Here is a 115,343-nt window from a genome sequence, read left to right as displayed (position 1 = left end):
CCTCGACGGTGGCGGGGAGGTTGATGCGCAGGGTGTGGTCGGCGCGCGGTGCCCAGAAGTCCAGTACGGCGTTGCAGATCTCCAGCGCGTAGTCGGGCTCGGTCTGGGTGTAGGACTCGGGGGCGTACTGGAGGTAGAGCTCGGTGCCGGGGAGGGAGTCCTGCAGGCGCAGGGCCTGGCGGGCGCCGTCGAGGGCGAGCGCGAGGGTGGCCTGCCGGTCGGCGCGCAGCACCAGCCGCCGCTGCGCCTCGGAGGTGGGGTTGAAGACCTGCAGGCAGGCGCGCCGGGTGCCGCGCAGGCTGCGGACCGTCCGCTCGATGAAGTCCTGGCGGATGGGGGACATCACCTGGATGACGACGTCCTCGGGGATGGCGTCGTCCTCGATGAGGTGGCGGACGAAGGCGTGGTCGTCCCTGGAGGCCGTCGGGTAGCCGACCTCGATCTCCTTGAAGCCCATGGACACCAGGAGGTCGAACATCCGGCGTTTGCGCTCGACGTCCATCGGTTCGATCAGCGCCTGGTTGCCGTCGCGCAGGTCGACGCTGCACCACAGGGGAGCTTGCCGGGCCACCCGGTCCGGCCATGTGCGGTCGGGGAGTCCGAGGGGCCGGTAGGGCTGGTACTTGCCGGTCGGCATGCGGCTGGGGTGCTGCACGCCGGTGTGCGGCAGGAGGGGTGCGGTGTGCGGTGCGTGGACGGTGCTGTCCTCCATGAGGGTCCTCCCGTAGGACAGTGCGGAAGGGCGGGGTGCCGCGCCGCGGAGCGGTTGCCGCGCGGCACCGTTCGCCGTGGGTGGCGAGCCGTCAGGCTCTTTCGTGCGGTCTTGCGGTGGTCTCCGGGCCGGTCGCCGCGCGCAGTTCGAGGGTGCAGCACTTGACGCTGCCGCCGCCCTTGAGCAGTTCGGACAGGTCGACGCCGAGGGGTTCGAAGCCGCGCGCGCGAAGCTGCGCGGCGAGCCCGGTGGCCGCTTCGGGCAGCACCACGTGGCGGCCGTCGCTGACCGCGTTGAGGCCGAAGACGGCGGCGTCGGCGGGGTCGGCGAGGACCGCGTCGGGGAACAGGCGCCGCAGCACGGCGAGGCTGCCGGGCGTGAACGCCTCGGGGTTGTACATGACCTCGTCGTGGTCGAGGACGGCCAGCGCGGTGTCGAGGTGGTAGTAGCGGGGGTCGGTCAGCTCCAGGCCGATGACCGGACGGCCGAAGAACTCCTGGGCCTCGGCGTGCCCTTCGGGGGCGCTGCGGAAGCCGCGGCCGGCCAGGATCCAGCTGCCGGTGACCAGGAAGTCGCCCTCGCCCTCGTTGATGTGCTGCGGGTCGTGCAGCGTCGGGTGGCCGGCGGCGCGGAACCAGTCCAGGTAGGCGGGGCCCTCGGCGGTGCGCTGGGCGTTGCGGAAGCGGGCGCCGAGGACCTTGCCGTCGATGACGGTGGCGCCGTTGGCGGCGTAGACCATGTCCGGCAGGCCCGGGATCGGGTCTATGAGTTCCACCTGGTGGCCGAGGTCGCCGTACAGGGCGCGCAGCCGCTCCCACTGGGCGACGGCCAGTTCGGCGTCGACGGGCTTGGCGGGGTCCATCCAGGGGTTGATGGCGTAGCTGACCTCGAAGTGGGTGGGGCGGCACATCAGGTAGCGCCGGGGCCGGGCGGTACGGGCACGGCGGTGGGCACGGGACGCGGGCTCGCTCATGATGCTCCAGTTCACGTGGGTGCGGGGGGCTCGGACGGGCGGTGCGGCGGGGCTCAGGCCGGGGACGGCCAGGCGCGGTAGGACCGCAGGCCGTACAACAGGGGCTCGGTGTCGGCCAGTTCACGGATCCCGTAGACCTCGCCGAAGACCATGCGCTGGCCGCCGACCCGTACGGTCTCGGTGATCCGGCAGTCGGCGACCGCCCGGGCCGCCTCGGTCAGATGGGGGCCGGCGCCGCCGGCCGGCGTGTCCCAGGCGGTGACGGCGAAGCGGTCCGGGTCGCCGGAGGCGAACAGTTCGGCGGTCTCCCGGCCCTTGGCGTGCAGCAGGTTGACCGCGAAGGCGCCGGTGTGCAGGGCGGCCGCCAGGGTGGGGCTCTGGCTCCGCATCCCGACGAGCAGCGTCGGCGGGTCGACCGTGACGCTGCACAGCGCCGAGCAGGTCATGCCCCAGGGGCGGTGGTCTTCGTCCACGGCGGTGATGATCGCGACGCCGCTGGGGAAGCCGGACATCAGCGCCCGGAACCGGTCCGGGCCGGTCGCTTCGCGGGGGGTCGCGGTCGCGTCGGCAGGTGTCGTTGCGAGGTCCAAGGTACTCACCGCTCGGCTGGTAGAAGGGTGGGCTCCGCGCCCACGGGGACGGGGCGGGTGCGGCGGTCGGCGACCCACAGGAGCGGGCCGCTGAGTGCGGTGGTGATCAGCGCCATGATGATCAGCGCCAGATAGAGGCCGGAGGTGAGGATGCCCGCGCTGTAGCCGGTCTGCAGGACGACGATCTCGGTCAGGCCGCGGGTGTTCATCAGGGCGGCCAGGCGCAGCCCTTCGCGGTGCGACCGGGCGCCGGCCCGCGCGCCCAGGTAGCTGCCGATCAGCTTCCCGGCGATGGCCAGCCCCGTGCCCAGCGCCACCGCCGGCCAGGAGAACACCGCGTCCGGGCCGACGGCGAGCGAGGTGCCGGTGATCGTGAAGAGGAGCGGCAGGGCCACCCGGCCGGCCCTGCCGAGGGTGTCGGCGGCCCGGGTGAACGGGCCGTGCTCGCCGTCGGCGGGCAGCGCCAGGCCCATCAGCGCCGCGCCGAAGACCTCGGTCAGGCCGAGTTGGCCGGTGGCGGTGGCCGCGCCGAAGGCCGCCGCGGCGACCAGGACCAGTACCGCCGCGGGGTGGGCGGCGGCCGCGGTCCGCACCGGGGCGGCGGCGGCCAGCCGGCGCACCGCGAAGGCGCCGAGCGCGCCGCCGGCGAGGACGGCGCCGGCCCTCCCGACGCCGCCGTCGCCGGTGGCCAGCGCCACGGACAGCGCGAGCAGCACCCAGGTGACCGCGTCGATGGTGACCGCGCTGGCCATCGCCAGCCGCCCGGTCTCGGTGTGCTGCATCCGCCGGTCCTTGAGGATGCCGGCCAGTACCGGGACGGCGGTGACGGCCAGCGAGACGATCAACAGCAGCACCAGCGCCGGGGTGTCGGCCCCGCCACGCAGCCGGGGTCCGCCGTAGCGCAGGACCCACACGGCCAGCAGTGCGCCGGCGGCCATCGGCAGCAGCGCGGAGCCGACCGTCAGCCAGGCGAGCGCCCGGCCGCTGAGCCGGGACGCGCCGCCGCGGATCTCGTGCGCGGCTCCCACCAGGAACAGCGCCAGTCCGAGGTGGCCCAGCTCCGCCAGCACGTCCTTGCCCGGGGAGTGCGCACCGCCCCAGCCGAACCGCGTGACCAGCAGCACTCCCAGCAGCAGGCAGACCGAGATCTCGCCGACCACCTCGGGCTGGCCGAGGCGACGGGCCGCCCAGCGGCCCAGCAGCGCGGTGGGGACGATCGCCCCCAGAACCAGCACCGGTTGGGCGAGGGTCAGTGCGTCCACGGTCTCTCCTTCGTCCTGCTGGGGGTGGGGCCCGACGGTCAGTGCATCTGGGCGAGGTACTCGTACTGGCTGGGCAGCCGCTTGGCGATGTCGCGGGCCTGGTCCTTGAGCCGCTGGATCTCCTGCGCGGCGCGCGAGTCGTCCATGTACGCGAGGACGGGCGCGGGCTTGGCCTCGAAGCCGCCGAGGCCGAGCAGCATCGCGTGGTAGGAGTAGGGCTCGAACCCGTGGTAGTGCGGGAAGATCGTCCCTTCGGTGGGCAGCTTGGACTGCCACGCCTCCAGGCGGGCGGCCAGCCCGTCGGGGAGCTCGCGGGTCTTGGCGTCCCGCCAATAGGCGTTGTCGTTGCGGGCCGCGGTCCGGTAGTGCAGCACCAGGAATTCCCGTACGCCGTCCATGGCATTGGCCACGGTGCGGTTGTAGGAATCCCGGAGCTTCGGGTCCCACTTCGCGTCCGGGAAATGCTTGACGAGTTCCTCGATGCCCTGCTGGATGAAGAAGATGCCGGTCGATTCCAGCGGCTCGACGAATCCGCTGGAAAGGCCGATGGCCACGCAGTTGTTGACCCAGGACTGCCGGCTGCGGCCGATCCGCATGCGGATGTGATTGGCCTCGACGTCCGCGGCCTGCGGGCCGACGAAGGCGCGCAGGGTCCGCTCGGCCTCTTCGGGGGTGGTGTAGTCGCTGGCGTAGACGTAGCCGGTGCCGATGCGCTCGAAGAGCGGGATCGTCCAGATCCAGCCGGCCTCCTGCGCGGTGGCGGTGGTGCACGGGCGCAGCCGGGTGTGCTCGGCGTCGTGCGGGACGCGCAGCGCCACCGCGCGGTCGTTGGGCAGCGTGTCCTGGTACGAGACGAACGGTTCGCCCAGCGTCTTGTTGAGCAGCAGGCCGGCGAAGCCGGTGCAGTCGATGAACAGGTCGCCGGCCAGCTCGCCGTGTTCGCGGGTCTTGAGGTGGCTGATCCAGCCGCGCTCGTCGCGGACGACCTCCACCACGTCGTCCTCGATGTGCCGGGCGCCGCGCGCGGTGGCGTACTCGGTGAGGAAGTCGGCGAGCAGCGACGCGTCGAACTGGTAGGCGTAGGGGAACTGGGTGGCCTGTTCGGCGAGGGTGGAGCGCTGCAGGTCCATGGAGCCGCCGCGCTCGACGAAGTCCTGCTCGAAGAGGGTGCCGTCCAGGTAGCGCGGCGAGCGCATGGTGTCGCAGATCTCGGACATCAGGAAGACGTCCTGGTCGAAGCGGTCGCTGGGCTTCTTGTTCAGCCACCACTCGGTGAGCGGGAAGCCGTCGACGACCCGCAGCCGCTCGAAGGGGTGGTAGAAGTAGTGGCCCTTGGCGCGCCAGTTCTCGAAGCGGATGCCGAGCTTGTAGGTGGCGTTGCACTTCGGCATCCAGTCGTTCTCCGAGAGGCCGAGGTAGTCGAAGAAGTGCCGCACGGTGGAGAACGTGGCCTCGCCGACGCCGATCGTTTTGATCCGCTTGGACTCGATGACGGTGACATTGATGCTCTCACCGAGCGCGGCCCGCAAATACGAGGCCGTCATCCAGCCCGATGTACCGCCGCCGACAATAACTACGCTGGAAAGCACGAAAATTCCTCCGGAGATGGTGGTGACGGGCGGGAAATGCGTCGAGTTGGCGCTCAGCTTTCAGTAGGCCGCGACGGAGTAACAGGCTCTTAAGCGCTGTTGAAAAGACGCATCTCAGGGCGTATTTCAGGCCACTTGGCGAAGTCGGCACAGGATGTCGCCGGCGCCGTCATTCGGCGATCGGGACGACCTTGGGATCGGCCAGCGCGCGGTAGTCCTCGGTGGCCAGCGCCACCGAGAGGTCCAGGCGGGCCGCGTTGAAATACAGGACGGGCTCGTCCAGCAGCGCCGGGTCGGCCAGGACGGTGAGCTCGTGGTGGAACGAGAAGGGGATGATGCTGCCGCTGGCGCAGCCGCTCAGGCGCTCGGCGAGCGCGCGGTCGGCCAGCTTGGCCCGGCGGGCGCCGCACTGGGCGGCCACCCGGGGGAGGGCCACCCGCCGGTCGCCGGGGATGACCGCGAGGACCTGCCGCGCGGCGGGCAGCGCGTCCGGCACGGTGACGATCATGCACTTCGCCGCCGCGGAGAGGGAGTGCCCGCGCAGCTCGCTGGCCCGTGCGGTGTTCCCTTCGGGCGGGTGCGGGAGCAGCCGGTAACGGGCACCGACCGCGTCCAGGAGCCCCAACAGTCGGACGGATGCCGGGCATTGTTCCTGCCCGGCGTCCGGGGTCGGCCGCGTGGTCATGTACCGGCCGGCTGCGGCGCCGGGGCGACGGGCCGCATCCAGGACCAGCGGTCGGGAAGTTCCCCGCGCTGGATGCCGAAGAGGGCGTCGGAGAGCCGGGTGGTGACCTCGCCGGTGGTGCCGTCGCCGATCGTCCAGGTGCCGTCGGCGCCGCCGACCTCGCCCACGGGGGTGATCCGGGCGGCGGTGCCGCAGGCGAACACCTCGGTCAGCTCGCCGCCGGCGCAGCCGCGACGCCACTCCTCCAGGCTCATCGGCTCCTCTGCGGCGGGAACTCCCAGGGCGGGGGCGAGTCGCAGCAGCGCGTCCCGGGTCACCCCGGCCAGCAGGCTGCCGGACAGCGGCGGGGTGACCAGGCGCGCGTCGCGGCCCGAGCCGTAGACGAAGAAGAGGTTCATCCCGCCCAGTTCCTCCACCCAGCGGCGTTCCACCGGGTCGAGCCAGACGACCTGGTCGAAGCCCTGTTCCTGGGCCTCGGCCTGGGGCAGCAGGCTGCCGGCGTAGTTGCCGGCGCACTTGGCGGCGCCGGTCCCGCCGGCCGCGGCCCGGGAGTAGGTCTCGGTGACCTGGACCCGCACCGGGCGCTGGGCGGGGCCGAAGTAGCCCTCGGTGACGAAGGCCATCAGCAGGAAGCGGTACTCGCGGGCCGGGCGCAGCGCGAGGGTGCGTTCGCTGGCGAACAGCAGCGGTCGCAGGTACAGGCTCATGGCGGGGTCGTCGGGTATCCACTGCTGGTCCTGGGCGACCAGGGCGTCCACTGCGGCGAGGAACAGCTCCTCGGGCGGTTCGGGCATCATCAGCCGGCGGGCGGAGGCGCGCATCCGGCGGGCGTGCGCTTCCGGCCGGAAGACGCCGACCGAGCCGGTGTGCGAGCGGAACGCCTTGAGCCCCTCGAAGACGACCTGCCCGTAGTGCAGGCCGACCGTGGCGGGGTCCAGCACCAGCGGTTCGTAGGGGCGCAGCTCCGCCTCGTGCCAGCCCCGTTCCTCGCTCCATCGGACGGAGACCAGGTGCTCGGTGAAGGCGGAGCCGAAGGCGGTCGAGGTGGTGCGTTCCGCGCGCTGCGACGGGGTCAGCGGGCGGGCGACGGGTTTGGACACGATGTGCACTCCGGCCTCCTGTGGCGGGTCGTGCGGATCGGGCGGTCGGGGCGTCAGACCAGCGGGGCGAAGAAGTAGGTGTCCCGCTGGCGGAAGCACTGGTCGTCGTCGCGGTGCACGAAGAAGTCGGCGAATTCCAGGGAGACTTCGCTGCCGTCCTTCAGGACGCCCTCGAAGACGCCGGTGACCGCGCTGCGCTCGCCCTCGACGAGGAGCGAGGTGACCGTGTGCCGGCCGCGCGCGATGACCCGCTCGCCGGTGTAGAAGGCGCGCAGGCCCTGGTGGCCGCGCATCGGCGGATAGCCGGGGCGCCGGTAGACGGCGTCCTCGGTGAACAGCGCGATCAGGCCGGGCACGTCGGCGGCGTCCACCAGGCGGTAGTACTCGCGCACCTTGGCCGCCCTGGCCTCGTGGGCCGGGTCCGTCGGGTCAGTGCGCACCGTCGCCACCTCCCGCGCCCGCCATGGCGACCAGGGTCTGCCGCTCGCCGGTGTAGGGGCGGCGGCCGTGCGAGACCAGCAGGTTGTTGACGATCAGCAGATCGCCGCGGACCCAGGGGAAGGCGTACAGGCACGTCTCGAACGCGTCCCGGACGGTGTCCATCTCCTCGTCGGTGATGGGCGTGCCGTCGCCGAAGTAGGCGGCGCGCGGCATGTCCTCCTCGTCGAACATCTCGGCCAGCGCCTCCCGGGCGGCCGGGGGCAGGTTGGAGGTGTGGAAGAGGTGGGCCTGGTTGAACCACGACTCGCGGCCGCTGACCGGGTCGGTGACCAGGGCGGGCCGGCGGTGCCGGGTCCGCAGGCCGTCCTCGGTCCAGGTGAACTCGATGCCGTGCTGCTTGCAGTAGCGCTCGACCTCGGCGCGGTCCTCGGTCTGGTACGACTCCTGCCAGGTCAGGCCCATGCCCTCGCGGTAGGCGCGGGTGTAGAGCACGCCCTGGTCGCGGAAGCGGGCCACCAGGTCGGCGGGCAGGTGGTCCAGCAGTGCGCGGGTGTCGGCGAGGGGGGTCTCGCCGCCGGTGTCGGCGGCGACGATCGAGGCGAAGAACAGCCAGCGCGGGTAACTGTGCGCGTACGCGCTCTCGTTGTGCTGGACGATGGTCTGGTTCGCCGGGTACTCGGTGGAGGTGTAGACGTTGCCGTCGACCTGGCTGCGGGGCGTGGAGCGCTCGGTGTAGCTGAGCAGTTCGCCGCCGATCCGGGCCGCGACGTCGTTGAGCAGCGCGGCGTTGTCGACCACGCCGCGCACCAGCACCGCGCCGTGGGTGTCGAGGGCCTCCATGAGGTGCGGGCGCTGTGCGGTGGCCCAGCGGGCGATGTCCTCGGTCGCGCCGGGGGCGTCGGCCCGGAAGCCCTCGTAGACGACGACTTTGGTGTGTGCCGTGCCCTCCAGGCGGCCGGGCCGGCCGCCGAGGAGGGTCAGGTGCTCGGGCAGTTCCTCAACCATGGTGCTTTTCCGCCTCTCTTGCTCAGGCACCCATGGCCTCGATCAGGGACTTGGGGCGCATGTCGGTCCAGTTCTCGTTGACGAATTCCAGGCATTCCTGGCGCAGTTGCGGGCCGAAGGCGACCTCCCAGCCCTGGGGGACTTCGGCGAAGCTGGGCCACAGGGAGTGCTGTCCCTCGGTGTTGCGGAGCACCAGGTAGAAGGCTTCGTCATTCTCGAAGGGGTTGGCGGACATGGCATTTTCCTTTCGTTGCGTCCGGAATTTCGGAGATTAGCCGAGGAGGGTGCGCAGTTCGCGCAGGAAACCTTCACCGCGCGCGGCGATGGTCTTTTCGTGGTGCACGGCGCGGGAATAGCGCAGGGTGAGGCGGAACCGCCCGTCGTGCACCGCTCCCGCGAGGTCGAGCAGATGGGGCCGCTCGCCCCGGTCGCTCTGCTGCGCGACGGCCGGCAGGACGGCGGCGAAGGGCCCAGCCGCCCGGTCGCCGCCGGGGGTCTGGTCGAAGCGGCCGAGGTAGTTGAAGACCACCTGCGGCGTGTTCGCCGAGGTCAGCGCGGGTGCCTTGGCGAGGTGCCGCAGCGCGCCGTAGCCCCGGCCGCGGCCGGGGACGGCCCGCAGCAGGCGTGCCACCGCCTTGGCCCTGGCGCGCGGGTCGGCGCCGGCGGACCGGGGCAGATGGACCGGGTAGAGGGTGGTGAACCAGCCGACGGTGCGGGAGAGGTCCAGGTCGTCGAATATCTCGTCGCGGCCGTGGCCTTCGAGGTCGACCGTAATGCCGTCACCGCCGGTCCATGCGGAAAGCGTTGCACCGAGGGCGGTCAGCAGAAGATCTTCGGTACGGACCCGATGGGCGCCGGGAGCGGTCCGCAGCAGCGCTTCGGTTTCCTTTTCGGTCAGTTCGACCGTGAATTCCGCCTCGGACGATACCGTATGCGCGCCGTCGGCATCCACCGGAAGGGCCGCGGAATTCCGCGCGGTCTTCTCCAGTATTCCCTCCCAGTAGGGGAGTTCGCCGTCGAGAGTCGTGGCGTGGTCGCGCAGCCGTGTCGCCCACTGGGCGAAGGACGTCGGTACGGGCGCCACCCGGATCGGCTCGCCCGCGCGCGCCTGGGCGTAGGCGGCCTCGACGTCGGACAGCAGGATGCGCAGCGAGACCGCGTCGGTGACCAGGTGGTGGGCGACCAGCAGGAGCCGGGAGGCGTGCGCCGTACCGCCGTCGAAGAGCACCGCCCTGGCCACCGGCCCCCGGGCGAGGTCCAGGGAGGACTGGACCGCCGCCACGGCGCGGTCGAGCGTCGCGGCCAGCGCGTCCGCGGCGACGCCGGAGACGTCCTCCCGGTCGAACGGCACCGGCACGGTGTCCGGCTCGGGCCGCTGGGTCCGCTCCCGGCCCTCGGGGAACCGCATCCGCAGCGCCTCGTGCCGCGCCGTCACGGCCCGGACCGCCGAGGTCAGCGCGGCGTGGTCGGCGTCCGGGGCGAGCTCCAGCAGCACGGACATGTTGTAGTGCCCCGGCGCGGTGCGGTAGGTGTCGAGGAACCAGTGCTGTATCGGGGTGAGCGGCGCGGGCCCGGTGGGCACCGGCGCCCCGGGCCGGGCCTCGTCCGCCGGCCGGGCCGCGTCCCGCCCGGCGTCGATCAGCTCCGCCAGTGCCCGCACGGTGTTGCTGCGGAAGACGTCCTTCGAGGTGAGCGGCAGGCCGGCGCGGCGGATCCGGGCGACCAGTTGGATGCTGAGGATGGAGTCGCCGCCCAGGTCGAAGAAGCCGTCGTCCAGGCCGATGTGGTCCAGGCCGAGCAGCTCGGCGAAGACTCCGGCGAGCAGCCGCTGGGTGTCTGTGGTGGGCTCCTCGGCGGGGGCCGGGGCCGCGGCGGCGGCCTCCGGCGCGGGCAGCGCCGCGCGGTCGACCTTCCCGTTGATGGTCAGCGGCAGTTCGGGCAGCACGACCAGGGCCGAGGGCACCATGTACTCGGGCAGGCCGCGGGCCGCGAACTCCCTGAGCGCCGCGGCGTCGGGCGTCGGACCGTCGGGCCGCGGCGCCGCATAGCCGACCAGCCGCAGCCCGCCGGGCCCCTCGGCCGCGACGACGCAGACCTGGCCGACGGCGGGGGCCGCGGCCAACGCCGCCTCCACCTCGCCCAGTTCGATCCGGTGCGCCCGGATCTTGACCTGGTCGTCGGTGCGGCCCTGGTACTCCAGGCCGCCGCCCGCGGTCCACCGCACCAGGTCCCCGGTGCGGTACATCCGCTCCCCCGGTTCCCCGAACGGATCGGCCACGAACCGCTCGGCGGTGAGCCCCGGACGTCCCAGATAGCCGCGGGCGAGCTGGGCGCCGGCGATGTACAGCTCGCCGGGCACGCCGACCGGGACCGGCCGCAGCAGGGCGTCCAGGACGTGGGCGCGCATGTTCCACGACGGGCCGCCGATGAGCACCGGGCCGGACGGGACGGGGTCCTCGGGGGTCAGGCGGTGCACCACGCAGCCCACGGTCGCCTCGGTCGGCCCGTATTCGTTGACGACGGTCGCCCCCCGGTGGCCGCCGCGCCAGGCGTCGAGCGCCTCGCCCAGGAGCTGTTCGCCGCCGACGACGAGGTCGCCGTGGGCGAGCACCTCGGCGGGCAGCGACTCCAGCAGCCCGACATGGCTCGGGGTGGCCTTGAGGAACGTCGGCACCGGCCGGCCCGCGGCGCCCCACAGTGCCGGGTCGAGGTCCTCCAGGTCGCTGACGTAGACCGTGCCGCCGGCGATCAGCGGACCGAAGAGGGTGGTGACGGTGAGGTCGAAGGAGACCGAGGAGTGCAGCACGGCGCCGCCGCGGATGCCGGGGTAGGAACCCTCGCACCAGCGCAGGTAGTTGACGAACCCCCGGTGCGGCACGACCACGCCCTTGGGACGGCCGGTGGAGCCGGAGGTGTAGATGACGTAGGCGGCGTTGCCGGGGCGCAGCGGCGCGCGCCGGTCGTCGTCGCAGAGGTCGGTACCCGGCTGTCCGGCCAGCGCCGCCCGGGTGGCGGGGTCGTCCAGGACCAGGCACGGGGCGCCCGCTCCCGCCAGCGGGGCTGCGGGTCCGGAGGCTTCGGCGGCGAGCACACACGCCGGGCGGGCGTCGGCGAGCAGCGCGGCGATGCGGTCGGCCGGGTAGTCGGGGTCGATCGGGAGATAGGCGGCGCCGGCCTTGAGGACCGCGTACAGCGCGACCAGGAGGCCGGCCGACCGGGGCATGGCGACCGCGACGGCGTCCTCGGGCCCGATGCCCAGGCTCACCAGGTGGCGGGCCAGGCGGTTGGCGCGCTCGTTGAGTGCGGCGTAGGTGAGGGCCGTGTCCGCGGAGACCACCGCGGGGGCGTCGGGGGTGCGGGCCGCCTGGTTCTCGAAGAGGTCCATGACGGTGGCGTCCGGCAGCGGGTGGCGGTCGCCGGTCCGGTCCGCGGCGACGCGTTCCCGCTCCGGGGCGGTGAGCATCGGCAGTGCGGCCATGGGCCGTTCGGCCGCGGCGGGTGCGGTCAGCGCCTCGGCGAGGGTGGCGAGGTGGCCGGTGAGGCGGGCGATGGTGGGCTCGTCGAAGAGGTCGGTGCTGTATTCGACGGAGCCGCGCAGCGCGCCGTCCTCCTCCCAGTAGTTCAGGGTCAGGTCGAAGAGCGAGAAGTCGCGGGCGAGCGGCTGCTCGGACAGCTGCAGGCCGTGCAGCCGCATCGGCTCGGCGGGCGTGTTCTGGAACGCGATCAGCGCCTGGACCAGCGGCGGGCGGCTCAGATCGCGCTCGGCGACCACCGCGTCCACCACCCGCTCGAAGGGCACCTCGCCGTGCGCGAAGGCCGCGAGCACGGTCTCGCGTAGGCAGTCCAGGAACTCCCCGAACGGCAGCTGCTCGTCGACGTCCTCGCGCAGCACCAGGGTGTTGACGAAGAAACCGATCAGGTCCTCCACCTCGCCCCGGTCGCGGCCGGAGTTGAGGGTGCCCACGGCGATGTCGCGCTGCCCGGTCCAGCGGGCGAGGACCAGTTGGCTGAGCGCGGTGACGGCCATGAAGAGCGAGGCGCCGTGCTCCTGGGCGACGCGGGCGAGCCCGGCCGTCGCGGCGGGCGACAGCGCGAAGCCGCGCAGGGCGCCCGCGTAGCCGCGCACCGGCGGGCGGGGCCGGTCGGTGGGCAGCTCCAGCGGCGCCACCCCGGCCAGCTTCCCCTTCCAGAAGTCGAGTTGGCGGGTCAGCTCGGCTCCGGTCAGGTGGTCGCGCTGCCAGACGGCGTAGTCCGCGTACTGGACGGCCAGCGGGGCGAGGCCGGCGTGCCGCAGCACCTCGGCGGCGTCGCGGGAGCCGCACTCCAGCGCCGCGTCGTAGAGCGCGCCCAGCTCGCGGGCGACCACGCCCATCGACCAGCCGTCGGTGACGATGTGGTGCAGGGTGACGGCGAGGGCGTGCGCGTCGTCGGCGGCCCGGACGAGCAGCGCCCGCAGCAGGGGGCCGGTGCGCAGGTCGAACGGGACGGCGATCTCGGCGCGCAGGGTGTCCTGGAGTTCCGCCTCGCGGGCGGCGGGGTCGGTGGCGGTCAGCTCGGCGAGCGGAACGGCGACGTCGTAGGGCTCGCCGATGCGCTGTACGGCCTCGCCGTCGACGGTGTCGAAGGTGGTCCGCAGCACCTCGTGGCGGCGCGCCAGGGCGGAGAGGGCGGCGGCCAGGGCCCCGGTGTCCAGGGGGCCGGTGAGCCGCAGGACGCCGCCGGCGTTGTAGGCGGCGTTGCCGGGCTCGAACTCGTCCAGGAACCACATCCGGGCCTGCGCGAAGGACAGCGGCAGCGCGCGGTCCCGGTCGGCCGGGGTGATCCGACCGGTGCGGGCGGCGGCCCGGCCCGCGGCGACCTGTTCGGCGAAGCCGGCGATCGTCGGCCGGTCGAAGAGGGCGCGGGCGGACAGCTCGATGCCGAAGGTCTTCCGCACCCGGGAGATCACCTGGATGCTGAGGATGGAGTTGCCGCCCAGCTCGAAGAAGTTGTCCCTCACGCCGATGCCGTCGAGCCTGAGCACCTGCATCCAGATGCCGGCCAGCGTCTCCTCCAGGGTGTTGCGGGGGGCGACGCGGGCGGCGGCGGAAGCGAAGAGGGCGGGGTCGGGGGCGGGCAGGGCCTTGCGGTCGACCTTGCGGCTGCTGGTCATCGGCAGCGCGTCGAGGGCCACGACGACGGTGGGCACCATGTAGTCGGGCAGGGTGCGGGAGAGCAGTTCGCGCAGCTCGGCGGTGTCCGGGGCGGTGGCGCCCGGGTCCGGCACGACATAGCCGATCAGCTGCTTGCCGCCGGCGCGGCCCTCGCGCGCCACCACCACGGACTGTGCGACGTCCTCGTGCGCGGCCAGCGCGGCCTCGATCTCGCCCAGTTCGATGCGGAAGCCGCGCACCTTGACCTGGTCGTCGGTGCGGCCGAGGTACTCGATGACGCCGTCGGCGGTCCAGCGCACCAGGTCGCCGGTGCGGTACATGCGCGTGCCGGGCTCGCCGTAGGGGTCGGCGACGAACCGCTCGGCGGTCAGCGCCGCGCGCCCCAGGTAGCCGCGGGCCAACTGCGGGCCGGTCAGGTGCAGTTCGCCGGCGACGCCGACCGGGACCGGGCGCAGCCGGCGGTCCAGCACGCGGATGCCGGTGTTGTGGACGGGGCGGCCCACGACCGGGCGGGGGCTGTCGGCGAGTGCGCACCACAGGGTGTCGACGGTCGCCTCGGTCGGCCCGTAGAAGTTGTAGCCGACGGTGTCGGGGGCGTCCCGCAGCTGCTGCCACAGCGCCTCGCCGACCGCCTCGCCGCCGAGCATCAGCACCGCGGGCCGGTGGTCGTCGCCGGTCAGCAGCCCGGCGGCGAGGACCTGTTCGGCGTAGGTCGGGGTGAGGTCGAGCAGGTCGATGCGTTCCTTGCGGACGTATCCGACGATCGCCTCGGGGTCGCGCCGCACCTCGTCGTCGATGACGTGCAGCTGGTGGCCCGCGACCATCCACAGCAGGCCCTCCCACGAGGTGTCGAAGGAGAACACCGCGGTCAGCGCGGCCTTGAAGCGCCGTCCGCCGGCGGCCCGGGCCGCGGGGCGGATGAACTCGGCCTCGTGGTTGCGGTAGAGGTTGAGCAGCCCGGCGTGGTCGGTCAGCACGCCCTTGGGGCGGCCGGTGGAGCCGGAGGTGTAGATGAGGTGCGCGGGGTGGGCCGGGCGCAGCGGGGTGCGGCGGTCGGCGTCCGTGGGGGCGGTCCCCGGGCAGGCGGCCAGCAGCGCGCGGGCGGACGCACCCGTCAGGTCCAGGACCGGGACGGACGGCGGCACCCCGAGCCGGGCCGCGGTGTCCTCGCCGGCGACCACGACCAGCGCCGGCGCGGCGTCCGCCAGCATGAACTCCACCCGGTCGCGGGGCAGATCGGGGTCGACGGGCACATAGGCCGCGCCCGCCTTGAGGACCGCCAGGATGCCGATGACCATGTCCTCGGTGCGGGGCAGCGCCAGGGCGACGAGGTCCTCGGGGCCGACGGAGCGGGACAGGAGGTGGTGCGCCAGCCGGTTGGCGCGCTCCTCCAGCTCGCGGAAGGTCAGCGCGACGGCGTTGCAGACCAGGGCGGTGGCGTCGGGGGTGCGGGCGGCCTGCTCCTCGTACACCGCGGGCAGGGTGGTGGCGGGCGGCTCGCGCCGGGCACCGCTCCAGTCCACCAGCAGCCGGTGCTCCTCCTCTTCGGTGAGCATCGGGACGCGGTCCATGGGGCGGCCGGGCTCGGCGGTCAGCCGCTCGGCGAGGGTCCGCAGGTGGGCGCAGAGCCGCTCGACGGTGGCCGCGTCGAAGAGGTCGGGGTTGTACTGGACGGCGCCCAGGAGGCCGCCGTCGCGCTCCCAGAAGTCGAAGTCGATGTCGAAGAGGGACTGTTCGCGGGCGAAGATGTACTCCTCCAGCGTCAGCCCGGACAGCCGCAGCGGTTCGGCGGGGGTGTTCTGGAGGGAGACCATGGCCTGGACGAGCGGCGGACGGCTCAGGTCGCGGTCGGTGACCACCGCGTCCACCACCCGCTCGAACGGCACCTCGGCGTGCGCGAACGCCTCCAGCACGGTCTCCCGCACGGAGTCCAGGAAATCGCCGAAGGACCGGGCCTCGTCGACCTCCGCGCGCAGCACCAGGGTGTTGACGAAGAAGCCCACCAAGCTCTCCACCTCGCCGCGGTCCCGCCCGGAGACGGAGGTGCCCACGGCGATGTCGTGCTGTCCCGAGTAGCGGGCGAGGACCAGTTGGCTGAGTGCGGTGACGGCCATGAACAGGGTCGCGCCCCGGTCCCTGGCGACCTTGGCGAGCCGTTCGGTGGTCCCGGGCGACAGCGAGAAGAGGTGCTGGGCGCCGGCGGAGGTGCGCACCGCCGGGCGCGGCCGGTCGGTGGGCAGCTCCAGCGGGGCGACCCCGTCCAGTTTGCCGGTCCAGTAGGCGAGCTGGCGGTCCAGCTCCGCGCCGGAGAGCCGCTCGCGCTGCCAGACGGCGAAGTCGGCGTACTGCAGGGGCAGCGGAGCCAGGCCGGCCCGTTCCAGGACCGCCGGGACGGTGGCCTCGCCGGGCCGCAGCGCCGCGTCGTACAGGGCGCTCAGCTCCCTGCCGATGATCCCCATCGACCAGCCGTCGGTGACGATGTGGTGGAGGGTCAGGGCGAGGATGTGCTCCCGCTCGTCGAGCCGGAGCAGCAGGCCGCGCAGCAGCGGGCCGGTGCGCAGGTCGAAGGGGCGGGCCACCTCCGCGCGCAGCAGGCTCCGGACGATGGCGTCCCGGTCCTCCCGAGGTGCCCGCGGGACCTGTGCGACCGGCACCACCACCGGGAAGGGCCGGCCCACGATCTGCCTGCCCTGCCCGTCCACCGCGTCGAAGGTGGTGCGCAGCGACTCGTGGCGCGCCACCAGCGCGGAGAGGGCCAGCTCCAGCGCCGGGACGTACAGCTCGCCGGCGAGCCGCAGCGAGGTGCAGGAGTTGTACTCGGCACTGCCGGGCTCGAACTCGTCCAGGAACCACAGGCGTTGCTGGGCGAAGGAGAGCGGGAGGTCCCGGTCCCGGCCCACCGGCACGATCCGGCCCACTCGCCCGTCCCCGGCGTCGCCGGCGAGGCGGGAGCGCATCCGGTCCCGGAGGTGCTCGGGAAGGGACTGTATCCAGCTCTCGCGGGATGCCGCGGCGTCCATGCGTGTCTCCTTACGTGCGTACTACGGGTGAGGGGGTTCTCGGAGGGCTGCCGGCCGGGCTAGTCGCGCGGCTGCTCCTGCTCCAGTTCGGCCAGCAGCTGTTCCTCGACCGCCGCCGACAGGGCGGCCACCGTCGGGTTGTCGAACAGGGCGCGGGCCGGCAGATCGGTCACGAAGACCTCGCGGACACGGGAGATGACCTGGATGCTGAGGATGGAGTCGCCGCCGAGGTCGAAGAAGTTGTCCTCGACGCTCACCTCCGCAAGGCCCAGCACCTCGCCCCAGATGCCGGCGAGGATCTCCTCGCCGGGGGTGCGCGGCGCGATGTGCTCGGCGCGCTCTCCCGCCGCCTCCTCGGGCGAGGGCAGTGCCCGCCGGTCGACCTTGCCGTTCGGGGTGAGCGGGAAGGCGTCCAGGACGATCACCGCCGCCGGGACCATGTAGGCGGGCAGCGAGCGGGCCATGAACTCCTTCAGCTCCTCGGGCGCGGGGGCCCGCTCCGGCACCGGCACGGCGTAGGCCACCAGGCGCTTGCTGCCCGGGATGTCCTCGCGGGCCAGCACCAGGGCCTGGGCGACGCCGGGGTGGGCGGCGGCCGCGGCCTCGATCTCCCCCAGCTCGATCCGCAGACCGCGGATCTTGACCTGGAAGTCCGTGCGGGAGACGAAGTCGAGGTTGCCGCCGGGCAGCCAGCGCACCAGGTCCCCCGAGCGGTACATCCGCGCCCCGGGCGTGCCGAACGGGTCGGCGACGAACCGCTCGGCGGTGATGCCGGGCCGGTTGACGTAGCCGCGGGCCATGCCGTCGCCGGTCAGGTACAGCTCGCCCGGCACGCCCGGCGGCACCGGCCGCAGCGCGGGGTCCAGGACGTAGACGCGGGTGCCGGCGATCGGGGTGCCGATGGGCAGCGGGCCGGCGTCCGCGGGCCCCGAGGACTCGGCTCCTGCCCCACCGCCCACGAGGTGGAGCGAGGTGAAGACGGTGCCCTCGGTCGGCCCGTAGCCGTTGATCATGCGGACGCCGGGCAGTTGGGCGACGACCTTGGCGGCGTGCGCCGGCGAGAGCGTGTCGCCGCCGGACATGATCAGCCGCAGCCCGGAGAAGATCCGCACGTCGCTGTCGACCATTTCGTGGAACAGCCCCGCGGTGATCCAGATCGCGGTCACCTTGCGCGTGTGCAGGAACTCCCCGGTCTCGGCCGCCGACATCACCCGGGACGGGCTGACGGCCAGCGCCGCGCCGTTGAGCCAGGCGCTCCAGATCTCCAGCGTCCCGGCGTCGAACGACACCGTGGCCAACTGGCCCACCACGTCCCGCTCGCTCATCGCCAGCTTGGGGTCGTGGGCCACCCGCAGCACTCCGCGGTGCGGCAGCACCGCGCCCTTGGGGCGGCCGGTGGAGCCCGAGGTGTAGATGACGTGGGCGAGGTTGTCGGGGTGCAGCGGCACCTCGGGCGCGGTGTCCGGGTACCGGTCGGCCGCCTCGTCGTCCGGCGCGTCGAGCAGCACCCGCCGGGCGTCGCCGGGCGGCAGCGCAGCCACCGAGGCGGAGTCGGTGACGACCAGCTCCGCGCCGGAGTCGGTGACCATGAACGCCAGCCGGTCGGCCGGGTATTCGGGGTCCAGCGGCACGTAGGCGCCGCCGGCCTTGAGCACGGCCAGCAGGGCCACGAACAGCTCGGCGTGCCGCCCCAGGCACACCCCGACCCGGGTGTCGGGGCGCACTCCGAGGTCGATCAGCCGGTGGGCGAGCCGGTTGGCCCGGGCGTCCACCTCGGCGTAGCTCAGCTCCCGCCCGTCGACGAGCAGCGCGGTGTTGCCCGGGGCGCGGGCCACCTGCTGCGCGAACACCTCGGTGAGGGTGGTGCCGCGCTCGCCGGGGGCGCCGCGGCCCCACTCCTCCAGGATGCGGTGCCGCCGTTCGGCGTCGACCAGGTCGAGCGTGCCCAGGGTGCGGTCGGCCCCACCGGGGGCGGCCACCGTCTCGGCGTGCAGGGTGAGGTCGTCGCGCAGCGCCTCGATGGTGGAGCGGTCGAAGACCTCGGGGTCGTACAGGAGCGTGAGGGTGAGCCCGTCGCCGGTGTAGGCGGCGAGGTTGAGGGGGTAGTTGGTGGCCTCGACGGCGCTGATCTCGCCGAGCTTCAGACCGTTCTCGGCGGCGGCGTCGGTGTCGACCGGGTAGTTGGCGAAGACGACCAGGGAGTCGAACAGTGCCTGGTCGGCGGGGAGTTGCCCGAGTGCCTGGATGCGGGTCAGCGGGAGGTGGTCGTGGCGGCGGGCCTCGACCTGCTCGGCCTGGAGGCGCTGGAGCCACTCGACCACGCCCAGCTCCGGTGCCAGTCGGGTGCGCACCGGCAGGGAGTTGATGAACAGGCCGAGCATGTCGTCCGCGCCGGTCAGCTCGGTGGGGCGGCCGGAGGTCGTCGCGCCGAACACCACGTCGTGCTGGCCGCTGCGCCCGGCGAGCATCAGCGCCCACAGGCCCTGGACCACGGCGTTGACGGTCAGCCGGTGGCGGCGCGCGAAGGCGTAGAGGCGCTCGGTCAGCTCCGGCGACAGCTCCACTCCCACCCGCGCGGAGGACCGGGACTGGCCGGCGCGGTCCGTCGGGCGGTCGTACGGCAGCGCCACCGGGGTGTCGAACCCGTCGAGGACGCCGCGCCAGAACTCCTCCGCCTCCGGGACGTCCCGCTCCCGCATCCAGCGGGCCTGGTCGGCCAGACGCCGGCCGCCGGCGATAGCGGGCAGCGGTCTGCGGTCACGGCGCGCGGTGTAGTCGTCGAAGACGAGGCTCAGGACGCGGGCCAGGCTCCAGCCGTCCAGCAGGATGTGGTGGAAGGTGAACAGCACCCGGATCCGGTCGTCGGTCAGCCGGGCCAGGGACAGCCTGGCCAGCGGCACCTGCCGCAGATCCAGCCCCCGCGCACGGTCCGCACCGACCCATGCCTCCCAACGGGCGGACTGCTCCTCCTCGTCGGCACCGCGCCAGTCCACGATCTCCACGGGCAGCGTCACCTCGCGGTGCACCACCTGCACCGGCTCGGCGACGCCCTCCCAGACCACGCCGACCCGCAGCGCCTGCACCTCGTCGACCACGTGCTGCCACGACGCGGCGAACTCGGCCGGGTCGGGGACCCCGTCGACGACGAACATCAGTTGCTCGAAGTAGGCGGGCGAGGCGGATTCCATCAGGGCGTGGAAGAGCATTCCGGACTGCATGGGCATCAGCGGCAGGACGTCCTCGACGCCCCGGCCGTCGCCCACCACCCGGTCCACACCGGCCTGGTCGAGGCCGGACAGCGGGAAGTCGGACGGCGTGCAGCCGCCGGCGCCCGGCTCCGCGCAGTGCGCGAGGAACTCCTCCAGGGCGGCCATGAAGCCGGTGGCCAGCCGGTCCATGGTCGCGTCCTCGAAGACGCCGTCCGACCAGGCCCACTCCATCACCAGCCGGCCGTCGACCACCCGGCCGACCACGTCCAGCGCGTACGGCCGGGCGTCCAGCGGGCTGGTGTCGCCGTCCTGGACGAAGTCGGACGCGCGGAAGAGGGCCGCGCCGGACGGGGCGGCCGCGGTGTCGAACTGGCCGAGGTAGTTGAAGCTGACCTGCGGCCGGACCGTCCGACCCAACTCACCCGCCGCGGAATCCGGATCCCCCAGATACCGCAACGCGCCATACCCCAGACCACGATGCGGAACCCCCCGCAACGTCTCCTTCACCGACTTGACCAGCGCACCCCACCCCTCACCCACCACCAACTCCACCGGGAAGACCGTCGTGAACCACCCCACCGTCCGCGACAGATCCACCCCCTCGAAAATCTCCTCCCGACCGTGCCCCTCCACATCCACCACCACCCGGTCCTGGCCCGACCACTCCCCCAACACCCGACCCAGAACCGCCAACAACACCTCATTCACCCGCGTCCGATACACCGCCGGAACACGCTGCAACAACCCACGCGTCGCCCCCACCGACAACTCCGCAGACCGCACCCGCAACCCACCAGGCGCCACATCCCGCACACCCGGCAACACCGTCGACACACCAGCCCCCACACCCGACCAGTACGCCAACTCCCCATCAAAACCACCGGCCTCGACATGCCCCCGCAACCGCGACGCCCACTCCTGGAACGACGTCGACTTCACCCCCAGATCCACCGACGCACCCGACACCACCTGCCCGTACGCCACCTCCAAGTCCTCCAACAACACCCGCCACGACACCCCGTCCACCACCAAGTGATGGGCGACCAGCACCAGTTCGATGTCGTCCTGGGCGTCCGAGGCGAAGGACAGGGCGCGCAGCAGCGGGCCTTCGGTGAGGTCCAGGCCGCTCTGGGCCTGTGCGACCAGGCGGTCCCGTTCGGCCCTGCGGGAGAGCGGGGAGGGCAGGTGGGCGAGGTCCGTGTGGTCCACGGCGACGGGGGCGGCGTCGGCGTCGGCAACGGATTGGGTCCAGGCGCCGTCCACGCCGCGGGCGAAGCGCAGCCGCAGCGCGTCGTGATGGGCCACCACCGCGGCCACCGCGGCCGCCAGCGCCGCGCGGTCCACGTCCTTCCCGAGGGTCACCGCCATCGACATGTCGAAGTGGTGCGGGGCCTCGGTGTGGGAGGTGAAGAACCACTCCTGGATGGGCGTCGTCCCCACCGGCCCGGTCACGGTCGGCCGGGCCGGTGCGGGTGCCGCCTGCGCGGTCTCCGCGATGCGCTCGGCCAGGGCCCGTACCGTCTGCTGGTCGAAGACGTCCTTCGGGGCGATCGACAGGCCCGCGGCCCGGGCGCGGGAGACGACCTGGATGCTGAGGATGGAGTCGCCGCCCAGGTCGAAGAAGTTGTCCTCGACCCCGACCGCCTCCAGACCCAGCACCTGAGCCCAGATCCCCGCCAGGGTCTCCTCCACCGGAGTCCGCGGAGCCAACCGCACCGAACCGTCCGACACCGCCTCCGGAGCCGGCAGCGCACGACGGTCGACCTTGCCGTTCGGCGTGAGCGGCAACGCGTCGAGCGTGACGAACACCGAGGGCACCATGTAGTCCGGCAGTCCGTCGGCGAGGTACCCGCGCAGGGCGGCCGGGTCCAGGGCGTCCGGTTCGACCCCGGCCGCGGGCGAGACATAGCCGACCAGGCGGGCGCCCGGCCCGTCCGTGCGGAAGAGCACCGCCACCTGGCCGACGGCCGGGTGACCGGCCAGCGCGGTCTCCACCTCGCCCAGCTCCACACGGTGGCCGCGCACCTTGACCTGGGCGTCGACCCGTCCCACGAAGTGCAGTTGGCCGTCCTCGCCCCAGCGCACCACGTCCCCGGACCGGTACATCCGGGCGCCCGGCGCGCCGTAGGGGTCGGCGACGAAGCGCTCGGCGGTGAGCCCGGGCCGGTTCACATAGCCGCGGGTGACGCTCTCGCCGCCGATGTACAGCTCACCGGCGACACCCGGCGCGACCAGCCGCAGCCAGGGGTCGAGGACGTAGGTGCGGACGTCGACGCACGGGTGGCCGATCGGCGGGGCGCCCGCGCGCCCGGCGACCAGCGGGTGGCTGAAGCTGGTGGCGATGGTCGCCTCGGTCGGGCCGTACCCGTTGACCATCCGCCGGCCGTCCGCCCAGCGGTCGACGAGATCGGCGCTGACCGCCTCCGCGCCGACCAACAGCACCCGCAGGTCGGGCAGTTGCACGGCCGGCAGGGTGGCGAGCATGGCGGGCAGGATCATGGCGTGGCTGATCCGGTGGTGCTGGAGCAGTTCCACCAGCTGCTCGGCGGAGAGCGTCTCCGCCGGCGGGAGGACGAGCGTGCCGCCGACGCCGAGCGACATCAGCACCTCGATCACGGAGGCGTCGAAGCTGGGGGACGCCAGTTGCAGCACCCGGCAGCCCTCGGCCACCGCGAGGTCCCCCACGACGGTGGTGAGCAGCGCGGCGAACCCGGTGTGCGGGACCTCGACGCCCTTGGGGACTCCGGTGGAGCCGGAGGTGTAGATGATGTAGGCCGGCGCCTGCGGGTCGTCGTGGACGTCCGGGAGGGTGTCCGGCAGGGCCGCCAGCTCGGCGCCGAGGGTGTCCACGGCCACGACCGGGACGGTGCCGGGCGCGGGCAGCGTGCCGTCGAGGCGCTGCTCGGTCAGCAGCAGCCTCACGCCCGAGTCGGTGACCATGTGCGTGATCCGCTCGGCCGGGTACGTCGGATCGATGGGGACGTAGACGGCGCCGATGTGGAGGACCGCGCGCAGGGCGACCAGCCAGTCGATGCCGCGCTGCAGGGCGACCCCGATCCGGTCGCCGGTGCGCACGCCCAGGGAGCCGAGGTGGTGCGCCATCCGCCCGATCCGGGCGTCGAGTTCGGCGTAGCTGAGGGTGGTCCCGCCGCAGACGGCGGCCGGCAGGGTCGGCGTACGGGCCGCCTGGTCGCGGAAGATCTCGCCGAGGGTGCGCTGTGCGACGTGCCGCTCGTCGCGGCCCCACTCCTCCAGGAGCCGCCGCCGCTGGCCGGCGTCGACCAGCTCCAGGTCGCCCAGCTTGCGGCCGGTGGCGCCGGCCACGGTGCGGGCGTACCGGGCGAGTTCGTCGCACAGTCCCCGCGCCGTCGCGTGGTCGAGGACCTCGGGGTCGTAGGCGAGGACGAACTCCAGCCGGTCGCCGCCGTAGGCGAGCAGGTTGAGGGGGTAGTTGGTGGCCTCGACGGCGCTGATCTCGCCGACCTTCAGACCGTGTTCGGCGGCGGCGTCGGTGTCGACCGGGTAGTTCTCGAAGACGACCAGCGAGTCGAACAGTGGCTGGTCGGCGGGGAGGTCCGCCAGCGCCTGGATGCGGGTCAGCGGGAGGTGGTCGTGGCGGCGGGCCTCGACCTGCTCGGCCTGGAGGCGCTGGAGCCACTCGACCACGCCCAGCTCCGGTGCCAGTCGGGTGCGCACCGGCAGGGAGTTGATGAACAGGCCGATCATCTCGTCGGCGCCGGTCAGGTCGGTGGGGCGGCCGGAGGTCGTCGCGCCGAACACCACGTCGTGCTGGCCGCTGCGCCCGGCGAGCATCAGCGCCCACAGGCCCTGGACCACGGCGTTGACGGTCAGCCGGTGGCGGCGCGCGAAGGCGTAGAGCTGCTCGGTGAGTTCGGTGGGGAGCTTGATGGCCGCCCGGGCGGAGGAGCGGGACTGGCCGCGGACCGCCGGGCGGTCGTACGGCAGCGCCACCGGGGTGTCGAACCCGTCGAGGACGCCGCGCCAGAACTCCTCGGCGGCGGGCAGGTCGCGGTCGGCCAGCCACAGCGCGTGGTCGGCCAGGCGCCGCCCGCCGGGGACCGCGGCCGTGCCGACTCCCGCGTAGCCGTCGAAGACCGCCGACAGCACCCGGGCCAGGCTCCAGCCGTCCAGCAGGATGTGGTGGAAGGTGAACAGCACCCGGATCCGGTCGTCGGTCAGCCGGGCCAGGGACAGCCTGGCCAGCGGCACCTGCCGCAGATCCAGCCCCCGCGCACGGTCCGCACCGACCCACGCCTCCCAACGGGCAGACTGCTCCTCCTCGTCGGCACCGCGCCAGTCCACGATCTCCACGGGCAGCGTCACCTCGCGGTGCACCACCTGCACCGGCTCGGCGACGCCCTCCCAGACCACCCCGACCCGCAGCGCCTGCACCTCGTCGACCACGCGCTGCCAGGCCGCGCCGAAGGCGGTGGCATCGGTGACGCCGTCGACGACGAACATCAGCTGCTCGAAGTAGGCGAGGGAGGCGGACTCCATGAGCGCGTGGAAGAGCATTCCGGACTGCATGGGCAGCAGCGGCAGGACGTCCTCGACGCCCCGGCCGTCGCCCACCACCCGGTCCACACCGGCCTGGTCCAGGCCGGACAGCGGGAAGTCGGACGGCGTGCAGCCGCCTGCGCCCGGCTCCGCGCAGTGCGCGAGGAACTCCTCCAGGGCGGCCATGAAGCCGGTGGCCAGCCGGTCCACCGTCGCGTCCTCGAAGACGCCGTCCGACCAGCCCCACTCCATCACCAGCCGGCCGTCGACCACCCGGCCGACCACGTCCAGCGCGTACGGCCGGGCGTCCAGCGGGCTGTGCTCGCCGCGGGGGTTGGGCAGCATGGCCCGGTAGAGGGAGCTGTCGGCGGTCATGCCGTCGAACTGGCCGAGGTAGTTGAAGCTGACCTGCGGCCGGACCGTCCGACCCAGCTCACCCGCCGCGGAATCCGGATCCCCCAGATACCGCAACGCCCCATACCCCAGACCACGATGCGGAACCCCCCGCAACGTCTCCTTCACCGACTTGACCAGCGCACCCCACCCCTCACCCACCACCAACTCCACCGGGAAGACCGTCGTGAACCACCCCACCGTCCGCGACAGATCCACCCCCTCGAAAATCTCCTCCCGACCGTGCCCCTCCACATCCACCACCACCCGGTCCTGGCCCGACCACTCCCCCAACACCCGACCCAGAACCGCCAACAACACCTCATTCACCCGCGTCCGATACACCGCCGGAACACGCTGCAACAACCCACGCGTCGCCCCCACCGACAACTCCGCAGACCGCACCCGCAACCCACCAGGCGCCACATCCCGCACACCCGGCAACACCGTCGACACACCAGCCCCCACACCCGACCAGTACGCCAACTCCCCATCAAAACCACCGGACTCGACATGCCCCCGCAACCGCGACGCCCACTCCTGGAACGACGTCGACTTAACCCCCAGATCCACCGACGCACCCGACACCACCTGCCCGTACGCCACCTCCAAGTCCTCCAACAACACCCGCCACGACACCCCGTCCACCACCAAGTGATGGGCGATTACCGCCAACTCGGCCTGCTTGTCGGCGAGTTCGAAGAGGGCGAAGCGGATCAGCGGGCCCGCGGAGAGGTCGAAGCCGGTCTGGAGGGCGTCGGTGACCTCGGTCATGGCGGTGCGGCCGGCCGCCGCGTCCAGGCCGGACAGGTCGTGCCGGTCCAGGGCGACGGCCTTGTCCTCGGCGAGGTTGCGCTGCCGCCAGCCCGTGCCGGTGCGCTCGTAGCGCAGCCGCAGTGCGTCGTGGTGCGCGACCACCGCGGCCACCGCGCCGGCCAGTGCCTCCGGGTCGGTGCCGGGGGCCAGTTCGAGCTGGAGCGCCTGGTTGAAGTGGTGCGGCGCCTCGCGGTGGGTCCGGAAGAACCAGCGCTGGATGGGGGTCAGTACCACGGGTCCCTCCACGGGGGGCTCGTCGAGGACGTCGGTGTCGTCGTCGGCCGCGCTCTGCAGCCCGGCGGCGAGTTCCGCGACGGTCTGCCGTACGAAGATGTCCTGCGAGGCGAGCACCAGGCCCGCGGCCCGGGCGCGGGAGACGACCTGGATGCTGAGGATGGAGTCGCCGCCCAGGTCGAAGAAGTTGTCCTCGACCCCGACCGCCTCCAGACCCAGCACCTGAGCCCAGATCCCCGCCAGGGTCTCCTCCACCGGAGTCCGCGGAGCCAACCGCACCGCATCGCCCGACACCGCCTCCGGAGCCGGCAGCGCACGACGGTCGACCTTGCCGTTCGGCGTGAGCGGCAACGCGTCGAGGACCGCGTAGAGGGGCGGGACCATGTGGTCGGGCAGGGTCGCGGCGAGGTGGGCGCGCAGGGCGGCCGGCTCCAGGGTGGCGCCGGGGCGCGGTACGGCGTAGCCGACGAGCCGCTTGGCGCCGCCCCGGCCCGCCGCGGCGGCGACCACGACGGCGCGCGCCACGTCCGGGTGGGCGGCGAGTGCCGCCTCGACCTCGCCGAGTTCGATCCGGAAGCCGCGCACCTTGACCTGGTCGTCGCCGCGCCCGAGGAACTCCAGCATGCCGTCGGCGGTCCAGCGCACCAGGTCGCCGGTGCGGTACATCCGGGTGCCGGCGGCGCCGAAGGGGTCGGCGAGGAACCGTTCCGCGGTCAGGTCCGGCCGGTTGGCGTAGCCCTGGGCCAGCCCCTCGCCGGCGATGTACAGCTCGCCCACGATGCCCTGGCCCACCGGGCGCAGCCGGCCGTCGAGGACGTACAGGCGGGTGTCGGCGATCGGGCGGCCGAGGGGCACGGTGTCGTGCGCGAGGTGTGCGGGCAGCAGCCGTGCGGCGGCGGCGAAGGTGGTGGTCTCGGTGGGTCCGTAGCCGTTGATGAGGGCGAGTTCGGGCAGGCGGGTGAGGACGGTGCGGCAGTGGCGGGCGGAGAGGGCGTCGCCGCCGGCCAGCAGGTGTCGCAGTCCGGCGAGCACCTCGACGTCGGCGTCCACGACCTCGTGGAAGAGTCCGGCGGTCAGCCACAGCGTGGTCACGCCGTACGAGGAGAGGAACGCGCCCAGTTCGGGGGCGGCGAGCACGCCGGGCGGGGCGATGGCGAGGGTGGCGCCGTTGAGCAGGGCGCCCCAGATCTCGAAGGTGGCGGCGTCGAAGGACACCGAGGCCAGCTGGGCGACCACGTCGCCCTCGGTGAGGGACAGGTAGGGGGTGTGGCGCACCACGCGGTCGACAGCCCGGTGGGGGGTGAGGGTGCCCTTGGGGGTGCCGGTGGAGCCGGAGGTGTAGATGACGTAGGCGCCGCTGTCGGGGGTGACGGTGACGGCGAGCGGGTGCGCCGGCTCGGCGTCGAGGGCGGCCCGGTCGTCGTCCATGAGGAGGCGGGGGAGGTGGCCGGTGCCGTCGTCCGCCCCGTGCTGCGTCCGGTCGGTGACCAGCAGCGCGATGCCCGCGTCCGCGCTCATGAACGCGCGGCGGGCGGCCGGGTACTTCGGGTCCAGCGGCACGTACGCCGCACCGGCCTTGAGGATGCCGAGCAGGGCGCAGATCAGCTCGGGTCCGCGCTCCAGGCAGATGCCCACGCGGTCGCCGGGCCGCACCCCGCGGGCGGCCAGGTGGTGCGCCAACTGGTTGCTGCGGGAATCGAGTTGGGCGTAGGTCAGGCGGGTGTCGGTGTGCAGCAGGGCGACCGCGTCGGGGGTCCGGGCGGCCTGGTCGGCGAAGAGGGCGGTCAGGGTCGCGGGGGCGATGCCGCGCCCGGTGGCGTTGTACTCCGCAAGGACGCGGTGGGTCTCGTCGGCGCCGAGCATGCCGGCCTCGGCCATGGGGCGGTCGGGGGCGGTGGCGAGCGCGCCGAGCAGGGTGCGCAGATGGCCGGCGAACCGCTCCATGGTGGCGGCGTCGAAGAGGTCGGTGCTGTATTCGAGCGAGCCGCGCAGGGCGCCGTCGGGGCGCTGCCAGAACTCCATGGTGAGGTCGAAGAGCGCGGCCTCACGGGGCAGTTCGAGTTCGGCGGTGTCGATGCCGGGCAGTCGCGGCAGGCCCACGGGGGCGTTCTGCAGGACCAGCACGGCCTGCACGAGCGGCGGGCGGCTGGGGTCGCGTTCGGGCAGCACGGCGTCCACGACACGGTCGAAGGGGACGGCCGCGTGGTCGAGCGCCTCGCGCACCCTCTCGCGGGTGCGGGCGGTGAACCGCCGGAAGGTCTGGGTCTCGTCGACGTCGGCGCGGAGCACCAGGGTGTCGACGAAGAAGCCGACGAGTTCGGCGATCTCGGCGCGGTCCCGGCCGGTGTCGACGGTGCCGAGCGCGATGTCCCGCTGCCCGGACCAGCGGGCGAGCAGCAGTTGCACGGCGGCGGCGAGCGGCGCGAAGAGGGTGCCGCCCTGTTCGTGGCCGAGCGCGGTGAGCGCCCGGACGGTGTCGGCGGGCAGGTCGAACAGGTGGCGGGCGCCGGCGGAGGTCCGCACGGCCGGGCGGGGCCGGTCGGTGGGCAGCTCCAGGGGCGCGACGCCCGCCAATGTGTCCTTCCAGTAGGCGAGTTGGGCGTCGATGTCCGGCGCCTGCAGCCGGTCGTGGTGCCAGGCGGCGAAGTCGGCGTACTGGACCGGGAGCGGAGGCAGGCCCGCGGCGGCCGGGAGGTGCTCGGGCCCGGCGTCGGGGGCGGCCGAAGCGGCGGCGTACAGGGCGCCCAGCTCGCGGGTCAGGAGGTCCATCGACCAGGCGTCGGCGGCGATGTGGTGCGCGGTGAGCACCAGCAGGTGCTCGTCGGGGGCGGTGCGCAGCAGCAGGGCGCGCAGGACGGGGCCGGTGCGCAGGTCGAAGGGGGCCGAGACCTCGGCGCGCAGTGCCGCGTCCAGCCGGTCGTGGGCCTTGGCCGGGTCGGTGTGACCGGTGAGGTCGGTGCGGGGCAGCGGGACCTCGGTGGGCTCGCCGATCACCTGCAGGACCCGGCCGTCCGCCTCGGTGAAGGTGGTGCGCAGCGGTTCGTGCCGGGCGACCAGGGCGGTGAGGGCTGCGGCGAGCGCGGGGTGGTCCAGCGCGCCGGTGAGCCGCAGGCCGGTGGCGCAGTTGTAGGCGGCGCCGCCGGGCTCGTAGGCGTCCAGGAACCACAGTCGCCGTTGGGCGGCGGAGGCGGCCAGTGCGGCGTGCCGGTTCACCGGCACCAGCGGCTCGGTGGCGTCCGCGCGCCCGGACTCGGCGAGGTGGGCGGCGAACCGTGCGATCGTCGGGTGGTCGAACAGCGCGGTGGTGGCGGGCGTCAGCCCGAGCCGGCCGGTCACCTGGAACGCCATCCGCAGGGCGGCGATGGAGTCGCCGCCGGCCAGGAAGAAGTCGTCCTCGACGCCGACGCGGTCCACGCCCAGCACCTCGGCCCAGATCTCCGCGAGCGCCCCCTCCAGGTCGGTGCGGGGGGCGACGTAGGCGGCCCGCTCGGCGGCGGTGGGTTCGGGCAGCGCCGCGCGGTCGACCTTGCCGTTGGGGGTGAGCGGCATCCGGTCCATGGCGACGAAGGCGGTGGGGACCATGTGGGCGGGCAGCCGCCCCGACAGGTGGGCGCGCAGGTCGGCGGAGTCGGGAGTGGGGGATGGGCGCAGCGGGACGTAGTGCGCGAAGAGCCGCGGGGTGCCGTTGCCGGCGTCGAGGGTGACGACGGACTGGAGCACCTGCTCGTGCGCGGTCAGCGCGGTCTCGATCTCGCCGAGCTCCACCCGCAGACCGCGGATCTTGACCTGGTGGTCGGCCCGGCCGAGGAATGCGTAGGCGCCGTCGGGCAGTCGCCGCACCAGGTCGCCGGTGCGGTACATCCGGGATCCGGCGGGGCCGTGCGGGTCGGCGACGAAGCGCTCGGCGGTGAGGGCGGCGCGGCCCTGGTAGCCGCGGGCCAGGCCGGGGCCGGCGACGCACAGTTCGCCGACGCCGCCCTCCGGCACCGGGCGCAGCAGCTCGTCCAGCGCGGTCACCCGGACCCCGGCGATGCCCCGGCCGATGTGCGGCGCGCCGTCCGGGTCGGCCGGCAGCGGCCCGTTCAGGGTGACGGTGACGGTGGCCTCGGTCGGCCCGTACGCGTTGAACATCCGGCGGCCCCGGGCCCAGCGGGCGACCAGCTCGGGCGGGCAGGTTTCGCCGCCGGTGGCCAGGCCCCGCAGGTGCGGCAGTTCGACCGGGGGGACGGTCGCCAGCACCGACGGGGGGATCATGGCGTGGGTGACGGCCTCGCCGGCGAGCAGAGCGGCCAGTTCCTCGCCGACGGCCTGGGTGGGCCCGTCGGGCAGCACCAGCGTCGCGCCCGCGTACCAGGTCTGCACCAGGTCGGCGATGGACACGTCGAAGTTGGGCGAGGCGAACTGCAGCACCCGGCTGTCCTCGTCGATGTCGAGGGCGGTGGCGTGCGCCGCGCCCAGCGCCTCGATGCCCCGGTGGGTGACGGCCACGCCCTTGGGGGTGCCGGTGGAGCCGGAGGTGAACAGGACGTAGGCGGTGTTGTCGAGGTGCAGGGCGGGGACGGGCGGGCGGCGCAGGGCGGAGGCCGGCGGGGTGTCGGGGGCGTCCTCGTCGGGGGCGTCCTCGTCGGGGGCGTCCAGCAGCAGGGTGGCGGGCGCGTTGGGCGGGCGGGTGTCGAGGTCCGCCGCGCTGATCACCAGGGCGATTCCGGCGTCGTCCACCATGAACGCCAGCCGTTCGGCGGGGTAGTTGGGGTCCAGCGGCACATAGGCGCCGCCGGCCTTGAGGACGGCCAGCAGGGCGACGATCAGTTCGGGGCCGCGCCGCAGGCAGACGCCCACCCGGGTCTCGGGCCCCACGCCCCGCGCGGCGAGCCGGTGCGCGAGCCGGTTGGCCCGCCGGTCCACCTCGCCGTAGCCGAGCCGCAGCGACCCGCAGGTGACGGCCGGGTGGGCGGGCCGACGGGCGGCCTGGGCCTCGAAGAGCCCGTGCAGGGTCGTGCCGTGGGCCGCGGGACGGCCGTGGGTGAGGGAGCGGTTGTCCAAGTTCATGCCGAGACCCCATAGAGCGCCGTTGGTGTGGGTGAGGTGTGCTGACCGCCGTCGCCCTAGTGCGGCCGTGCGCCATGGGCGCGGCCCGTGTCCCGCAGGAGGGTGCGGCCGCTGTACTGGAGGGCGTGGACCGCGCCGGTGCGCGCATCGACGGCGAAGCGCCCGAGGAAGGCCCCGGCCCCCCGGGCGGCGAAGGTCCGCCGGGCCAGCGGCTCGGCCAGTTCCCTCGCCCCGCCCGGGAGTTCCAGTACGAGGTGCGGGCCGTCGAGGCCGACCGTCACGGCCAGCTCGCCGTTGCGGTAGGTGCCCGTGCAGTCCGCGAAGGCCGCCGCGCCGGCGGGGGCGCCTGCCTGCGCCAGGGAGGGCGGGGGTACGGGGCGGTACACGCCGACGTCGATGCCCGCGTCCCGCAGTGCGCCGACCACGGCGTCCCACAGGGCCTGCCCGGTCGGGGAGTTGGTGGTCAGCGCGACGACGGTGCCGCGCCGGGGGTGGATCCGCAGGTGGCAGGTGGCGCCGTCCAGCGTGCCGTCGTGGCCGAGCCAGCGGTTGTCCGCGGCGCCGAAGTGGCCCAGGCCCGGGCCCCAGCCGTCGGCCAGCCCGAACGGGTCGGCGCCGGCCGTGGGCCGGGTCGCCTCCCCCAGGGCCGCCGGGTCGGCCAGGTCCGGGCGGCCCGGCTCCGCGACGTGGAGCAGGCCCAGCCGCACCAGGTCGGCGGCGCTGCCCGCGAGCCCGCCGGCGGGCAGCGAGCCGGGTTCGGCGGGCAGCGCGGTGACGGCGGTGCCCAGCGGGCGCAGGAGGTAGTCCCGTACCGCCTCGTACCAGGGCAGTCCGGTGACGGACTCCACGACGCGGCCCGCGATGCCGTAGCCGACGTTGGAGTAGGAGAAGGTGCCCGGGGCGGGCCGGGCGTCGGCCGGTGCGGCCAGGAAGCCGGTCAGCCAGCGGCGCAGTGAGGAGGCGTCCGCGTCGTCGTGGTCGGAGGGCAGTCCGGCGGTGTGGCTGAGGAGTTGGCGGAGGGTGGCGGCGAGGGCCGGGTGGTCCTTCCGCGCTTCGGGGACGGTCCCGGCCTCGGGGAGCCATTCCCGTACGGGCCGGTCGAGGTCCAGGTCGCCGTCGCCGACCAGTTGCAGGACGGAGGTGGCGGTGAACACCTTGGTCGTCGACCCGTAGGGGAAGGCCGTCGCGGAGTGCACCGGTCGTCCGGCGCCGGGCTCCTCCTCGCCGAACTCCCAGGTCTCCAGCGCGCCGTGGTGGTGCACGGCCAGCTGTCCGCCGGCCACGTCGCAGTCACGGGCGAGACGGTCCAGGTCGAGGTCGAGGGGGGAGCCGTCACCGGCGCCGTACCCCGCTGGATCCGCTGAGTCCCCGTGCACCGCGAACGCCCTCCCCCGCTTCCGGTCGTGCCCCGACCGCGGGATGCGACCGGGGCGGCCGGCCGCGGTACAAGGTCGCGGACGGCCGTTCGAACGGAAGTCTTCAGGAGGGCGAAAGGTTCGAACAGGGCTTTAAGTGCAGTGGGAAAGATGCACGTCAGAGGGGCAAAAACGGGATCGGCGGGCTGGCTCAGCGCTCCCTGGCGGGGAGCACCGCGACGGCGATCAACAGCAGCAGCACGCCCCCGGCGGCGTTGCGCAGGCCCGGCTCGATGGCGGTCCAGTCGAAGGCGATCGGCGCGAGTTCGCGGATCTGCTGCACCACCCACAGCACGCAGGTGGCCAGCCCCACCAGTGCGGCCAGCGCCATCGCCGCCTTGGAGCGGACCGCGAGCGCGAGGAGCGCGAGCGCTCCGGCCGCCGCGAGCGGCAGCAGCATCGAGGTGGCGGTCGCGGCGCCGCCCTTGTCGGTCAGTCCCGTGAACAGCTCCGCGACGGGCACGGACCGGGGATCGCGCCCCTGGTACCAGGGCTGGAAGGCGCTCAGTACGAGTGCGGCCGCCCCGATGAGGGCCAGTAACGCCGTCACCGTCATTCGTCGGGCCATGGTGTGGGCTCTCCTCGTCTCTCGTGGTCAGCGGCGGGCCAGGTCGGCCGGATGTCGGGTGCGCAGCGCCGAGCGGGCGGGCAGCAGATACCCGGCCGCCGAGGTGACCACCACCGTCAGGACGATCAATCCTGCCTGCGCGGGCGGGATGTAGGGCGCCGAACCGGTCAGCGCGAGGCTGAACGCGGTCAGCGGGATCGCCGCGGCCAGCGCGCCGACCACCACCCCGACCGTGACGACGATGGCCGCCTCGACGCCCAGCATCCGCCGCAGCTGTCCACGGCTCGCGCCGACCAGGCGCAGCAGGACCATCTCGCCCCGGCGACCCAGCATGATCAGGGTCAGCGTGCTGAGCACCGCGATGGCGGTGAAGCCGCCGATCACGCCGACCGCGACCACGGTGATCACCTGGCCGATGCCCCGGTCCTCGGCCTGGAGGTGTTCGGTCGTGGGCCGTTCGGTCACCGTGGTGTGCAGGGCGGCGGTCGTCAGGGCGCCGGCCAGCTCCTTGCGCACGGCGGCGGGGTCGGCGCCCGGCTTCAGGCCCAGCAGGATGCGGGAGTTGAGCGGGGCGGCCAGGTGCGGGGCCAGCTCCTGGGCGGCGAAGAGGAAGTCGCCGAGCGCCAGGGAGTTCTGGTAGACCGCGGCGACCTTCAGCGGGACGGCGGCGCCGTCGCCGTAGCGGAGGGTGACCGTCGAGCCGGGCTTCAGGTCCAGCGAGCGGGCCCGGTCCTTGCCGACCGCGACCGTGCCGCGGCCCAGGTGCGCGAGTGTCCCGGAGAGGACGGCGGGGTCGAGGGTGGCGGACAGCGCCGCGGGGTCGACGCCCATGACCGGCAGCCGGTCGAGCTTGGGCTCGCCGGTCTCGCGGCGGGCCAGCACGACGGTGCTGTGCAGGACCCCGGTGGCCGCGGCCACGCCGGGCACCTCCCCGGCGCGGCGGACCGCCTCGTCGGGGATGCCGGGTCCGTCCGTGGTGACCGCGAGCTGCGCGCGCAGGGCCTGGGCGGCCTGGGCGCCGCCCTGCCGGTCGAGGGTGGCGCCGGCCGAGAGCTGCACCCCGACGAACGCCACCACCAGCACGATGGGGGTGATCGCGGCGCCCAGGCGGCGGGAGTTGGCGTGCGAGGAGGCGGCCGCGAGGTAGCCGCCCGCCCCGCCCAGTCGCCGCGCGGGGACGGCCAGCAGCCGCATCGCCCCACGGGCGATCCAGGGCCCGAGCAGGGCGCAGGCGATGACCAGCGCCAGCGCCGCCGTACTGGCGGCCGCCGCGGCCAACTCCCCGTACTGCAGCGCCGCGGTACCGGCCGAGCTCATGCCGAGGAAGAGCACCACCAGCCCGGTGATGGTCCGTCCGCGGCCCGGCTGTGCCGGCTCGCGCTGCGCCTCGCCCATCGCCTGCGCGGGGCGGAGCTTGGCCATCCGACCGCAGGCGAGCGCGGCGGACAGCCGGGCCACCAGCAGGGTCAGCCCGGCGGTCAGCACGGGCACCGCGAACATCCAGACCGGGGTGGGCAGTTCGAGCCCCATCGGCACCGCGCCGCGCTCCTGGAGCATCGCGATCAGCTGGAGGAAGACCGGCACCGCGCCGATCGCGCCGAGCAGCGCGGCGGCCACCGCGACCACGTTGATCTCGCGGGCGACGGTCACCCGCAGCTGCCGGGGCGTGGCGCCGACCGCGCGCAGCAGCGCCATCTCGCGGGAGCGCTGGTGGACCGCCTGGGCCACGGTGCTGGAGACCACCAGGACGGCGATCATCAACACGGTGACGCAGACCGTCGCGAGCAGCATCAACAGGCTCATCCGGCTGGGCGCCGACTCCAGGAACTCCGGTTCGCCGCGGCCGTTGCCGGTCAGCACCCGCAGTGCCGTGGCGTCCTCCTTGTAGCGGGTACCGGCCGAGGCGTCACGGGCCGGGTGCGCGCCGTCCAGCGCCTGGCGCAGCCGGGGGTAGAGCTGGCGGACGTCCACCCCGGGGTCGGCGAGGACCCCGATGGCGTCGGTGGTGGCGGGGTGCCCGGCGAGCCGGCGGGCCGTCTCGTCGTCGAAGAAGACGGCGCCCTGGTGGCCGAGCCCGGTGGCGTCGCCTTGTGCCGCGGGCGCGGCGATGCCCACGACCTCGTACGGGGTGGGGGCGGTCAGCGTCTGGAGCGTGAGGTGCTCGCCCGTGCGGACGCCGGCGCGGGCCGCCAGATCGCCGTCCAGGACGACCTGCCGGGGCCCGGTCGGGGCGTGCCCGGCCCGCAGGGTGAAGGGGGCCAGCGCGGCGGCCGACCAAGGGTGGCCGAAGATCGGGGAGTTGCCGGAGTCGCTGCGCGGACCGGCCACCGCGCCGCCGTCCCTGGCGGCGAGCGCGACGGGGACGGCGTCGTCCGCGACGGCCGCCTTGACCCCCGGGACGGCCGCGAGCCGCGCGCGCACCGCGCGCGGCACCCGCACCCGCTCGGTGAGCGACTGGGTCTCCGTCATGGGCGGATCGCCCCAGGGCTTGGCGGTGTAGCGGGTGGTCTGGTCGCCGGTGACCACCGCGCTGGTGGCGGCGTAGCGCTCCACCCGGGCGTGGCCGACGAACGCCGACAGGGTCGCCAGCGCGAAGCTGCCCAGCAGCAGCGAGGTCAGCACCAGGGCGGCGAACACCGCGGCCCATGCCTTGCGGTGCCGCCGCAGTGAACGGCTGGCCAGGAAGCGGGCGGTGCGCAGGGTGCGGGCCGGGGAGTCGGCGCGCACCGGCCGCACCTCCGCGGGGCCGGTCCGGGGTCCGGTGGCAACAGACATCGCGCTCACCGCTCCCCGAGTGCGGCCAACGTCCGGGCGACCGCGTCCGGTTCGGGGCGGTCCATCCGGTTGACGATCCGGCCGGCCTCGATGAACACCGCCTCGTCCGTCCAGGACGCGGCCACCGGGTCGTGGGTGACCATCACCACGGTGTGCCCCTCGCGGTCCACCGCGTCGCGCAGCAGGGTGAGCACGTCGCGGGCGGTGACCGGGTCGAGGGCGCCGGTCGGCTCGTCCGCGAAGATCACGGCGGGGTCGGTGACCAGCGCGCGGGCGATCGCCACCCGCTGCTGCTGGCCGCCGGAGAGCGTCAGCGGCGAGTCGTCGGCCCGGTCCGCGAGCCCCACCGCCGCCAGGACGGCCAGCGCCCGCTCCCGCACGGCCGGGTCCTCGGGCCGGTCGCCGCCCAGCAGCAACGGCAGCGCGGTGTTCTCCGCCACGGTCAGCGACGGCACCAGGTTCAGCGCCTGGAAGACGAAGCCGATCCGGTCCCGGCGCAGCCGGGTCAGCCCCGCCTCGCCGAGCCGCGACAGATCCGTCTCGCCGATCCGCACGGTGCCCGAGGTGGGGCGGTCGAGCCCGGCGGCGCACTGCAGGAAGGTGGTCTTGCCGGAGCCGGAGCGGCCCATGACGGCCAGGAACCGGCCGCGCCGCAGGGTGAGGCTGACGTCGTCCAGCGCGTTCACGTCGCGGCCGCCGCGGCGGTAGCGCCGGGTGACCGACTCCAGGGCCAGCGCGGCCGTCGGTCCGGCCTCCTGTGAAGCGGCCGCCGCCGCGGCGCGTTTCGCCGTGCGAAGCCTGACCATGTGCGTCCTCCGGGCTCGTCCGAGGACGGCTGTTCCGCCAGTCGTCCTGTCTGCTGTGAACGCTATGGATCACGGCCGCGGGGCACGAGAGAGCGCACACCCGTCCCGGGGTACAGCCAGCCCCACCATCGCCCGGGGTGACCGGCGCACCGCGCATCCGCACCCGTTCGGCATACGGTGATCCGTATCCTCACCACGCGCCGGGACCGGAGTGGTGTCCCGCACCGGAGGGAGCCCACGATGGACGACTTCGCCAGACAGTTACGCGCCGGTTGGCATGCCGGCTACTACCTCTACTTCGGCATTCCGCTCGCCTGGTTGTGCTTCCTGACCGCCTTCCTGGTGCCGATCGGCCTGCTGTTCACGGTGTTCGTGATCGGCGCCCCGGCGATGCCGGAGATCGTCCGGCTGCTGCGCCGACTGGCCGGCTACGAGCGGGTGCGCGCCGGAGGTTGGCTGGGCGCCCCGATCCCCGAGGAGTACCTCCCCCTCGACGGCGCCCCCGCCGACCGGGTGCGGCTGGCACTCACCGACCCCGGCACCTGGCGCGACACCCTGTGGCTGCCGATGGCCACCGTGACGTTCGTCGTCTTCAGCGTGCTGACGGTGCCGCTGTGGCTGGTGGGTCTGTTGGTGGACGGTCTGGGGATGGGGCTGGGCGGCCGGCTCGCCCGGCGCCGCGAGTCGGAGTACGGCGTGCCGGCGACCCCGCGCCGTTCGCTGGTGCTGCGCCACATCGTGGCCCTGGCCGACCTCCAGGCCCGGTGGACCGCGGCGCTGCTGCGCCCGTCCGCCTCGGCCCGGCTGGCCGAGCGGGTCGCCGAGCTGTCCGAGAGCCGGGCCGGCGCGGTGGAGGCGCACAGCGCCGAACTGCGCCGCATCGAACGGGATCTGCACGACGGTGTGCAGGCGCAGCTCGTCGCGCTGTCGCTGCGCATCGGGCTGGCCAAGCAGCAGCTCCGCAGCGATCCGGACGCCGCCCTGGCCCGCCTGGACGAGGCGCAGGCGGGCGTCGAGGGTGCGCTGGCCGATCTGCGGCAGGTGGTCCGTACGGTCCATCCGCCGGTGCTGACCGACCGGGGGCTGGCCGGTGCGGTACGGGCGTTGGCCGCCTCCTCCGACATCCCGGTGGAAATGAGCCTGAATTCGGTGGAGAACGGCCACCGGCTGCCCGCGTCGGTCGAGGCCGCGGCGTATTTCGTGGTGGCCGAGGGGCTGACCAACATCCGCAAGCACTCCGCGGCCACCCAGGCATCGGTACGATTCACCCGGGGCAACGGCGTGTTGACGGTGACCGTGACCGACGACGGCCGCGGCGGTGCCGGCGAAGTGGGCGGCAGCGGCCTGGTCGGCATCCGCCGGCGGGTCGCCGCGCTCGACGGCACGACCAGCCTCACCAGCCCCGAGGGCGGGCCGACCAAGCTGAAAGTGGAGCTGCCGTGCGGATCGTGATCGCCGAGGACAACGCGCTGCTGCGGGAGGGCATGGTCCTGCTGCTGACCAGCAACGGCCATGAGGTGGTGGCCACCTGCGCGGCCGGCCCCGAGGTGATGCCCGCACTGCGCGAACACCGCCCCGACGCCGCGGTCCTGGACGTCCGGCTGCCGCCCAGCTTCCGCGACGAGGGCCTGCGCGCCGCCGTGCAGGCCCGCAAGGAACTCCCCGACCTGCCGATCCTCGTGCTCTCGCAGTACGTGGAACAGGCGTATGCGGCAGAGCTGTTGGCACAGGGCGCCCGCGGGATCGGCTATCTGCTCAAGGACCGGGTCGGTCGGGTCGAGCAGTTCCTGGAGGCGCTGGAGCGCATCGTCGGCGGCGGCACCGCGCTCGACCCCGAGGTCATCACGGAGATCGTCAGCCAGAAGGCCGCCGCCCGCCCGCTGCAGGCGCTGACCCCGCGCGAGCACGAGGTGCTGGAGATGATGGCGCAGGGCCTGGCCAATGCCGCCATCGCGGAGAAACTCGTCATCACCGAGCGCGCGGTGAGCAAGCACATCCGCGGCGTCTTCGACAAGCTGGGCCTGCCGCCGGAGGGCGGCAGCGTGCACCGCCGGGTGCTGGCCGTGCTGGCGTTCCTGGGGAACAGCGCACCGGAGAGCCCCGCGGTCTGAGCGGTGCGCACGGCACCCGGCAGCGGCACCCCGGGAAGCGGAGAACCCGGGTGTCCGGAGACGGGGGACTCCGAACACCCGGGTGGGGGGAATTCCGCGCGGCCTCGACGGAGGACGGGCCGACCGCTGGGGAATTCCCGGTCTGTGGGGCGGCTTTCGCGCGGCCGGCCCGGCCGGACTTCCGCTACAGGTAGTCGCCCACGGAAGTGCACGTACCGCGCAGCTTCTTGAGCCGCTTGTTCTGGCCGGCGAGGTACTCGGTGACCGAGCCGGGCGTCCGCTCCTTGAGCGTCGTCCCGCGCAGTTCCTTCGCGGTGTCCTGCGCGGCCTTGCGGAGCTTGGCGTCGTCCGTCTGCTTCGCCAGCTCGTCCAGCCTGTCGGCCCGGTCCGCGACGTCCTTCTCCGCGACCGCCGCGTCCTTGGGGTGGGGGTCGAACAGCGCCACGTCCAGGATCTTCAGACAGGTGTCCCCGCGGTCGAGGGCCTTCTGCGGTGAGTTCTCGCAGGCCGCCATGGAGAATGCCGCCGGGACCACCAGGGCGACCGCGACCGCCGCCCTGGTGACGGTCCGCCACTTTCCGCGCAGGGGGCCCTCGCGGGTCACGGACGCAGGCATGCTGCTGCTCTCCTCGGAGGGTTCGGAAGGTCCGTACGGCTCAGTCATCGGCGGTTCCGGCCCGCTGCCAGCGCACCACTCCCCAGAGCAGTGCGATGGCGTCCAGGGTGAAGCCCGCGATCATCACGGTGGTGTGCGTGTCCCCGGTGACCACATGGGAGATCACCGACGTCAGCATGGCGCCCGCGAAGAAGACGAACAGCGGGGGAACGATCCAATGGGCGCCGCGCTCGCGGTGCGTACGTGCCATGAGAGGTCTCCAGTCGTACCCGTCGTCTCGCACGGCCCGAGCCGCGCTGTCTGCCTCCATGCTGTCCGAGCGACCGTCGACCGGTCAGTACACCGCGCCCCCGAACCGGGGTGGAGCCTGCACCACCATCGCGGGTTCAGCACGTGGACCGGCACCCGATCCCCCTTCCCACCAGGGGAGTTCCGCCCACCCTTAAACACCTGCCGCGTCCGGCGGGGCGATGACAGCATGCGCCCATGACGCTCCCCCTGCGCCGCAACACCAACTACCACCTGCTGTGGGGCAGTCAGGCGCTCTCCGAACTCGGCGCGCAGATCTCGGTGTTCGCGCTGCCGCTGCTGGTCCTGATGCTGACCGACTCGGCCGTCGACGCGGGCGCGGCCGGCGCCGTCAGCGCCCTGACCCGGCTGGTGGTGCTGGTCCCGGCCGGTGCGCTGATCGACCGCTGGCACCGCAAGCGGATCATGCTGCTGTGCGAGCTGGCGCGGGTGCCGATGATGGTCGGCCTGGCGCTGATGCTGCTCGGCGACGGCGTCGCGTTCGGCTACATCCTGGCCGTCGCGGTCGTCGACGGCGCGGCCGCCGCGATGTTCGCGCCCGCCGAGGAGGCCGCCCTCCCCCAGGTCGTCGCCAAGGAGCAGTTGCCGACGGCCGTCTCGGTGAGCGCGGCCCGCAGCTACCTCGCCACCCTGGCGGGCCCCGGCATCGGCGGCTTCCTGTTCACCGCCCACAAGGCCCTGCCGTTCCTGGTGAACGGGGTGACCTACGCGGGCTCGTTCGTGATGCTCCTCTTCCTGCGGCTGAAGGGACCCGGCGGGGCGGGCACCGCCGGCGCGCGGCGCTCCCTGGTCGGCGAGATCGGCGAGGGCGTCGGGTGGATCTGGCGGCGTCCCGTCATCCGGGCGAGCATGGCGGTCGCGGTCGGGGTGAGCGTCTGCTTCAACGCGCTGTACCTCATCGTGCTGACGCTCGCACAGCGCGCGAAGATCCCCGCCGCCGAGATCGGCGCCATCGGTGTGCTGGTCGGCGCGGGCGGTCTGGCCGGCGCGCTGCTCGCGCCCCGCATGCACCGGCTCCTCACGCCCCGCGCCGCGATCATCCTCCTGGGGTGGCTGGGCGCCGGCCTGACCCCGCTGCTGCTGGTGCGGACCAGCGGCTATCTCTTCGGTGCCGTGCTGGCCGCCATCGCCTTCCTGGCACCCACCGTGCAGACCGCCGTGGTGACCTACCAGATGGCGCTCACCCCCGACCGGCTGCGCGGTCGGGTCAGCGCGGCCCTGGGACTGGCCGGCGGCGTCGCGGGCGCCGCGGGCCCGCTCCTCGGCGGCCTCCTGGTCGACGCGGCCGGCCCCGCTCAGGCCGTTCTGAGCTGCGCCGGCGTCCTGCTGCTGGCCGCGCTCGCGGCGGGCGTCAGCCCCGCCCTGCGCGCCTTCACCTCCGTGCACGGCACACCGGAAGCGGACGAGGCGCCGTCCCTCTCCCCGTCCTCGGTTCCTTCCGTCGCCGACCCGGCCGACGCCGCCGGTCCCGAGCCGACCTCCGCAACCTCCGAACCCCTGGAAAGGTGACCCATGCCCGTCCCACCCCGCTCGCCCCGCTGGGCGGTCGCCCGCCCGGCGCGCCCCACGGCGGCCGTCCGGCTGTTCTGCTTCCCCTACGCCGGCGGCGGCTCCAGCATCTTCACCTCGTGGAGCCGCTTCCTGCCCGAGTCCGTCGAGGTCTGCCCCGTACTGCTGCCGGGCCGTGAGGAGCGCTTCGGCGAAACGCCGCAGACCCGCGTCGAGGAGCTCGTCCCGCAGCTGGCCGAGAACCTGGCGAGCTGGTTCGACCGGCCCTTCGCGTTCTTCGGCCACAGCATGGGCGGCGAGATCGCCTTCTCCCTGGCCCACCACCTGTGCCGGGCGGGCCGGCACCGTCCCGCGCACGTATTCGTCTCCGGCTGCGTCCCGCACCCCAGCCCGCTCCTGCGGCACACCCTGCCGGAGGGGGAACTGCTCGCGGAGATACGGAAGATGAACGGCGCCCCGCCGGAGTTCCTGGAGAACCCCGAGCTGATCGAGCTGCTGCTGCCCATGCTGCGCGCCGACTTCGCGCTGTCGGAGAGCTGCGTGCCGGCGCCGGACGCCGTGATCCCCGTCGACGTCACGGCCTTCGCCGGATCCGCCGACCCGGAGGCCACCCACCGCCAGGTCCAGGACTGGGCCCACCACGTCGGCGGTCGCTTCACCTCGCACGAGCTGACGGGCGATCACTTCTTCCTGCGGGAGGCCGCACCGCTGCTGGAGATCGTCGGTCGGACGCTGGCCTAGGAACCGCCGGTCGTCGCCTTCCCGCCGTCCGCCCGACGGTGGCTCAGCGGCCGGCGCCGAGGCCGCCGGCCCGCTCCAGGCACTCCCGGATCGCCTGCGGGCCGGCATCGGCGATCATGTCGACCACCGCCCCGTCGTCCAGGAACACGACGGCATCGGCCTGCGCCGCCGCGGCCGGTGCCGTCGTGGCCATGACCACCGCGACGCCCCGCTCGTCCACAGCCCGCCGCAGCGCCGCCCCGCACTCCTCCGACGCGTCGTCGGCGAGCAGCAGCTCGGGGCGGCGGGCGAGCGCGGCCTCCAGCGACGAGGCGCCCTCCTCAGCCGTGGGCCAGGTGACCGTGACGCCGCCCTGGGCCCCGGCCCGGCGGCGCAGCGAACCGGACGACGGCCGGGTCTCCCCGGACAGGCACTTCAGCAGCGTGGTCTTACCCGACTTTTCCTTGCCCATTACGGCGAGGAAGCTCCCGACCGTTACCCCGAGGTACACATTGCGCAGCGCGTGCACCGTGCCCGGGGCCGAGTCATAGACTTTCGATACATTGTCGAGCGTGACGACGTCGGGGGCGCGGTCGACAAATTCGCCCGACTTCACGTAGCTCATCGATGCCTTCTCCTAATACCGCGGCGAAATGATCCGCCGCCGCGCCTGACTGGCGTATCAGCTGCGCCCAACATACCGATGGTGAGCGACCCGGAACAGGGGGTTCTCAAGTGGGTCACAGGTACAGTTAGCTCACCCAAGGCCGTAGTGCGAGCACCCTCTCCCGCTCCGGCGTGTCGGAGCTCACCGGCACAAATACCGCATGATCCGGAACCGTGCCAAAACGGTCGGCAGGACCTTTGAGATCTCGCCATTGCTCCCGTTTGCCCAGTACAGGGGCCGCTTGTCTCGGCTGCACCCGTTGGCCGGGAGCGCCTGTTTAATGGCACATCACCCGCTTACGGAATGCACTCCGGGGCCGCCGAGAACCGCCGGGACACCTCCATGAAACAATTTCGGCCACGCCGTGGCGAGAAATGAACCCGAATATTCGTAGTGATCCATGAATCACTTCACGAATCCCTCACACCGCACCGAACAACCACCGCTATCGACCGCATATCGCGACCCGCTAAAGACTTGCGCGTCGACCGGGCCGCCGAAGAATGTTTCGGCGTCGTCACACCGACGCGTCGCCTTCGTATCGGCCCGGCCCGCCGCGGACGTCGCCCGAGGTATCCCGCACCGATGACATTCGGCCGCACCCTAACCCCTGGGGGCTTACCCCGTCCACATCGCGAGACACGGCATTGCACAGACATTACGACCGAGGAATTTTCGCGACAGGGCGCGAAATTCGGCCGCCGGGGCCGAATCGGGCCGGTGGGTCCGTCGCCGCACCACGAGCCGGGGCCGGGCGGCTCAGCCCGCCGCGGCGAGCACCAGCGGCAGCACCGGCCCGCTGCCCGCCCGGCGGAGCAGGCGGGCGGCGACGGCCAGCGTCCAGCCGGAGTCGGTGCAGTCGTCCACGAGCAGGACGGGGCCCTGCGCGCGGGCCAGGGCACCGGCCAGCTCCTCGGAGACGGCGAACGCGCCGGACAGCGCCCTGAGGCGCTGCGCGGAGTTGCTGCGGCGCGGGGCCTGCCCGCCACCCGCTTCGGTGTACGACAGCGAGCCGAGGAAGGGGAGCCGGCCGATGGTCGCGATCCCCTGGGCCAGCGACCCCACCAGCTGCGGGCGGGTCGAGGACGGCACCGCGACGATCCCCACCGGCCGGCCGGCGGCGTCCGGGGCCTGCGACGCCCAGCCGCCCGGGGAACGCGCCCAGTCGGCCAGGACCGCCACCGCGGCCCGCAGGACGTCGTCCGGCACCGGCCCGTCGGGCGCCTGCTCCGCCAGCAGCGGGCGCAGGCGGTTGCCCCAGCCGATGTCCGACAGCCGCCCCAGGGCGCGCCCGGTGGCGCACTGTTCGCCGGCCGGGATGCGCCCCTTGAGGTCGATGCCCAGCGCGGGCATCCCCGTCGGCCACATGCGGCGCGGCTCGATCTCCACCCCCGGGCGGTCCAGCTCCTTCACCGCCGCCGTCAGCGTCTCCGCCGACACGGCGGAATCGGCCCAGGGCCCCGCGCAGTTGTCGCAACGGCCGCACGGGGCCGCCCCCTCGTCGTCCAACTGCCGGCGCAGGAACTCCATCCGGCACCCGGTCGTGCCCACGTAGTCGCGCATGGCCTGCTGCTCGGCGGCCCGCTGCCGAGCCACCCAGGCATAGCGCTCGGCGTCGTACACCCACGCCGCCCCGGTGGCGGTCCAGCCGCCCTTGACCCGCTTGACCGCGCCGTCGACGTCCAGCACCTTGAGCATGGTCTCCAGCCGGCTGCGCCGCAGGTCCACCGCCGCCTCCAGCGCCGGCACGGACAGCGGCCGACCGGCCTCCGCGAGCACCGCGAGGGTCTGCCGCACCTGCGCCTCGGGCGGGAAGGCGGTGTCGGCGAAGTAGCGCCAGATGGCCTCGTCCTCCTTGCCCGGCAACAGCAGCACATCGGCGTGCGCCACACCGCGCCCCGCGCGCCCGACCTGCTGGTAGTAGGCGATCGGCGAGGACGGCGAGCCGAGGTGGAGCACGAAGCCCAGGTCCGGCTTGTCGAAGCCCATGCCCAGCGCCGACGTCGCGACCAGCGCCTTGACCCGGTTCTCCAACAGGTCGGCCTCGGCCTGGAGCCGGTCGGCGTTCTCCGTGCGCCCCGTGTAGGAGGACACCGGGAACCCGCGCTGCCGGAGGTAGGCGGTGGCCTCCTCGGCCGCGGCCACGGTCAGTGCGTAGACGATGCCGGAGCCCGGCAGCTCGTCCAGGTGCTCGGCGAGCCAGGCCAGGCGGTGCGCGGCGTCCGGCAGCCGGACCACCCCCAGCCGCAGGCTCTCCCGCTCCAGCGGGCCGCGCAGCACCAGGGCCTCGCCGCCGCCGGTCCCCAGCTGGTCGGCCACGTCCGCGGTCACCCGGGCGTTGGCGGTCGCGGTGGTGGCCAGCACCGGGACGCCGGGGGCGAGCTCGGCGAGCATCGCCCGCAGCCGGCGGTAGTCGGGGCGGAAGTCGTGGCCCCAGTCGGAGATGCAGTGCGCCTCGTCCACCACCAGCAGGCCGGTCGTGGCCGCCAGCTTGGGGAGCACCTGATCACGGAAGTCCACGGAGTTGAGGCGTTCCGGGCTGACCAGGAGGACGTCGGTCTCGCCCCGCTCCACCTCCCCGTAGATGGAGTCCCACTCCTCCGGGTTGGCCGAGTTGATGGTGCGCGCCCGGATGCCGGCCCGCGCCGCCGCCTCCACCTGGTTGCGCATCAGCGCCAGCAGCGGCGAGACGATCACCGTGGGGCCGGAGCCGCGTCGGCGCAGCAGCGCGGTGGCGACGAAGTACACCGCCGACTTGCCCCAGCCGGTGCGCTGCACCACCAGGGCCCGCCGGCGCTCCGCCACCAGTGCCGCCACCGCCTGCCACTGGTCCTCCCGCAAGCGCGCCGACCCTCCCGGGTCGCCGACCAGCTCGGCGAGGATGGCATCGGCTTCGGTACGGAGCTCCGGTTCGTCCATGCCCCCATGCAACCCGATGGTCGGGGCTGTCAGCCAGCTCACCCCCTGTGACGGGCTCCTCGCGAACGGTCCCCGGACCGCCCGCCGAGCGCGCCGGCACACGGTTGCCGCCGGCCCGGTGGGGGACGGACCGCTTCGGACGTCGCCTGCCGCCCCCGGGCGTCGCCGCCGAGCGCCGTTCACCCCGCATGGGTCAAGCGGCCGCTACCGGCCCGGTGTTGGGCCGGAGGCCGGCGGGCGGGGTGGCCGTCGCCGACGACGGTGCCCTGAGAGAAGGGAGGGGAACCCTGGCATCGGCGGCGAGTGCGGCGGGCAGGGATAGCGAGGGCACACCGGGTGTTTCCGGCCGTGCGCGGGGAATTGCTCGTTGCCGCAAGCCTGTACGAGCCGCGAGAATGGGAAGTGCTTCCCGGTATCCGGCCGTTCGCGGTCCGACCGGGTCATGCCGTCGTGCACCGGCGCACCCGGCCGTGGCCCGCGGCACGGACGCGTAGACGAAGGGAGGACGATGACCTTCGGATTCGCCCGGCCCCCGCAGGACCCACCGCCCGATGCGGACGGCCCCGCCGCCCGGTTGGGGCGGCTGCTGGAGCCCGCGGAGTGGGCGTCGGCGGGGATCCCGCTGCTGCGCAGCCCCCGCGAGGTCGTCGCCGAGTTGCACGGCCGCCATCTCCCCGGCCCGTCCACGGTGATCGTGGCGGTGCTGGACGCCCAGGAACGGATCGTCGCCAGCGCGTCGTTCACCGGCCCGGCGGCGACGCCCGACGGCTGGGAGTACCGCAACGCGCTGCTGACCCAACTGCGTCGGATCATCCCGCACGACCTGCGGCTGCGGGTGCCGGTCCGGACGGCGGTGCTGCTGCTCTGCCGGGAGGGCGAACCCCGTTGGACGGAGGTGGACGGGGCGTGGATGTGGGGCCTGCGCGATGCCTGTACGTTGCACGGCCTCCGCTGCGGGGCGTTCATCGCACTGACCCGGGACCGCTGGCAGGTACTGGGTGAAGAGCGGGGCGGGCGACGCCCCAGGACGGCCGTCGCCACGAAGTCCGGACGCGGGCCGGATACGGCACGGGCCGGCCGCGACACGGGGAGCGGGACGGTCGACGCCCCGGCCGCCCCGGAGGACGTCGTGCCCGGAGCCGCCGCGACCCCGCCGGGCCCGCGGACCGCGGAGCGACCGGCCGGCCTCCCGGACCGACCGGCCGACCAGGGACCGGTGGCCCCGCAGCGCGTCCCACCGGGACGGACCGCGGCGCCGGGCGAGCAGCCGCGCGGCGGCGGCCGGGGAACGCCCCGGCGCGCCGCCGGCGGCGGCACGCCCGAAATCCGCCGCCACCCGGCGGCACGCTAGGGCGCCCGACCAGCAGGGGTCAGGCGTTCGCGCCGAGCACGGCGTTGATCCGCTCCGGGTCGCCGCAGACGATCAGCAGCGCTCCGGCACGGGCCATGGCGGCCGGCAGTGCCCGCGCGGTGACCGCGTCGTCGCCACCGTTGACGGCGACGACCACCACCGGTCGTCCGCCGAGGCGTTCGGCGCCGGCGTCCGCGTAGAACACGTCGTCACCGGCGTCGTGCTGGGCCCAGTAGGACCCCTCGCCGAAGGACAGTTCGTGGGCCGCCCACGGGTGGTTCTCGCCGGTGGTCAGCACCAGGACCTCGCCCGGCGCGCGGCCGGAGTCCAGGAGCAGGTCGACGGCCTCGTCGGCGGCGTCGACAGCTCCGTCGGCGGGAGCCGGGATCAGCTGGAGCTGGGTGCCCACGACGGCTTCGGCCGTGGCGGCCGGAGGCTGCGGGGAACCGGTGCGCTGCGCCGGCGGGGCCGGGACGGACCCTCGGGGCGGAGCGGCAGGTCCGGGCTTGCCCGGACGGGCACTGGACGCGGGGGCGCCTCGCGGCGGGGCGGGGCGGGGACCGGGACCAGGGACGGGACGGGGGGTCGGCGCGGTGCGGCCGGCGGCCGGAGTTGCGCGGGGACCCGGGACACTCTCGTGAATCTGAGGCTCCTCGGGGATGAGAGGCATAAAGGGATGTCTATCAAACGTAGGTGCGGGACATGTCAGTGGGTACCGAATTCCCGCCCCGCTCCGCTCAGAAGTCGAAGCCGAGTTGGCCACCGGCCTCCAGAGCGGCTGCTTCGGGGGTGACGCGCACCTTCTTCAGGTGCCGCCACCGGGGCAGGGCGTCCATGTAGGACCAGGACACCCGGTGGTACGGCGTGGGACCGTGCTCCTCCAGGGCGGTGCGGTGGGTCGGCGAGGGATAGCCGGCGTTGGTCGCGAAGTCGAAGTCGGCGTATTCCAGACCGAGTTCGGCCATCATGGCGTCCCGTCGCACCTTGGCGATCACGGACGCCGCGGCGACCGCGATACAGGACTGGTCGCCCTTGATGACCGTACGGACCCGCCACGGCGCGCCCAGGTAGTCGTGCTTGCCGTCGAGGATGACCGCGTCCGGCCGGACCGGAAGCGCCTCCAGGGCGCGTACGGCGGCGAGCCGCAGTGCCGCGGTCATGCCCAGGGCGTCGATCTCCTCCGGGGAGGAGTGCCCCAGACCGTACGAGGTGACCCAGTCCGCGAGCACGTCGCAGAGTTCGGTGCGGCGCTTGGGGGTCAGCAACTTGGAATCGGTGAGTCCGTCCGGTGGCCTACGGAGGCCGGTGACGGCTGCGCAGACGCTGACCGGGCCGGCCCAGGCCCCGCGTCCGACCTCGTCGATCCCTGCGACGATCTTGGCGCCGGTGGTGGCGCGCAGTGATCGCTCGACGGTATGGGTGGGAGGCTCGTACGGCATGGCGCCAGCCAGGTTACGCCTATTCGGCGCCGTCGTCCGCATCGGATCCCGAGCAGCGGCGCACGGGCACCGGCGGAGGGCCGCACGCGGCGCTCCGCGACGACTGCCGGCGGCGCTGCGCAAGCCCGCGTACGGGCGCGCGCAGAGCACCCGTCGGGCGCGAAGTCGCCTGCCGGCAGGGCCCGTTGCGCTCCGGGGCCAAGCGGTCCCGGGGTGCCGGTCAGAGCGTGGGGGCCCAGGCGGGCAGCGGCTCGGTGCGGTCGAGCCATTCCTGGGGCGGGGTGCCGCCGGGGGCCGCGGCGACGATGCCGCCGACGATCCCGCAGGTGGTGTCGACGTCGCCGCCGGCCCGGACGGTGGTCCAGAACGCCCGCTCGAAGTCGCCGAGGTTGCGGGCGGCGGCCCAGAGGGTGAAGGGCACGGTGTCGTGGGCGGTGGTGCGGCGTCCGCAACCCAGGACGGCGGCGACGGTGCCGGGGTCGCCGTAGTCGAGCATGTCGCGGGCCCGGCGCAGGCCGGCCTGTACGGCGCTGCGCGGGATCAGGGACAGCACGCCGTCGATCAGTTCCGCGGGGCCGAGAGTGCGGGACGGGTCGGCGACCAGGGCGGCCGCGGCGGCCACCGCCATGGCGCCGACGACGGCCTCGCGGTGCTGGTGGGTGGGGTAGGCGGAGATCTCCGCCTGGTGGGTGGCCTGCTCGGGGTCGTCGGCGTACCAGGCACCGAGCGGGGCGATGCGCATGGCGGCGCCGTTGCCCCAGGAGCCGTGGCCGTTGAAGAGCGCGGCGGACAGTTCGCGCCAGTCGCCGCCCTCGCGGATCAGGCGGAGGAGGCGGTCGACGGCCGGGCCGTAGTCGCGGCCGTCGTCGTGACGGTCGGCGAAGGAGCGGGCCAGGGCGTCCTGGTCGACGCGGTGGTGGGTGGTGAGGACGGCCAGGACGGAGCAGGCCATCTCGGTGTCGTCGGTCCACCGCCAGGGCGCGGGCGGCAGCTCGCGGCGCTTGAGGGCGGGGTAGTGGGCGGGGACGAAGAACTGCGATCCGAGGGCGTCGCCCACGGAGAGGCCGCGCAGGCTCGCCAGGGCCCGCGCACAACGCTCGGCGTCACGAGGATCAGGGGTCGTCATCGCTGTGCACTTTAACCGGTGACGCCATAAGGCTCGGGTTCACACCAGCGGTCGAAAGGGCGGTCGAGGGTGTAGCGGCCGTCCGGACCGAGGAGCAGGGCGCGCCAGTCGGCGTTGCCGGGGTTGGACAGCGACTCGAACTCGGCGACCGACCAGTGGAACCACCGCATGCAGAACAGCCGCATGGTGAGGCCGTGCGTGACGATCAGGACGTTGGGCGGGTGGTGGGGGTCCTCGAAGCTGCGCCAGAGGCTCTCCAGGAAGGCGCCGACCCTGTCGTAGACGTCGGCGCCGGACTCGCCCTGGGCGAAGCGGTAGAAGAAGTGGCCGTAGGCGTCGCGGTACACCTTCTGGCGCTGCACGTCGTCGCGGTCCTGCCAGTTGCCCCAGTCCTGCTCCCGCAGCCGGGGCTCCTCGCGGACCCGCACCCGGCCGGGATCCAGGTCCAGGCACCGGAAGGTCTGGTGGGTGCGGCGGTAGGGCGACACATAGGCGGAGACCCGCTCGTGGCCGAACATCGCGCGCAGCGCGCGGCCGGCCTCCTCCGCCTGGCGCAGCCCGGTCGGCGTCAGGGCGAGCGCGTGGTCCGGCTCGCGCTCGTAGACGGTGTCGTCGGCGTTCCCCACGGACTCGCCGTGGCGGAGCAGGACGATGCGTCGGGGCCGGGCCATGCCGCCAGCCTAAAACGCCTGCCCTGTACATGCCGGGTGCGGCGGAGGGGCACCGGGCGGGACACCGGCCCGCACCGGGGCCTCAGCAGGCGACGAGGGCCGGGCGGCCGTCGCGCAGCTCGTAGGGCCGGCCGGCGAAGCGACGCCGCAGCAGCCGGTCGTGGGAGACCACGACCAGGGCGCCGGGCCAGGCCGCGAGCGCCTCCTCCAGTTCCTCGACGAGGGCGAGCGCCAGATGGTTGGTGGGTTCGTCGAGCAGCAGCAGGTCGGCGGGGCGGGCGAGCAGGCGGGCCAGGGCCAGCCGGCGGCGCTGGCCGGCCGAGAGCGATCCGACGGGGACGTGGAGGTCGCGCTCCCGGAACAGGCCGAAGGACAGCAGCAGGGCGGCCAGCTCGTCGGGGACGCCGGCCAGGCCGTGGCCGAAGGCGGCCAGCAGCGGCTCGGCGGGGCGGGAGACCGGTATCTCCTGGGCGAGGAAGCCGATCCGGCCCCGGCGGACGACCGTGCCGCGGTCGGGCGTGGTGGCGCCCGCCATGACCCGCAGGAGGGTGGTCTTGCCCGCGCCGTTGGCGCCGTGGACGAGGATCCGCTCGCCGGCGCGGACGGTGAGGGCGTCCACGGCGAGGCGGTCGCCGACCTGGACGTCGTCGAGGCGGACCAGGGTGCCGGCGGTGTCGCCGGAGTCGGGGGCGGCCCGGAAGCGGAGCGGCTCGGGCGGCCGGGGCACCGGCTCGGCCCGGAGCCGGCGGAGCCGTTCCCGGGCGTTGCGCACCCGGCTGGAGACGGATGCCTGGACCCGCCCGCGGTCGCGGTCGTAGGCCATCTTGTTGTTGTCCTTCATGCCCCGGTCCTGGGCGACGCCGCGTGCGGCGCCGGCGGCGTGCGCGGTGAGCCGGTCGACCTCGTCGCACCACTGGGCGTGCTCCTGCTCCCAGCGGCGGCGGGCGGCGGCCTTGGCGGCGAGGAAGGTGCCGTAGCCCTCGCCGTAGCGGACCAGGGCGCGGCGGTCGGCGTCGACCTCGACGACGGCGGTGGCGATGCGCTGCAGGAAGAGCCGGTCGTGGGAGACCGCGAGGACCGTGCCGCGGTGGGCGAGCAGGGCCTCCTCCAGCCAGTCCAGGGCGGTGGCGTCGAGGTGGTTGGTCGGTTCGTCGAGCAGCATGACCTCGGGCGCCGCGGAGATCAGGCAGGCCAGGCCGAGGCGGGCCTGTTCGCCTCCGGAGAGGCTGCCGAGGAGCCGGCCGCGGCCCAGACCGTCCAGGCCCAGGCCGTGCAGCGCGCGGTCGACGCGGGCGTCGGCCTCGTATCCGCCGCGCAGCTCGAAGCGGGTGAGCAGGTCGCCGTACGCGTCGAGCTGCGCCGGGGCGGCGTCCCCGAGGGTCGCCTCCAGGGACCGCAGCCGGCGCTCGATGTCCCGGAGTTCGGCCAGGGCGGCGTCGATGGCGTCCTGGACGGTGCGGTCCGGGGGGAGGTCGGGGGTCTGGCCCAGGTAGCCGGTGCCACCGTCGGCGGTGAGCAGGACGCGGCCCTCGTCGGGCGGCTCCAGGCCGGCGATGAGGCGCAGCAGGGTGGACTTTCCGGCGCCGTTCTCCCCGACGATCCCGAGGCGCTCGCCGGGGCGCACGGCCAGGGAGACGCGGTCGAGGAGAGGGCGGTCGGCGTGGGACTTGCTGACGTCGTGCAGCGAGATCTGAGTGGGCACGCGATCCTCCGGGTGTTGCCGCGGGCACGCCGGACAGCACCCCCGCCGACGAGCAAACGCAACTCATGTCGCGTTACGATGAGGATGACACAGCCCAACCCCTAACGCAACAGGAGTTGCAATTGCCCGGCGAGGGTCAGAAGAAGCAGTCCGAGAGCGACGGTCCGGCGTCCTCCCCCACCCCCGGCACCCGGCGCCCCGGCGGGCGAACGGCCCGCACCCGGGCCGTCGTCCGCGACGCCGTCCTGGCCGGCCTGGGCGAACTCGGCTACCCCGGGCTGACGGTCGAGTACGTCGCCGCCCGCTCCGGGGTGCACAAGACCACGCTCTACCGCCGCTGGGGCGACGTGGAGGGCCTGGTGGCCGACGCCCTGGACCTGGCGGGCGAGGACAGCTGGCTGCCGCCCGACACCGGGTCGCTGGAGGGCGATCTGCGGGCGCTCGCCCGCGAGGTCGTCACCTCGTTCACCGAGCCCGCGACGGGCGCGTCCGGTTCCGCGATGATCGCGGCCGGCTTCCAGTCGGAGCGAGCCGCGTCGGCGCTGCGCACCTACTACGCCGAGCGGTTCGCGCGCTGCGAGACCATCGTGGAGCGCGCCGTCGCACGCGGGGAACTACCGGCCGGCCCGGAGGGGGCCGCCGTCGACGCCGGGGCACTGGTGCGGGCGGTGCCCGCCCCACTGCTCTGCCGGCTGTTCGTCACCCGGGAACCGGTCGACGAGGCGCTCGCCGACCAGGCCGCCGCGGCGGCACTGGCCGCGGCCCGCGCGGGCGTCTTCACCCCCGGCCGCGTCACCCCCGGGCGCCCGACCGGCGACGCGTCCGCCCCGCCGCGACAGGGGGTCTGACCGCGGCGCTCACACCGTCCAGGAGGGTTCGAGCTGCACCACATCGCCCGCGATCGCCTGCACGTCGGCGGCTATCTGGGCCCGCAGCGCCAGCCGTTCCACCCGCTCCGGACGGTACTTGCCGCGCTCGGCCGCCGACTGCCACATCGACAGGACCAGGAACTCCTCGCCCGGCGCCCGCCCGACCATCCCCCGGAGCATGCCGGGCGACCCGGCCATCGCCGGGTTCCACACCTTCTCCTGCATGAGCACGAAGTGATCCACCCGGTCCTCGCGCACCTGGCAGTGCGCCAACCGCAGCACGTCCGCGTCGCCGAAGGCCGGACGGAACCCTACCTTCACGTCGAATTCGTGCTCGAACAGCCGGACTTGCGGGTCCTTGTAGGTGCCGGTCTGGGCGGCGGCCAACCGGTCGTGCGAGCGCGCCATGAAGGAGTCGTAGAACGCCCGGCTCTCCCAGAAGCCGACCAGGTGGGCCACGCCGGGACGGGAACGGCTCCACCCCCCGGCCTGTCCCCGGAAGCCGGGCTCTCCCAGGAGCCCGGCCCATTTCCGCTGCCCCCGTTCGAACCCTCGGCGGTCCACGACGGTGAGGCGAATCCACTTGACCAGCACCGCGCCATCGTACGGCCCGGTGACGACCGGAACCGCTGCCCGCCGGCTTCCTGCCGCCCCGAACTCCCTTACGGACACGCACCGCTGGAGGCCGTCGCGCCCGACCGGCGCCCCACCTCCTCGACGGCGGCCCGCCACCGGCCCTCCCGACAGGCGCGCCCGCTCATCCGCACGCCACCGGAGAGCCCGTTCACCACCCCCGAACACACCGCCCGCGCCGCCTCACACTCGCCACCCACCTCCGGGATGAGACGACGACACGAACACCCCCGGAAGTAAGCCGCCTTGCCACCCCCAGGACACCCTCAGAGCAATACCCTCATCGCACCGAAGACAATGCACTCCATTGCACCGACACATGGCGCCACATTGCACCGAAAACAGTGGGCCCTTTGCGTCGAAGCCACGAACACCCATGGCTGGCCACGGACTTACCGGGCCGACTCCCGCGACCGCGTGGCACGATGGTCGAACACGGGGAAAACCCGGGGAGTTGTCCGCGGAATCGCAGACGGGCTGGGCCACGGGAGCTGACGGAAGGGGACCCGGTGAGCACGTTCAACAAGGGGATTGAGAAGGTCGTGGTGGCACTCGGATGGGATCCCAGCCCCATCGGTGAGCCGGACATCGACCTGGACCTCATCGCGGCGACGTACCCGGCGGACGCGCCGCACGGAGAGCCGGCCTACCTGGTGCACTTCGACAGCCGATCGCCCGACGGGACCATCACGCTCAACCGGGACAGCCGGACCGGCCAGGGATTCGGCGACGACGAGGTCATGACGCTGGAGTTGGAGCGACTGTCCGAGCGCTACGCCCGCGTCGTGGTGGGCGTGGTGATCCAGCAGGCGCACGGCCGCAAGGTCTTCGGCGAGGTCGCCAACACCCTCATCGAGGTACGCGAGGGATACACCAGGCTGGCCCGCAACGACTTCGCCGGCATTCCGGACGCGACCGCGGCGGCCTGCGCCGAGTTCGCGCGGGACGCCTCGGGTGAATGGCGGTTCCAGCCCGTACTACGCGGGTTCGACACCAACCCGGATGAGTTCGCCCGGCTGATGGGCACCTGACGGTCACCTACGGCAGATGTGGAGGGGAGGCGGCGACGAACCGCCTCCCCTCCGACGTTCCACCACCTGCGCACGCGCCCCAGGGGACGCGACCGTACTCGCCCAGCATCCGGGGCGATCACGCTCCGGCGGACGTACGGGCCCAGATCTTCACCGTGGGAGCAGGAGTGAGGATCACGGCAGCGGCCCGTGGAGCGGGCCCACCGGAATATCGCCATCCCGAAATGCCGCGCCCCAGGGTTTCCCACCCACTTCCCACCAGCTTCCCCCTCTCTCCCCGCTCTCCCCGCTCCCCCGCCCCACGCCTCTTCCCGTCCTCTTCTCCCACGCTCCCCAGGGCCCCCGGCATAACCGCTTGCCGCACCGCTCACTCGTGCCCAGGATTACCGCCATGCCTGTTCTCACCGCGCCCGACGGAACCCCACTCGCCTATCACCTCGTCGGGAAAGGCGAGCCGCTGCTCTGCCTTCCCGGTGGCCCGATGCGCGCCTCCGCCTACTTCGGCGATCTGGGCGCAATGGCGGCCCACCGGCAATTGATCCAACTCGATCTCCGCGGCACCGGTGAATCGGGCATTCCCACCGATCCGGCGACCTACCGCTGTGACCGGCAGGTGGACGACGTCGAGGCGCTCCGGGCCCACCTCGGCCTCGAACATGTCGACGTTCTCGCGCACTCCGCGGCCGGCGATCTCGCCCTGCTCTACGCGGCCCGTTTTCCGGCGCGCATCCGCAGCCTCACCCTGGTCACCGGTCGGGCCCGTGCCCTGGGCATCGACTTCACCGAGGCGCATCGGCGGGAAGCGGCCGCCCTGCGGTCCGCCGAACCGTGGTTCCCGGACGCGTACCGCTCCTACGAGGCGGTCTGGGCCGGCACCGCCACGGATGCCGACTGGGACGCCATCGCCCCGTTCTTCTACGGCCGTTGGGACGCGGCGGCCAAGGAACACGCCGCGTCGGAGGTGGCGCAGACCAACGAAGAGGCCGCGGAGCGGTACGCGTCCGCCGGCGCCTTCGACCCGGCCACGGCGCGGGCCGCCCTGGCCTCGCTGGATGCGCCGGTACTGCTGCTCGCGGGCGAACGGGACAGCGGCCCGCTGCCCCGGGTCGCCGCGGAGATCGCCACGCTGCTGCCCGGCGCCACGCTGACCGTCCAGCCGGGCGCCGGCCACTTCCCGTGGCTGGACGACCCGGAGGATTTCACCCGGACCATCGCGGACTTCCTCCCCTAGGTCGTGTCCGCCCCCGACGCGACAGGGCGGTGGAGCCGGGTCTCCCCGTACTCCACCGCCCTGGTCAGCTCAGGCCCACCGGCCGATCACCGGCCGTCGCCCCCTCGGGGCGCCGGGCTCAGCTGCAACCGCTGGTCGAACCGCAGCCCTCGCAGAGGTAGCAACTGCCGGCCCGCTGCATCTTGGTGCCGCAGGAGAAGCACAGCGGCGCATCGGCGTTGATGCCCAGCTGCATCTCCACCAGCTCGGCGTTGGTGTGCGCCTGCTTGGGAGCCGGCGCGGCGGTCTCCTCGACGGCCTTGATCGCCGGGGCCGGGTCCTTGGCCGTGTCGGTCTGCCGGGGCGCGGACTGGGCCAGGCCCTCCACGTCGACCTCGTCCTCGGGCAGCTCGTAGGAGCCGGTCTCCAGGTGGCGCTGACGCTCCTCGACGGAGTGGATGCCGAGGGCCGAGCGGGTCTCGAACGGCAGGAAGTCCAGCGCCAGGCGGCGGAAGATGTAGTCGACGATCGACTGCGCCATCCGCACGTCCGGGTCGTCGGTCATACCGGCCGGCTCGAAGCGCATGTTGACGAACTTCGAGACGTAGGTCTCCAGCGGCACGCCGTACTGGAGGCCGACCGACACCGCGATGGAGAAGGCGTCCATCATGCCCGCGAGGGTCGAGCCCTGCTTGGACATCTTCAGGAAGACCTCGCCGAGACCGTCGTCCGGGTAGGAGTTGGCGGTCATGTAGCCCTCGGCGCCGCCGACGGTGAAGGAGGTGGTGATCCCCGGGCGGCCCTTGGGCAGACGCTTGCGGACCGGGCGGTACTCGACGACCTTCTTCTCCGCGGTCTTCGCGGCGGCCTCGGGCTTCTTCTCCTCCTCCTTCTTCTTGGCGGAGAGCGGCTGACCGACCTTGCAGTTGTCGCGGTAGATCGCGAGCGCCTTCAGGCCGAGCTTCCAGCCCTGGAAGTAGACGTCCTCGATCTCCTCGACGGTGGCCGACTCCGGGACGTTGACCGTCTTGGAGATCGCGCCGGAGAGGAACGGCTGGGCCGCGGCCATCATGCGGACGTGGCCCATCGGGGAGATGGCACGCTCGCCCATGGCGCAGTCGAAGACCTCGTAGTGCTCCGGCTTGAGGCCGGGGGCGTCGACGACATTGCCGTGGTCGGCGATGTGGGCGACGATCGCCTCGACCTGCTCGGGCTGGTAGCCGAGCCGCTTGAGCGCCTTGGGGACCGTGTTGTTCACGATCTGCATGGAGCCGCCGCCGACCAGCTTCTTGAACTTGACGAGCGCCAGGTCCGGCTCGACGCCGGTGGTGTCGCAGTCCATCATCAGGCCGATGGTGCCGGTCGGGGCCAGCACCGACGCCTGGGCGTTGCGGAAGCCGTTCTTCTCGCCGAGGCGCAGCACGTCCTGCCAGGCTTCGGTGGCCGCGGCCCAGACCGGGGTGTCCAGGTCGTCCATGCGCACCGCGCTGCCGTTGGCGTCGGAGTGCTGCTTCATGACGCGCTTGTGGGCGTCGGCGTTGCGGGCGTAGCCGTCGTACGGGCCGACGACCGCGGCCAGCTCGGCGGAGCGCTTGTAGGAGGTGCCGGTCATCAGCGAGGTGATGGCACCGGCCAGGGCGCGGCCGCCGTCGGAGTCGTAGGCGTGGCCGGTGGCCATCAGCAGCGCGCCGAGGTTGGCGTAGCCGATGCCCAGCTGGCGGAAGGCGCGGGTGGTCTCGCCGATCTTCTCGGTGGGGAAGTCCGCGAAGCAGATCGAGATGTCCATGGCCGTGATGACCAGCTCGACGACCTTGGCGAACCGCACGGCGTCGAAGGACTGGTTGCCCTGGTCGTCGTCGTTGAGGAACTTCAGGAGGTTGAGCGAGGCGAGGTTGCACGAGGAGTTGTCCAGGTGCATGTACTCGCTGCACGGGTTGGACGCGGTGATGCGACCGGTCTCCGGCGAGGTGTGCCAGTGGTTGATGGTGTCGTCGTACTGGATGCCGGGGTCGGCGCAGGCCCAGGCGGCCTCGGCCATCTTGCGGAACAGGCCCTTGGCGTCGACCTCCTCGATGATCTCGCCGTTCAGCCGGCCGCGCAGGCCGAACTTCGCGCCGGACTCCACGGCCTTCATGAACTCGTCGTTCACGCGGACCGAGTTGTTGGCGTTCTGGTACTGGACGGACGTGATGTCGTCGCCGCCCAGGTCCATGTCGAAGCCCGCGTCGCGCAGCGCGCGGATCTTCTCCTCTTCCTTGACCTTGGTCTCGATGAACGCCTCGACGTCGGGGTGGTCGACGTCCAGGACGACCATCTTGGCCGCGCGGCGGGTGGCGCCACCGGACTTGATGGTGCCGGCGGAGGCGTCGGCGCCGCGCATGAAGGAGACCGGGCCGGAGGCGTTGCCGCCGGAGGAGAGCAGCTCCTTGGAGGAGCGGATGCGGGAGAGGTTCAGGCCGGCGCCGGAGCCGCCCTTGAAGATCATCCCCTCTTCCTTGTACCAGTCCAGGATCGACTCCATGGAGTCGTCCACGGAGAGGATGAAGCAGGCGCTGACCTGCTGCGGCTGCTGGGTGCCGACGTTGAACCACACCGGGGAGTTGAAGCTGAAGACCTGGTGGAGCAGGGCGTAGGCCAGCTCGTGCTCGAAGATCTCGGCGTCGGCCGGGGTGGCGAAGTAACCGTTCTCCTCGCCGCTCTTGCGGTAGGTCTTGACCACGCGGTCGATGAGCTGCTTGAGGCTCGACTCGCGGGCCGGGGAGCCCACCGCGCCGCGGAAGTACTTGCTCGTGACGATGTTGACCGCGTTCACCGACCAGGAGTCGGGGAACTCGACGCCACGCTGCTCGAAGTTGACCGAGCCGTCGCGCCAGTTGGTCATGACGACGTCACGGCGCGCCCACACGACCTCGTCGTACGGATGCACGCCGGGGGTGGTGTGGATGCGCTCGATACGCAGACCCTTGCCAGCCTTGCTGCCCTTGGCGCGGGAGCCTCGTGCCGGGCCGCTCGTCGTCTCTGTCATTCCGCCTCCCTGTACGGGCAAACGCCCATATGTGCACACAAATTCCGTGGCACGGTGTATGTCTTCCCGCACCGGGGCGCCCTGCTCTCGCCCCGACCCGGGTCTGGAAGTGCGCGCCGAACTCAGTCGGCGGCGGTGGCGGGCACGGGAACGGCCGGCTCGCCGGCCTCCTCGTTGCTCCCGCCGTGCGCGGGCGGCCCCTGCTCGCGCTGCTCCCGCAGCTCGGCGATGGCCGCCTCGAAGTCCTCAAGTGAGTCGAACGCCCGATAGACGGACGCGAAGCGCAGGTACGCGACGAGGTCGAGTTCCTGCAGCGGGCCCAGTATGGCGAGCCCGACGTCATGGGTGGTCAGCTCGGCGCTGCCGGTGGCGCGCACCGCCTCCTCGACCCGCTGGCCGAGCTTGGCGAGGGCGTCCTCGGTGACCGGACGCCCCTGGCACGCCTTGCGCACCCCCGCGATGACCTTGGTGCGACTGAAGGGCTCGGTGACCCCGCTCCGCTTGATCACCATGAGTGACGCCGTTTCGACGGTGGTGAAGCGGCGGGAGCAGTCAGGGCACTGGCGGCGCCGGCGGATCGACGTCCCGTCGTCCGTGGTGCGGCTGTCGACGACCCGACTGTCCGGGTGCCTGCAGAAGGGGCAGTGCATGGCTCCACCCTCCTCACCCTCGAAAACGGACGCACGCCAAGGGAACCGGCGTACGGCGACGGAACCTCCGGCCGGTCCGTACGGGCCCTTCGGAGCAGCCACAAGCATAGGCGATCCGTGGGGTCCGACTGACCCGGCACCACAACTTATAGGCGGCCGAACGCATCTAAGCACTAGATGTGGTGTCGGGGTGCTTATATCTGCCTACCGCGTGTCGCCAGGAACGCGCCGGCGCGCAGCGCCGTCTCCTGGGGGTGGAGGTCGGGCGACGGGAGGGACGGCGGGCCGTCCAAGAGGGTACGGGAAGCCACCCGGCGCGGGGGCCGGAGGGGCGGGGATGACACAATCGGCCACGTCGCGGCGCTCCTCCCCCGCGGCACCGTCCCACGCTTTTCGGGACGGGTTCCGGCCGGCATTTCGGACAGGAATCCGGGGCAGGACGTCCCGGAGGCCCGAATTGCCATTCGGCCATACACCGCGGCACTTGATCAGGTCAGCCAATCGCGGAATTTTTCACTCGAACGTGTGTTTGGCGCAACCTTTCGAAAGCAACTACCGTTGGCTAACTAGGGAGAACATTTCGAGAGGGGCCGACGTGACCACCACCGCAGACAGCGCGACCATCACCGCACAAAGCCACTCCCAGAGCCGATTCGAGCAACCGCAAAGGGCACCGCGGACGATGGAAGACACCACGTCGGACTCCGAAGAGCACAAGCCGACCCGTTCGCTGCCGGGGCGCCCCCCGGGCATTCGCGCCGACAGTTCCGGGCTCACCGACCGCCAGCGCCGGGTGATCGAAGTGATCCGGGATTCGGTGCAGCGGCGCGGATATCCCCCGTCCATGCGGGAGATCGGCCAGGCCGTCGGGCTCTCCAGCACCTCCTCCGTCGCCCACCAGCTGATGGCCCTGGAGCGGAAGGGCTTCCTGCGCCGCGACCCGCACCGCCCGCGGGCGTACGAGGTCCGCGCCTCGGACCAGCCGACGAGCGCGGCGACGGAGACCGCCGGCAAGCCCGCCGCGTCCTACGTGCCGCTGGTCGGCCGGATCGCGGCCGGCGGCCCGATCCTTGCCGAGGAGTCCGTCGAGGACGTCTTCCCCCTGCCCCGTCAGCTGGTCGGCGACGGCGAGCTGTTCGTGCTGAAGGTCGTGGGCGACTCCATGATCGAGGCGGCGATCTGCGACGGCGACTGGGTCACCGTCCGCCGCCAGCCGGTCGCCGAGAACGGCGACATCGTCGCCGCCATGCTCGACGGCGAGGCGACCGTCAAGCGCTTCAAGCGCGAGGACGGCCACGTATGGCTGCTGCCGCACAATGCCGCGTACCAGCCCATCCCCGGCGACGAGGCGACCATCCTCGGCAAGGTGGTGGCGGTGCTGCGCCGGGTCTGACCGCGCCCCCACGACCGAGCCCCGGGACGGAACCACTGCGCCGGTTCCGTCCCGGGGCTCTGCGCTGTCCGGGCGGGCACCGCTCCCCGGCTACTCCCCCGCCGTCTCCCTGGCCGCCTTGTCGATGGCGGCCAACGAGCGGCGGACCTGATTGCGGTCGGTGGTGTACCAGAAGTCCGGCATGGACTTGCGGAGGAAGGAGCCGTAGCGGGCCCGCTCCACGCGCGGGTCCAGCACCGCGACCACGCCGCGGTCGCCGGTGGCCCGGACCAGGCGGCCCGCCCCCTGCGCCATCAGCAGCGCGGCATGTGTCGCCGCGACCGCCATGAAGCCGTTGCCGCCGGCCTCCTCCACGGCCTTCTGCCGGGCGCTCATCAGCGGATCGTCCGGCCGCGGGAAGGGCACCCGGTCCATGACCACCAGCTGACAGTTCGGGCCCGGGACGTCCACGCCCTGCCACAGCGACAGGGTGCCGAACAGGCACGTCCGGGCGTCCGCGGCGAACGTCCGGATCAGCTCGCCGAGGGTCTCCTCGCCCTGGAGGAGGATCGGCATGTCGAGCCGGCCGCGCATCGCCTCCGCCGCGGCCTGGGCGCCCCGCATCGACGAGAACAGCCCCAGCGTCCGGCCGCCGGCCGCCTCGATGAGCTCCGCCAGCTCGTCGAGCATGTCGGTGCGGCTGCCCTCCCGACCCGGCTGGGCGAGGTGCTTGGCGACGTAGAGGATGCCCTGCTTGCCGTAGTCGAACGGCGATCCGACGTCCAGGCCCTTCCAGACCGGCTCGTCCTCGCCCGCGGTGCCCTCCGGGCCCAGGCCCAGCGAGGCGGCCACGCCGTTGAAGTCGCCGCCCAGCTTGAGCGTGGCGGAGGTCAGCACCACGGAGCGGTCGGTGAAGAGCTTCTCCCGCAGCAGACCGGAGACCGACAGCGGCGCCACCCGCAACGACGCCCCGCTGAAGCGGGGTACGGCTCCGCCGCGGGGCTCATGGCGCTCGTACCAGACCACGTCGTACTCGGAGCCGTTCGCGATCCGCTCGGCGACGTCGTGGACGTTCTCCACCGCGGCCAGGGCCTGCTTGCGGACCGCGTCCTCGTCCTGGACGGACTTGTCGCGGGTCGAGCCGAGCGCGACGATCACCGTGCGGGCCGCGTCCCGCAGCGCCATCAGGCAGTACGCCAGCTCCTCGGGGATCTCCTCCAGGCGGCCGGGCAGCGCCAGCTCCATCAGCCGCTCGAAGGTCTCGGCGGCGGTCTGGAGCTGATCGGCGGCCTTCTCGTCGACCAGCTTGGCGGCGCGCCGTACGGCGCGGTTGACCTGGCCGGGGGTGAGTTCGCCGGTGGCCACGCCGGTGACCCGGGAGACCAGCTCATGGCCCTCGTCGATGATCAGGACCTCGTGCTGCGGCAGGACCGGGGCGCCCTCGATGGCGTCGATCGCCAGCAGCGCGTGGTTGGTGATCACCACATCGGCGAGCTTGGCCCGCTCCCGGGCCGCCTCGGCGAAGCACTCCGCGCCGTACGCGCACTTCGAGGCGCCCAGGCACTCCCGGGAGGAGACCGAGACCTGGCCCCAGGCGCGGTCCGAGACGCCGGGGGAAAGATCGTCGCGGTCGCCGGTCTCGGTCTCGTCCGCCCAGTCGCGCAGCCGCAGCAGGTCCTTGCCCAGCTTGCTGGTCGGCGTCGCCTGCTCGAAGACGTCGAAGAGGCCGTCCTCCTCGTCCTGCGGGGCGCCCTCGTGGAGGCGGTGCAGGCAGAGGTAATTGGAGCGGCCCTTGAGCATCGCGAACTGCGGCCGGCGGCGCAGCTGCGGATGCAGCGCCTCGACCGTCCGCGGCAGATCGCGCTCGACGAGCTGGCGCTGGAGGGCGAGGGTGGCCGTGGCGACCACCACCCTCTCGCCGTGGGCCAGCGCCGGCACCAGATAGCCGAGGGATTTTCCGGTGCCGGTGCCGGCCTGCACCAGCAGATGGGCCTGGTCGTCCACGGCCTCGGCGACGGCCTCGGCCATGGCCACCTGGCCGGGCCGCTCGGTGCCGCCGACGGCGGAGACGGCGGCGTGGAGCAGATCGGGGAGAGAGGGCTTCGTCATAGCGCTTGCAAGCCTACGCGGGACCACCGACAGCGCGGGGCGATCACGGGGCGGGCAGCGATCACGGTGCGTACAGGGGGTTGGGGACGGTGCCGTGCACGGCGGCGTGCGGGCGGTCGCGACGGTCGCGGTAACCGTCCACATGCAGCCGGTTGCGGTTCAGACAGAGCCGCTCGATCTTCGGGGTGAGCAGGTCGAAGGTCTCCTGCCGCTCCTTGAGGTGCGGGAACCGCTCGTGGTGGCGCAGGATCTCCGCCCGGACGAGTGACCAGAACTCTCCTTCGGGGACGCCGAGTTGCTCCTCGCACAGCGGCGCCAGATAGCGGAAGACGCCGACGAACAGGCCGGAGTGGATGAACTGGGTGAGAAACGCCGGGGGTTCGGTCAGCAGCACCGCCCGGACGTCGTCCGGCATGGTGTCCTGCTCGGGCAGCGGCTGGGCGCTGGTGTTGACATCGTCGACGAAGTCCTTCATGGCCAGCCGGGTGGGGACGTCGTCCTCGTCGAAGACCACGATGGCGTTCTCGCCGTGCGGGGAGAAGACCGTGCCGTACTGGTAGAGGAAGTGCAGCAGGGGCGGCAGCAGCGCGCCGAACAGCCGGGCCAACCAGTCCCGCGGGTCCAGGCCGGAGCGGTGCACCAGCTCCGCGGTCAGGGCGCGGCCGGCGGGGTCGGTCTGCAGCAGGGAGGCCAGGGTGCGGGCCCGCTCCCCCGGGTCGAGCCGGCCGGCGAGCGGCTCCCGCCAGATGCAGCCGAGCAGTTCCTTGTACTGGTAGGGGACGCCGGGCAACCGGTCGTAGAGGGGGTGCTCGACGGTGACCGAGGCGGTCTCGCCGAGCAGGATCACCCGGGTCTCGTCGCGCAGATACGTATCGCCGTCGCGCAGGCCGTGCACCCAGGCGGTGACGGCGGGGGCGGCCAGGGTCCGCTCGGTGGGCAGGCCGCGCCAGACCAGGGTGTTGAGGATGGACAGCGGCAGCTTGACGGTGCGCGCCCGGGGGCGGGTGAGGTTGAGGAAGGTGCGGATCGACTGCTGCGGGAGCCGCAGGTCGTTGTCGCTGGGCAGCGGGACGAGGGATCCGTCGGCGAGTTGCGGGGCGAAGAGCGGGGCGATGGTCTCGTCCCACTGCCAGGGGTGCACGGGGAGGTAGAGGTAGTCGGCCGGGTCACGGCCGGCGTCGGTCAGGGTGGCGGCGAAGGCGCGCCGGGTGGCCGGGGCGAGTTCCTCGCCGTAGAGGCGGTCGGGGGTGGCCAGGGCGGGGACGCCGCGGTAGTGGGCGAGGCGACGGTGCGCGGCGAGCCAGGGCAGCCGCTGCGGGGTGCGGGCCTCGGGGGCCCAGGTCTCGGCGTCGGCGGCGGAGAAGCCGAGGCGGCCCTTGTTGGCGACGAGCCAGGGGTGGCCGGTCTGGTGGCCTTCGAGGGCGGCGTAGTCCAGGTCGGCGAGTTCCGCGGCGCTGAGCGCGGTGGCGTCCAGGCGGGTGTCGGCGGCGAGGGTGGCGGTCAGCTCGCGGATGAGGTGGCCGGTGGTGTCGCCGGACAGGCTCAGGACGGTGTCGTGGGCGTGGGTGAGGAAGCGCAGCGGATCGGCGTGCGGGGCGATCGAGTGGGGGTCGACGCGCCAGTGCCCGTAGGCGCTTCTGCGGGCGGTGAAGCGGTAGGTGAGGTCGTCGGTGACCCGTAGGCGGTAGCGGGGGCTGCCGTCGGGAGCGGTGCCGTCGGGTTCGGGGACGAGGATCTCCTCGTAGGCGAACTCCGCGAGGGTCTTGGCGAAGAGCCGGCGGGCGGCGCGCTGCCAGGCGTCGTGCGACGGGGTGTGCCCGGTCGTGGCGGACGGGGCACGGCGGTCGGCGGGAGCTGAGGCGGCGGGAGCGGAGGGACGGGACACAGGAGACAAGGTGGGACTCCTCGGGACGGGACCGGACCGGCACGTGCGGGGGACAACCGGGCCGGCGGGATGGATGGCGGACCGGGCCGGGGCCGTCGACGGACGGCCCCGGGGTCAGAGCAGGTGGCGGTGGGCGCGGTCGCGGATCATCAACGCCGCGCGTTTCTCGGGGAGTTCGATCTCCTCGGCGTAGCGGAAGCCGGCGCTCAGGAACGCCGCCACGGAGCCGGTGTTGCACAGGTCCGGTTCGGCGAGGACGCGCCCGCACCGCGGGCGGTGGTCGAGGACGAGGTCGGCGGTGGCGCGCAGCAGCGTCGTGCCGAGGCCGCGGCCGCGGTCGCCGGTGCCGCCGATGAGCAGGTGGATGCCGGTGTCGTGGGGGCGGGCCCGGTAGTAGCGGGCGATCCGGTCCAGATCGGCGCGGTAGATCTCCCAGTAGCTCATCGGGACGCCGTCCAGCACGCCCAGGCACGGCACGCTGCGGCCGTCGCCGTCCAGTTGGGGGCGCAGATGGGCGGCGGCGGTCTCCGGGGGGCCGGCCAGTTCCCAGAAGGCGGCGACAGCCGGATCGTTCATCCAGGCGACGATGCGGTCCAGATCGCGGTCGAGGTCCACCGGGACGAGGGCGAACGTCCCGGCGGGAGTGTCGGCCGGTGGCCAGCCGGCCAGGTCGTCCAGCAACGGGCCCGCGGCCGGGGTGGGGGCTGCGGGCGGCGCCGCGCCGGGGTGGGGCGCGAGCCGGTCGCCGAAGGTGTCGTCCGGCGCGGTGGTGGGGCCGGAATCGGTGGGTGGCACGTGACGCTCTCCTGTGGGGCTGGGGGACAGCAGGGCCTAGAGCGCGAGCGGATTGGACAGGGTGACGTAGACGGACTGGGTGTCGACCGGGCCGACCAGTTCGTCCAGGCCGTGCAGCCTGGTCGCGAGGTTGGCCTTGCAGCGCAGGGTGCGGGCGGAGAGCAGTCGCTCCGGCAGGGTGGAGCGGTGCGCCCGGGGCGCGGCGGCGGCATCGACGAGGAACCGTCGGAAGGCGGCGAGCAGCACCTCCTCGCGGATCAGGCGGGCCGCGCCGAACGCCCCGATGAGGCCGAGGACGTTGTTGATGCCGAGGTAGTAGGCGAACCGCTCGTCGGTGACGTCGTCGGCGACGAAGGTGTCGCTGGCGGTGCCGATGCCGGGCAGCCGGCTCTCCAGTTCGGCGCGGCGGGAGGTCCGGAAGTAGTAGCCCTGGTTGTCGCGGTAGCGGCCGCCGGCCGGCCAGCCGTCGGCGTCCAGCAGGACGAGGGTGTTCTGCTGGTGGGCCTCCAGGGCGACGCCGGCCGTCCCGTCGAGCCACAGGACGGGCCGGACCACCGCTTCGAGGTAGCGCAGGAACCACTCCGTGGCCACCGCGCCGGCCGGCCGCCCGGTGCGGGCGCTGAGCGCGCCGACCACGCTCTCCAGGCGGGAGCGCATCGCGCCGTGGCCGGGCCAGGGGCGGGGCGCGGTGAGTCCGGCGATGCAGACGGCGTCGTCGGCGGGGCCGAAGGGCTGGTGGCGGATGACCACGTCGAGGCCCTGGACGGGGGTGCCGTCCGGCCCGTCGACGGCGAGGTAGGCGGGGTCGCGGACGATGTCGAAGCCGGGGGTGCCGGGGAAGGCGGCCCGCCACTGCGCGGCCAGGCCGGTGCGCAGCAGCCGGTGGACCTCGACGCCGCGGATCAGCTCCTTGCGGAGGTTCTCCCGGCGGGAGTTGGTGATCCGCAGGCCCAGGGAGAGCTTGAGCATGGCGGGCGCCCCGGGGCGGCAGACCGTGCGGACGGAGGAGGTGGGGTACCAGCGGGGGCCGTACGGGCCGAGGTCGTGCAGCAGTCCGGCGTCGCGCAGCGCGGCGGTCTCCGGGCGGGTGGCGAGGTCGCGGGCCTGCCAGGGGTGGAGCGGCAGGGGCACCGTGCCGTCGGGGAGCGGCAGGCCCTCGCCGGCCAGTTCGGCGGTGAGTTGCCCCGCCGGCACCGTGCGGCCGCGCTCGGTCCAGGCGGAGTCGGCGGCGACCGCGTCGGGGTGGACGGCCACCCAGTGCAGCGGGAAGGCGCCGCGGAGTTCGGGCGAGTAGGCGACGGTCTCGGCGTCGGTGAGGCCCTCGCGGCTCTTGGGCGTGGGGTGCAGGGGGTGGCCCAGGAGGAGCGACTGCTCGGCTTCGAGGAAACGGGAGCCCTGTTCCTCGGCGGGGCGGGCGCGCCGGTCGGCGATGAACAGGGCGGTGGTGCGCACGGAGTTGGCGACCCGGCCGACGAGTTCGGCGCCGTCGCCGTCCGGGGCCTGCGGGGCGTCGTCCGCGGCGGGCGGTTCGTCGCCGTCGGCGACCCGGTGTTCGCCGCCGTCCGAGGCGCGCCGGTCACCGCCGTGCGCGGCCTCGCGGCGCAGCAGGGCGGCGAGGGTGACGGCGTCCAGCGGGGCCGAGCCGGGCGGGGTGCCCTCCAGGGTGGGGGCACCCAGGCGGTGCCAGCCGGTGGGTGACCAGTAGCGGACCGGGATGTGCAGGGCGGTGGCGCTGGCGTGCAGCGGGAGGCGCAGCCGGCCGCCGGCCGGGCGGGCGGTGCCGTGCTCGCGCAGCCAGCAGCGGAGGAGGTTCTCGATGCCGGCGGCGTCGGCGGCGACGGCCGGGTCCGGGTGGTCCAGGGGGTCGGCGTCGGGGTGGCGCACGGGGTCGTGCGCGCCGGGGACGCGGCGGCCGGCGGCCGGGGTCTGCTGGTGGCAGGTGTCGTCGCCGGGGCGGCGCTGCTGGCGCGGGACGGACGGCTCGATGAGGCCGGCCCCCTGGTGCGGGAGGGGGAGCCGTTCGGCCGCGTGGGCGGCGTCGGGGCCGGGGCGTTCGTTCATGCGGGGGTGCCTCGCAGTGTCGTGGGGGACGAGCCCGTGGGCCCGGGGGCGGTGCGGACGGCCGCCGCGATGGCGTCGGCGAGGCGGTCGAGGACCGCGTCCGCCTGTTCGTCGGTGAGGGTCAGGGGCGGCAGCAGCCGGACGACGGCTGAGTGCCGGCCACCGAGTTCGACGATCAGGCCGCGGTCCAGGCACGCCTGTTGGACGGCGGCGGCCAGCGCCGGGTCGGCGGGGCGGGCACCCAGCGGGTCGGCGTCGGCGTCGCGGTCGACGATCTCGATGCCGAGCATCAGACCGCGGCCGCGGACGTCGCCGATGCAGTCATGGGCGGCGGCGAGCTCGCGGAGCCGGGTGAGCATCGTGGCGCCGAGCTCCGCGGCGCGGCCGGCGAGGCCGTTGCGGCGGACGTAGGCGAGGGTGGCGGTGCCGGCGGCCATGGCGAGTTGGTTGCCGCGGAAGGTGCCGGCGTGCGCGCCGGGGCGCCAGGCGTCCAGCTCCTCGCGGTAGACGATGACCGCGAGCGGGAGGCTGCCGCCGATCGCCTTGGACAGGACGAGGACGTCGGGGACGATGCCGCTCTGTTCGACGGCCCAGAAGGTGCCGGTGCGGCCGACGCCGGTCTGCACCTCGTCGACGATGAGCGGGATGCCGCGGGCGGTGGTGAGCTCCCGCATCCGGCGCAGCCAGTCGGCCGGGGCGGGGATCACGCCGCCCTCGCCCTGGACCGGTTCGAGGATCATCCCGGCGGGCCGGGGCACCCCGCCCTTGGGGTCGTCGAGGAGGTTCTCGGTCCAGCGCGCGGAGAGTTCGGCGCCGCGCTCGCCGCCGACGCCGAAGGGGCAGCGGTAGGCGTAGGGGTAGGGCAGCCGGGTCACGCCGATGTGCCGGGCGCCCCCGGAGGCGGCCAGGGCGTCCGCGGTCATGCCGTGGTAGGCGCCGGAGAACGCGGCCAGGCCGTCCCGGCCGGTGGCGGTGCGGACGAGGGTGAAGGCGGCCTCGACGGCGTCGGTGCCGGCCGGGCCGCAGAACTGGATCCTGCCCTTTTCGGCCAACTCCTCGGGCAGGGAGGCGAAGAGTTCCGTGGTGAAGGCGTCCTTGACCGGGGTGGCGAGGTCGAGGATGTGCAGCGGTGCACCGGAGTCGAGGACGGTACGGATGGCTTCCAGGACCACGGGGTGGTTGTGGCCCAGCGCCAGGGTGCCGGCACCGGAGAGGCAGTCGAGATAGCGCCGGCCGTCGGCGCCCTCGATGGTCAGCCCGCGGGCGCGCACCGGGACGATCGGCAGCGAGCGCGCATACGTACGGGCGGCGGACTCACGCAGGGCCTGGCGGCGCAGGATTCCCTCGTGGGCCGGCGGCGCGGCCGCCGGCACGGTTTCGGTCAACGCCACGGCAGTTGTGTCCTCCTGCTGGTGAACTGCTGGATACCGCGCGGGCCCGGCGGGCAGCCCGGCCGTCCCCCGTACGTACCAACGACGCCACCCGCGCGGGAACACGGGCCACGTCAAGATCCTTGACGGCCGGGAACCGGGGACCCGAGTACCGCCGTCCCCCCGGACACCGGCATAGTGGGGGGCTGCACCCGGGTCTTGCCGTTCATGACAAGAACCGGACCGGGGCTCCGCTCATGAGCCGCTCCGACTCAGTCCGTTTGACACAGGGGGAGAACCACCCATGCGATCGATACGTCGGCCAGTGCTGGCCGCCGCCGCCCTCACCGCCGTCGTGGCGCTGACCGCGACCGGCTGCGGGCCGTCGGGCGACAACGCGGATGCCAAGCCGACCGCGTCGTCCCAGGACACCACGGGCGGGGGTGCGATCAAGATCCCCAAGGAGCTCCAGGACAAGCTGAAGGAACACGGCGTCGACCTGGACAAGTGGAAGAACGGGGAGTGGAAGAACTGGGACAAGGACAAGTGGCTTCGCGAAGCCGGCGAGTTCATCAACCCGGTCATCAAGAACTTCTGGGACCCGGACAAGATCAATAAGGTCAAGCCGCCCCAGGACCCGAGCAAGCCCTCGGACATCACCGAGGACCAGGGCAAGACCGACCCCGAGCCGACCGCGGTCCCCGCGCGCTCGGTGAAGACGCCCTACACCTCCACCGCGCCCGGCGTGGGCCTGCTGCTGTTCAGCACGCCCAAGGGCGAGTCGCGCTGCTCCGCCACCGTCGTCAAGGACCCGGCACACCCGGGCAAGTCCAACCTCGTCTGGACCGCGGCGCACTGCGTGCACGCCGGCAAGGACGGCGGCTGGTACCGCAACATGATGTTCGTGCCGAACTTCAACCGGACCGGCGCGTCGGCCGCCCAGATGAAGACCACCCCGTTCGAGGACCGCGTCCCGTCCGGCAAGTGGTGGGCGGACGACATGGCGACGACCAAGGAGTGGATCGCCGACGGCGGCGCCGTCCCGGGCGTGCCGATGGCGCCGTACGACTTCGCGCTGATGCACGTGAAGCCGGAGGAGAGCACCGGCGGCAAGTCGCTGGAGGAGATGGCCGGCAGCGCCTACGCGGTGGACTTCGGCGCCCCGGCGATGACGAAGATCTCCAGCCTGACGGCGCAGGGCTACCCGGCCGAGCCGCCGTTCGACGGTGCAACGCAGCAGTCCTGCACCGACAAGCCGACCCGGCTGACGCTGGACGCCAAGAAGCCGACCATGTACCGGATCGGCTGCACCATGACCGGTGGTTCGTCCGGTGGCCCCTGGTTCATCAAGGGCGCGGACGGCAAGCCGGTGCTGGTCTCCAACACGTCGATGGGGCCGCGTCCGGCCCAGTGGCTGGCCGGCCCGCACCTGGGCACCGAGGCCAAGTCCATCTTCGACGCGATGAGCAAGAAGTGGGCGAACCAGTAGCAACGACGTGAGCGGGCGGGCGACGACGCCGCCCGCCCGTGACAGCACCCACGACAACGGCGAAGGCCCGCCCCCGGGAAACCGGGGACGGGCCTTCGCCGCGTCCAGCGCGCGTGCGGGTCCGGGCCGTCAGGCGGCGGGGAGGAACGGGCGGAACTCGGCGGCCAGTTCCTCGTGGACCCGGGCCTTGAGGACCGTGCCCTCGCCGGTGTGCTCCTCGGAGATGACCTCGCCCTCGGCGTGCGCCCGCGAGACCAGGGCGCCCTTGGTGTAGGGCACCAGCACCTCGATCTCGACCTGGGGGCGCGGGAGTTCCGCGTCGAGCAGGTCCCGCAGCTCCGCGATGCCCTCGCCCGTGCGGGCGGAGACCACCAGGGCGCGCTTCTCCTGGCGCAGCAGCCGCTGGAGGGTCAACGGATCGGCCGCGTCGGCCTTGTTGACGATCACGATCTCGGGCACCTCGGTGGCGCCCACGTCGCGGATCACCTCGCGGACCGCCGCCAGTTGCTCCTCCGGCACCGGGTGCGAGCCGTCCACCACGTGCAGGATGATGTCGGCGTCGGCGACCTCCTCCATCGTGGAGCGGAACGCCTCGACGAGGTGGTGCGGCAGGTGGCGGACGAAGCCGACGGTGTCGGCGAGGGTGTACAGCCGCCCGCTGGGGGTCTCGGCCCGCCGGACGGTCGGGTCCAGGGTGGCGAACAGGGCGTTCTCCACCAGGACACCGGCGCCGGTGAGGCGGTTGAGCAGGGAGGACTTGCCGGCGTTGGTGTAGCCGGCGATGGCGACCGAGGGGATCTTGTTGCGTCGGCGCTCCTGGCGCTTGACGTCCCGGCCGGTCTTCATCTCCGCGATCTCCCGGCGCATCTTCGCCATCTTCTCGCGGATCCGCCGCCGGTCCATCTCGATCTTGGTCTCACCGGGACCACGGGTGGCCATGCCGCCGCCCGTCGAACCGGAGCCACCGCCACCCATCTGCCGGGACAGCGACTGGCCCCAGCCGCGGAGCCTGGGGAGCATGTACTGCATCTGCGCCAGCGAGACCTGCGCCTTGCCCTCCCGGGACTTGGCGTGCTGGGCGAAGATGTCGAGGATCAGGGCGGTCCGGTCGACCACCTTGACCTTGACGACGTCCTCCAGGTGGATCAGCTGGCCCGGGGAGAGCTCACCGTCGCACACCACGGTGTCGGCCCCGGATTCGAGCACGATGTCCCGCAGCTCCAGGGCCTTGCCCGAGCCGATGTAGGTGGCCGGGTCCGGCTTGTCGCGACGCTGGACGACGCCGTCGAGCACCAGGGCACCGGCGGTCTCGGCCAGCGCGGCCAGCTCGGCGAGGGAGTTCTCCGCGTCCTGCACCGTCCCGGACGTCCAGACGCCGACGAGCACCACGCGCTCCAGGCGCAGCTGGCGGTACTCGACCTCGGTGACGTCCTCGAGCTCGGTGGAGAGTCCGGCGACGCGGCGCAGCGACGCACGGTCGGAGCGGTCGTACTGGTCGCCGTCGCGCTCCCCGTCGATCTCGTGGCTCCAGGCGACGTCCTCTTCCATCAGGGCGTCGGCCCGAAGGCTCTCGGGGAGGCGCTGCCGGTCCTGCGGAAGGGAAGAAGAGGAGGTCATTTGATCCTTTGCGTCGTAGGAAGCCCCCGGGGACCGGGCGGTCCCGTCGGGACTGGTATGGCTCTGCCGTTCGATCTGCTCAACGTCCGGGCCGCCCCGGAGATTCCCGGTGCGGCCGGTGTCGGCCCGTTGATGGTCGCACGGCCCGGAGACGGACGTCACGCGGGTTTCCGGTGTCCACCGGGTGCGCCGTGCGGGCCGGTACCGCCCGCACGGCCCGCGTGCCGTCCGCTCCGGGCGGCGGTCACCCCTTGTGCAGGTGCGGCGCACCGGGCGTGGTCGCCACGTGCCGCTCAGCGGACTGCTGCTTGCCGCCGTCCGCCGGGGCCTTCTTGACCTGCTGCTGCTTCCAATCCGGGTGGCCGGGCATCGGCGGGGTCTTGGCGCCGTACAGCCAGTCCCAGAAGAAGCCGGAGAGGTTGTGGCCGTAGATCTGGGAGGCGAGGTCGATGAAGTCGGCGGTGCCGGCCACCCCGTCGCGGTGCTTGGCCACCCACTCCCTCTCCAGGCGCTCGAAGCCGGCCTTCCCCATCTTGTGCCGCAGGGCGTACAGGACCAGGGCGCTGCCGTCGTAGATCACCGGGCGGAAGATGCCGGTCTTCCTGCCCTTGTCGGGGACCTTGGGCAGGGCGGGCGGGCCGCCCTCCGCGCGCCAGCCGTCGGACGCCTCGTAGGCGTGTCGCATCCGGGTCTCCAGGGAGGCGCGGTGGTCGCCCTTCTCGTCGGCGTAGAGGGCCTCGTACCAAGTGGCGTGGGCCTCGTTGAGCCAGACGTCGGACCACCGGCGGGGGCTGACGCTGTCGCCGAACCACTGGTGGGACAGCTCGTGCACCATCACCGACTCCACGTACCAGTCGGGCAGCTGGACGGTGGTGAACAGGCGCTTCTCGAAGAGCGAGAGGGTCTGGGTCTCCAGCTCGAAGCCGGTGCTGGCGTCGGCGATCAGCACCCCGTACGCCTCGAACGGGAACGGTCCGACCTTGCTCTCCATCCAGGCCATCTGGTCCGGCGTCTTGGCGAGCCAGCGGGTCAGCGGGAGCCGGGCCGAGGACGGGACGACGTCGCGCAGCGGCAGCCCGTGCGGGCCGCGGTGGTTGACGACGCTGGACCGCCCGATGGAGATCTGCGCCAGTTCGGTGGCCATGGGGTGGGCGGTGCGGTACGTCCAGGTGCGGCGCGCGCCGCGGGTGCCCTCGCCGACCGGCAGCCCGTTGGCGACCGCCACCAGGCCCTCGGGCGTGGTGATGTGGAAGGTGAACTCGGCCTTGTCGGAGGGGTGGTCGTTGCACGGGAAGACCCGGTGCGCGGCGTCCGCCTGGTTGGCCATCGCCAGTCCGTCGGTGGTGCGGATCCAGCCGCCGTCGCCCCTGCCGCGCGGGTCGCTGGTGTGGTGGACGACGATCCGCAGGTCCTGCCCGGGGTGGATGTGCGAGGCGGGGGTGAGGACCAGGTCCTCGCCGGCCTGCTCGTGCCGGGCGGGCTGGCCGTCGACGAGGACGGAACGCACGGTTCCGTCGGCGAAGTCGAGGTTGAGCCGGTCGAGGTTGGCGGTGGCCCGGGCCTTGATCACGGTGACCACGTCCATCGGACGGTCGTTGTGGCCCGAGTAGTCCAGGGAGATGTCGTACGAGGTGACGTGGTAGCCGGGGTTGCCGAGCATCGGGAAGAGGCGGTCGCCGATTCCCAGCGGCTCGGCGGGCTGCGGCGCGGCCGCGGCAATCGTGGCGGCGACGGCGAGGCCGAGGGCGGCGGCCCGGCGGGGGATCCGGCCGCGGCGCGCGCGGGGGCGGTCCCGGTCGAGGGCGGAACGGTCGGCGGCTGGCCCGTCGGGCTCGCCGGACGGACGGCGCAAGGGAAGGGACATGGGCTACCGGTATCAGCGCGGCCCGCCCGCCCGTGGACGGCACGGCTGGACGGCACCCGAACGAGCGGCTGCTCGCCCGTCCGCTTGCGCCCGCGCGCGCGTTCTGCCGTCGGACGGGCGGGTTCCGGGAACGGGGTCAGCAGTTCCCCGTACGCACCGCCGTGGCGGCCCGGACCACGTCGAAGACGCCGGGGACCTGGCGCATGGCGCGCATCAGGGAGGGCAGTCCGGCGGCGTTGGGCAGGTGGAGGGTGTAGGTGTGCCGGACCAGTTGCTCGTGCGGGGGTTCGACGGCGGCGGAGACCACCGCGGCGCCCTGGGCGGCGATCGCCTCGGTGAGGTCGGGCAGCAGGTGCGGCCGGCTGAACGCCTTGGCCAGCAGCGTCACCCGGCAGCCGTGGCCGCCCTTGGCCGCGCCCCGCCAGCGCACCCCGACCGGCTGCCGGCCCATCGCCGCCATCCGGGCCACCGCCGGACACAGGGCGCGGTGCACGGTGACCGTGCCGCCGCGGACCGCGAAGCCGGTGACGGTGTCCGGCGGCACCGGGGTGCAGCAGCCGGCCAGCCGGACGGTGGCGCCGGGCAGGTCGGCCAGCACCAGGCCGGAGGCGGCCCCGGCGCGGTCCGGGCCGGCCGGGCGGTGGGCCGGCACCCGGCGGCGTTCGCCGCGCCTCCCGGCGGGCGCGGCGGGCGGCTCGCCGGTGCCCTGGGACCGGGCCAGCCAGCGGGAGATGGCGAGTCGGGCGGCGGGGGTGCGGGTGTGGTCGAGCCACTCCGGCGAGGGTCCGGCGGAGTCCTGGGCCATCAGCAGGTGGAGGTTGTCGCCGTCGTGCAGGACGGTGCCGAGCGTGGCGAGGCGGCCGTTGACCCGGGCGCCGATGCAGCCGTGCGCGGCCTCGCCGTGCTTGGCGTACGCCGCGTCCACGCAGCTCGCCCCGGCGGGCAGCCCGATGGTGCCGGCCGGGCCGTCCGCGGCGGCGTCGGTGCAGAAGACGGTGATCTCGCGGTCCTGGGCGAGGTCGTCGCGGAGCGAGGTCCAGAAGGTGTCGGGGTCGGGGGTGGTGCGCTGCCACTCCAGGAGCCGGTCGAGCCAGCCGGGGCGGGTGGGGTCGGCCCGTTCGCCCTCGGGTGCGTCCGCACCGTCGGTGGGGGCGTAGGGGTTGCCCAGCGCGATCACCCCGGCCTCGGCGACCCGGTGCATCCGGTGGGTGCGGATCAGGGTCTCGGCGATCTCGCCGGTCTCGCCGCCGATGGCGGTGTGCAGCGACTGGTAGAGGTTGAACTTGGGGGCCGCGATGAAGTCCTTGAACTCCGAGACCACCGGGGTGAAGCAGGTGTGCAGCTCCCCGAGCACGGCGTAGCAGTCGGCGTCCTCGGCCACCAGGACCAGCAGCCGCCCCAGGTCCGCGCCGGTGATCCGGCCGCGCGCCAGCAGGACCCGGTGCACGGAGACGAAGTGCCGTGGCCGGACGAGGACTTGGGCGTCGATGCCGGCGTCGGCCAGGATCGTCCGGGCCCGGGCGGCGATCGCGGCGAGCGGGTCGGGGTGGCCGCGGTACTTCTCCACCAGGCGCCGGGTCTCGGCGTACTCCTCGGGGTGCAGGATCGCGAAGACCAGGTCCTCCAGCTCGGTCTTGAGCGCCTGGACGCCGAGGCGTTCGGCGAGCGGGATCAGCACGTCGAGGGTGACCCCGGCGATCCGGGCCTGCTTCTCCGGGCGCATCACGCCGAGGGTGCGCATGTTGTGCAGCCGGTCGGCGAGCTTGATGGACATCACCCGGACGTCGTTCCCGGTGGCGACGAGCATCTTGCGGAAGGTCTCCGGCTCGGCCGCCGTGCCGTAGTCGACCTTCTCCAGTTTGGTGACGCCGTCGACCAGGTAGCAGACCTCGGTGCCGAACTCGGCCCGCACCTGATCCAGCGTCACATCCGTGTCCTCGACGGTGTCGTGGAGCAGGGAGGCGGTCAACGTCGTGGTTTCCGCGCCCAGTTCGGCGAGGATCAGGGTGACCGCGAGCGGGTGGGTGATGTACGGCTCGCCGCTCTTGCGCATTTGGCCGCGGTGCGAGGACTCGGCGAGTTGGTACGCCCTGCTGAGGGTGTCCAGATCGGCGTCGGGGTGGTGGTGGCGGTGCACCTTGGCGACGTGTTCCAGGGCGTCCGGCAGCCCGTCGCGGGGGGCGGGGCCGAGGAGTGCGGCGCGGCCGATGCGGCGGAGCCCCCGGAGCGCCGGCCCGGGGCGGCCGCGCCGGCGGTCCGCTGCTTCAGGGTTACCAGGGTTCGTGGCCTCTGCGCTCATGGGCACCTCCGGCGGCGTCGACCGGCGGTGGGACGCCGTCAGTTCGGGCGCCTGGGCCGGTGCTTGATGCTACCGAGCCCATCACGCAGTGCTGTCCGCCTCTCGCTCAGCGTGAAACGGATCACCCATTCGAGGGAACTTTCTGGCCGGAATCGTTTCTCCTCGCCGAAACCGCTTCCCCTGGGCGAGGGGCGTGCTCCGGCGCCCGTCAGCCGGCGAACGCGCCCGCCAGCCACTCCGGCGCGAAGGTGCCCTCGGCCACGATCACGGCCGGACCGGTCATCTCGACCGTGCCGTCCGGCAGCTCGGTGATGGTCAGGCTGCCGCCCAGCACATCGACGACGTACGTCACCGGGGTGCCGGTCGCGGCCGGGTCCAGGCCGTCCCGGCGGGCCGTGGCGACGGCCACCGCACAGGCACCGGTGCCACAGGAACGGGTCTCGCCGGAGCCCCGCTCGTGCACCCGCATCGCCACGTGGCGCGGGCCGCGGTCCACGACGAACTCGATGTTCACACCGTCCGGGTACACCGCGGCCGGGCCGAACTCCGGCTGTTCCCGCAGCTCACCGGCGTGCGCCAGGTCCTCGACGAACGCGACGGCGTGCGGGTTGCCCATGTTGACGTTGCGGGCCGGCCAGCTGCGCCCGCCGACCTCGACCACCACGCCGTCCTCGGGGAGCACGGCGCGCCCCATGGAGACGGTCACGTCGCCGGTCTTGGCGAGGTGCACCCGGAGCACCCCGGCGCGGGTGGCGATCGCGACGTCGCCGGCCTCGACCAGCCCGGCGTACAGGAGGTAGCGGGCGAAGACCCGGAGGCCGTTGCCGCACATCTCGGCGATCGTGCCGTCGCCGTTGCGGTAGTCCATGAACCACTCGGCGTCGTCGGCCATCGCCCGCGCCTCCGGGTGCGCGGCGGACCGGACCACGTGCAGCAGCCCGTCGCCGCCCACTCCGGCGCGGCGGTCGCAGAGCCGGGCGACGGCGGTCGAGGGCAGGTCGATCCGGCCGTCCGGATCCGGGACGATCACGAAGTCGTTCTCGGTGCCGTGGCCCTTGAGGAAGGCGATGCGCTGCGTGCTGTTCACCCCTGAATCCTACGGGGAGGGCGGAGCATCGGCCGGTCGGGGCCGGGCCGCGGCAGCCCAGGGGGGCGCCGGGCCGGGGAGCGGGGCCTCAGCGGAGGCGGGCCACCCGCCAGATCGCCAGTGCGGCGAGGACGGCGACCACGGCCGCGTACAGGAGGACCACCCGCCAGCTGGCGCGGCGCCCGGAGCCGCGGACCGGGAGGCCGGGCCAGGTATGGCCGACCCGGCGGGCCGCCATCATGCCCGCGCCGGCGGCGCAGCAGCACAGCAGCAGGCCGAGCATGGCGATCACCGCGCCGCCGTCGCCGCCGAACTCGAAGGCCAGCGGGAAGGCGAACATCAGCGAGCCGACGGCGGCCAGCGCCACTATCGGGGCGAGCTGCCACAACCGCAGCCGCCGGGGCGGGCGCAGGTCGCGGAAGGACTCGCCGCCCTCGGGGGCCTGGCCGGGCTCCGCGTCGGGGCCGTCCGAGGCGTCGAGGGTGGCCGGGTGGCCGTCGGGGATGCCGTCTTCGGGGGTGTGGAGGCGGTCGTCCGGCTCGGGGCGGGCGTCGTGCACGGCCGGGCCGTCCGCGGCCTGCGCCGCCGCCCCGGCACCGTCCCGGTCCGGTTGTTGGGCTCGGTTGCGAGGGCCGGCCTCCATTGCCACGCGCCCTCCCCACTGCCAGCTTGCACGCCTCGATCGATGGTCGATGATGACACGCCCTCAGGGGCCCGGATGACGGCCGGAGCGTCCCGATGCCATGACGTGATCAGGCTGTGACCGGTCGTTCGAGCAACGCCAGTGCCAGGGACGGGAGGTCGGCCCGTCGGTCGGCGGCGCCGCTGAGCCAGTGGACCCGCGGGTCCCGGCGGAACCACGAGTCCTGACGGCGCGCGAAGCGCTTGGTGGCGCGCACCGTCTCGTCGCGCGCCGCCTGCTCGGTGCACTCCCCCGCCAGGTACGCCAGGACCTGCTGGTACCCGAGCGCCCGCGAGGCGGTGAGGCCCTCGCGCAGCCCCTCGGCCTCCAGTCCGCGCACCTCGTCGACCAGGCCGGCCTCCCACATCCGGTCGACCCGTGTGGCGATCCGCTCGTCGAGCTCGGGGCGCTCGACGTCCACGCCGATCTGCAGGGTGTCGTAGATCGCTTCGTGGCGCGGGAGGTTGGCGGTGAACGGGCGGCCGGTGAGCTCGATGACCTCCAGGGCGCGCACGATCCGGCGGCCGTTGCTGGCCAGGATGGCGCGGGCCGCCTCCGGGTCGGCGGCGGCGAGCCGGGCGTGCAGGGCACCGCTGCCCTGCTCGGCGAGCTCGGCCTCCAGGCGGGCGCGCACGGCGGGGTCGGTGCCGGGGAAGTCCAGGACGTCCAGGGCGCCGCGGACGTAGAGGCCGGAGCCGCCGACCAGGACCGGGGTGCGCCCCTCGGCCAACAGCCGGTCGATCTCGGCGCGGGCCAGCCGCTGGTACTCGGCGACGTTGGCCGCGCGGGTGACATCCCAGATGTCGAGGAGGTGGTGCGGGACGCCCCCTCGCTCCTCGGGGGTGAGTTTGGCGGTGCCGATGTCCATGCCGCGGTAGAGCTGCATGGAGTCGGCGTTGATCACCTCACCGCCCAGGTGCCGGGCGAGCGCGACGCCCAGATCGGACTTTCCGGCCGCGGTGGGGCCGACGACGGCGATGACCCGCGGAGCGGGGGCGACGGTGTTCACCCCGTCAGTCTCGCAAACCTCCCGGTGCCATCTCGAACGAGCGACGTGACGGGGCACGGACGGCATCGTTGCCTGAAGCGAGATCCCGAACGCCGGTGCGCTGCCGGGGCCCGTCGGGCGGCGCAAGGGGACGCTCCGGGCGATGAGGGATTTCGCCCACATGAGGAGTGTAGGAGCAGTTATGGGCGTGTTTTCGCGGTTCCGCCGGCGCAAGTCCGACGCGGCGGAGGAGAGTGCCGCGGTGGAGGAGGCTGCGGCGGAGGAGACGTCGGGGGCGGACGGGACCGCCGCCCCGGAACCGGCCGAGACCGCGGCGCAAGCGCCGGCGGAGACGGCAACGGAGGCGGCGGAGGCACCGGAGGACGCCGCGGGGGATCCGGCGGCGGACGGCGCGGCGGAGCCGCCCGAGGAGGCCGACACGGCGGAGGAGGACGCGGCGCAGGGCGCCGGGGTCACCGCGGAGGGGGCGGAGCAGGCCGCCCCGGAGCAAGCCGGCACGGCGGCGGACGGCGCGGAGCCGGCGCCCGCCGGGACCGGCGCCGCGGACGGTGCCGCCGGGATCCCGCGGCAGCAGGCCGTGGAGCCCGCGGTGGACAGCGAGGCGGGCGGCGGCACGCGGAAGTAGCCGACCGTCGACAGCCGCGGCGCGGCGGACGCGGGGCGCTCCGGCTCCCCCGGGTCCGCCGCGCCGCGGCGTGCGCGACCGGAAAAGCAAGAACCGCCGGAAGCGCAGAGGACGCAGAGGACGACACCGGGACGCCCTAGACCGCCCGGCCGCGCGGGATCACGTCCAGGCCGCCACCATGTAGCCGACGCCGTACGGGGCCTCCTCGCGCAGCAGTTGGCCGCGCAGCCCGGCGCCCTCGGCGGCGCCGGCCAGGACCTGCCAGCAGGACCGTCCGGACGCGAGCAGGTCGGCGGCCAGCCGGTCGTCCAGGGCGGCCAGCGCGGTGGTGTCGGCGGTTCCCAGGGCGCGGGCCGCGTCGGCGTCGAACGCCTCGGCCCGCTCGTCGAAGTAGCCCGGCGCCTTGATCGAGCGGCGGGCGCTGCCGTCGCCGAGCACCAGGAGCGCCACCCGGGAAGCGGACCCGGCGAGTTCCCGGCCCAGTGGGCGGCAGCGGTCGCCGGGCAGTCGCTCGGCCACCCCCAGCGCCTCCACGGGTGCGTCGGACCAGGCCGTACGGGACAGCAGCCAGGCGCCGACGGCCAGCGACGGCGGCAGCTGCCGCCCGGGCGCCGGCACCGCGCCGTCGGCGGCGCCCAGCGTCACGTCGAGGTCCACCCCGAAGCCGCGGAACGAGCCGGGGGCGCCCTGCGGATACCGTCCCTCGCCGCTCTCGTCGGCGGCCGGGCCCAGCACGACCAGCCGGTCGGGCCGGGCCGCGGCGAGCACCCCGACGGCGTCCAGGCAGGCGGCGCGCACCGGGTCCAGCTCCGGTGCGGCGCCGGCGGCGACGTCGGGGACGAGCAGCGGCGGACAGGGGCAGATGGCGGCGGCTACGAGCATGCACGCAGCGTAACGCCCGGGCCGCCGCGCAGGGCCGCCGGTCGACCGGGAGCGGCCGGGGTCAGTCGCAGCCGCAGCCGGGTGCGGCGGCCGGCAGCGGCGCGGGGACGCCGACCTTCGGCAGGCCCAGCAGCACCCCGGCCGGCTTGGCGGCCTCGGCGGCCTGCCGCTTCTCCCAGGCGTCGCCGGCGCGGGTGCGGCGCACGCCCAGGACCGGGCCCTCGGCGAGGAGGTGGTGCGGGGCGGCGTAGGTGACCTCGACGGTGACCACGTCGCCGGGGCGCACCGGCTCGTCCGGCTTGGTGAAGTGCACCAGGCGGTTGTCGGCGGCACGGCCGGAGAGCCGGTGGGTGGCGTCGTCCTTGCGGCCCTCGCCCTCCGCGACCATCAGCTCCAGGGTGCGGCCGACCTGCTTCTTGTTCTCCTCCCAGGAGATCTCCTCCTGGAGGGCGACCAGGCGCTCGTAGCGGGCCTGCACGACCTTCTTAGGGATCTGGTCGGCCATCTCGGCGGCGGGGGTGCCGGGGCGCTTGGAATACTGGAAGGTGAACGCCTGGGCGAACCGGGCCTCGCGGACGACGTGCAGGGTCTGCTCGAAGTCCTCCTCGGTCTCGCCGGGGAAGCCGACGATGATGTCGGTGGTGATCGCCGCGTGCGGGATGGCGGCGCGCACCTTCTCGATGATCCCGAGGTAGCGCTCCTGGCGGTAGGAGCGGCGCATCGCCTTCAGGACGGTGTCGGAGCCGGACTGCAGCGGCATGTGCAGCTGCGGCATGACGCTGGGCGTCTCGGCCATCGCCGCGATCACGTCGTCGGTGAAGTCGCGCGGGTGCGGGGAGGTGAAGCGGATCCGCTCCAGCCCCTCGACCTTCCCGCAGGCCCGCAGCAGCTTGCTGAACGCCTCGCGGTCGCCGATGTCGGAGCCGTAGGCGTTGACGTTCTGGCCGAGCAGGGTGATCTCGGAGACGCCCTCGGCGACCAGCGCCTCGACCTCGGCGAGGATGTCGCCGGGCCGGCGGTCCTTCTCCTTGCCGCGCAGCGCCGGGACGATGCAGAACGTGCAGGTGTTGTTGCAGCCGACGGAGATGGAGACCCAGGCCGCGTAGGCGCTCTCCCGGCGGGTCGGCAGCGTCGAGGGGAACGCCTCCAGCGACTCGGCGATCTCGACCTGCGCCTCCTCCTGGACGCGGGCACGCTCCAGGAGGACCGGCAGCTTGCCGATGTTGTGCGTGCCGAAGACGACGTCCACCCAGGGCGCCTTCTTGACGATGGTGTCGCGGTCCTTCTGGGCCAGGCAGCCGCCGACCGCGATCTGCATGCCGGGGCGGCGGGCCTTCATCGGCGCGAGCCGGCCGAGGTTGCCGTACAGCCGGTTGTCGGCGTTCTCGCGCACCGCGCAGGTATTGAAGACGACGACGTCGGCGTCGCCCTCGTCGGTGCCCTCCGGGGCCCGTACGTAGCCCGCGTCCTCCAACAGGCCCGAGAGCCGCTCGGAGTCATGGACGTTCATCTGGCACCCGTAGGTGCGCACCTCGTACGTTTTCACTTCGGCCCCTGCTCCACCGGCCACGTCGTTACCGCTCACCCGTCCAGGGTACGGGCTCTTGCCGGGGTGCTCTGCGGCCGTGGTCGCGGAGCGCGACCACGGGGGCGGCACGGGCTCAGGCCGTGGCGAAACGGGACCGCGCCTCGCCGTGCAGCCGGCCCGGTGGGAGCTTCCGGCCGAAGGCGACCATCAGGAGGTCCTGGGCGGCGCCGCGGAGCGGGGTCCCGGTGCCGTAGGACCAGTCCAGGTCGTCGGCGCGCAGGGCGACGCCATCGAGGTCGGCGCCGAAGAACTTCGCGCCGCGCGGGGTGATGCCGGCGAGCAGGACCCGCAGCCGGTCCTCGGGGACGCGGCGGTCCAGGCCGAGCGGGAGGGCGATGTCGAGGCCGTGCACGACGTCGTGGCCCAGGGCCGACTCGAAGCCGCCGACCGGTGGGGTCCAGGGGTGGTGCGCGTTGTCCCGCAGGGCCGCGGCGAGGGCGGCCGGCGAGAGGGCAGCGGCGTCCTTGCGGGCGCAGCGGTCGGTCATCCGGTGCAGGCTGCCGCGGGCCTTGAGGAGCTCGGCGGCGATCTTGGGGAAGGAGTAGCGGAAGCCCAGCGACATGTGGGCCGCCACCTCGCGGACCCGCCAGCCCGCGCACAGTGAGGGCGCGTCCCACTGCTCGGGCGAGAGGGCGTCCAGCACGTCGGCAAGCTCGCGGCGTTCGGCGGCGATCGCGGCGCGGATGTCCATCGTTGCTCCCCGGGTCCGGTGCGGCCCGGTATGCGGTGGGCCGGTCGGTTTCCAGGATCTTGGCGGCGCGACCATAAGTCCAAGAGTTTGATCTTCTCGCACCTAGAATTCCTGGTTATGGAACTTCGACAGCTCCAGTACTTCGTCGCGGTGGCGGAGGAGGCCAACTTCACCCGGGCCGCGGCCCGTCTGCACCTGGCCCAGCCGGGTGTCAGCGCCCAGGTCCGGCAGCTCGAACGGGAGCTGGGGCAGCCGCTGTTGGACCGCTCCGGCCGGTCGGTGACGCTGACCGAGGTGGGCGCGGCCGTGCTGCCGTACGCGCGGGCCGCGCTGGCCGCCGTCGAGGGCGTGCGGGAGACCGTGGCGGAGTTCACCGGGCTGCTGCGCGGCCAGGTCACCCTCGGGCTGGTGTCGGGGGCCGACGCGGTGCGGGAGGCCGAGGCGGTGTCGCTGCTGGCGGACTTCCACGACGCCCATCCGCAGGTGGACATCGCGCTCACCGAGGACAGTTCGGAGCGGATGCTCGCCGCGCTGCAGTGCGGGGAGTTGGACCTGGCGCTGCTCGGGACCGCCGACGAGGAGCCGCCGCCGGGGCTGGCGTTCCAGATCGTCGTGGACCAACCGCTGGTCGCGGCGGTCGCCCCGGACGATCCGCTGTTGGCGGACGCGGACGGCGGGCGGATCCCGCTGACCGCGCTGCGCGGCCTGCCGCTGATCAGCCTGCCGCGCGGCACCGGGAGCCGCGCGGCGCTGGAACGTGTCTGCGCCGACGCGGGGTTCCGGCCGCGGATCGCCTTCGAGGCGGCGGCGCCGAAGCTGCTGGCCGGGCTCGCGGCGCGCGGCCTGGGCGTGGCGGTCGTGCCGGCGGGCGCCGCGGCGGGCGCCGGCGGCCTGCGGACGCTGGAGTTCCACGGGGCCCGGCCGCGGGGCCGGATCGCGCTGGCCTGGCGGGCGGACGGGCCGGCCGGGCCGGCGGCCCGGGCGCTGCTGGAGCGGCTGCGGGGGGCCTTGGGGACGGCGCCCCGGCCCAGTGACCGGACGGCGGCCGAGACGTGACCTCTCGGCCCCTCCCGTAGGGGCGTGCGGACTGGCAGGATCCGGCCCATGGCGATCCTCTCCCGCCCCGGCCGCCGCCGGGCGCTGACCGCGGCGTCCGCGGCCCTGGCCCTCCTCGGGCTGGTGCTGTGGTGCGTGCAGCCGGGCGGGTCCGCCACGCCCCGGGGCCAGGTGACGCTGGCCACCGGCGTGCCGACCGGGGTGTACGCGCGCTACGGGGAGCTGCTGAAGGACGATCTCGCGCGGGATCTGCCGGAGGTGAACCTGCGCCTGGAGCGGAGCGAGGGATCGATCGACAATCTGCGCCAACTGGCCACCGGGCGGGCCGGGTTCACCATCGCCACGGCGGACGCGGTGGCCACCTACCGCGACCGGCAGGAACCCGGTGCGGACCGGCTGCGGGCCTGCGCCCGGCTCTACGACGACTACATGCAGCTGGTGGTGCCCCGGGGGTCCGCGGTGCGCTCGGCCCGCGACCTGCGGGGGCTGCGGGTGGGCGTCGGCGCGGACGGGTCGGGCGTCCAGCTGATCACCCGACGGCTGTTGGAGGCGGCCGGCCTGGACTTCGGGACGGACATCGTGCCGGTACGGGTGGGCATCGACCGGATGCCGGGCATGTTGGAGCACGGCGAGCTGGACGCGTTCTTCTGGTCGGGCGGGCTGCCGACGCTGGCGGTGCAGCGTCTGGCGCAGCGGTACCCGGTGCGGCTGGTGCAGCTGGGGGACCTGATCCCGGCGTTGCACCGGCAGGGCGAGCGGACCCGTTACTACCGTGCGGCGGTGATGCCGGCCGACGCCTATCCGCGGGTCCAGAACGGGCAGGCGGTGAAGACGATCGCGGTGGCGAACCTGCTGGTGACCACGGACCGGGAGGACGCGGCGCTGACGTTCGGGATCACCCGGACCGTCATCAACAGCCGGGACGCGATCGGCCACGAGGTGCACGCGGCGCAGAACGTGGACCTGCGCACGGCGGTGTTCACCGATCCGCTGCCGCTGCACACCGGGGCCCGGGACTACTACGTCTCGGTCAAGCAGTGAGCGGAGCGGCGGGAACGGCGGGGGCGTCGCCCGACGTGCGGCGAGCGGGTCGGTGCGGTGCACGGTGCAATGCCGTGATTGCCTCGGTGCAATGAGTCGTGCAATGAGTCGTGCAAGAGGTCGCGCAATGCGGGGTGCGCGATGCCGCGGACCGGTCAGGGCGCGCTGCGCGGCACGGAGACGGTGACCGTCAGGCCGTGCGGCGGGTGCGGCGCGTAGGCGATGGTCGCGCCGCCGGCGGCGAGCAGCGTGCGGGTGATCGACAGGCCGAGGCCGGAGCCGGAGACGTTCTGGTGCCGGCCGCTGCGCCAGAACCGGTCGCCGATCCGGGCCAGTTCGTCCTCGGCCAAGCCGGGTCCGCGGTCGGCGACGGTGATCGTGACGCGTTCGCCGTCGGGGGTCACCGCCACCGCGACCGGTTCACCGGCCGGGGTGAACTTCAGGGCGTTGTCGACGACCGCGTCCAGGGCGCTGGAGAGGGCGACCGGGTCGGCCCATCCGGTGACCGCGGGGCGCCCCTCGTAGGCGAGGCGGACGCCCTTGTCCTCGGCCAGCGGGCGCCAGGCGTCGACGCGTTCGGCGGCCAGTGCCGCGACGTCGGTGAGCTGGAGGTCGGCGGCGGCGTGCTCGGCGAGCGCCAGGTCGAGGAGGTCGTCCAGGACCCGGGCGAGCCGTTTGCCCTCGGTGCGGACGGAGGCGATCTCCTCGTTGCCCTCGGGGAGTTCGAGGGCCAGCAGCTCGATCCGCAGCAGCAGCGCGGCCAGCGGGTTGCGCAGCTGGTGGGAGGCGTCGGCGACGAAGGCGCGCTGCTGTTCCAGGACGTCCTCGACGTGGTCGGCCATCTCGTTGAACGAGCGGGCCAGCCGGCGGAGTTCGGGCGGTCCGGCGGTGGCGGCGACCCGGGCGTTCATCCGGCCGGTGGCGATGTCATGGCTGGCCGTGTCGAGCACCCGGACCGGGCGCAGCACCCAGCCGGTGAGCCGGAACGCCGCGGCGACGGCGACCAGCATGGCCGCGCACTCCCCGGCCGCGATCAGCAACCAGCCGTGCAGGATGCGCGCCCGCATCCGACCGGTGGGCGAGTCGGTGACGACCACGGCGACCACGTCGCCGTCCCGGATGACCGGCGAGGCGACCGGGATCCGGCCGGTGTCGTCCCAGGGCCAGATCTGGTGCGGGTCGTGGCTGCGGCGGCCGGCCAGCGCCTCGCTGAACGCCTGGGCGCCCTCACCGCCGGTGGGCACCGTCAGGTCCTGCGGGGCGGCGGCCATCGGGGTGCGGTCGCGGTAGAAGACGCCGGCCCGGATCCCGTAGAGCTCCTCGTAGCGGGTGAGTTCGGCCCGGAGGGTGGCCAGCCGCTCGTCCTCCTCGGGGGTCTTGCTGCCGGCGTCGGCGCTGGGGCGGGCGGTGACGAACTGGGCGAGGGAGGCGAACCGGGCGGCGTCGTCGATCCGGTCGACGACCACCTTCTGCTGCTCCACCCCGGCGGTGATCACGCCGAGCGGCACGCCGAGTGCGAGCAGCACGCCGGCCATCAGCACGATGAGGAGCGGGAGGAGTCGGGTGCGCACGGCGCCGGGCAGCCGTCAGGAGGCCGGCGGCCGGCCGTCCGGCGCGGAGCCGGCGGCCGGGGCGGCCAGGCGGTAGCCGACGCCGCGGATCGTCTCGATCAGCGCCGGCATGCGGAGTTTGGCGCGGAGCGAGGCGATGTGCACCTCCAGCGTGCGGCCGGTGCCCTCCCAACTCGTCCGCCAGACCTCGCTGATGATCTGCTCCCGGCGGAAGACCACCCCGGGGCGCTGCGCGAGCAGGGCCAGCAGGTCGAACTCCTTGCGGGTGAGCGGGACGACCGTGCCGTCCACGGACACCTGGCGGGTGGGGAGTTCGACGGCGAGCGACCCGAGCCGCAGCGGCTCCCGGGGGACGCTCTCCTCGACCGGCTGGTCGCCGCCGGTGCCTGCCGCGCCGGTGCGCCGGCTCACCGCGTGGATGCGGGCCAGCAGTTCGCCGGTGTCGTAGGGCTTGACGACGTAGTCGTCGGCGCCGAGGTTGAGGCCGTGTATCCGGGAGCGGACGTCGGAGCGCGCGGTGACCATGATGACCGGGGTCGCGGAGACCTTGCGGATCCGGCCGCACACCTCGAAGCCGTCCTGGTCGGGCAGCCCGAGGTCGAGCAGCACCACGGCGAACGGCTCGGCGTCGTCGGGCAGCAGCGCCTGCAGCGCCTCCCCGCCGCTGCGGGCGTGCACCACGGTCAGGCCGTGCCGGGACAGCACCGCGGACAGGGCCGCGGCGACATGGTCGTCGTCCTCGACGAGCAGCAGTCTCATCGGGCCCTCCTCTCGGTACGCGTACGGGCCACAGGGCATCTACGGCGATGGGTGGCCCACCCGTCAAGAGGCCGCCACCTCCGGTCCGCCATCCGTTACCCACCCGGTACCCCCCGGGGACGTACCGTCAGTATGCGCTCGCCGCCCCGCCCGCCTGCTCGTTCACACTATGTGTCCGTTTGCAGCCGGATCGTTATGCTCAATTCTCGCTCAGATGTAATGACGCTGGTCGCAGCCCGTCATTAGGGTCCTCCCAACCGAGGAGGACGGAGCTGTACGCCGATGAGCGAAGTACCGGTGGCCAAGAACGCCGGGGGCCCTGCGCCCACGGGAGAACCGTTGGTCGTGCTGGACAACGTGAACAAGCACTTCGGCGCGCTGCACGTGCTCCAGGACATCAACCTGACGATCCGGCGCGGCGAGGTGGTCGTGGTGATCGGGCCCTCCGGGTCCGGCAAGTCCACCCTCTGCCGCACGATCAACCGCCTGGAGACCATCGACACCGGCAGCATCGGCATCGACGGCAAGCCGCTGCCCCAGGAGGGGCGTGAACTGGCCCGGCTGCGTGCCGACGTGGGCATGGTGTTCCAGTCCTTCAACCTCTTCGCGCACAAGACCGTGCTGGAAAACGTGATGCTGGGCCAGACCAAGGTCCGCAAGACGGACAAGGCCACCGCGGAGAAGAAGGCCAGGGCACTGCTCGACCGGGTCGGCGTCGGCGCCCAGGCGGAGAAGTACCCCGCCCAGCTTTCCGGCGGCCAGCAGCAGCGGGTGGCGATCGCCCGCGCCCTGGCGATGGACCCGAAGGTGATGCTCTTCGACGAGCCGACCTCGGCGCTGGACCCGGAGATGATCAACGAGGTGCTGGAGGTCATGCAGCAGCTCGCCCGGGACGGCATGACGATGGTCGTGGTCACCCACGAGATGGGGTTCGCGCGCTCCGCGGCGAACCGGGTGGTCTTCATGGCGGACGGCAAGATCATCGAAGAGGCCGAGCCGAACCAGTTCTTCAACAACCCGCGCAGCGACCGGGCGAAGGACTTCCTGTCGAAGATCCTCCACCACTGAGGCCGTAGTCGGGCCACCATGATTGCCAACACCTGTTGAACCAAAGGATGTTCACCATGAGGATGCGTAAGACGGCTGCGGCGGGCGCGATGGTGCTCGCGCTGGCGGCGACGGCGACCGCGTGCGGCGGCCAGTCCGGATCGGCAGGCGACAAGCAGCCCGGAAGCGACATCTACAGCGCCGACTACAAGGTCGCCAAGGACGTCAAGGTCGACTCCCCGACGCTGCAGAAGGCCCAGAAGGCCGGCAAGATCACCATCGGTGTCAAGGCCGACCAGCCGTTCCTCGGCTTCAAGGACCCGGCGACCAACACCTACTCCGGCTTCGACATCGAGATCGCCAAGATGATCGCCGCCGACCTGGGCTTCTCCGCGAAGCAGATCAACTTCCAGACCGTCGACTCCAACGTCCGTGAGACCGCCATCTCCAAGGGCCAGGTCGACTACTACGTCGGTACGTACACCATCAACGACGAGCGCAAGAAGCAGGTCAGCTTCGCGGGCCCGTACTACACCGCCGGCGCCGACCTCCTGGTGCGCCAGGACGACAAGGCGATCACCGGGCCGGACACCCTCCAGGGCAAGAAGGTCTGCTCGATCGTCGGCTCCACCCCGCTCCAGGAGATCAAGAAGAAGAAGTACGGCGCGGTCACCAACGAGCAGGCGAAGTACTCGGACTGCGTGAAGTACCTGCTCGACGGCACGGTCGACGCGGTCACCACCGACGACGCGATCCTCAAGGGCTACGCCGCCCAGCGCCCGGGCAAGCTCCGCGTCGTCGGGAAGTCCTTCACCAAGGAGCCCTACGGCGTCGGCCTGGCCAAGGACGACAAGGCGCTGCGCGACGCGATCACCACCGCGCTGGAGAACCACATCAAGAACGGCGACTACAAGAAGGCGTACCAGGGCACGCTCGGCAAGTCCGGCTCCGCCTACGTCGCCCCGGAGACGCCGCTGCCGCGCTACTGACGGCCCGCGCACGCACCGGACCGCGCCGCCCCGTACGCCCGCCGCGACGGGTGTACGGGGCGCGCTGTCTCCCGCGCACCCCACCGCCCCGCGGGCGGCGTCGCGCAGTTGCCTGTAGTACCCCGCCGTTACCCGCCGCCGACCCGACCGCTACCGCGGAGACCCCATGAACGTACTCCTCGATTATCTGCCCGAGTTCCGGGACGGGTTCCTCGGAACCCTGGCGATCACCGCGTCCGCCGCGCTGCTCGCGCTGGTGCTCGGCGTGCTCATAGCCGGTTTCCGGGTCTCTCCGGTCCCGCCGCTGCGCGCCTTCGGCACGGCCTGGGTGACGGTGCTGCGCAACACGCCGCTGACGCTGCTCTTCCTGGTCGCCTTCTTCGTCGTGCCGCAGATCCTCTTCCAGGGGGCCAGCCCGTACGTCCTGGCCACGCTGGCGCTCGGCTTCTACACCTCCTCGTTCGTGTGCGAGGCGGTGCGGTCCGGCATCACCACCGTGCCGCTGGGCCAGGCGGAGGCGGCCCGCAGCCTGGGCATGAGCTTCCCCCAGACGCTGCGGCTGATCGTGCTCCCGCAGGCGACCCGCACCGTGATCCCGCCGCTGAGCAGCATCATCATCGCGCTCACCAAGAACTCCGCGATCGCCGGCGCGTTCGGCTACGGCGAGCTGTTCAACGTCTCCAAGCTGCTCAACGACCGGGGCTACCCGATCGCCTGGATCTTCCTGTGGACGGCGCTGGCCTACCTCGTCATCACCTTCGCGGTCAGCGGCCTGTTCCGGCTGCTGGAGCGCCGGTTGGGGGTCGCCCGATGAGTGGCACCGGCAGCCGTGACACCAGGAACGACATGTACGGACGGGCGCCGTCTCCGCGCACCGGCGGGACGGGACGAAGCGAGGTAAGGGCATGAGTGGCGCGAGCGTTCTCTACGACGTGCCGGGGCCGAAGGCGAAGGCCCGCAACCGCGTCTACAGCGTCATCGGCGCGCTGGCGGTGCTGGGGCTGATCGCCTTCGCGTTCCTGCGGCTGGACGCCAAGGGCCAACTGGACCCGGAGGTCTGGCGGATCTTCAACTACGCCGGGGTGCGTACCAGCATCCGCGACGGCGTCCTGACGACCCTTCAGGTCTTTGCGGTGGCGGCGGTGCTGTCGCTGGCGCTGGGTCTGCTGCTGACGGTGGCCCGGCTCTCCGACCACAAGCCGGTCCGCTGGCTGGCCACCGGCTTCATCGAGCTGTTCCGCGCGGTCCCGCTGCTGATCACGATCTACGCACTGTGGGTCATCCTCCTCACCAACCGGGACGCGCTGGGCCTGACCGGCAGCCAGCCGCAGTTCTGGGCGCTGGTCGCGGGCCTGACGGTCTACAACGGTTCGGTGCAGGCCGAGGTGCTGCGGGCCGGCATCAACGCCGTGCCCAAGGGTCAGAAGGAGGCCGCGTACGCGCTCGGCCTGAGCAAGACGCAGGTCATGACGACCGTGCTGATCCCGCAGGCGGTCCGGGCGATGCTGCCCACGATCATCAGCCAGCTGGTGGTGACCCTGAAGGACACCTCGCTCGGTTACATCATCACCTTCGAGGAACTCCTCTACACCGCCCGCCTGATGAGCACCAACATCATCGTCAACGGGAACGACACCTACATCCCGGTGATCATCGTCATCGGCAGCATCTACGTGGCGATGTGCCTGGCGCTGTCCGCCCTGGCCACCTGGATCGAGCGGCGCGGGCGCCGGGCCCGGACCGGCATCCGGGTCGGCGCGGCGGCCGAGCCGGTGGCGGCCGCGGACGCCGCGGAGAGCGCCGAGGCCCCGGCCGGCGCGAAGGACTGACGGAAGGTCCGGCCCAGCGCGGCCGGTACCGACCGTCCGGAGGCGGTGGCAACGGCGCCACCGCCTCCTTCACTTGACGGCGGCGGTCGCAATGGGTTGCATACGCTGTGTGATCACGCACCGGGCCTCCACTGCCAGTTCCCGCACGTCCCGTACGTACCGCCGGATCCAGGGAGCCGCGCCGTGGAGCCGGTGATCGTCGTCGGGGCCGGCCCGGTCGGACTCGCCCTCGCCCTCGCGCTGACCCGGCACGCGGTACCCGTCGTCGTCCTCGACGAGACCGAAGGCCAGGAGGAGCCCCGGCCCGCCCGCACCGTCGTACTCCGCCCGGACACCGCGGCGTTCGCCGCCCGGCTCGGCTGCGCGGACGCCCTGTCGGGCGCCGGTGCCCGCTGGTCGGCGTGGCGCACCATGCGCCGCCGCCGGCTGCTGGAACGGGTCGCGTTCGGCGACGACGCGTCCCCCCTGCACCTCCCCCAGCACGCGCTGACCCGCGCACTGCGCACCGCGCTGACCGGCGAACCGCTCGCCCAGGTCGTCTCCGGCAGCCGGCTGGCCGCCGTCGAACAGGACGCCAAGGGCGTCAGCGCCCAGACCCGCGGCGACAACGGAACGTGGTGGCGCGGGAGTTACCTCGTCGGCTGCGACGGCCCGCGGTCCACCGTCCGCAAGCTGCTGGACGTCCGCTTCCCCGGGCGCACCGCCGTCGAACGGCACGCGGTGGCCACGCTGCGCACCGAACTCCCCTGGCCCGGCGAAGCGCTGCTGCACCGCTCGCCGGCCCGGCACGGCGGCGGACGGGTCAGCGAGGTGTCGGCCCGCCCGCTGCCCGGCGGGGTCTGGCGGCTGGACTGGCTGCTGCCCCCGGGGCGCGATCTGGTGACCCCGGACGCGCTGGTGGCCCGGATCCGCGACTCGCTGGCCGGCTGGGCGACGGAGGCCGCGGACGGGCCCGGCGACGAGGGCGGCACGCCCGGCGGACGCGGCCACACCGGCCTGGTCCCGCCCTACGAACTCCTCGACACCGGTGTCCACACCGTCCACCACCGGCTCGCCCGGACCTGGCGGCGGGGCCGCGCCTTCCTCGCCGGCGACGCCGCCCATCTGCTGGGCGCGCTGGGCACCCAGGGCCTGGACGAGGGCCTGCGGGACGCCGAGAACCTCGCCTGGAAGCTGGGCCTGGCCTGGCACCACGGCGCCACCGAGACGTTGTTGGACAGCTATCAGGTCGAGCGGCGGGGCGCGGTCGCCGCCCGGCTGCGGGCCACCGACTCGGCGCTGCCGCTGCTGCGGGACGGCGGCGCGGTGCGCTGGCGGACGGTGCTGCCGGGCGCGGCGCGCGGGCGCAGCACCCTGCTGACCGACGGCCACCTGGGCCGCGGTCCCCTCGGCGGGGCGCCCTCCTACGCGGGGACGCCCCTGGCGGCGCCCGCCGGACTGCCCGGCGAGACGACGGTCGGCACCCTCCCGGGGGCGCCGGTGGTGGAGGTGCCGGTCACCGCCTCGGACGGCTCGTCGGTGGGGCTGCGCGACCGGCTCGGGCAGGGGCTGCTGGTGGTGCTGGTGGCGCCCGGTACCGGTGTGTGGGACCGGCGGCACTGGCAGTCGGCGGGGCTGATGCCCCGTCTGTCGGAGGCGGTCGCCGCGCTGCCGATGCGCGCGGAGGTCCTCGTCACCGAGGCGTATCCGGGGGCCGCGGCGCACACCGTGCTGGTGGTGCGGCCCGACGGCCATGTGGTCGCCGCGCTGTCCGGGGTCCGCCCGGACGAACTGGCCGCCTGCGCGGACGCGGTGCGCGGCGGGGCGCCCGGGGACGGGGTCCGGCGGCCGGCCGCGGACGGGACCGCCGGGGAGTGCGGTGACCGGCCGGACGGCGCTCCGGCGGAGCCGTCGGGGGACGTGGTGTCGGTTGACCCTCCGGGAAGCTCCGTGCTTCACTCCGAGAGTGACTGATCACGGCTCGCGATTCTGGCGGAGGGTCCATGTGGACCTGGTCCGCTATGCGGGCTGCAGGTGTCGTCCGTCCTGTTGATCTCCTCCGCCGTGGCCGGTGCCGCGGCGGCCTCCTCTGCGCGGCAGTGCGTCGTGGTGCGACGGCCGCGCCCCTCACGATCACTCAGGACGGTTTCCGTGCCCGATGTACAGTCCCCCGCGCGCCCGCGTGCCCGCGCCCATGACGGCGGCCCCGGCGCCGCCGAACTCCTCGACTTCGCCCGCCGTACCGCCGCCGACCGCGCGCTGGTCGCGTCCCTGCCGCTCGATCCGGAAGGCCGCACCTGGATCCGGCTCGACGGGCCGGGCGGCAGCGAAGCCTGGCTGATCGGCTGGCCGCCCGGCACCGGCACCGGCTGGCACGACCACGGCGGTTCGCGCGGCGCCTTCGCGGCGGCCGCCGGGGAGTTGACCGAGCAGTCGCTCGCCGCCGCGATCCCCACCGAGGGCTGGAAGACCCTGGAGCTCGCCGACGGCGTCGACCGGGAGCGCCGGCTGAGCGGGGGGCGGGGGCGGGCCTTCGGCCCGCACCACGTCCATCAGGTGCTCAACCTCTCCCCCGACACCCATGCGGTGTCCGTGCACGCCTACTACCCGCCGCTGCCGCTGATGCGGCGGTACAGCCGCAGCGGAGCGGTACTGCGGCTGGAGGAGATCGAACGCCCGGGGGAGTGGACATGAGCGAGCGGAGCGGGCACACGACAGTAGGGCGTGCGACCGGCGCACGCGGGGGCGGGCGACGGGGGTTCGCGGCGTGAGCGGGATCGACGAGCTGCTGGCCCGGGCCCGGCGCGCGCTGACCCGGGTGGATCCGGAACAGGCCGCGGCGCTCCAGGCGACCGGCGGCCTGCTGGTGGACATCCGCTACGCGGAGCTGCGGGAGCGCGACGGGACCGTCCCCGGGGCGCTGATCGTCGAGCGCAACGAGCTGGAATGGCGGCTCGACCCGACGGGCGCGCACCGCGCTCCCGAGGCGACCCACCACGATCTGCCGGTCGTCGTGATCTGCAACGAGGGCTACGCCTCCAGCCTCGCCGCGGTCTCCCTGCACGCACTGGGCCTGCACCGCGCCACCGACCTGATCGGCGGCTTCCAGGCATGGCGCGCGGCGGGCCTGCCGGTGGACGGCCAGGGCGGGTCCGCGCAGTCCCGCCGTCCGCCCGGAGGGCGGGCGGGAGCGTGACGCCAAGGCCCGTGCAGGGGCCGGGAGTTCGAGGACGCAGGGCGACCGGAATGCCACCGGCCGGGACGCTTCAGGCGTCCGGCAGGTGGTGGTCCAGCATCTCCGGGTCCTCGCCCTCCTCTTCCAGGGCCCGGCGGACGACGCGGAGGGCGAGGCCCTCCGGATAGCCCTTGCGGGCCAGCATGCCGGCCAGCCGGCGCAGCCGCTTGTCGCGGTCCAGGCCGCGGGTCGCCCGCAGCTTGCGGTCGACCAACGCGCGGGCGGTGGTCTCCTCCTGTTCCGGGTCGAGGCGGCCCACGGCCTCGTCGATCAGGGCGGAGTCCACCCCCTTGGTGCGGAGCTCCCGGGCCAGGGCACGGCGGGCCAGGCCCCGGCCGTGGTGTCGGGACTCCACCCAGGCGCCGGCGAACGCCGCGTCGTCGATCAGCCCGACGTCCTCGAAGCGGGCGAGCACCTCCTCCGCGGCCTCCTCGGGGATGCCCCGCTCCCGTAGGGCGTCGGCGAGCTGCCGACGGGTCCGCGGACTCCCGGTGAGCAGGCGCAGGCAGATCGCCCGCGCCTGCTCCTCGGGCGTACGCGGCGGTCCCGACCCGGCCCTCGACGGGAGGGGACCACCGCCGTCCTCGACTGCGGCGCCACCTTCGGGTGCGGCGCCGCCCGCGCGGCCACTACGGTTCTCGGCGTCGCCGACAGCGCCGTAGCCGGCGCTGTCGGGCCATTCCGTTCGCCGTGTCATGGCGGGTCAGCTCTTGGTCGCCGCGGCCTTGGTGCCCTTGGCGGTCTTGGCGGCCGCCGCCGGCGCGGCCTTGGCCGGCGCCTCCGCCGCCGGGCCGGCGGCGTCCGCGCCGGGCTCCGCCGCGGCGTCCGCCGACCTCACGCCGATGCCCAGCTTCTCCTTGATCTTCTTCTCGACCTCATTGGCGAGATCGGGGTTGTCCTTGAGGAAGTTGCGGGCGTTCTCCTTGCCCTGGCCGAGCTGGTCGCCCTCGTAGGTGTACCAGGCGCCGGACTTGCGGATGAAGCCGTGCTCGACGCCCATGTCGATCAGGCCGCCCTCGCGGCTGATGCCCTGGCCGTAGAGGATGTCGAACTCGGCCTGCTTGAAGGGCGGCGCGACCTTGTTCTTGACGACCTTGCAGCGGGTGCGGTTGCCGACCGCCTCGGTGCCGTCCTTCAGGGTCTCGATCCGGCGGATGTCGATCCGGACGGAGGCGTAGAACTTCAGCGCGCGGCCACCGGTCGTGGTCTCCGGGGAGCCGAACATCACGCCGATCTTCTCGCGGAGCTGGTTGATGAAGATCGCGGTGGTCTTGGACTGGTTGAGCGCGCTGGTGATCTTGCGCAGGGCCTGGCTCATCAGACGGGCCTGGAGGCCGACGTGCGAGTCGCCCATCTCGCCCTCGATCTCGGCCCGCGGCACCAGGGCGGCGACCGAGTCGATCACGATGAGGTCCAGGGCCCCGGAGCGGACCAGCATGTCGACGATCTCCAGGGCCTGCTCGCCGTTGTCCGGCTGGGACAGGATGAGGTTGTCGATGTCGACGCCGAGCTTCTGCGCGTACTCGGGGTCGAGGGCGTGCTCGGCGTCCACGAACGCGACCTGGCCGCCGGCCTTCTGTGCGTTCGCCACCGCGTGCAGGGTCAGGGTGGTCTTACCGGAGGACTCCGGTCCGTAGATCTCCACGACCCGGCCGCGAGGCAGGCCGCCGACGCCGAGGGCGACGTCGAGGGCGGTCGAGCCGGTCGGGATGATCTCGATGGGCTCCCTCGACCGCTCGCCCATGCGCATGACCGCGCCCTTGCCGAATTGCCGTTCAATCTGTGCGAGCGCGGCGTCCAGCGCCTTCTCGCGGTCGGTGCCTGCCATGGGTTCCACCCGGTTTGCTTGAGTCGATCGCTTCACGTCCATGACGCTAACCCCTGCCACTGACAATGCGCCCGGACCCCGGCTCCGGCCTGTGGATAACTCCGCGGACGGCCCTGGATTCCCCTGGGCCGGAGCCACGCCAGGCGGCCGGATTCCCCATAAGAATGGATGTTCGATTTTGGTGTCAAGCGCGCCGCTCGCCGCACCGCCGCGGCCCCGGAGTCACTCCGCGTCCCGCCGCACCGCGCCCGGCCCGCCGTCCCGGACGGGGACCGGGACCGAGTCCGGGTCCGGCGCGGTCGTCCCGGCGTCCCCGGTGCTCTCCGGTGCCGCGCCGCGCCGCCGCGACCAGCGGCGGACCCGGGGGTCCGGGGTGACCTCGTACCGCTTGACGTACGCGCCCAGGAACGCCTGGAGCGTCGCGGTGGCCGGGATCGCGATCAGCGCGCCGACCGCACCCATCAGCGCCGTGCCGGCGATCACCGATCCGAAGGCGACCGCGGGGTGGATGTCCACGGTCTTGGCGGTGATCCGGGGCTGGAGCAGGTAGTTCTCGAACTGCTGGTAGACCACGACGAAGCCGAAGACCCACACCGCGTACCAGGGGTTGACGGTGAACGCGATCAGGATGGGCAGCGCACCCGCCATGTACGTGCCGATCGTCGGGATGAACTGCGAGATCAGGCCGACCCACATGCCGAGCGCCGGGGCGTAGGGCACACCCAGGATCTCCAGCAGGACGTAGTGCGCGATGCCGGATATCAGCGCCATCAACCCGCGGGAGTAGAGGTATCCGCCGGTCTTCGCGACCGCGATCTCCCAGGCGCGCAGCACCTCGGCCTGACGCCGGGGCGGCAGCACCGAGCACAGCGCCCGCCGCAGCCGGGGGCCGTCGGCGGCGAAGTAGAACGAGAACAGCGCGATCGTGAGGAGGTTGAACAGCCCGCCCAGCACCTGCGCGGAGACCGCCAGGACGTTGTTGGCGCTGTCCTGGACGTACTTCTGCAGCCAGTCGGAGTTCAGCAGGTTGTTCTGCACCTGGACCCGGGAGAGGTGGGTGTGGAAGGTGCTGTTGATCCAGCTGATGACGGAGTCCAGGTACTGCGGGAACTCCTCGACCATGGTGGCGATCTGGCCGGCCAGCATGGACCCCAGCAGCGCGAAGAAGCCGACCGTGGCGACGACGATCGCGAGGAACACCAGGCCGGTGGCGAGCCCGCGGCGCATGCCCCGACCGGCCATCCAGTCGACGGCCGGCTCGATGGCCAGCGCCAGGAAGAACGCGATGAGGACGTTCAGCAGCAGGCCGATCAGCTGGTGGAAGCCCCAGGTGGCGAGCTGGAAGCAGGCCACCAGCGCGAGGGCGAGCACCATGGCGCGCGGCAGCCAGCGCGGCATCCTCGCCTCGCGCCGGTCGCCGGACCGGTCCTGCGGCGGGTCGTCGGGGCGGGGGCCGTCGTGGCTGCTGGTCTCATCTGTCACGGACACGCTGCCAAGTGTCGCCTACCGCACCGACACCCGGCCGCGGCCCGCTCACCGCTTGCTCTGCGGCACGTCCATCACCGCGCAGACCACCCGCCAGACCTCCTTGGCGCTCCATCCCGCCGCCAGCGCCTCGTGGATGGTGCGACCGCCGAGCTCCGCCATCACGTGATCGCGCGCGAACGAGTCGGCGTAGCCCGCACCAAAGTGGTCCGCCATCCGCTCCCAGAACACCGTCAACCGCATGATTCCCGCCTCGTACCCACTCCGGCCTGCACGTTCCCCGGTTTCCCGCCTCCCCGCGCGAGCGCCCGGGAGGGCATCCGGGCCCAGCCCCCTTCATACCGCCGCGGCCGGACGAAAGGCCAGCGAAGATCGACGGGGGCCGGGGACTCCCGGTGCCGTGGCCGGTGCCGCCGCCCCGCCGCGGCCGGGCGCGCCCGTCCCGGTTCGTCGCGGCGTGCCCCGGGCGGCCGGTCCGACCACCCCTCTCACACTTGCTAGATTGCGCAATCGAGCAGTCAAATGTGAAACCGGCTCGGCGCAATCGTCGTCTTCCCGGCCGGAACCACCCCTTGCCGCCGCGCGGCACGCCCCCGCGACCGCCTCGCCGGTCCGGCCGTCCGAAGGATGCGAATGACAGGTCAGCGCACCGAAGCCCCGAACGGGTACGACGACCTGGCCCGGGACCCGGCACAGGTCTCACGCCGGGTCCCGGGCCCACGTCGCCGCGGAGACCGGCACCCGGGAGCGGCCGGCATCGGGCCGGCTCCCGGGCGGGCCGGTGCGCGGGCGGACCGGGCGGGGCGCGGACGCCCGGCGCTTCGGGCCGCCGTGGTGGCGCTGGCGGTGACGGCCGCGGGTGCCGCGGTCGACGTGGCGCTCGGCGGGCGGCCGGGCTGGGTGTTCGCGGTGGCCGCGGCGCTCGGCGCGGCGCTGACCGGCAGGACCTGCACCCGGGCCGGCGCCTGGTGGCTGATATCCGCGCCGCCCCTGGTGGTGGCGGTCGTCACCGTGGCGTGCGAGCAGGTGGCGGGCACCACCACCGTCCAGGGCAAGGGACTGACGACGGCAGCGGTGCGCTGGGCCGTGGACGGGTTCCCGGCCATGGCGGCGGCCGAGGCGGTGCTGATCGCGGTGCTGACGGTCCGGGGCATACGGGCCGGCCGGCGCGGCGACCGGAAGCGGAGCAGGAGGAACAGCGGTGCATGACGACCACAGCCCCTACGGGCGGAGTCCGTACGGACCGGACGGCCGGGAGGCCGGGGGGACCGGCGGGCGGGCCGCACGCCGGCGGCCGGCCGACGGGCGCGGCGGACGGCGGCGCTCCCCCCTGGTCGTCGCCGGACGGACCGCGCTCGCCCTCTCCTCGGCGCTGGTCCTCCTGGCCAGCGGGGTGTCCTGGGCTGCGTACAACTGGGTCAGCAGCGGGCTGAACACCTCCGACGCGCTCAACGCGATCGGAGGCAAGGACGCACCCAAGCATCTGGACAATTCGGTCAACCTGCTGTTGATCGGCCTGGATTCGCGCAAGGACATGAACGGCAACGACCTGCCGCGGGAGTTCGTCAAGGACCAGCTGCACGCCGGGTCCAGCGACATCGGCTACTACAACACCAACACCCTGATCCTGATGCACATCCCGGCGGACGGCGGGAAGGTCACCGCGTTCTCCGTCCCGCGCGACGACTATGTGCAGACCTTCAACGGGGACGGCACCTCCCAGGGGCACTTCAAGATCAAGGAGGCGTACGCCAACGCCTATACGGTCGCCCACGACAAGTTCTCCGCCCAGGGGGTCAAGGGCGCCGACCTGGAGAGCCGGAGCCGGGAGGCCGGCCGGGAGGCGACGCTGGCGACGGTGCAGAACTTCCTCCAGGTGCCGATCGACCACTTCGCCGAGGTCAACCTGCTGGGCTTCTACGACATCGCCAAGGTGCTCCAGCCGATCGAGGTCTGCCTGAAGCACCCGGTCAAGGACCGGTACTCCGGTGCCGACTTCGGCGCGGGGCACCAGCAGCTCAACCCCAAGCAGGCGCTCGCGTTCGTGCGGCAGCGGCACGGCCTCGACGGCGGTGACCTGGACCGCACCCACCGCCAGCAGGCGTTCATCTCGTCGGTCACCCACAAGCTGAAGAGCCAGGGGGTCTTCACCGACCTGGGCAAGCTGCAGGGGCTGTTCGACGTGGTGAAGAAGGACCTGGTCATCGACAGCAAGTTCGACGTGCTGGACTTCGCCCAGCAGGCCACCAACCTGACCGGCGGGAACGTGGTGTTCCACACCCTGCCCATCGCCGGCTTCGCCACCCGCAACCGCGAGTCCGTCAATCTCGTGGACGTGCCCAAGATCCGGTCCATCGTGCAGTCCCTGATCGGCGAGAAGCCCGGTTCCTCGGACCGGCCGGGCGACGGGGCACCGTCGCCGTCCGCGTCCGTGAAGGCCGCCCCGGCGACCGTCGACGTCCTCAACGGCTCCGGGAAGAAGGGCGCCGCGGCAGACGAGCTCAAGGCGCTGACCGCGCTCGGCTACACCGCGGGCCGCACCGAGAACGCCACCCCCCGGCAGCACACCACCGTCCTCTACGGCGCCGGCGCACAGGAGGCCGCCCGGCAGATCAGCGACCGGCTGAGCACGGCCGCGCCGGTCTCCTCCGCCTCGGTGCCCGCCGGACACGTCCAGGTCGTCCTCGGTGGGGACTTCACGGCCCCGCCCGCCACCGGGGCGACGACCCCGGAGAAGTCCGCCGACCCCGCCACGAAGGACAGTTCCCCCTCGCCCGTCCCCTCCGACGCCTTCGCCGGCGACTCCGTCAAGGAGGGCGGCATCCCCTGCGTCAACTGACGCCCGGCGGGCCACCGGTGACCCCGGTGGCCCGCGAACTCCCCGCCCGTCACCGGGGCACCGCCGGCACCGGCGGCCGTACGGGCCGGGGGCGCGCCGCCTAGACTGGGCCGACCGGGGGCGAGAAACGGGGAGAGCCGCAGTGATGAAGAGCATCGAGGGAGCGGGCCAGGGGACGGGCGCGATGGCCGATCCGTCCGCCGAGGTACTGGCCGAGGCTGCCGCGATGTTCGGGCTGCTGGCCTCTCCCCCACGGCTGCACATCGTCTGGGCACTGGCCCAGGGCGAGAGCGACGTCAGCGGACTGGCCGAACGGGTCGGCGGCGCCCTGCCCGCGATCAGCCAGCACCTGTCCAAGCTCAAACTCGCCGGACTGGTGCGCTCCCGCCGCGAGGGCCGCCGGGTCGTCTACTTCGTCGACGACCCCGACACCGTCGCCGTGATGCGCACCCTCGTCGTCCAACTCGCCGCCCGCGACGCGCACGCCGCGCCGCCCCGGCTCCGCCGCCTGGGCGGCTGAGGGCCGCCCCGGCCCCGTCCACGCTCCCCGACGCCCCAGACATTTTAGATATTGCGCAATCATGGAACCAAGATGAGGTTCCCCGCGTTGTCCAGGACGACAGCACAGACCGGCTCCAAGGAACGCTGGAGGGTTTTCATGGGTGTGACCCTGGCCAAGGGCGGCAACGTCTCGCTCAGCAAGGAGGCCCCCGGCCTCAGCGCGGTGACCATCGGGCTGGGCTGGGCCGTCCGCACCACCACCGGCGCCGACTACGACCTGGACGCCTCCGCGCTGCTGTGCGCACAGTCCGGCAAGGTCGTCTCCGACCAGCACTTCGTGTTCTTCAACAACCTCACCAGCCCGGACGGTTCCGTGGTGCACTCCGGGGACAACCTCACCGGCGGTAGCCACGGCGACGACGAACAGATCCAGGTCGACCTGGCCACCGTCCCCGCGCAGGTCGCCAAAATCGTCTTCCCGGTCTCCATCTACGAGGCCGAGCAGCGCGGCCAGAGCTTCGGCCAGGTCCGCGACGCGTTCATCCGCGTGGTCAATCAGGCCGACGGCCGGGAGATCGCCCGCTACGACCTCACGGAGGACGCCTCCACCGAGACCGCCATGGTCTTCGGCGAGGTCTATCGGCACGGCGCGGAGTGGAAGTTCCGGGCCATCGGCCAGGGCTACGCCTCGGGACTGCGCGGCATCGCCCAGGACTTCGGGGTCAACGTCGGCTGAGCGGCGCGTCGGCCGGCGGGCCGGGCGGGACGGTCCGTCCGACGCCGGAGCGGCGGCTTCCGGAGGGAGCGGGACATGGTGACAGCCCGGGCGCGGTGGCGTTGGTGGGTGCTGCCCGGCGCCGCCGTGACGGTCTGGGCACTGGTGCACACGGGCCACGGCCCCGCTCCCGACACCGCGCCCCGGCCGTCCGGCACGACGTCCACCGCACCGGACGTCACCCCCTCCGCGACGCCCGGCGACGACTCCACGGCCCCCCGGCCCGACGGGGCGTACGACCCGGCCGACTGCGCCGCCGCGGTGCGCACGTACGCGACGGCGGCCGGCGTCCACCCCCACTTGCTGATGGCGATCCTCTACAACGAGGCGTACAAGCCGCACGATCCGGCGCTGGAGCGGGCCTGGCAGCGCTACAAGCCCGATGCCGCGTTCGGCATCGCCAACATGCACCGGGCCGCCTTCGACGAGGTCAAACGCGGCCGGGACTTCGCCGACCGGAAGTGGGAGGAGCTGCCCGACGACCGGAAACTCGCCGTCGAGGCGGCCGCCTGGTACCTGCACGACCTGGACCGCCGGCTGCCCGCGCAACGACCGGCCGACCACTCCCGCGACGACCTGCTGGCGCTGGGCTACAACGCCGGCGCCGGCAACATGCTCGCCTTCGCCCACGGCACCGCGCCGGGCGCCCAGGCCCGGTCCTACCTGGACCGGCTGCACGCGAACTGGGCGCAGGCCGGGCGGGCCGTCGCACGGTGACCGGACCGTCGCGCGGTGACAGCACCGCGACAGAAAGGCGTCAGGACGCGGTGGCGGGACCGTCCTGACGACTTCTCAGTCGCATACTTCAAGCATTGCGCAAGATAGGGAACCTTGCCGATTTCCTTGGCGTTGTAGCCGACGGACGCCTGATGCCGGGAACGTATGGAGGAAGCTCATGGGCGTGGCCCTGACCAAGGGCGGCAATGTGTCGCTCAGCAAGCAGGCCCCGGGTCTGACCGCCGTCAGGGTGGGGCTGGGCTGGCAGGTGGGAACCACCACCGGGACCGGCCACGACCTGGACGCCAGCGCGCTGCTGTGCGGCGAGTCCGGGAAGGTCCTCTCCGACCAGCACTTCGTGTTCTTCAACAACCTCACCAGCCCCGACGGCGCGGTGCGGCACTCCGGCAGCCGCCCCACCGGCGAGGACAAGGAACAGATCGAGGTGGACCTCGGCGCGGTCCCGCCCGAGGTCGCAAAGATCGTCTTCCCGGTCTCCATCTACGAGGCCGAGCAGCGCCGGCAGAATTTCGGCCAGCTGAGCAGCGCCTACATCCGCGTGGTCGATCAGACCGGCGGCGCCGAGCTGGCCCGTTTCGACCTCTCCGGCCAGGCCGCCACCGAGACCGCCATGGTCTTCGGCGAGTTGTACCGCCACGGCACGGACTGGAAGTTCCGCGCGATCGGCCAGGGCTACGCCTCCGGGCTCGCCGGGATCGCGCAGGACTACGGCGTCGAGGTGCTGCGCCCGGAGCCGGCCGCCGCCCCGGCGGCGGCGCCCACGCCCACGGCGACTTCCGTGGCCGTGGCCTCCGCCGCCGGAGTGGCGCCGTCCGGAGCGGGCTCCACCCCTGCCACATCACCGCAACCGACAGGAAGTTCCGACATGACCTGCTTCTTCGACCCCAGCCACGGCCCCGGAATGACGCCCGTGACCTGGTCCCCGCAGTGGGGTGTGCCGCGCCAGGTCCAGACCTGCGGCGGATGCGCGCAGCGGGTGCAGACCACCACGCCGCCGTTCTACACCCCGGCCCAGGCCGGCTACCCGCAGCCCGTCCAGCAGGGCTACCCGCAGCAGGCGCAGCAGGGCTACCCCCAGCAGGGCTACCCGCAGCAGCCGGAGCAGCACCAGGGCGGCGGCCGGCGCTTCGGCACCGGCGCGCTGATCGGCGCCGGTGCCGCCGGCCTGGTCGGCGGCGCGCTGCTGAACGAGGCGTTCTCCGACGACGAGCCCGAGGTGGTCGTCAACAACTACTACGAGGGCGACGAGTACTGATGCCCCGTCGCACGGCATGACCCCCTCGGCGCCCGGCCGCGTCCCCTGACGGACGGCCGGGCGCCGACGCCGTCCGGCTACTGGGGGGCGATCCGCACCACCCCGGTGACGGTGCCCTGCCACCACACCCTTCCGGGCGTGGCGTTGCCCGCCATCTGGAGCGTGTCGAAGAGGAAGCCGGTCCCCAGGCGGCTGCGGTTCGCCACCCGGCCGGTCTCCGCGTCCACCGCCAGGAAGTCGTAGCGGTCCAGGATGCCGGTCCGGGCCGGGTCCAGGACTCCGGTGCGCTCCACCGTGTAGAGCATGCCGTCCGCGACGGACAGCTTGGGCACCGCCGCCGAGCGGATCCGGGCGTCCCAGCGGACCGCGCAGCCGCTGCCGTCCCGGTCGAGGTCCACCCGGGTCAGCCCGCCGCCGAACGGCGCGCTCGCGGGCTCGGCGGGCCCCGCGCCGTCCGGCACCGCCGGGTACGGATAGCCGTAGGTGCTCGCCACGTACACGCTGTTGCCGGCCCCGACGGGCGAGTTCTCGGTGCCGCTCCCGTTGGGGTCGAGGACCGGGATCCGGCACACCGTGCGGTTGTCCTTGGTGGCCACCACGATCAGGTTCTCCTGGGGCGCGGCGTTGTCGGTGATCGCGAGGTACTCCGAACCGGTGCGCGGCCCGAAGAACGTCGGGGTGGCCCCCGTCCCGTGGCTGAGCTGCCCCGGCTTGCGGGCCGGCCCGCGGTCGTACGCCCGTCGCCACACCACCCGCGGCGTCCCGTCCGCGCCCGCGCGCAACAGGTACAGCGCATGGGCGGTGGCCACCGCGGCGCCCTCGGGCGCGGTGGCCAGGGAGTTGGCCACCGCTTCGCCGAGGTCCGCCGTGCGCACCGCCTTCGTCGTGGTGTCCACCGTGCCGACGAGGCCGTGCGCGGTCGCGAACCACACCCGCCCCCGCCAGTCCGGGGAGAGCCCGACCACGCTGTCCCCCGCGGCGACCGCGCCGGTCAGCGGCGTCCGCTCGACGACCTTCACCTCCCAGCCGCCGCCCGCCGTCCGGGCGTGGGCGATCCGCAGCAGATCGCCGGAGCCGTCGGCGACGACCAGTCGGTCCCGCTCGTCCAGATAGCTGTATATGCCGCCCAGCACGCCGGACTTGGCGAGCTTGAGCTCGGTCAGCGAGGCGCCGGTGGCCGGGTCCAGCAGATGGACGTGCGGCGCCCGGTCGAAGATGCCGGTGCAGACGGCGACCGGGTAGCCGTCCGAGCCGGCCAGCACGGTCGGGCAGGCGGACTGCAGCGCCGTGCGGTGGGCGGCGACCCGGCCGGTCCCCGGGCCCGGTCGGGGCGTGGTGTCCGACGAGGCGGTGTCGCCGTGCATGGCCCCCGCCCCGCCCGCGGCGAGGTGGGGGTTGGCGGGCGGGGCCGCGGCCCGCGCGGGCCCCGCCGCACCGAGGACGGCGGCCAGCGCGGCGGCGAGCGCCAGCATGCGGGTGTTCTTACTGCGAGTGGGCACGGATCGGCTCCAGGATCGGGGAACGGGAGGGCGCGCGCACCAGGGTCGGGCGCGCGGGGCGCGGGCAGGATGACGCATCCGCTGGCCGCTCGGCGGCGGCGATGGTGTGGGACGGTGCCTCGTCAACCGGTGTACCGGGACGGCGGTTTGACGCCCTGCCCGGTGGGACCGGCGCGCGCACCGCGGGTATCCGGGGCGGCCGGTCCCGCGCGGGTCGTGGACGGGGCGGGGTCCGCTGGCGGGCTGCCGTCGGGCGCGGCTGACGCCGGGGACGGCGGCGTGCGCACCGGGCGCGCGGGACGGGGTCAGCGCCCCGCCGGACGACACGCCGCGGAGGCGAGCCGCGCGAGGTCCAGGAAGAGGCGCCGGTGCAGCGGGAGTTGACCCATCACGCGCGGCATTGCAGCATGCGCACCGCGAACCCGCAATCCCCGTCCCGCCCCTGGAGACGCCCCGCGTCCACGGCGGAGGTCGTCAACCGGATGCCTCCAGGGTCCCGCCCTCGGAGGGCAGCGGGCCGCGAGCCCGTGCCGGCGCGGGCTTTCGCCCCTACGGTCGGGCCATGGCCGAAAACGTAAGTCCCCCAGCGACCCCTCTGGCGCGTGCCGAGCGCTTCGTCTGGCTGACCGCCCGGGTGCTGGAGCAGCGGCTCTTCGCGCACCACTTCCTCGGCGGCGGCGCGGACCCGGTCGAGACCGCGCTCACCGCGTACCGCAACGACGACGACGGCTACGGCCACGCCCTGGAACCCGACCTGCGCGGCCCGGTCAGCCAACCGCTGCACACCGCGCACGCGCTGAAGGTCCTGAACCGGATCGGGCGGTGCGACGGCCGCCGGGTGGAGCCGATCTGCCGCTACCTGACGCGGATCTCCACGTCCGAGGGGGCGCTGCCGGCGGTGCACCCCTCGTTGCGCGGCTATCCGGCCGCGCCCTGGATCCCCGTGGTGGACGACCCGCCGAGCTCGCTGCTGGCGACCGGCCCGGTGGTGGGGCTGCTGCACCGCAATCAGGTGTGGCACGCCTGGCTGTTCCGGGCGACCGACTACTGCTGGGCGACCGTGGAGTCCCTGGAGAAGACCCATCCCTACGAGGTCGCGGCGGCGGTGGCGTTCCTGGACGGCGCCCCGGACCGGCCGCGGGCGGCCGCGGCGGCGCGGCGACTGGGCCGGCTGGTACGGGAGCAGGACCTGGTCGTGCTGGACCCGGAGCGGGCGGCCGACGTTCCGGTACCGGAGGGGTACGCCCCCGGGGAGCACCACTTCGCGTACGACTTCGCCGCCGCGCCCGATTCGCTGGCCCGCGGCTGGTTCACCGACCAGGAGATGGACCGGGCCCTGGACCACCTCGTCGCGCTCCAGGGGGAGGACGGCGGCTGGCCCGTCAACTGGCGCCTGTGGGCGCCCGGTACGGAGGTGGAGGGCCGCCCGCTGGTGACCCTGGAGGCGCTGCTCACGCTCCGGGCGTACGGGCGGCCACTGGGCTGAGCGGCCGGGCGGCCGCCCGCCGGGCCCTTCGACGGCCCGGCGGCGCAGTCACCCGCCCAGGGCGCGCACCCCGGCGGTGACCGCCACCGCGGCCGCGACGATCAGCAGGAACGGGGCGCGCAGCAGCAGGGCGACGACGGCCGCGGCGACCCCGGCGGCCCTGGCGTCCAGCAGCAGGTGCCCACCGTCGCCAAAGGTCTGCTGGGCGGTCAGCGCGGCCAGCAGGGCCACCGGGAGCAGCGCGGCCAACCGTTTGACCAGGGGGCGTTCCAGGACGCCGGCGGGCGCCGACAGGCCGAGGAACTTGACCAGGTAGCAGCCGACGGCGGTGACGCCGATCGCGATCCAGACGTTCATGTCCGGTCCTCCTCGACGGTGTCGTGGTACGCGCCGGCCCGCTCCTGTGGGGCGGGCCGGCGTCGCCACCGTCCCTGGACTACGAGGACGGCGGGCGCGGCGAGCGCCGAGAGCAGCACCGGCACGCCGGCGGGCAGGACCGGCAGCGTCACCAGGAGCAGCAGCACGGCGAGGCCGGCCGTGCACCGCTCCACGGCGGACCGCAGCATCGGCGCGAGCAGCGCCACGAACACCGCGGGGACGGCCGCGTCCAGGCCCCAGGCTGCGGTGTCGCCGAGCGCCCGGGCCCCCAGGGCACCGCCGAGGGTGGTGAGGTTCCACAGGACGTACAGCGACAGCCCGGTGACGGTGAAGCCCAGTCGTGCGCTGCGCCGCCCGGTCTGGGCCAGGGTGACGGCCGCGGTCTCGTCGATGATCCAGTGGGCGGCCAGCGGCCGGACCGCGCCGCGGTAGCCGAGGACGGCGGAGAGCCGCAGCCCGTAGAAGGCGTTGCGGACGCCCAGGAAGAAGGCCCCGGCCGCGGCGGTGAACGGGTTGCCGCCCGCGGCGAGCGCGCCCACCAGGGCGAACTGCGAGGCCCCGGTGAAGACCAGGAGGCTCAGGGCGCAGGTCTGCCAGACGCTGAGCCCGGCACCGGCGGAGGTCACGCCGAAGGCGAAGCCGGAGAGCCCGACGGCGATGCCGACGCCCAACGCGTCCCTGACGACGGCCGCATCGGGCCGCTCCGGTACGGACGGCGGCTCGTCGTGCGCCCCGGTGGCGGGGCTCCCCGGGCCGCGGACCTGGGCGGTGCGTATCTCCGCCGGTACTGCGCGATCTGTCTGTTCAGCCACGCCCCGGACCCTAGGAGGGCGCGTCCCCCGCGGTCTTGTACGTTCTTGCACCCGCCGCCGCGCGCTCCCGGCGGTAGGCGCCCGGCGGCACTCCGACGATCCGGGTGAAGTGCCGGTTCAGGTGCGGCTGGTCGGTGAAGCCGACCGTCACGGCCGTCTCGGCGGGCGGGGTGCCGGCCTCCAGCAGCCGGCGGGCGCGCCGCACGCGGGCGTCGGTGAGCCAGGTGTGCGGCGGCATGCCGTACGCGGCCCGGAAGGCCCGCAGCAGCGCGAACGGGCTGGTCCCCAGTTCCCGGGCGAGTTCCTCCAGGGTGGGCGGATCGGGCATCCGCTCCTCCAGGACGGCGCGGGCCCGGGCGGCGGTACGGGCGCCGGCCGCCCGGGACGCGCGGGCGGGCAGCGGTCCCCCGTGGCCGCGCAGCAGCCGGGCCACCACGATCCGCAGCAGGCTGTCGGCGGCCAGCGCGTTGCCGGCCTCGGCGGCCCGGTGGACGCCGGCGATCAGCCGGCCGAGGCCGGGCTCGTCGGCGACGGTCCGGACGAAGCCCGCGGTGCCGCGCAGCCCGGTGGTCTCATGGGCGATCCCGGCGACGAGGTCCACCGAGGGGTAGAGCGTGGCGTAGGCCCAGCCCTCGGGGGCGCCGGCCCGCGCGGTGTGCGGCACCTCCGGATTGATCATCACGACGGAGCCGGGTCCGGCGCGGACGACGCCGTCGCGCAGGCCGACCGCCTCGATCCCGGAGGTGACCGCGCAGAGCACATACCCGTCGTGGGCGTGCCGGGGGAAGGAGTGCCGGACGTAGCGGGCGCGCAGCAGGTCGAGGCCGGGCAGCCCGGGGTAGCGCCAGTGGCGCGCCCACTCGTCAGGGGCCCGCGGCGCGGTGGGCTCACCCTCCGTACTGATCATGCCCATGCCCTCATTGTGCGGATTCCCGGCGGCCGGGCGACAGGGCGTCCGCACCGTGGACGCCGCGCGGCGACGGCCCCGCGGCGGGCCGCGGCCGGCGGCGGACCGGATTGTCAGTGGTCCGGTGCACGATGGGGAACATGACCGAGGCAGCGCTCGATTCGTTCTCGCCCGCGACCCGCGGCTGGTTCGCCGGGGCGTTCAGCGCGCCCACCGCCGCGCAGGAGGGCGCCTGGCGGGCGATCGCCGAGGGATCCGACGTCCTGGTGGTGGCGCCGACGGGCTCCGGCAAGACGCTGGCCGCGTTCCTGGCGTCGCTGGACGCGCTGGCGAGCGCCCCGCCGCCCGCCGAGCCGAAGAAGCGCTGCCGGGTGCTGTACGTCTCGCCCCTGAAGGCCCTCGCCGTCGATGTGGAGCGGAATCTGCGCAGTCCGCTGACGGGGATCCGGCAGGAGGCGATCCGCCTCGGGCTGCCGGAGCCGGACATCCGGGTCGGCATCCGCTCCGGCGACACCCCGGCCGCCGAGCGCCGCGCGCTGGCCACCCGCCCGCCGGACATCCTGATCACGACGCCCGAATCGCTGTTCCTGATGCTGACGGCCTCGGCCCGGGAGGCGCTGGCCGGCGTCGAGACCGTCATCCTGGACGAGGTGCACGCGGTCGCCGGCACCAAGCGCGGCGCCCATCTGGCGCTGTCCCTGGAGCGGCTGGACGAGCTGCTCGACCGCCCGGCGCGCCGGATCGGGCTGTCCGCGACGGTCCGCCCGGTGGAGGAGGTGGCCCGCTATCTGTCGCCGCGGCGCCGGGTGGAGATCGTCCAGCCGCCGTCCGGCAAGCGGTTCGACCTCTCGGTGGTCGTCCCGGTGGAGGATATGAACGAGCCGCGCGCAGCGCGTCCTGCGAAGGGCGGTGGTGAGCGACGGGTGGGCGAGCTCGGCAGCGCCCCCGTCCAGGAGGGCGAGACGGGCGAGAAGCCATCCATCTGGCCGCAGGTCGAGGAGCGGATCGCCGACCTCGTCCAGGCCCACCGCTCCACGATCGTCTTCGCCAACTCCCGCCGCCTCGCGGAGCGGCTGTGCAACCGCCTCAACGAGATCGCCTACGAGCGCACCACGGGCACGGCCCTGCCCGAGCACCACTCCCCCGCCGAGCTGATGGCCGAGTCCGGTGCCGCCAAGGGCGCGCCGCCGCTGCTGGCCCGCGCCCACCACGGCTCGGTCTCCAAGGAGCAGCGCGCCCTGGTGGAGGAGGACCTCAAGGCGGGCCGTCTGCCGGCGGTGGTCGCCACGTCCAGCCTGGAGCTGGGCATCGACATGGGTGCGGTCGACCTGGTCGTCCAGGTGGAGTCGCCGCCGTCGGTGGCCTCCGGGCTCCAGCGGGTGGGCCGGGCCGGCCACCAGGTCGGCGCGGTGTCCAAGGGCATCGTCTTCCCCAAGTACCGCGGCGATCTGGTGCAGGCGGCGGTGGTCACCGAGCGGATGCGCTCGGGCGCCATCGAGGCGCTGCGGGTGCCCGCCAATCCGCTGGACGTGCTGGCCCAACAGCTGGTCGCGATGGCGGCGATGGACACCTGGGACGTCGAGGAGCTGCTGGCCGTGGTCCGCCGGGCGGCGCCGTTCGCCGCGCTCCCGGAGTCCGCGTTCACCTCGGTGCTGGACATGCTCGCCGGGCGCTATCCGTCCGACGCCTTCGCCGAGTTGCGCCCCCGGCTGGTCTGGGACCGCGTCGCACAGACCGTCACCGGCCGCCCCGGTGCCCAGCGGCTCGCCGTGACGTCCGGCGGCACGATCCCCGACCGCGGCCTGTTCGGCGTCTTCCTCGCCGGCGACAGCTCCGCCAAGGGCGGTGGCGGGCGACGGGTGGGCGAGCTGGACGAGGAGATGGTCTACGAGTCCCGGGTGGGCGACGTCTTCACCCTCGGCACCACCTCCTGGCGCATCGAGGACATCACCCGCGACCGGGTGCTGGTCACGCCCGCCCCCGGGGTGCCCGGCCGACTGCCGTTCTGGAAGGGCGACCAACTCGGCCGCCCGCTCGAACTGGGCCGTGCGCTGGGCGCGTTCCTCCGGGAGATCGGCTCGCTCTCCCCCGAGGAGGCGGCCGCCCGGCTGTCCGCCGCCGGGCTCGACGACTGGGCGGTCGCCAACGTCCTGGCCTATCTCTCCGAACAGCGCCAGTCCTGCGGCCATGTCCCGGACGACCGCACCATCGTCGTCGAGCGCTTCCGCGACGAGCTGGGCGACTGGCGGATCGTCATCCACTCCCCCTTCGGGGCGCAGGTGCACGCCCCCTGGGCCCTGGCCCTGGGCGCCCGGCTCGCCGAGCGCTACGGCCTGGACGCCCAGGTGATGCACGCCGACGACGGCATCGTGCTGCGGCTGCCGGACGCCGACCTGATGGGCCTGGACCTCCTCGACGGCGACGGCGGCTTCGGCGTCGCGGACCGCGCGGAGTACGACCCCGAGCAGTCCCCGGTGGGCGCCGCCGATGTGGTCTTCGAGCACGGCGAGGTCGATCAGCTCGTCACCGACCAGGTCGGCGGCTCCGCGCTGTTCGCCTCCCGGTTCCGGGAGTGCGCGGCGCGCGCCCTGCTGCTGCCCCGCCGCAGCCCCGGCAAGCGCACCCCGCTGTGGCAGCAGCGCCAGCGCGCCGCCCAACTCCTCCAGGTCGCGAGCGAGTTCGGGTCGTTCCCGATCGTGCTGGAGGCGGTCCGCGAATGCCTCCAGGACGTCTTCGACGTCCCGGGTCTGACGGAGCTGATGGCCGACATCGAGGCCCGCCGGGTCCGCCTGGTGGAGGTCACGACGCCGGAGCCGTCCCCGTTCGCCCGCTCCCTGCTGTTCGGCTACGTCGCGCAGTTCCTCTACGAGGGCGACTCCCCGCTGGCCGAGCGCCGGGCCGCCGCGCTGTCCCTGGACTCCCGGCTGCTGGCCGAACTCCTGGGCCGGGCCGAGCTGCGCGAGCTGCTGGACGCGCAGGTGCTGGCCGAGCTGGAGGCCGAGCTGCAGTGGCGCACCGAGGACCGCCGCGTCAAGGACGTCGAGGGCGTCGCCGACGCGCTGCGGGTGCTCGGGCCGCTGACCGACACCGAGTTGACCGAGCGCGGCGCGGAGCCGGCCTGGGCCGAGGAGCTGGCCGGGGCCCGGCGCGCCATCCGGGTGCGGATCGCCGGCGCCGAGCACTGGGCCGCCGTCGAGGACGCCGGCCGGCTCCGGGACGCCCTGGGCACCGCGCTGCCGGTCGGCGTCCCCGAGTCGTTCACCGAGCCGGTCAAGGACCCGCTGGGCGATCTGCTGTCCCGTTATGCCCGCACCCACGGCCCGTTCACGTCCGAGCAGGCGGCCACCCGCTTCGGCCTCGGCACCGCCGTCACCGACGGCGCCCTGCACCGCCTGGCCGCCACCGGCCGCCTGGTCCAGGGCGAGTTCCATCCCGAGGGCATCGGCCAGGAATGGTGCGACGCCCAGGTGCTGCGCCGGCTCCGCCGCCGCTCGCTGGCCGCGCTGCGCGAGGAGCTGGAGCCGGTGCCGCCCGCCGCGCTGGCCGCCTTCCTGCCCCAGTGGCAGCACGTCGGCGTCCCGCGCCCGGCACCCGCCTCCGGGGCACCCGCACCGCCGGTCGCCACCGCCGCCTCCGGGTACGGGCTGCGCGGCATCGACGGCCTGGTCCGAGCAATCGAGCAGCTCCAGGGCGCGCCGGTGCCGGCCTCCGCGCTGGAGAAGCTGATCCTGCCGTCCCGCGTCGGCGGCTACACCCCCGCCCTGCTGGACGAGCTCACCGCCACCGGCGAGGTGCTGTGGGCCGGCGCCGGCGCCCTGCCCGGCAAGGACGGCTGGCTCTCCCTCCACCTCGCCGACACCGCGCCCCTGCTCCTTCAGCCCCCGCTGCCCCTGGATCCGACCGCGCTGCACGAGTCCGTGCTGACCGCCCTCGCCCCCGGTTACGGCCTGTTCTTCCGGCAGATCGCCGACCAGGTCCGCGCCACCACGCATCCGGACGCCACCGATCCGCAGCTCGCCGACGCGCTGTGGGAGCTGGCCTGGTCCGGGCGGCTCACCAACGACACCCTGGCGCCGCTGCGCGCCCTGCTCGGCTCGGGCCGCACGGCCGGCTCCACGGCCCACCGCGCCCGGCGCACCGTCCCCCGCGGCAGGTGGGGGCACCTCCGAGCGGAGTTCGGGGGAGGGACGCTGAACGCCGCCGCGCGCCCCACCGCCTCGCGCTCCGGCCCGCCGACGGTCGGCGGCCGCTGGTCACTGCTGCCCGCCCCCGAGCCGGATCCGACCCGCCGCGCCCACGCCCTGGCCCGTACGCTCCTGGACCGGCACGGCATCGTCACCCGCGGCGCGGTCGCCGCCGAAGGGGTCGCCGGCGGCTTCTCCGCCGCCTATCGCGTGCTGTCCGTCTTCGAGGAGTCCGGGCAGGCCCGGCGCGGCTACGTCGTCGAGGGGCTGGGCGCCGCCCAGTTCGCGATGGACGGCGCGGTGGACCGGCTGCGGGCGATCAGCAACCAACGGGAGCGCGGCGCCGACGCCCCCTTCCCGGACGGTGGCCCAGGGCAGCCCCGCCGCGCCCTGGTCCTGGCCGCCGCCGACCCTGCCAACGCATACGGCGCCGCCCTGTCCTGGCCCGAGCCCCCCGAAGGTGCCACCCACAAGCCGGGCCGCAAGGCCGGTTCGCTGGTCGTCCTGGTCGACGGCGAGCTGGCGCTCTACATGGAGCGCGGCGGCAAGACCCTGCTGATATGGCCACTGGGCCCCGACCCGGCCGCGGCCGCCGCCGACCCCCGGCTCCGGCCGGCCGTCGAGGCCCTCGTCGAGGCGGCCCGGGCCGGCGCCGTCGGCACCCTGACCACCGAGCGCATCAACGGCACCGCCGCCCTCACCTCCCCGTTCGCGCCCGTCCTGGAGGCCGCGGGCTTCCACCCGACGCCGCGGGGGCTGCGGCTGCGCGGCTGAGCCCGCCGGGCGGGGGCAGCCGGCCCGGACGGAAGCGTCCGGTCCCCCGCCCGGCGGTGCATGATGGCCCCATGCCCGAAGGCGACACCGTCTGGCGGCTGGCGCACCGTCTCCACCAGGCGTTGGCCGGCAGCCCGCTGACCCGCTGCGACCTACGCGTCCCCCGCCTCGCCACGGTGGACCTGACCGGCCGCGAGGTGCTGGCGGTGGTGCCCCGCGGCAAGCACCTGCTCATCCGCTTCGAGGGCGGCCTCACCCTCCACTCCCATCTGCGGATGGACGGCGCCTGGAAGATCTACGCCCCGGCCGAGCGCTGGCGCGGCGGCCCCGCGCACCAGATCCGGGCGGTCCTCGGCACCGCGGCGCACACCGCCGTCGGCTACCGTCTCCCCGTCCTGGAGCTGCTGCGCACCGCCGACGAGTCCCGGGTCACCGGCCATCTCGGCCCCGACCTGCTGGGCCCGGACTGGGACCCGGCCGAGGCCCTGCGCCGGCTGCTGGCCGCCCCCGACCGGCCTCTCGGCGAGGCCCTGCTCGACCAGCGCAACCTCGCCGGCATCGGCAATGTCTACAAGTCCGAGCTGTGCTTCCTGCTCGGCGCCTCGCCCTGGCTCCCGGTCGGCGGCCTGGCCTCCCCCGAGCGCGCCCCGGCCCTGGCCAAGAAGCTCCTGGAGGCCAACAAGCAGCGCCCGGCCCGCGTCACCACCCCGTGGGAGTACCGCCCACGCCCGTTCCAGGGCGGTGGCGGATCCCGCCCCGACCGCCGGCTGTGGGTCTACGGCCGTGCCGGCCACCCCTGCCTGCGTTGCGGCACTCCGATCCGCACCGCCGACCAGGACCCCACCGCCGAGGAACGCGTCACCTACTGGTGCCCCACCTGCCAGCCGTCCGCACCCCCGGCACCCCCGACCCCCTGACGTCCTCCCGGGAACACTCGGCCCCCGCGGCACCACCCGCCGCGTCACTCACGACCGGCCGGATCCTCCGCCGCGCGACGACGCCACGCCTCCAGGCGCCGCCCCACCCCGGTGCGCCGCCACGCCTCGACCAGCCGTTCCAGCCCACTGCGCCGCCACACCTCGGCGAGCCGTGCCTCGACGGCCGCCGCCACTCCCCCGCGCCCCGTACGGTCGGCCCGCGCCCCCTGACGCCGCCCGCTCCACGGAACGCAGTGCACCGGCAGCAGGCTGAGCCCCCAGCCGGCCGTGGCCACCGCGCCCTCCACCGGCCCCACCGCCCCCGGCCACAGGACCAGCCGGCACACCGCCCAGCACCACAGGCCCCCGACGAGCGCCGCGCATATCCACCGCCCCGGCAGGGGCCTCGCACGCCTCGCCATGCCTGCCTCCTCGGGCCGACGCTAGACCGGTCCCACCATCCGGCGGCAGGGGCGCACCGACGCACGCCCGGCGCGCGCGGTGCGCTCCGGGGTCCCGGGCGGCGGAGCGGGCCGGCGCCCGGTCAGCGCGCCGTGGTCGAGAGGCCGCCGTCAGTGGGTCGCGGTCAGTGGGCCTCGGCCTGGAACATCCAGTGGTGCTTCTCCAGGTCGGCGGTGAGACCGATGAGGATGTCCTGGCTGACCGGATCGGGCTCGTCGGTGGCGGCGATCCGTTCCCGCATCCGCCCGATGACCGCGCCGAGCGCGTCCACCATCGTCCGGACGACGTCGCCGTCCTTGACCCAGCCGTCCGGCGCCTCGCTGATGCCGCTGGTCTTGGCGACCGTCGCGGACCGACCGTCCGGCGTGACGCCGATCGCCGAGGCCCGCTCGGCCACCGTGTCGGCGTGCTGCCGCGCGACGGCGACGACCTCGTCGAGCTGGAGGTGGACGGAGCGGAAGCGCGGACCGACGACGTTCCAGTGCACCTGCTTGGCGACCAGGGAGAGATCCACCAGATCGACCAGGGCGCCCTGGAGGGCGTTGCCGACGACGGTGCGGGCTTGATCGGAGAGCGTGCTGGTGACCACAGACATCCAGATACTCCACTTCAGACGCATTGGTGGTATTTGGGCGAATGATCCGATTCAGCCCATGGTACGGGCCAAGGCTCCACCCCGAGCAGCCCAGCCGGTCCGGCCG

The 115,343-nt window shown here is 73.6% G+C and carries 82 protein-coding genes and 2 pseudogenes (1 of these 84 cut by a window edge); 30 read left to right on the top strand and 54 right to left on the bottom strand.

What is annotated here, in order from left to right:
• From JNO44_RS30960 to JNO44_RS30885, 16 genes are all read right to left on the bottom strand, one after another.
• Nucleotides 1–712, bottom strand: partial view of a 2-isopropylmalate synthase gene (locus JNO44_RS30960; protein ID WP_240167722.1) — the 5' portion only. Its footprint begins 986 nt before the window's first position; only the first 712 of its 1,698 coding nucleotides appear in the window; it begins with the start codon at nucleotides 710–712; the stop codon falls past the left edge of the window.
• A gap of 91 nt (nucleotides 713–803) precedes the next feature.
• Nucleotides 804–1,685, bottom strand: coding sequence for a dimethylargininase (ddaH, locus tag JNO44_RS30955; RefSeq protein WP_205366978.1), 882 nt, complete (start codon nucleotides 1,683–1,685; stop codon nucleotides 804–806).
• Nucleotides 1,686–1,738: 53 nt separating this feature from the next.
• Nucleotides 1,739–2,284, bottom strand: a complete 546-nt coding sequence (locus JNO44_RS30950) for a flavin reductase family protein (protein WP_235094579.1) — start codon at nucleotides 2,282–2,284, stop codon at nucleotides 1,739–1,741.
• Nucleotides 2,281–3,537, bottom strand: a complete 1,257-nt coding sequence (locus JNO44_RS30945) for a cation:proton antiporter (protein ID WP_205366976.1) — start codon at nucleotides 3,535–3,537, stop codon at nucleotides 2,281–2,283. The genes JNO44_RS30950 and JNO44_RS30945 overlap by 4 nt, the downstream gene beginning before the upstream one ends.
• A 38-nt stretch (nucleotides 3,538–3,575) precedes the next feature.
• A complete protein-coding gene (locus tag JNO44_RS30940; RefSeq protein WP_205366973.1) occupies nucleotides 3,576–5,126 on the bottom strand; it encodes a tryptophan halogenase family protein in 1,551 nt (516 codons plus the stop codon).
• A gap of 169 nt (nucleotides 5,127–5,295) precedes the next feature.
• Complete coding sequence (locus tag JNO44_RS30935) at nucleotides 5,296–5,811, bottom strand: YbaK/EbsC family protein (RefSeq protein WP_205366971.1); 516 nt, start codon at nucleotides 5,809–5,811, stop codon at nucleotides 5,296–5,298.
• The gene (locus tag JNO44_RS30930) at nucleotides 5,808–6,920 is read right to left on the bottom strand and encodes a branched-chain amino acid aminotransferase (RefSeq protein ID WP_205366970.1); all 1,113 of its coding nucleotides are present in this window, start codon (nucleotides 6,918–6,920) and stop codon (nucleotides 5,808–5,810) included. Before JNO44_RS30930 ends, JNO44_RS30935 begins: the two co-directional genes overlap by 4 nt.
• Before the next feature lie 44 nt (nucleotides 6,921–6,964).
• Entirely contained in the window at nucleotides 6,965–7,351 is a 387-nt protein-coding gene (locus JNO44_RS30925) for a nuclear transport factor 2 family protein (protein ID WP_067346350.1), read from the bottom strand.
• Nucleotides 7,341–8,357 carry a TauD/TfdA family dioxygenase gene (locus JNO44_RS30920; protein ID WP_205366969.1) on the bottom strand — a complete coding sequence of 339 codons (1,017 nt, stop codon included), beginning with the start codon at nucleotides 8,355–8,357 and terminating at the stop codon, nucleotides 7,341–7,343. Before JNO44_RS30920 ends, JNO44_RS30925 begins: the two co-directional genes overlap by 11 nt.
• A gap of 22 nt (nucleotides 8,358–8,379) precedes the next feature.
• Nucleotides 8,380–8,592 (bottom strand): MbtH family protein, encoded by a 213-nt coding sequence (locus JNO44_RS30915; RefSeq protein WP_039632070.1) that lies wholly within the window; start codon nucleotides 8,590–8,592, stop codon nucleotides 8,380–8,382.
• A 36-nt stretch (nucleotides 8,593–8,628) separates the two neighbouring features.
• The gene (locus JNO44_RS30910; RefSeq protein ID WP_205366968.1) at nucleotides 8,629–16,530 is read right to left on the bottom strand and encodes a non-ribosomal peptide synthetase; all 7,902 of its coding nucleotides are present in this window, start codon (nucleotides 16,528–16,530) and stop codon (nucleotides 8,629–8,631) included.
• A 59-nt stretch (nucleotides 16,531–16,589) separates the two neighbouring features.
• On the bottom strand, nucleotides 16,590–30,749 hold the full coding sequence (locus JNO44_RS30905) for a non-ribosomal peptide synthetase (RefSeq protein WP_205366967.1): 14,160 nt from the start codon (nucleotides 30,747–30,749) through the stop codon (nucleotides 16,590–16,592).
• A 56-nt stretch (nucleotides 30,750–30,805) separates the two neighbouring features.
• Nucleotides 30,806–32,125: a serine hydrolase domain-containing protein gene (locus JNO44_RS30900; RefSeq protein ID WP_205366966.1), complete on the bottom strand. Its 1,320-nt coding sequence runs from the start codon at nucleotides 32,123–32,125 to the stop codon at nucleotides 30,806–30,808.
• A gap of 190 nt (nucleotides 32,126–32,315) precedes the next feature.
• Nucleotides 32,316–32,732 carry a hypothetical protein gene (locus JNO44_RS30895; protein ID WP_205366965.1) on the bottom strand — a complete coding sequence of 139 codons (417 nt, stop codon included), beginning with the start codon at nucleotides 32,730–32,732 and terminating at the stop codon, nucleotides 32,316–32,318.
• A gap of 27 nt (nucleotides 32,733–32,759) precedes the next feature.
• Nucleotides 32,760–35,507 carry an ABC transporter permease gene (locus tag JNO44_RS30890; RefSeq protein WP_205366964.1) on the bottom strand — a complete coding sequence of 916 codons (2,748 nt, stop codon included), beginning with the start codon at nucleotides 35,505–35,507 and terminating at the stop codon, nucleotides 32,760–32,762.
• 5 nt (nucleotides 35,508–35,512) lie between these two features.
• The gene (locus tag JNO44_RS30885) at nucleotides 35,513–36,313 is read right to left on the bottom strand and encodes an ABC transporter ATP-binding protein (RefSeq protein WP_205366963.1); all 801 of its coding nucleotides are present in this window, start codon (nucleotides 36,311–36,313) and stop codon (nucleotides 35,513–35,515) included.
• A gap of 240 nt (nucleotides 36,314–36,553) precedes the next feature.
• On the opposite strand from JNO44_RS30885, the gene JNO44_RS30880 reads away from it, so the two are divergent.
• Together JNO44_RS30880 and JNO44_RS30875 are read left to right on the top strand one after the other, a co-directional pair.
• A complete protein-coding gene (locus JNO44_RS30880) occupies nucleotides 36,554–37,765 on the top strand; it encodes a sensor histidine kinase (protein ID WP_205366962.1) in 1,212 nt (403 codons plus the stop codon).
• The gene (locus JNO44_RS30875; protein ID WP_039632076.1) at nucleotides 37,753–38,424 is read left to right on the top strand and encodes a response regulator transcription factor; all 672 of its coding nucleotides are present in this window, start codon (nucleotides 37,753–37,755) and stop codon (nucleotides 38,422–38,424) included. Before JNO44_RS30880 ends, JNO44_RS30875 begins: the two co-directional genes overlap by 13 nt.
• Before the next feature lie 184 nt (nucleotides 38,425–38,608).
• Here JNO44_RS30875 and JNO44_RS30870 read toward each other — a convergent pair whose 3' ends face one another.
• Together JNO44_RS30870 and JNO44_RS30865 are read right to left on the bottom strand one after the other, a co-directional pair.
• On the bottom strand, nucleotides 38,609–39,040 hold the full coding sequence (locus JNO44_RS30870; RefSeq protein ID WP_205366961.1) for a hypothetical protein: 432 nt from the start codon (nucleotides 39,038–39,040) through the stop codon (nucleotides 38,609–38,611).
• Nucleotides 39,041–39,080: 40 nt separating this feature from the next.
• Entirely contained in the window at nucleotides 39,081–39,290 is a 210-nt protein-coding gene (locus tag JNO44_RS30865) for a hypothetical protein (RefSeq protein ID WP_039632078.1), read from the bottom strand.
• Nucleotides 39,291–39,526: 236 nt separating this feature from the next.
• On the opposite strand from JNO44_RS30865, the gene JNO44_RS30860 reads away from it, so the two are divergent.
• Both JNO44_RS30860 and JNO44_RS30855 read left to right on the top strand, forming a co-directional pair.
• Nucleotides 39,527–40,858, top strand: a complete 1,332-nt coding sequence (locus tag JNO44_RS30860) for an MFS transporter (protein ID WP_205366960.1) — start codon at nucleotides 39,527–39,529, stop codon at nucleotides 40,856–40,858.
• Between the two features lie 3 nt (nucleotides 40,859–40,861).
• Entirely contained in the window at nucleotides 40,862–41,599 is a 738-nt protein-coding gene (locus JNO44_RS30855) for a thioesterase II family protein (protein WP_052286715.1), read from the top strand.
• 43 nt (nucleotides 41,600–41,642) lie between these two features.
• Here the strand turns inward: JNO44_RS30855 and JNO44_RS30850 are convergent, their stop codons facing one another.
• Together JNO44_RS30850 and JNO44_RS30845 are read right to left on the bottom strand one after the other, a co-directional pair.
• A complete protein-coding gene (locus JNO44_RS30850; RefSeq protein ID WP_205366959.1) occupies nucleotides 41,643–42,203 on the bottom strand; it encodes an ATP-binding cassette domain-containing protein in 561 nt (186 codons plus the stop codon).
• A gap of 801 nt (nucleotides 42,204–43,004) precedes the next feature.
• A complete protein-coding gene (locus JNO44_RS30845) occupies nucleotides 43,005–45,164 on the bottom strand; it encodes a RecQ family ATP-dependent DNA helicase (protein ID WP_039632080.1) in 2,160 nt (719 codons plus the stop codon).
• A 508-nt stretch (nucleotides 45,165–45,672) separates the two neighbouring features.
• Here JNO44_RS30845 and JNO44_RS43810 point away from each other — a divergent pair.
• Nucleotides 45,673–46,332 (top strand): annotated as a pseudogene (locus JNO44_RS43810) (hypothetical protein); the annotation flags it as partial.
• 202 nt (nucleotides 46,333–46,534) lie between these two features.
• On the opposite strand, the gene JNO44_RS30835 reads toward JNO44_RS43810, so the two are convergent.
• From JNO44_RS30835 to JNO44_RS30815, 5 genes are all read right to left on the bottom strand, one after another.
• A complete protein-coding gene (locus tag JNO44_RS30835) occupies nucleotides 46,535–47,185 on the bottom strand; it encodes a hypothetical protein (protein ID WP_039632085.1) in 651 nt (216 codons plus the stop codon).
• 67 nt (nucleotides 47,186–47,252) lie between these two features.
• Nucleotides 47,253–47,954, bottom strand: a complete 702-nt coding sequence (locus JNO44_RS30830) for a ribonuclease HII (protein ID WP_039632087.1) — start codon at nucleotides 47,952–47,954, stop codon at nucleotides 47,253–47,255.
• A gap of 220 nt (nucleotides 47,955–48,174) precedes the next feature.
• The gene (locus JNO44_RS30825) at nucleotides 48,175–49,080 is read right to left on the bottom strand and encodes an ADP-ribosylglycohydrolase family protein (protein WP_067346378.1); all 906 of its coding nucleotides are present in this window, start codon (nucleotides 49,078–49,080) and stop codon (nucleotides 48,175–48,177) included.
• Nucleotides 49,081–49,091: 11 nt separating this feature from the next.
• Nucleotides 49,092–49,751, bottom strand: coding sequence for a histidine phosphatase family protein (locus JNO44_RS30820; protein ID WP_205366957.1), 660 nt, complete (start codon nucleotides 49,749–49,751; stop codon nucleotides 49,092–49,094).
• A gap of 82 nt (nucleotides 49,752–49,833) precedes the next feature.
• A complete protein-coding gene (locus JNO44_RS30815; protein WP_205366956.1) occupies nucleotides 49,834–51,453 on the bottom strand; it encodes an ABC-F family ATP-binding cassette domain-containing protein in 1,620 nt (539 codons plus the stop codon).
• A gap of 122 nt (nucleotides 51,454–51,575) precedes the next feature.
• On the opposite strand from JNO44_RS30815, the gene JNO44_RS30810 reads away from it, so the two are divergent.
• Nucleotides 51,576–52,301 (top strand): TetR-like C-terminal domain-containing protein, encoded by a 726-nt coding sequence (locus JNO44_RS30810; protein ID WP_240167720.1) that lies wholly within the window; start codon nucleotides 51,576–51,578, stop codon nucleotides 52,299–52,301.
• Between the two features lie 9 nt (nucleotides 52,302–52,310).
• On the opposite strand, the gene JNO44_RS30805 is transcribed toward JNO44_RS30810, so the two are convergent.
• Complete coding sequence (locus tag JNO44_RS30805; protein WP_073449271.1) at nucleotides 52,311–52,916, bottom strand: YdbC family protein; 606 nt, start codon at nucleotides 52,914–52,916, stop codon at nucleotides 52,311–52,313.
• 548 nt (nucleotides 52,917–53,464) lie between these two features.
• On the opposite strand from JNO44_RS30805, the gene JNO44_RS30800 reads away from it, so the two are divergent.
• Together JNO44_RS30800 and JNO44_RS30795 are read left to right on the top strand one after the other, a co-directional pair.
• Nucleotides 53,465–53,986: a TerD family protein gene (locus JNO44_RS30800; RefSeq protein WP_205366954.1), complete on the top strand. Its 522-nt coding sequence runs from the start codon at nucleotides 53,465–53,467 to the stop codon at nucleotides 53,984–53,986.
• Between the two features lie 391 nt (nucleotides 53,987–54,377).
• Nucleotides 54,378–55,217, top strand: a complete 840-nt coding sequence (locus JNO44_RS30795) for an alpha/beta fold hydrolase (protein WP_205366953.1) — start codon at nucleotides 54,378–54,380, stop codon at nucleotides 55,215–55,217.
• 118 nt (nucleotides 55,218–55,335) lie between these two features.
• Here JNO44_RS30795 and JNO44_RS30790 read toward each other — a convergent pair whose 3' ends face one another.
• Nucleotides 55,336–58,221: a vitamin B12-dependent ribonucleotide reductase gene (locus JNO44_RS30790; RefSeq protein ID WP_205366952.1), complete on the bottom strand. Its 2,886-nt coding sequence runs from the start codon at nucleotides 58,219–58,221 to the stop codon at nucleotides 55,336–55,338.
• Nucleotides 58,222–58,343: 122 nt separating this feature from the next.
• Complete coding sequence (nrdR, locus tag JNO44_RS30785; protein ID WP_039632105.1) at nucleotides 58,344–58,871, bottom strand: transcriptional regulator NrdR; 528 nt, start codon at nucleotides 58,869–58,871, stop codon at nucleotides 58,344–58,346.
• A 595-nt stretch (nucleotides 58,872–59,466) separates the two neighbouring features.
• Between nrdR and lexA the strand changes: the two genes are divergently transcribed.
• Nucleotides 59,467–60,264, top strand: coding sequence for a transcriptional repressor LexA (lexA, locus tag JNO44_RS30780; protein WP_073449226.1), 798 nt, complete (start codon nucleotides 59,467–59,469; stop codon nucleotides 60,262–60,264).
• Between the two features lie 90 nt (nucleotides 60,265–60,354).
• Here the strand turns inward: lexA and JNO44_RS30775 are convergent, their stop codons facing one another.
• From JNO44_RS30775 to JNO44_RS30755, 5 genes are all read right to left on the bottom strand, one after another.
• Complete coding sequence (locus JNO44_RS30775; RefSeq protein WP_205366951.1) at nucleotides 60,355–62,352, bottom strand: ATP-dependent DNA helicase; 1,998 nt, start codon at nucleotides 62,350–62,352, stop codon at nucleotides 60,355–60,357.
• Between the two features lie 61 nt (nucleotides 62,353–62,413).
• On the bottom strand, nucleotides 62,414–64,237 hold the full coding sequence (locus JNO44_RS30770; RefSeq protein ID WP_420882763.1) for an IucA/IucC family protein: 1,824 nt from the start codon (nucleotides 64,235–64,237) through the stop codon (nucleotides 62,414–62,416).
• A 114-nt stretch (nucleotides 64,238–64,351) separates the two neighbouring features.
• Nucleotides 64,352–65,032, bottom strand: a complete 681-nt coding sequence (locus JNO44_RS30765; RefSeq protein WP_205366949.1) for a GNAT family N-acetyltransferase — start codon at nucleotides 65,030–65,032, stop codon at nucleotides 64,352–64,354.
• A 36-nt stretch (nucleotides 65,033–65,068) separates the two neighbouring features.
• Nucleotides 65,069–67,093 carry an IucA/IucC family protein gene (locus JNO44_RS30760; RefSeq protein ID WP_205366948.1) on the bottom strand — a complete coding sequence of 675 codons (2,025 nt, stop codon included), beginning with the start codon at nucleotides 67,091–67,093 and terminating at the stop codon, nucleotides 65,069–65,071.
• Complete coding sequence (locus JNO44_RS30755; protein ID WP_205366947.1) at nucleotides 67,090–68,484, bottom strand: diaminobutyrate--2-oxoglutarate transaminase family protein; 1,395 nt, start codon at nucleotides 68,482–68,484, stop codon at nucleotides 67,090–67,092. The genes JNO44_RS30760 and JNO44_RS30755 overlap by 4 nt, the downstream gene beginning before the upstream one ends.
• A 283-nt stretch (nucleotides 68,485–68,767) precedes the next feature.
• On the opposite strand from JNO44_RS30755, the gene JNO44_RS30750 reads away from it, so the two are divergent.
• On the top strand, nucleotides 68,768–69,952 hold the full coding sequence (locus tag JNO44_RS30750) for a trypsin-like serine peptidase (protein ID WP_180990341.1): 1,185 nt from the start codon (nucleotides 68,768–68,770) through the stop codon (nucleotides 69,950–69,952).
• A 129-nt stretch (nucleotides 69,953–70,081) separates the two neighbouring features.
• Here JNO44_RS30750 and hflX read toward each other — a convergent pair whose 3' ends face one another.
• From hflX to miaA, 6 genes are all read right to left on the bottom strand, one after another.
• A complete protein-coding gene (gene hflX / locus JNO44_RS30745) occupies nucleotides 70,082–71,569 on the bottom strand; it encodes a GTPase HflX (RefSeq protein WP_205366946.1) in 1,488 nt (495 codons plus the stop codon).
• 244 nt (nucleotides 71,570–71,813) lie between these two features.
• Nucleotides 71,814–73,433: a M1 family metallopeptidase gene (locus JNO44_RS30740; protein WP_205366945.1), complete on the bottom strand. Its 1,620-nt coding sequence runs from the start codon at nucleotides 73,431–73,433 to the stop codon at nucleotides 71,814–71,816.
• Nucleotides 73,434–73,569: 136 nt separating this feature from the next.
• Nucleotides 73,570–75,732: a RelA/SpoT family protein gene (locus tag JNO44_RS30735; RefSeq protein WP_205366944.1), complete on the bottom strand. Its 2,163-nt coding sequence runs from the start codon at nucleotides 75,730–75,732 to the stop codon at nucleotides 73,570–73,572.
• Nucleotides 75,733–75,940: 208 nt separating this feature from the next.
• The gene (gene dapF, locus JNO44_RS30730; RefSeq protein ID WP_205366943.1) at nucleotides 75,941–76,819 is read right to left on the bottom strand and encodes a diaminopimelate epimerase; all 879 of its coding nucleotides are present in this window, start codon (nucleotides 76,817–76,819) and stop codon (nucleotides 75,941–75,943) included.
• An 88-nt stretch (nucleotides 76,820–76,907) separates the two neighbouring features.
• Nucleotides 76,908–77,462 carry a hypothetical protein gene (locus JNO44_RS30725; protein ID WP_205370792.1) on the bottom strand — a complete coding sequence of 185 codons (555 nt, stop codon included), beginning with the start codon at nucleotides 77,460–77,462 and terminating at the stop codon, nucleotides 76,908–76,910.
• A 109-nt stretch (nucleotides 77,463–77,571) separates the two neighbouring features.
• Nucleotides 77,572–78,510 carry a tRNA (adenosine(37)-N6)-dimethylallyltransferase MiaA gene (miaA, locus tag JNO44_RS30720; RefSeq protein ID WP_205366942.1) on the bottom strand — a complete coding sequence of 313 codons (939 nt, stop codon included), beginning with the start codon at nucleotides 78,508–78,510 and terminating at the stop codon, nucleotides 77,572–77,574.
• Between the two features lie 181 nt (nucleotides 78,511–78,691).
• Between miaA and JNO44_RS30715 the strand changes: the two genes are divergently transcribed.
• Nucleotides 78,692–79,135, top strand: coding sequence for a hypothetical protein (locus JNO44_RS30715; protein WP_205366941.1), 444 nt, complete (start codon nucleotides 78,692–78,694; stop codon nucleotides 79,133–79,135).
• A gap of 159 nt (nucleotides 79,136–79,294) precedes the next feature.
• On the opposite strand, the gene JNO44_RS30710 is transcribed toward JNO44_RS30715, so the two are convergent.
• The 3 genes from JNO44_RS30710 to JNO44_RS30700 form a co-directional block, all read right to left on the bottom strand.
• Nucleotides 79,295–80,017 carry a class III extradiol dioxygenase subunit B-like domain-containing protein gene (locus JNO44_RS30710; RefSeq protein ID WP_205366940.1) on the bottom strand — a complete coding sequence of 241 codons (723 nt, stop codon included), beginning with the start codon at nucleotides 80,015–80,017 and terminating at the stop codon, nucleotides 79,295–79,297.
• Nucleotides 80,018–80,078: 61 nt separating this feature from the next.
• Nucleotides 80,079–81,587: a tRNA (N6-isopentenyl adenosine(37)-C2)-methylthiotransferase MiaB gene (gene miaB / locus JNO44_RS30705; protein WP_205370790.1), complete on the bottom strand. Its 1,509-nt coding sequence runs from the start codon at nucleotides 81,585–81,587 to the stop codon at nucleotides 80,079–80,081.
• Nucleotides 81,588–81,678: 91 nt separating this feature from the next.
• Entirely contained in the window at nucleotides 81,679–82,296 is a 618-nt protein-coding gene (locus JNO44_RS30700) for a maleylpyruvate isomerase family mycothiol-dependent enzyme (protein ID WP_205366939.1), read from the bottom strand.
• A gap of 117 nt (nucleotides 82,297–82,413) precedes the next feature.
• Between JNO44_RS30700 and JNO44_RS30695 the strand changes: the two genes are divergently transcribed.
• The gene (locus tag JNO44_RS30695; protein WP_205366938.1) at nucleotides 82,414–83,352 is read left to right on the top strand and encodes a LysR family transcriptional regulator; all 939 of its coding nucleotides are present in this window, start codon (nucleotides 82,414–82,416) and stop codon (nucleotides 83,350–83,352) included.
• Between the two features lie 48 nt (nucleotides 83,353–83,400).
• Nucleotides 83,401–84,393: a TAXI family TRAP transporter solute-binding subunit gene (locus tag JNO44_RS30690; protein ID WP_205366937.1), complete on the top strand. Its 993-nt coding sequence runs from the start codon at nucleotides 83,401–83,403 to the stop codon at nucleotides 84,391–84,393.
• A 155-nt stretch (nucleotides 84,394–84,548) separates the two neighbouring features.
• On the opposite strand, the gene JNO44_RS30685 is transcribed toward JNO44_RS30690, so the two are convergent.
• Both JNO44_RS30685 and JNO44_RS30680 read right to left on the bottom strand, forming a co-directional pair.
• Nucleotides 84,549–85,964: a sensor histidine kinase gene (locus JNO44_RS30685; RefSeq protein ID WP_205366936.1), complete on the bottom strand. Its 1,416-nt coding sequence runs from the start codon at nucleotides 85,962–85,964 to the stop codon at nucleotides 84,549–84,551.
• 15 nt (nucleotides 85,965–85,979) lie between these two features.
• Nucleotides 85,980–86,723, bottom strand: coding sequence for a response regulator transcription factor (locus JNO44_RS30680; protein WP_205366935.1), 744 nt, complete (start codon nucleotides 86,721–86,723; stop codon nucleotides 85,980–85,982).
• 282 nt (nucleotides 86,724–87,005) lie between these two features.
• On the opposite strand from JNO44_RS30680, the gene JNO44_RS30675 reads away from it, so the two are divergent.
• From JNO44_RS30675 to JNO44_RS30645, 8 genes are all read left to right on the top strand, one after another.
• A complete protein-coding gene (locus JNO44_RS30675) occupies nucleotides 87,006–87,791 on the top strand; it encodes an amino acid ABC transporter ATP-binding protein (RefSeq protein WP_275695774.1) in 786 nt (261 codons plus the stop codon).
• Nucleotides 87,792–87,847: 56 nt separating this feature from the next.
• On the top strand, nucleotides 87,848–88,759 hold the full coding sequence (locus tag JNO44_RS30670) for a glutamate ABC transporter substrate-binding protein (protein WP_235094553.1): 912 nt from the start codon (nucleotides 87,848–87,850) through the stop codon (nucleotides 88,757–88,759).
• A gap of 166 nt (nucleotides 88,760–88,925) precedes the next feature.
• Nucleotides 88,926–89,573, top strand: a complete 648-nt coding sequence (locus JNO44_RS30665; protein WP_205366934.1) for an amino acid ABC transporter permease — start codon at nucleotides 88,926–88,928, stop codon at nucleotides 89,571–89,573.
• A 91-nt stretch (nucleotides 89,574–89,664) separates the two neighbouring features.
• Nucleotides 89,665–90,588, top strand: coding sequence for an amino acid ABC transporter permease (locus tag JNO44_RS30660; protein ID WP_205366933.1), 924 nt, complete (start codon nucleotides 89,665–89,667; stop codon nucleotides 90,586–90,588).
• A 183-nt stretch (nucleotides 90,589–90,771) separates the two neighbouring features.
• Nucleotides 90,772–92,541, top strand: coding sequence for an FAD-dependent monooxygenase (locus JNO44_RS30655; protein ID WP_205366932.1), 1,770 nt, complete (start codon nucleotides 90,772–90,774; stop codon nucleotides 92,539–92,541).
• Nucleotides 92,534–92,620, top strand: a complete 87-nt coding sequence (locus JNO44_RS44850; protein WP_312635946.1) for a putative leader peptide — start codon at nucleotides 92,534–92,536, stop codon at nucleotides 92,618–92,620. The genes JNO44_RS30655 and JNO44_RS44850 overlap by 8 nt, the downstream gene beginning before the upstream one ends.
• Before the next feature lie 98 nt (nucleotides 92,621–92,718).
• On the top strand, nucleotides 92,719–93,261 hold the full coding sequence (locus JNO44_RS30650) for a cupin domain-containing protein (protein ID WP_205366931.1): 543 nt from the start codon (nucleotides 92,719–92,721) through the stop codon (nucleotides 93,259–93,261).
• Between the two features lie 73 nt (nucleotides 93,262–93,334).
• Complete coding sequence (locus JNO44_RS30645) at nucleotides 93,335–93,763, top strand: rhodanese-like domain-containing protein (RefSeq protein WP_205366930.1); 429 nt, start codon at nucleotides 93,335–93,337, stop codon at nucleotides 93,761–93,763.
• Nucleotides 93,764–93,833: 70 nt separating this feature from the next.
• On the opposite strand, the gene recX is transcribed toward JNO44_RS30645, so the two are convergent.
• The 4 genes from recX to JNO44_RS30625 all read right to left on the bottom strand — a co-directional run bounded on the left by recX (nucleotide 93,834) and on the right by JNO44_RS30625 (nucleotide 97,358).
• Nucleotides 93,834–94,499 carry a recombination regulator RecX gene (recX, locus tag JNO44_RS30640; RefSeq protein WP_205366929.1) on the bottom strand — a complete coding sequence of 222 codons (666 nt, stop codon included), beginning with the start codon at nucleotides 94,497–94,499 and terminating at the stop codon, nucleotides 93,834–93,836.
• Nucleotides 94,500–94,505: 6 nt separating this feature from the next.
• The gene (gene recA, locus JNO44_RS30635; RefSeq protein WP_073449252.1) at nucleotides 94,506–95,630 is read right to left on the bottom strand and encodes a recombinase RecA; all 1,125 of its coding nucleotides are present in this window, start codon (nucleotides 95,628–95,630) and stop codon (nucleotides 94,506–94,508) included.
• Nucleotides 95,631–95,852: 222 nt separating this feature from the next.
• Entirely contained in the window at nucleotides 95,853–97,028 is a 1,176-nt protein-coding gene (locus JNO44_RS30630; protein WP_420882762.1) for an AI-2E family transporter, read from the bottom strand.
• Nucleotides 97,029–97,163: 135 nt separating this feature from the next.
• Nucleotides 97,164–97,358: a DUF3046 domain-containing protein gene (locus tag JNO44_RS30625; protein WP_039632166.1), complete on the bottom strand. Its 195-nt coding sequence runs from the start codon at nucleotides 97,356–97,358 to the stop codon at nucleotides 97,164–97,166.
• Nucleotides 97,359–97,748: 390 nt separating this feature from the next.
• On the opposite strand from JNO44_RS30625, the gene JNO44_RS30620 reads away from it, so the two are divergent.
• The 6 genes and pseudogenes from JNO44_RS30620 to JNO44_RS44845 all read left to right on the top strand — a co-directional run.
• On the top strand, nucleotides 97,749–98,324 hold the full coding sequence (locus tag JNO44_RS30620) for a DUF6542 domain-containing protein (protein ID WP_205366927.1): 576 nt from the start codon (nucleotides 97,749–97,751) through the stop codon (nucleotides 98,322–98,324).
• Nucleotides 98,317–99,954, top strand: coding sequence for an LCP family protein (locus JNO44_RS30615; RefSeq protein WP_240167719.1), 1,638 nt, complete (start codon nucleotides 98,317–98,319; stop codon nucleotides 99,952–99,954). The genes JNO44_RS30620 and JNO44_RS30615 overlap by 8 nt, the downstream gene beginning before the upstream one ends.
• Before the next feature lie 145 nt (nucleotides 99,955–100,099).
• Nucleotides 100,100–100,474 (top strand): ArsR/SmtB family transcription factor, encoded by a 375-nt coding sequence (locus tag JNO44_RS30610; RefSeq protein ID WP_240167718.1) that lies wholly within the window; start codon nucleotides 100,100–100,102, stop codon nucleotides 100,472–100,474.
• Between the two features lie 138 nt (nucleotides 100,475–100,612).
• A complete protein-coding gene (locus JNO44_RS30605; RefSeq protein WP_039632170.1) occupies nucleotides 100,613–101,191 on the top strand; it encodes a TerD family protein in 579 nt (192 codons plus the stop codon).
• A gap of 75 nt (nucleotides 101,192–101,266) precedes the next feature.
• On the top strand, nucleotides 101,267–101,947 hold the full coding sequence (locus JNO44_RS30600; protein ID WP_205366926.1) for a lytic transglycosylase domain-containing protein: 681 nt from the start codon (nucleotides 101,267–101,269) through the stop codon (nucleotides 101,945–101,947).
• 178 nt (nucleotides 101,948–102,125) lie between these two features.
• Nucleotides 102,126–102,689: pseudogene (locus JNO44_RS44845) on the top strand (TerD family protein); the annotation flags it as partial.
• A 611-nt stretch (nucleotides 102,690–103,300) separates the two neighbouring features.
• Here JNO44_RS44845 and JNO44_RS30590 read toward each other — a convergent pair.
• On the bottom strand, nucleotides 103,301–104,695 hold the full coding sequence (locus tag JNO44_RS30590; RefSeq protein WP_420882761.1) for a hypothetical protein: 1,395 nt from the start codon (nucleotides 104,693–104,695) through the stop codon (nucleotides 103,301–103,303).
• A gap of 589 nt (nucleotides 104,696–105,284) precedes the next feature.
• Between JNO44_RS30590 and JNO44_RS30585 the strand changes: the two genes are divergently transcribed.
• Entirely contained in the window at nucleotides 105,285–106,208 is a 924-nt protein-coding gene (locus JNO44_RS30585) for a hypothetical protein (RefSeq protein ID WP_205366923.1), read from the top strand.
• A gap of 48 nt (nucleotides 106,209–106,256) precedes the next feature.
• On the opposite strand, the gene JNO44_RS30580 is transcribed toward JNO44_RS30585, so the two are convergent.
• The 3 genes from JNO44_RS30580 to JNO44_RS30570 are packed head-to-tail and all read right to left on the bottom strand — an operon-like array spanning nucleotide 106,257 to nucleotide 108,311.
• A complete protein-coding gene (locus JNO44_RS30580) occupies nucleotides 106,257–106,565 on the bottom strand; it encodes an AzlD domain-containing protein (RefSeq protein WP_073449260.1) in 309 nt (102 codons plus the stop codon).
• Nucleotides 106,562–107,398, bottom strand: a complete 837-nt coding sequence (locus tag JNO44_RS30575; protein WP_420882704.1) for an AzlC family ABC transporter permease — start codon at nucleotides 107,396–107,398, stop codon at nucleotides 106,562–106,564. Before JNO44_RS30575 ends, JNO44_RS30580 begins: the two co-directional genes overlap by 4 nt.
• Nucleotides 107,399–107,408: 10 nt before the next feature.
• Complete coding sequence (locus tag JNO44_RS30570; protein ID WP_073449261.1) at nucleotides 107,409–108,311, bottom strand: AraC family transcriptional regulator; 903 nt, start codon at nucleotides 108,309–108,311, stop codon at nucleotides 107,409–107,411.
• A gap of 134 nt (nucleotides 108,312–108,445) precedes the next feature.
• On the opposite strand from JNO44_RS30570, the gene JNO44_RS30565 reads away from it, so the two are divergent.
• Both JNO44_RS30565 and JNO44_RS30560 read left to right on the top strand, forming a co-directional pair.
• The gene (locus JNO44_RS30565) at nucleotides 108,446–113,263 is read left to right on the top strand and encodes an ATP-dependent helicase (RefSeq protein WP_205366922.1); all 4,818 of its coding nucleotides are present in this window, start codon (nucleotides 108,446–108,448) and stop codon (nucleotides 113,261–113,263) included.
• A 71-nt stretch (nucleotides 113,264–113,334) separates the two neighbouring features.
• A complete protein-coding gene (locus JNO44_RS30560) occupies nucleotides 113,335–114,180 on the top strand; it encodes an Fpg/Nei family DNA glycosylase (protein ID WP_205366921.1) in 846 nt (281 codons plus the stop codon).
• Nucleotides 114,181–114,224: 44 nt separating this feature from the next.
• Here JNO44_RS30560 and JNO44_RS30555 read toward each other — a convergent pair whose 3' ends face one another.
• Entirely contained in the window at nucleotides 114,225–114,602 is a 378-nt protein-coding gene (locus JNO44_RS30555) for a hypothetical protein (RefSeq protein ID WP_205366920.1), read from the bottom strand.
• Between the two features lie 164 nt (nucleotides 114,603–114,766).
• The gene (locus tag JNO44_RS30550) at nucleotides 114,767–115,237 is read right to left on the bottom strand and encodes a Dps family protein (RefSeq protein ID WP_039632191.1); all 471 of its coding nucleotides are present in this window, start codon (nucleotides 115,235–115,237) and stop codon (nucleotides 114,767–114,769) included.
• Between the last annotated feature and the right edge of the window lie 106 nt (nucleotides 115,238–115,343).

It is taken from the genome of Streptomyces noursei, from assembly GCF_016917755.1.
GTDB lineage: Bacteria > Actinomycetota > Actinomycetes > Streptomycetales > Streptomycetaceae > Streptomyces > Streptomyces yunnanensis.
The sequence above is the reverse complement of the archived record's forward strand: the minus strand, read 5'-3'. Positions and strand labels throughout refer to the sequence as shown.

Coding starts and splice junctions, on each gene's coding strand:
- ddaH (WP_205366978.1), bottom strand. CDS start 1,685: ATGAGCGAGCCCGCGTCCCGTGCCCACCGCCGTGCCCGTACCGCCCGG.
- JNO44_RS30935 (WP_205366971.1), bottom strand. CDS start 5,811: ATGACCACGCGGCCGACCCCGGACGCCGGGCAGGAACAATGCCCGGCA.
- JNO44_RS30920 (WP_205366969.1), bottom strand. CDS start 8,357: ATGGTTGAGGAACTGCCCGAGCACCTGACCCTCCTCGGCGGCCGGCCC.
- JNO44_RS30915 (WP_039632070.1), bottom strand. CDS start 8,592: ATGTCCGCCAACCCCTTCGAGAATGACGAAGCCTTCTACCTGGTGCTC.
- JNO44_RS30910 (WP_205366968.1), bottom strand. CDS start 16,530: ATGGACGCCGCGGCATCCCGCGAGAGCTGGATACAGTCCCTTCCCGAG.
- JNO44_RS30905 (WP_205366967.1), bottom strand. CDS start 30,749: ATGAACTTGGACAACCGCTCCCTCACCCACGGCCGTCCCGCGGCCCAC.
- JNO44_RS30895 (WP_205366965.1), bottom strand. CDS start 32,732: ATGGCCCGACGAATGACGGTGACGGCGTTACTGGCCCTCATCGGGGCG.
- JNO44_RS30890 (WP_205366964.1), bottom strand. CDS start 35,507: ATGTCTGTTGCCACCGGACCCCGGACCGGCCCCGCGGAGGTGCGGCCG.
- JNO44_RS30885 (WP_205366963.1), bottom strand. CDS start 36,313: ATGGTCAGGCTTCGCACGGCGAAACGCGCCGCGGCGGCGGCCGCTTCA.
- JNO44_RS30880 (WP_205366962.1), top strand. CDS start 36,554: ATGGACGACTTCGCCAGACAGTTACGCGCCGGTTGGCATGCCGGCTAC.
- JNO44_RS30870 (WP_205366961.1), bottom strand. CDS start 39,040: ATGCCTGCGTCCGTGACCCGCGAGGGCCCCCTGCGCGGAAAGTGGCGG.
- JNO44_RS30865 (WP_039632078.1), bottom strand. CDS start 39,290: ATGGCACGTACGCACCGCGAGCGCGGCGCCCATTGGATCGTTCCCCCG.
- JNO44_RS30860 (WP_205366960.1), top strand. CDS start 39,527: ATGACGCTCCCCCTGCGCCGCAACACCAACTACCACCTGCTGTGGGGC.
- JNO44_RS30855 (WP_052286715.1), top strand. CDS start 40,862: ATGCCCGTCCCACCCCGCTCGCCCCGCTGGGCGGTCGCCCGCCCGGCG.
- JNO44_RS30850 (WP_205366959.1), bottom strand. CDS start 42,203: ATGAGCTACGTGAAGTCGGGCGAATTTGTCGACCGCGCCCCCGACGTC.
- JNO44_RS30845 (WP_039632080.1), bottom strand. CDS start 45,164: ATGGACGAACCGGAGCTCCGTACCGAAGCCGATGCCATCCTCGCCGAG.
- JNO44_RS30835 (WP_039632085.1), bottom strand. CDS start 47,185: ATGCCTCTCATCCCCGAGGAGCCTCAGATTCACGAGAGTGTCCCGGGT.
- JNO44_RS30830 (WP_039632087.1), bottom strand. CDS start 47,954: ATGCCGTACGAGCCTCCCACCCATACCGTCGAGCGATCACTGCGCGCC.
- JNO44_RS30825 (WP_067346378.1), bottom strand. CDS start 49,080: ATGACGACCCCTGATCCTCGTGACGCCGAGCGTTGTGCGCGGGCCCTG.
- JNO44_RS30820 (WP_205366957.1), bottom strand. CDS start 49,751: ATGGCCCGGCCCCGACGCATCGTCCTGCTCCGCCACGGCGAGTCCGTG.
- JNO44_RS30795 (WP_205366953.1), top strand. CDS start 54,378: ATGCCTGTTCTCACCGCGCCCGACGGAACCCCACTCGCCTATCACCTC.
- JNO44_RS30790 (WP_205366952.1), bottom strand. CDS start 58,221: ATGACAGAGACGACGAGCGGCCCGGCACGAGGCTCCCGCGCCAAGGGC.
- nrdR (WP_039632105.1), bottom strand. CDS start 58,871: ATGCACTGCCCCTTCTGCAGGCACCCGGACAGTCGGGTCGTCGACAGC.
- JNO44_RS30775 (WP_205366951.1), bottom strand. CDS start 62,352: ATGACGAAGCCCTCTCTCCCCGATCTGCTCCACGCCGCCGTCTCCGCC.
- JNO44_RS30760 (WP_205366948.1), bottom strand. CDS start 67,093: ATGAACGAACGCCCCGGCCCCGACGCCGCCCACGCGGCCGAACGGCTC.
- JNO44_RS30750 (WP_180990341.1), top strand. CDS start 68,768: ATGCGATCGATACGTCGGCCAGTGCTGGCCGCCGCCGCCCTCACCGCC.
- hflX (WP_205366946.1), bottom strand. CDS start 71,569: ATGACCTCCTCTTCTTCCCTTCCGCAGGACCGGCAGCGCCTCCCCGAG.
- JNO44_RS30740 (WP_205366945.1), bottom strand. CDS start 73,433: ATGTCCCTTCCCTTGCGCCGTCCGTCCGGCGAGCCCGACGGGCCAGCC.
- JNO44_RS30735 (WP_205366944.1), bottom strand. CDS start 75,732: ATGAGCGCAGAGGCCACGAACCCTGGTAACCCTGAAGCAGCGGACCGC.
- JNO44_RS30725 (WP_205370792.1), bottom strand. CDS start 77,462: ATGGAGGCCGGCCCTCGCAACCGAGCCCAACAACCGGACCGGGACGGT.
- JNO44_RS30715 (WP_205366941.1), top strand. CDS start 78,692: ATGGGCGTGTTTTCGCGGTTCCGCCGGCGCAAGTCCGACGCGGCGGAG.
- JNO44_RS30710 (WP_205366940.1), bottom strand. CDS start 80,017: ATGCTCGTAGCCGCCGCCATCTGCCCCTGTCCGCCGCTGCTCGTCCCC.
- JNO44_RS30700 (WP_205366939.1), bottom strand. CDS start 82,296: ATGGACATCCGCGCCGCGATCGCCGCCGAACGCCGCGAGCTTGCCGAC.
- JNO44_RS30695 (WP_205366938.1), top strand. CDS start 82,414: ATGGAACTTCGACAGCTCCAGTACTTCGTCGCGGTGGCGGAGGAGGCC.
- JNO44_RS30690 (WP_205366937.1), top strand. CDS start 83,401: ATGGCGATCCTCTCCCGCCCCGGCCGCCGCCGGGCGCTGACCGCGGCG.
- JNO44_RS30680 (WP_205366935.1), bottom strand. CDS start 86,723: ATGAGACTGCTGCTCGTCGAGGACGACGACCATGTCGCCGCGGCCCTG.
- JNO44_RS30675 (WP_275695774.1), top strand. CDS start 87,006: ATGAGCGAAGTACCGGTGGCCAAGAACGCCGGGGGCCCTGCGCCCACG.
- JNO44_RS30670 (WP_235094553.1), top strand. CDS start 87,848: ATGAGGATGCGTAAGACGGCTGCGGCGGGCGCGATGGTGCTCGCGCTG.
- JNO44_RS30665 (WP_205366934.1), top strand. CDS start 88,926: ATGAACGTACTCCTCGATTATCTGCCCGAGTTCCGGGACGGGTTCCTC.
- JNO44_RS30660 (WP_205366933.1), top strand. CDS start 89,665: ATGAGTGGCGCGAGCGTTCTCTACGACGTGCCGGGGCCGAAGGCGAAG.
- recX (WP_205366929.1), bottom strand. CDS start 94,499: ATGACACGGCGAACGGAATGGCCCGACAGCGCCGGCTACGGCGCTGTC.
- recA (WP_073449252.1), bottom strand. CDS start 95,630: ATGGCAGGCACCGACCGCGAGAAGGCGCTGGACGCCGCGCTCGCACAG.
- JNO44_RS30630 (WP_420882762.1), bottom strand. CDS start 97,028: ATGCCGCGCTGGCTGCCGCGCGCCATGGTGCTCGCCCTCGCGCTGGTG.
- JNO44_RS30625 (WP_039632166.1), bottom strand. CDS start 97,358: ATGCGGTTGACGGTGTTCTGGGAGCGGATGGCGGACCACTTTGGTGCG.
- JNO44_RS30620 (WP_205366927.1), top strand. CDS start 97,749: ATGACAGGTCAGCGCACCGAAGCCCCGAACGGGTACGACGACCTGGCC.
- JNO44_RS30610 (WP_240167718.1), top strand. CDS start 100,100: ATGAAGAGCATCGAGGGAGCGGGCCAGGGGACGGGCGCGATGGCCGAT.
- JNO44_RS30605 (WP_039632170.1), top strand. CDS start 100,613: ATGGGTGTGACCCTGGCCAAGGGCGGCAACGTCTCGCTCAGCAAGGAG.
- JNO44_RS30600 (WP_205366926.1), top strand. CDS start 101,267: ATGGTGACAGCCCGGGCGCGGTGGCGTTGGTGGGTGCTGCCCGGCGCC.
- JNO44_RS30590 (WP_420882761.1), bottom strand. CDS start 104,695: ATGCTGGCGCTCGCCGCCGCGCTGGCCGCCGTCCTCGGTGCGGCGGGG.
- JNO44_RS30585 (WP_205366923.1), top strand. CDS start 105,285: ATGGCCGAAAACGTAAGTCCCCCAGCGACCCCTCTGGCGCGTGCCGAG.
- JNO44_RS30580 (WP_073449260.1), bottom strand. CDS start 106,565: ATGAACGTCTGGATCGCGATCGGCGTCACCGCCGTCGGCTGCTACCTG.
- JNO44_RS30570 (WP_073449261.1), bottom strand. CDS start 108,311: ATGGGCATGATCAGTACGGAGGGTGAGCCCACCGCGCCGCGGGCCCCT.
- JNO44_RS30565 (WP_205366922.1), top strand. CDS start 108,446: ATGACCGAGGCAGCGCTCGATTCGTTCTCGCCCGCGACCCGCGGCTGG.
- JNO44_RS30560 (WP_205366921.1), top strand. CDS start 113,335: ATGCCCGAAGGCGACACCGTCTGGCGGCTGGCGCACCGTCTCCACCAG.
- JNO44_RS30555 (WP_205366920.1), bottom strand. CDS start 114,602: ATGGCGAGGCGTGCGAGGCCCCTGCCGGGGCGGTGGATATGCGCGGCG.
- JNO44_RS30550 (WP_039632191.1), bottom strand. CDS start 115,237: ATGTCTGTGGTCACCAGCACGCTCTCCGATCAAGCCCGCACCGTCGTC.